Annotated in this window: 107 protein-coding genes, 2 tRNA genes and 1 pseudogene (1 of these 110 running past the window's edge); 47 read left to right on the top strand and 63 right to left on the bottom strand. The window is 62.8% G+C overall.

The window, feature by feature from the left end:
* The 3 genes in view from JQ567_RS11955 to JQ567_RS11945 are tightly spaced (at most 2 nt apart) and all read left to right on the top strand, a layout consistent with a single transcriptional unit that may run on beyond the window.
* Nucleotides 1-183, top strand: partial view of a MarR family winged helix-turn-helix transcriptional regulator gene (locus tag JQ567_RS11955; protein ID WP_212438992.1) — the final stretch only. It extends 297 nt beyond the left edge of the window; only the last 183 of its 480 coding nucleotides appear in the window; its start codon lies off the left edge, out of view; it ends in the stop codon at nt 181-183.
* Complete coding sequence (locus JQ567_RS11950; protein ID WP_212438991.1) at nt 176-1342, top strand: HlyD family secretion protein; 1167 nt, start codon at nt 176-178, stop codon at nt 1340-1342. Before JQ567_RS11955 ends, JQ567_RS11950 begins: the two co-directional genes overlap by 8 nt.
* 2 nt (nt 1343-1344) lie before the next feature.
* Nucleotides 1345-2904, top strand: a complete 1560-nt coding sequence (locus tag JQ567_RS11945) for an MDR family MFS transporter (protein ID WP_212438990.1) — start codon at nt 1345-1347, stop codon at nt 2902-2904.
* Between the two features lie 3 nt (nt 2905-2907).
* Here JQ567_RS11945 and JQ567_RS11940 read toward each other — a convergent pair whose 3' ends face one another.
* The 15 genes from JQ567_RS11940 to JQ567_RS11870 form a co-directional block, all read right to left on the bottom strand.
* The gene (locus JQ567_RS11940) at nt 2908-3831 is read right to left on the bottom strand and encodes a DMT family transporter (protein ID WP_212438989.1); all 924 of its coding nucleotides are present in this window, start codon (nt 3829-3831) and stop codon (nt 2908-2910) included.
* Between the two features lie 79 nt (nt 3832-3910).
* Complete coding sequence (locus JQ567_RS11935) at nt 3911-5740, bottom strand: tannase/feruloyl esterase family alpha/beta hydrolase (protein WP_212438988.1); 1830 nt, start codon at nt 5738-5740, stop codon at nt 3911-3913.
* Between the two features lie 31 nt (nt 5741-5771).
* Nucleotides 5772-6512, bottom strand: coding sequence for an ABC transporter ATP-binding protein (locus JQ567_RS11930; RefSeq protein ID WP_211995535.1), 741 nt, complete (start codon nt 6510-6512; stop codon nt 5772-5774).
* Nucleotides 6513-6534: 22 nt separating this feature from the next.
* Nucleotides 6535-7278 (bottom strand): ABC transporter ATP-binding protein, encoded by a 744-nt coding sequence (locus tag JQ567_RS11925; RefSeq protein WP_192736421.1) that lies wholly within the window; start codon nt 7276-7278, stop codon nt 6535-6537.
* Nucleotides 7275-8273: a branched-chain amino acid ABC transporter permease gene (locus tag JQ567_RS11920; RefSeq protein ID WP_212438987.1), complete on the bottom strand. Its 999-nt coding sequence runs from the start codon at nt 8271-8273 to the stop codon at nt 7275-7277. The genes JQ567_RS11925 and JQ567_RS11920 overlap by 4 nt, the downstream gene beginning before the upstream one ends.
* A complete protein-coding gene (locus tag JQ567_RS11915) occupies nt 8270-9145 on the bottom strand; it encodes a branched-chain amino acid ABC transporter permease (protein WP_192736419.1) in 876 nt (291 codons plus the stop codon). The genes JQ567_RS11920 and JQ567_RS11915 overlap by 4 nt, the downstream gene beginning before the upstream one ends.
* Nucleotides 9146-9332: 187 nt before the next feature.
* A complete protein-coding gene (locus tag JQ567_RS11910; protein ID WP_212438986.1) occupies nt 9333-10472 on the bottom strand; it encodes an ABC transporter substrate-binding protein in 1140 nt (379 codons plus the stop codon).
* A gap of 78 nt (nt 10473-10550) precedes the next feature.
* The gene (locus JQ567_RS11905) at nt 10551-11432 is read right to left on the bottom strand and encodes a shikimate dehydrogenase (protein ID WP_312017387.1); all 882 of its coding nucleotides are present in this window, start codon (nt 11430-11432) and stop codon (nt 10551-10553) included.
* 122 nt (nt 11433-11554) lie between these two features.
* Entirely contained in the window at nt 11555-12493 is a 939-nt protein-coding gene (locus JQ567_RS11900) for a LysR family transcriptional regulator (protein ID WP_212268768.1), read from the bottom strand.
* Nucleotides 12494-12580: 87 nt separating this feature from the next.
* Complete coding sequence (locus JQ567_RS11895; RefSeq protein WP_212438984.1) at nt 12581-13390, bottom strand: sugar phosphate isomerase/epimerase; 810 nt, start codon at nt 13388-13390, stop codon at nt 12581-12583.
* Nucleotides 13390-14043, bottom strand: a complete 654-nt coding sequence (locus JQ567_RS11890) for a hypothetical protein (protein WP_212438983.1) — start codon at nt 14041-14043, stop codon at nt 13390-13392. The genes JQ567_RS11895 and JQ567_RS11890 overlap by 1 nt, the downstream gene beginning before the upstream one ends.
* Before the next feature lie 3 nt (nt 14044-14046).
* Nucleotides 14047-14532, bottom strand: a complete 486-nt coding sequence (gene aroQ, locus JQ567_RS11885) for a type II 3-dehydroquinate dehydratase (RefSeq protein ID WP_212438982.1) — start codon at nt 14530-14532, stop codon at nt 14047-14049.
* 32 nt (nt 14533-14564) lie between these two features.
* Nucleotides 14565-15845, bottom strand: coding sequence for a TRAP transporter large permease subunit (locus tag JQ567_RS11880; RefSeq protein WP_212438981.1), 1281 nt, complete (start codon nt 15843-15845; stop codon nt 14565-14567).
* Nucleotides 15846-15867: 22 nt separating this feature from the next.
* The gene (locus JQ567_RS11875) at nt 15868-16374 is read right to left on the bottom strand and encodes a TRAP transporter small permease (protein WP_212438980.1); all 507 of its coding nucleotides are present in this window, start codon (nt 16372-16374) and stop codon (nt 15868-15870) included.
* Between the two features lie 73 nt (nt 16375-16447).
* Nucleotides 16448-17464 carry a TRAP transporter substrate-binding protein gene (locus JQ567_RS11870; RefSeq protein WP_212438979.1) on the bottom strand — a complete coding sequence of 339 codons (1017 nt, stop codon included), beginning with the start codon at nt 17462-17464 and terminating at the stop codon, nt 16448-16450.
* A gap of 246 nt (nt 17465-17710) precedes the next feature.
* On the opposite strand from JQ567_RS11870, the gene JQ567_RS11865 reads away from it, so the two are divergent.
* Entirely contained in the window at nt 17711-18367 is a 657-nt protein-coding gene (locus JQ567_RS11865) for a GntR family transcriptional regulator (protein ID WP_249165418.1), read from the top strand.
* Nucleotides 18368-18386: 19 nt separating this feature from the next.
* Nucleotides 18387-20114 (top strand): FAD-dependent oxidoreductase, encoded by a 1728-nt coding sequence (locus JQ567_RS11860; protein WP_312017386.1) that lies wholly within the window; start codon nt 18387-18389, stop codon nt 20112-20114.
* On the opposite strand, the gene JQ567_RS11855 is transcribed toward JQ567_RS11860, so the two are convergent.
* The 4 genes from JQ567_RS11855 to pcaF form a co-directional block, all read right to left on the bottom strand.
* On the bottom strand, nt 20107-21000 hold the full coding sequence (locus JQ567_RS11855) for a dioxygenase (protein ID WP_212438978.1): 894 nt from the start codon (nt 20998-21000) through the stop codon (nt 20107-20109). The two genes, JQ567_RS11860 and JQ567_RS11855, sit on opposite strands and share 8 nt — an antisense overlap.
* Before the next feature lie 33 nt (nt 21001-21033).
* Nucleotides 21034-21645: a protocatechuate 3,4-dioxygenase subunit alpha gene (gene pcaG / locus JQ567_RS11850; protein WP_212438977.1), complete on the bottom strand. Its 612-nt coding sequence runs from the start codon at nt 21643-21645 to the stop codon at nt 21034-21036.
* Nucleotides 21646-22347 carry a protocatechuate 3,4-dioxygenase subunit beta gene (gene pcaH, locus JQ567_RS11845; RefSeq protein WP_212438976.1) on the bottom strand — a complete coding sequence of 234 codons (702 nt, stop codon included), beginning with the start codon at nt 22345-22347 and terminating at the stop codon, nt 21646-21648. It lies immediately after the preceding gene.
* Nucleotides 22348-22449: 102 nt separating this feature from the next.
* A complete protein-coding gene (gene pcaF, locus JQ567_RS11840; protein ID WP_212438975.1) occupies nt 22450-23658 on the bottom strand; it encodes a 3-oxoadipyl-CoA thiolase in 1209 nt (402 codons plus the stop codon).
* A 376-nt stretch (nt 23659-24034) separates the two neighbouring features.
* Here pcaF and mutS point away from each other — a divergent pair, with 376 nt between their 5' ends.
* Both mutS and JQ567_RS11830 read left to right on the top strand, forming a co-directional pair.
* Nucleotides 24035-26791 carry a DNA mismatch repair protein MutS gene (gene mutS, locus JQ567_RS11835; protein ID WP_212438974.1) on the top strand — a complete coding sequence of 919 codons (2757 nt, stop codon included), beginning with the start codon at nt 24035-24037 and terminating at the stop codon, nt 26789-26791.
* Nucleotides 26788-27081: a hypothetical protein gene (locus JQ567_RS11830; RefSeq protein ID WP_212438973.1), complete on the top strand. Its 294-nt coding sequence runs from the start codon at nt 26788-26790 to the stop codon at nt 27079-27081. The genes mutS and JQ567_RS11830 overlap by 4 nt, the downstream gene beginning before the upstream one ends.
* On the opposite strand, the gene JQ567_RS11825 is transcribed toward JQ567_RS11830, so the two are convergent.
* From JQ567_RS11825 to JQ567_RS11800, 6 genes and pseudogenes are all read right to left on the bottom strand, one after another.
* The gene (locus JQ567_RS11825) at nt 27078-27794 is read right to left on the bottom strand and encodes a GrlR family regulatory protein (protein ID WP_212438972.1); all 717 of its coding nucleotides are present in this window, start codon (nt 27792-27794) and stop codon (nt 27078-27080) included. The two genes, JQ567_RS11830 and JQ567_RS11825, sit on opposite strands and share 4 nt — an antisense overlap.
* A 171-nt stretch (nt 27795-27965) precedes the next feature.
* Entirely contained in the window at nt 27966-28763 is a 798-nt protein-coding gene (locus JQ567_RS11820) for a hypothetical protein (RefSeq protein WP_212438971.1), read from the bottom strand.
* Between the two features lie 144 nt (nt 28764-28907).
* Complete coding sequence (locus JQ567_RS11815; protein ID WP_192736401.1) at nt 28908-29417, bottom strand: OsmC family protein; 510 nt, start codon at nt 29415-29417, stop codon at nt 28908-28910.
* 68 nt (nt 29418-29485) lie between these two features.
* Nucleotides 29486-30271 carry an ABC transporter ATP-binding protein gene (locus tag JQ567_RS11810; RefSeq protein WP_212438970.1) on the bottom strand — a complete coding sequence of 262 codons (786 nt, stop codon included), beginning with the start codon at nt 30269-30271 and terminating at the stop codon, nt 29486-29488.
* A pseudogene (locus tag JQ567_RS11805) lies at nt 30271-31127 on the bottom strand (ABC transporter permease). Before JQ567_RS11805 ends, JQ567_RS11810 begins: the two are co-directional and overlap by 1 nt.
* A gap of 210 nt (nt 31128-31337) precedes the next feature.
* The gene (locus JQ567_RS11800) at nt 31338-32312 is read right to left on the bottom strand and encodes an aliphatic sulfonate ABC transporter substrate-binding protein (protein WP_212438969.1); all 975 of its coding nucleotides are present in this window, start codon (nt 32310-32312) and stop codon (nt 31338-31340) included.
* Between the two features lie 196 nt (nt 32313-32508).
* On the opposite strand from JQ567_RS11800, the gene JQ567_RS11795 reads away from it, so the two are divergent.
* The gene (locus tag JQ567_RS11795; RefSeq protein ID WP_212438968.1) at nt 32509-35304 is read left to right on the top strand and encodes a [protein-PII] uridylyltransferase; all 2796 of its coding nucleotides are present in this window, start codon (nt 32509-32511) and stop codon (nt 35302-35304) included.
* 15 nt (nt 35305-35319) lie between these two features.
* Here the strand turns inward: JQ567_RS11795 and JQ567_RS11790 are convergent, their stop codons facing one another.
* From JQ567_RS11790 to JQ567_RS11770, 4 genes are all read right to left on the bottom strand, one after another.
* Complete coding sequence (locus tag JQ567_RS11790; protein WP_212438967.1) at nt 35320-35724, bottom strand: nuclear transport factor 2 family protein; 405 nt, start codon at nt 35722-35724, stop codon at nt 35320-35322.
* Between the two features lie 311 nt (nt 35725-36035).
* The gene (locus tag JQ567_RS11785; RefSeq protein ID WP_212438966.1) at nt 36036-36563 is read right to left on the bottom strand and encodes a methylated-DNA--[protein]-cysteine S-methyltransferase; all 528 of its coding nucleotides are present in this window, start codon (nt 36561-36563) and stop codon (nt 36036-36038) included.
* On the bottom strand, nt 36544-38043 hold the full coding sequence (locus JQ567_RS38850; protein WP_312017385.1) for an AlkA N-terminal domain-containing protein: 1500 nt from the start codon (nt 38041-38043) through the stop codon (nt 36544-36546). Before JQ567_RS38850 ends, JQ567_RS11785 begins: the two co-directional genes overlap by 20 nt.
* Before the next feature lie 59 nt (nt 38044-38102).
* Nucleotides 38103-38576 carry a PaaI family thioesterase gene (locus tag JQ567_RS11770; RefSeq protein WP_212438965.1) on the bottom strand — a complete coding sequence of 158 codons (474 nt, stop codon included), beginning with the start codon at nt 38574-38576 and terminating at the stop codon, nt 38103-38105.
* Nucleotides 38577-38751: 175 nt separating this feature from the next.
* Between JQ567_RS11770 and JQ567_RS11765 the strand changes: the two genes are divergently transcribed.
* On the top strand, nt 38752-39114 hold the full coding sequence (locus JQ567_RS11765) for a DUF1304 domain-containing protein (RefSeq protein WP_212438964.1): 363 nt from the start codon (nt 38752-38754) through the stop codon (nt 39112-39114).
* A gap of 349 nt (nt 39115-39463) precedes the next feature.
* A complete protein-coding gene (locus tag JQ567_RS11760) occupies nt 39464-40690 on the top strand; it encodes an ABC transporter substrate-binding protein (RefSeq protein ID WP_212438963.1) in 1227 nt (408 codons plus the stop codon).
* A 144-nt stretch (nt 40691-40834) separates the two neighbouring features.
* Here JQ567_RS11760 and JQ567_RS11755 read toward each other — a convergent pair whose 3' ends face one another.
* Complete coding sequence (locus JQ567_RS11755) at nt 40835-41260, bottom strand: DUF1330 domain-containing protein (protein ID WP_212438962.1); 426 nt, start codon at nt 41258-41260, stop codon at nt 40835-40837.
* A 137-nt stretch (nt 41261-41397) separates the two neighbouring features.
* Between JQ567_RS11755 and JQ567_RS11750 the strand changes: the two genes are divergently transcribed.
* Entirely contained in the window at nt 41398-43659 is a 2262-nt protein-coding gene (locus JQ567_RS11750) for a transglycosylase domain-containing protein (protein ID WP_212438961.1), read from the top strand.
* Nucleotides 43660-43888: 229 nt separating this feature from the next.
* Here the strand turns inward: JQ567_RS11750 and JQ567_RS11745 are convergent, their stop codons facing one another.
* The 4 genes from JQ567_RS11745 to JQ567_RS11730 form a co-directional block, all read right to left on the bottom strand.
* On the bottom strand, nt 43889-44740 hold the full coding sequence (locus tag JQ567_RS11745; protein ID WP_212438960.1) for a M48 family metallopeptidase: 852 nt from the start codon (nt 44738-44740) through the stop codon (nt 43889-43891).
* Nucleotides 44741-44937: 197 nt separating this feature from the next.
* On the bottom strand, nt 44938-46266 hold the full coding sequence (locus tag JQ567_RS11740; protein ID WP_212438959.1) for a polyhydroxyalkanoate depolymerase: 1329 nt from the start codon (nt 46264-46266) through the stop codon (nt 44938-44940).
* A 126-nt stretch (nt 46267-46392) separates the two neighbouring features.
* The gene (locus JQ567_RS11735; protein WP_212438958.1) at nt 46393-47211 is read right to left on the bottom strand and encodes an ABC transporter permease; all 819 of its coding nucleotides are present in this window, start codon (nt 47209-47211) and stop codon (nt 46393-46395) included.
* Nucleotides 47208-47999, bottom strand: coding sequence for an ABC transporter ATP-binding protein (locus JQ567_RS11730; RefSeq protein WP_212438957.1), 792 nt, complete (start codon nt 47997-47999; stop codon nt 47208-47210). The genes JQ567_RS11735 and JQ567_RS11730 overlap by 4 nt, the downstream gene beginning before the upstream one ends.
* 230 nt (nt 48000-48229) lie before the next feature.
* Here JQ567_RS11730 and JQ567_RS11725 point away from each other — a divergent pair, with 230 nt between their 5' ends.
* Both JQ567_RS11725 and JQ567_RS11720 read left to right on the top strand, forming a co-directional pair.
* Nucleotides 48230-49579 (top strand): ActS/PrrB/RegB family redox-sensitive histidine kinase, encoded by a 1350-nt coding sequence (locus JQ567_RS11725; RefSeq protein WP_212438956.1) that lies wholly within the window; start codon nt 48230-48232, stop codon nt 49577-49579.
* An 83-nt stretch (nt 49580-49662) separates the two neighbouring features.
* Nucleotides 49663-50217, top strand: a complete 555-nt coding sequence (locus JQ567_RS11720) for an ActR/PrrA/RegA family redox response regulator transcription factor (protein WP_192736382.1) — start codon at nt 49663-49665, stop codon at nt 50215-50217.
* Between the two features lie 166 nt (nt 50218-50383).
* On the opposite strand, the gene JQ567_RS11715 is transcribed toward JQ567_RS11720, so the two are convergent.
* Entirely contained in the window at nt 50384-51142 is a 759-nt protein-coding gene (locus JQ567_RS11715; RefSeq protein ID WP_212439072.1) for an SDR family NAD(P)-dependent oxidoreductase, read from the bottom strand.
* A 331-nt stretch (nt 51143-51473) separates the two neighbouring features.
* On the opposite strand from JQ567_RS11715, the gene JQ567_RS11710 reads away from it, so the two are divergent.
* The 8 genes from JQ567_RS11710 to JQ567_RS11675 are packed head-to-tail and all read left to right on the top strand — an operon-like array spanning nt 51474 to nt 59525.
* A complete protein-coding gene (locus JQ567_RS11710; RefSeq protein ID WP_212438955.1) occupies nt 51474-52646 on the top strand; it encodes an ROK family transcriptional regulator in 1173 nt (390 codons plus the stop codon).
* Between the two features lie 56 nt (nt 52647-52702).
* A complete protein-coding gene (locus JQ567_RS11705) occupies nt 52703-53986 on the top strand; it encodes an ABC transporter substrate-binding protein (protein WP_212438954.1) in 1284 nt (427 codons plus the stop codon).
* On the top strand, nt 53983-54912 hold the full coding sequence (locus tag JQ567_RS11700; protein ID WP_212438953.1) for a carbohydrate ABC transporter permease: 930 nt from the start codon (nt 53983-53985) through the stop codon (nt 54910-54912). Before JQ567_RS11705 ends, JQ567_RS11700 begins: the two co-directional genes overlap by 4 nt.
* The gene (locus JQ567_RS11695) at nt 54905-55762 is read left to right on the top strand and encodes a carbohydrate ABC transporter permease (protein ID WP_212438952.1); all 858 of its coding nucleotides are present in this window, start codon (nt 54905-54907) and stop codon (nt 55760-55762) included. Before JQ567_RS11700 ends, JQ567_RS11695 begins: the two co-directional genes overlap by 8 nt.
* Nucleotides 55763-55787: 25 nt before the next feature.
* Nucleotides 55788-56903 (top strand): ABC transporter ATP-binding protein, encoded by a 1116-nt coding sequence (locus JQ567_RS11690; RefSeq protein ID WP_212438951.1) that lies wholly within the window; start codon nt 55788-55790, stop codon nt 56901-56903.
* Nucleotides 56900-57667 (top strand): SDR family NAD(P)-dependent oxidoreductase, encoded by a 768-nt coding sequence (locus JQ567_RS11685; protein WP_212438950.1) that lies wholly within the window; start codon nt 56900-56902, stop codon nt 57665-57667. The genes JQ567_RS11690 and JQ567_RS11685 overlap by 4 nt, the downstream gene beginning before the upstream one ends.
* A 53-nt stretch (nt 57668-57720) precedes the next feature.
* Nucleotides 57721-58491, top strand: a complete 771-nt coding sequence (locus JQ567_RS11680) for a glucose 1-dehydrogenase (RefSeq protein ID WP_212415916.1) — start codon at nt 57721-57723, stop codon at nt 58489-58491.
* Between the two features lie 26 nt (nt 58492-58517).
* Nucleotides 58518-59525, top strand: a complete 1008-nt coding sequence (locus tag JQ567_RS11675; protein ID WP_212438949.1) for an NAD(P)-dependent alcohol dehydrogenase — start codon at nt 58518-58520, stop codon at nt 59523-59525.
* A gap of 315 nt (nt 59526-59840) precedes the next feature.
* Here the strand turns inward: JQ567_RS11675 and JQ567_RS11670 are convergent, their stop codons facing one another.
* Nucleotides 59841-60713: a universal stress protein gene (locus JQ567_RS11670; protein ID WP_212438948.1), complete on the bottom strand. Its 873-nt coding sequence runs from the start codon at nt 60711-60713 to the stop codon at nt 59841-59843.
* 389 nt (nt 60714-61102) lie between these two features.
* Nucleotides 61103-61540, bottom strand: a complete 438-nt coding sequence (locus tag JQ567_RS11665; RefSeq protein WP_212438947.1) for an ester cyclase — start codon at nt 61538-61540, stop codon at nt 61103-61105.
* A 260-nt stretch (nt 61541-61800) separates the two neighbouring features.
* Here JQ567_RS11665 and JQ567_RS11660 point away from each other — a divergent pair, with 260 nt between their 5' ends.
* The 3 genes from JQ567_RS11660 to JQ567_RS11650 all read left to right on the top strand — a co-directional run bounded on the left by JQ567_RS11660 (nt 61801) and on the right by JQ567_RS11650 (nt 64454).
* Nucleotides 61801-62160 carry a hypothetical protein gene (locus JQ567_RS11660; RefSeq protein ID WP_212438946.1) on the top strand — a complete coding sequence of 120 codons (360 nt, stop codon included), beginning with the start codon at nt 61801-61803 and terminating at the stop codon, nt 62158-62160.
* Nucleotides 62161-62283: 123 nt separating this feature from the next.
* Entirely contained in the window at nt 62284-62865 is a 582-nt protein-coding gene (locus JQ567_RS11655; RefSeq protein ID WP_212438945.1) for a CAP domain-containing protein, read from the top strand.
* A gap of 143 nt (nt 62866-63008) precedes the next feature.
* Nucleotides 63009-64454, top strand: coding sequence for a DUF5107 domain-containing protein (locus JQ567_RS11650; RefSeq protein WP_212438944.1), 1446 nt, complete (start codon nt 63009-63011; stop codon nt 64452-64454).
* Nucleotides 64455-64519: 65 nt separating this feature from the next.
* On the opposite strand, the gene JQ567_RS11645 is transcribed toward JQ567_RS11650, so the two are convergent.
* Nucleotides 64520-64807: a DUF1330 domain-containing protein gene (locus tag JQ567_RS11645; protein WP_212438943.1), complete on the bottom strand. Its 288-nt coding sequence runs from the start codon at nt 64805-64807 to the stop codon at nt 64520-64522.
* A 178-nt stretch (nt 64808-64985) separates the two neighbouring features.
* Here JQ567_RS11645 and JQ567_RS11640 point away from each other — a divergent pair, with 178 nt between their 5' ends.
* A complete protein-coding gene (locus JQ567_RS11640; protein ID WP_192736366.1) occupies nt 64986-65843 on the top strand; it encodes a 3-hydroxybutyryl-CoA dehydrogenase in 858 nt (285 codons plus the stop codon).
* Nucleotides 65844-66017: 174 nt separating this feature from the next.
* Here JQ567_RS11640 and JQ567_RS11635 read toward each other — a convergent pair whose 3' ends face one another.
* Nucleotides 66018-66503, bottom strand: coding sequence for an MmcB family DNA repair protein (locus tag JQ567_RS11635; protein WP_212438942.1), 486 nt, complete (start codon nt 66501-66503; stop codon nt 66018-66020).
* Between the two features lie 159 nt (nt 66504-66662).
* Here JQ567_RS11635 and JQ567_RS11630 point away from each other — a divergent pair, with 159 nt between their 5' ends.
* The 3 genes from JQ567_RS11630 (at nt 66663) to JQ567_RS11620 (ending at nt 69887) form a co-directional block, all read left to right on the top strand.
* A complete protein-coding gene (locus JQ567_RS11630) occupies nt 66663-67799 on the top strand; it encodes a VWA domain-containing protein (RefSeq protein WP_212438941.1) in 1137 nt (378 codons plus the stop codon).
* A gap of 244 nt (nt 67800-68043) precedes the next feature.
* Nucleotides 68044-69093: a UDP-3-O-(3-hydroxymyristoyl)glucosamine N-acyltransferase gene (gene lpxD, locus JQ567_RS11625; protein WP_212438940.1), complete on the top strand. Its 1050-nt coding sequence runs from the start codon at nt 68044-68046 to the stop codon at nt 69091-69093.
* A gap of 101 nt (nt 69094-69194) precedes the next feature.
* The gene (locus JQ567_RS11620; RefSeq protein ID WP_212438939.1) at nt 69195-69887 is read left to right on the top strand and encodes an MBL fold metallo-hydrolase; all 693 of its coding nucleotides are present in this window, start codon (nt 69195-69197) and stop codon (nt 69885-69887) included.
* Between the two features lie 27 nt (nt 69888-69914).
* Here JQ567_RS11620 and JQ567_RS11615 read toward each other — a convergent pair whose 3' ends face one another.
* Both JQ567_RS11615 and JQ567_RS11610 read right to left on the bottom strand, forming a co-directional pair.
* A complete protein-coding gene (locus JQ567_RS11615) occupies nt 69915-71162 on the bottom strand; it encodes a PHB depolymerase family esterase (RefSeq protein ID WP_212438938.1) in 1248 nt (415 codons plus the stop codon).
* A gap of 126 nt (nt 71163-71288) precedes the next feature.
* Nucleotides 71289-72710, bottom strand: coding sequence for an MFS transporter (locus tag JQ567_RS11610; protein WP_212438937.1), 1422 nt, complete (start codon nt 72708-72710; stop codon nt 71289-71291).
* A 164-nt stretch (nt 72711-72874) separates the two neighbouring features.
* On the opposite strand from JQ567_RS11610, the gene sthA reads away from it, so the two are divergent.
* Nucleotides 72875-74266: a Si-specific NAD(P)(+) transhydrogenase gene (gene sthA, locus JQ567_RS11605; protein ID WP_212438936.1), complete on the top strand. Its 1392-nt coding sequence runs from the start codon at nt 72875-72877 to the stop codon at nt 74264-74266.
* A 39-nt stretch (nt 74267-74305) separates the two neighbouring features.
* On the opposite strand, the gene JQ567_RS11600 is transcribed toward sthA, so the two are convergent.
* A complete protein-coding gene (locus JQ567_RS11600; RefSeq protein ID WP_212438935.1) occupies nt 74306-75922 on the bottom strand; it encodes a hypothetical protein in 1617 nt (538 codons plus the stop codon).
* 103 nt (nt 75923-76025) lie between these two features.
* Here JQ567_RS11600 and JQ567_RS11595 point away from each other — a divergent pair, with 103 nt between their 5' ends.
* Nucleotides 76026-77009: a formylglycine-generating enzyme family protein gene (locus tag JQ567_RS11595; protein ID WP_212438934.1), complete on the top strand. Its 984-nt coding sequence runs from the start codon at nt 76026-76028 to the stop codon at nt 77007-77009.
* Between the two features lie 305 nt (nt 77010-77314).
* On the opposite strand, the gene trpS is transcribed toward JQ567_RS11595, so the two are convergent.
* A complete protein-coding gene (gene trpS / locus JQ567_RS11590) occupies nt 77315-78331 on the bottom strand; it encodes a tryptophan--tRNA ligase (protein ID WP_212438933.1) in 1017 nt (338 codons plus the stop codon).
* Between the two features lie 818 nt (nt 78332-79149).
* On the opposite strand from trpS, the gene JQ567_RS11585 reads away from it, so the two are divergent.
* Nucleotides 79150-80391 carry an LLM class flavin-dependent oxidoreductase gene (locus JQ567_RS11585; protein WP_212438932.1) on the top strand — a complete coding sequence of 414 codons (1242 nt, stop codon included), beginning with the start codon at nt 79150-79152 and terminating at the stop codon, nt 80389-80391.
* A gap of 173 nt (nt 80392-80564) precedes the next feature.
* Here the strand turns inward: JQ567_RS11585 and JQ567_RS11580 are convergent, their stop codons facing one another.
* On the bottom strand, nt 80565-81386 hold the full coding sequence (locus JQ567_RS11580; RefSeq protein WP_212438931.1) for a hypothetical protein: 822 nt from the start codon (nt 81384-81386) through the stop codon (nt 80565-80567).
* 191 nt (nt 81387-81577) lie between these two features.
* On the opposite strand from JQ567_RS11580, the gene JQ567_RS11575 reads away from it, so the two are divergent.
* Nucleotides 81578-82954, top strand: coding sequence for a cytochrome P450 (locus JQ567_RS11575; protein WP_212438930.1), 1377 nt, complete (start codon nt 81578-81580; stop codon nt 82952-82954).
* Nucleotides 82955-83087: 133 nt separating this feature from the next.
* Here JQ567_RS11575 and JQ567_RS11570 read toward each other — a convergent pair whose 3' ends face one another.
* From JQ567_RS11570 to JQ567_RS11560, 3 genes are all read right to left on the bottom strand, one after another.
* Nucleotides 83088-83591: a cupin domain-containing protein gene (locus JQ567_RS11570; protein ID WP_212268716.1), complete on the bottom strand. Its 504-nt coding sequence runs from the start codon at nt 83589-83591 to the stop codon at nt 83088-83090.
* Between the two features lie 175 nt (nt 83592-83766).
* Nucleotides 83767-84603 (bottom strand): SDR family NAD(P)-dependent oxidoreductase, encoded by an 837-nt coding sequence (locus JQ567_RS11565; RefSeq protein ID WP_212438929.1) that lies wholly within the window; start codon nt 84601-84603, stop codon nt 83767-83769.
* A gap of 32 nt (nt 84604-84635) precedes the next feature.
* Nucleotides 84636-85892, bottom strand: coding sequence for a serine hydrolase (locus JQ567_RS11560; protein WP_212438928.1), 1257 nt, complete (start codon nt 85890-85892; stop codon nt 84636-84638).
* A 183-nt stretch (nt 85893-86075) separates the two neighbouring features.
* On the opposite strand from JQ567_RS11560, the gene JQ567_RS11555 reads away from it, so the two are divergent.
* The 3 genes from JQ567_RS11555 (at nt 86076) to JQ567_RS11545 (ending at nt 92362) form a co-directional block, all read left to right on the top strand.
* On the top strand, nt 86076-87053 hold the full coding sequence (locus JQ567_RS11555) for a sensor histidine kinase (protein WP_212438927.1): 978 nt from the start codon (nt 86076-86078) through the stop codon (nt 87051-87053).
* Between the two features lie 181 nt (nt 87054-87234).
* On the top strand, nt 87235-89052 hold the full coding sequence (locus JQ567_RS11550) for a bifunctional diguanylate cyclase/phosphodiesterase (protein ID WP_212438926.1): 1818 nt from the start codon (nt 87235-87237) through the stop codon (nt 89050-89052).
* 202 nt (nt 89053-89254) lie between these two features.
* Entirely contained in the window at nt 89255-92362 is a 3108-nt protein-coding gene (locus JQ567_RS11545) for an EAL domain-containing protein (RefSeq protein ID WP_212438925.1), read from the top strand.
* Between the two features lie 44 nt (nt 92363-92406).
* On the opposite strand, the gene JQ567_RS11540 is transcribed toward JQ567_RS11545, so the two are convergent.
* Nucleotides 92407-93486 (bottom strand): LLM class flavin-dependent oxidoreductase, encoded by a 1080-nt coding sequence (locus JQ567_RS11540; RefSeq protein ID WP_212438924.1) that lies wholly within the window; start codon nt 93484-93486, stop codon nt 92407-92409.
* Between the two features lie 169 nt (nt 93487-93655).
* On the opposite strand from JQ567_RS11540, the gene JQ567_RS11535 reads away from it, so the two are divergent.
* Nucleotides 93656-94060 (top strand): YccF domain-containing protein, encoded by a 405-nt coding sequence (locus JQ567_RS11535; RefSeq protein WP_212268709.1) that lies wholly within the window; start codon nt 93656-93658, stop codon nt 94058-94060.
* A gap of 39 nt (nt 94061-94099) precedes the next feature.
* Here JQ567_RS11535 and JQ567_RS11530 read toward each other — a convergent pair whose 3' ends face one another.
* Complete coding sequence (locus JQ567_RS11530; protein ID WP_192736345.1) at nt 94100-94573, bottom strand: universal stress protein; 474 nt, start codon at nt 94571-94573, stop codon at nt 94100-94102.
* Nucleotides 94574-95127: 554 nt separating this feature from the next.
* Here JQ567_RS11530 and JQ567_RS11525 point away from each other — a divergent pair.
* The 5 genes from JQ567_RS11525 to JQ567_RS11505 all read left to right on the top strand — a co-directional run bounded on the left by JQ567_RS11525 (nt 95128) and on the right by JQ567_RS11505 (nt 99937).
* Entirely contained in the window at nt 95128-96309 is a 1182-nt protein-coding gene (locus JQ567_RS11525) for a substrate-binding domain-containing protein (RefSeq protein ID WP_212438923.1), read from the top strand.
* Nucleotides 96310-96376: 67 nt separating this feature from the next.
* Entirely contained in the window at nt 96377-97144 is a 768-nt protein-coding gene (locus JQ567_RS11520) for an ABC transporter ATP-binding protein (protein WP_212438922.1), read from the top strand.
* Nucleotides 97141-97863 carry an ABC transporter ATP-binding protein gene (locus JQ567_RS11515; RefSeq protein ID WP_212438921.1) on the top strand — a complete coding sequence of 241 codons (723 nt, stop codon included), beginning with the start codon at nt 97141-97143 and terminating at the stop codon, nt 97861-97863. Before JQ567_RS11520 ends, JQ567_RS11515 begins: the two co-directional genes overlap by 4 nt.
* On the top strand, nt 97860-98870 hold the full coding sequence (locus JQ567_RS11510; protein ID WP_212438920.1) for a branched-chain amino acid ABC transporter permease: 1011 nt from the start codon (nt 97860-97862) through the stop codon (nt 98868-98870). Before JQ567_RS11515 ends, JQ567_RS11510 begins: the two co-directional genes overlap by 4 nt.
* Complete coding sequence (locus JQ567_RS11505) at nt 98867-99937, top strand: branched-chain amino acid ABC transporter permease (protein WP_212438919.1); 1071 nt, start codon at nt 98867-98869, stop codon at nt 99935-99937. The genes JQ567_RS11510 and JQ567_RS11505 overlap by 4 nt, the downstream gene beginning before the upstream one ends.
* An 83-nt stretch (nt 99938-100020) precedes the next feature.
* Here JQ567_RS11505 and JQ567_RS11500 read toward each other — a convergent pair.
* Nucleotides 100021-100090 (bottom strand) — tRNA-Glu (locus tag JQ567_RS11500).
* 59 nt (nt 100091-100149) lie between these two features.
* On the opposite strand from JQ567_RS11500, the gene JQ567_RS11495 reads away from it, so the two are divergent.
* A tRNA-Arg gene (locus JQ567_RS11495) sits at nt 100150-100226 on the top strand.
* 62 nt (nt 100227-100288) lie between these two features.
* On the top strand, nt 100289-100657 hold the full coding sequence (locus JQ567_RS11490) for a hypothetical protein (protein WP_212438918.1): 369 nt from the start codon (nt 100289-100291) through the stop codon (nt 100655-100657).
* Nucleotides 100658-100765: 108 nt separating this feature from the next.
* Here the strand turns inward: JQ567_RS11490 and JQ567_RS11485 are convergent, their stop codons facing one another.
* Nucleotides 100766-101398 carry an aspartate/glutamate racemase family protein gene (locus JQ567_RS11485; protein ID WP_212439071.1) on the bottom strand — a complete coding sequence of 211 codons (633 nt, stop codon included), beginning with the start codon at nt 101396-101398 and terminating at the stop codon, nt 100766-100768.
* A 193-nt stretch (nt 101399-101591) separates the two neighbouring features.
* Between JQ567_RS11485 and JQ567_RS11480 the strand changes: the two genes are divergently transcribed.
* Entirely contained in the window at nt 101592-101795 is a 204-nt protein-coding gene (locus tag JQ567_RS11480) for a hypothetical protein (protein WP_212438917.1), read from the top strand.
* Nucleotides 101792-102325, top strand: coding sequence for a hypothetical protein (locus JQ567_RS11475; RefSeq protein WP_212438916.1), 534 nt, complete (start codon nt 101792-101794; stop codon nt 102323-102325). The genes JQ567_RS11480 and JQ567_RS11475 overlap by 4 nt, the downstream gene beginning before the upstream one ends.
* Before the next feature lie 24 nt (nt 102326-102349).
* On the opposite strand, the gene JQ567_RS11470 is transcribed toward JQ567_RS11475, so the two are convergent.
* From JQ567_RS11470 to JQ567_RS11420, 11 genes are all read right to left on the bottom strand, one after another.
* Nucleotides 102350-102784 (bottom strand): aminoacyl-tRNA deacylase, encoded by a 435-nt coding sequence (locus tag JQ567_RS11470; RefSeq protein WP_312017383.1) that lies wholly within the window; start codon nt 102782-102784, stop codon nt 102350-102352.
* A 180-nt stretch (nt 102785-102964) separates the two neighbouring features.
* On the bottom strand, nt 102965-104491 hold the full coding sequence (bchE, locus tag JQ567_RS11465; protein ID WP_212438915.1) for a magnesium-protoporphyrin IX monomethyl ester anaerobic oxidative cyclase: 1527 nt from the start codon (nt 104489-104491) through the stop codon (nt 102965-102967).
* Nucleotides 104492-104639: 148 nt separating this feature from the next.
* Nucleotides 104640-105386 carry a di-trans,poly-cis-decaprenylcistransferase gene (locus JQ567_RS11460; RefSeq protein ID WP_212438914.1) on the bottom strand — a complete coding sequence of 249 codons (747 nt, stop codon included), beginning with the start codon at nt 105384-105386 and terminating at the stop codon, nt 104640-104642.
* 33 nt (nt 105387-105419) lie between these two features.
* Nucleotides 105420-105803, bottom strand: a complete 384-nt coding sequence (locus tag JQ567_RS11455; protein WP_409363595.1) for a transcriptional regulator — start codon at nt 105801-105803, stop codon at nt 105420-105422.
* A complete protein-coding gene (locus JQ567_RS11450; RefSeq protein ID WP_212438913.1) occupies nt 105787-106404 on the bottom strand; it encodes a hypothetical protein in 618 nt (205 codons plus the stop codon). The genes JQ567_RS11455 and JQ567_RS11450 overlap by 17 nt, the downstream gene beginning before the upstream one ends.
* Before the next feature lie 119 nt (nt 106405-106523).
* Nucleotides 106524-106883, bottom strand: coding sequence for a DUF1428 domain-containing protein (locus JQ567_RS11445; RefSeq protein ID WP_212438912.1), 360 nt, complete (start codon nt 106881-106883; stop codon nt 106524-106526).
* Nucleotides 106884-107059: 176 nt separating this feature from the next.
* Nucleotides 107060-107797 carry a thioredoxin family protein gene (locus JQ567_RS11440; RefSeq protein ID WP_212438911.1) on the bottom strand — a complete coding sequence of 246 codons (738 nt, stop codon included), beginning with the start codon at nt 107795-107797 and terminating at the stop codon, nt 107060-107062.
* 22 nt (nt 107798-107819) lie between these two features.
* The gene (locus JQ567_RS11435) at nt 107820-108197 is read right to left on the bottom strand and encodes an SRPBCC domain-containing protein (protein ID WP_212439069.1); all 378 of its coding nucleotides are present in this window, start codon (nt 108195-108197) and stop codon (nt 107820-107822) included.
* Nucleotides 108164-108619 (bottom strand): helix-turn-helix transcriptional regulator, encoded by a 456-nt coding sequence (locus JQ567_RS11430; protein ID WP_212438910.1) that lies wholly within the window; start codon nt 108617-108619, stop codon nt 108164-108166. The genes JQ567_RS11435 and JQ567_RS11430 overlap by 34 nt, the downstream gene beginning before the upstream one ends.
* Nucleotides 108620-108677: 58 nt before the next feature.
* The gene (locus JQ567_RS11425) at nt 108678-108935 is read right to left on the bottom strand and encodes a DUF3551 domain-containing protein (protein WP_212438909.1); all 258 of its coding nucleotides are present in this window, start codon (nt 108933-108935) and stop codon (nt 108678-108680) included.
* Between the two features lie 90 nt (nt 108936-109025).
* Complete coding sequence (locus JQ567_RS11420) at nt 109026-110003, bottom strand: tripartite tricarboxylate transporter substrate binding protein (RefSeq protein ID WP_212438908.1); 978 nt, start codon at nt 110001-110003, stop codon at nt 109026-109028.
* 133 nt (nt 110004-110136) lie between these two features.
* Here JQ567_RS11420 and JQ567_RS11415 point away from each other — a divergent pair, with 133 nt between their 5' ends.
* Nucleotides 110137-110556 carry a VOC family protein gene (locus JQ567_RS11415; protein ID WP_212438907.1) on the top strand — a complete coding sequence of 140 codons (420 nt, stop codon included), beginning with the start codon at nt 110137-110139 and terminating at the stop codon, nt 110554-110556.
* A gap of 208 nt (nt 110557-110764) precedes the next feature.
* Complete coding sequence (locus JQ567_RS11410) at nt 110765-112345, top strand: AMP-binding protein (RefSeq protein WP_212438906.1); 1581 nt, start codon at nt 110765-110767, stop codon at nt 112343-112345.
* 105 nt (nt 112346-112450) lie between these two features.
* Here JQ567_RS11410 and JQ567_RS11405 read toward each other — a convergent pair whose 3' ends face one another.
* Nucleotides 112451-113548: an HD-GYP domain-containing protein gene (locus tag JQ567_RS11405; RefSeq protein WP_192736330.1), complete on the bottom strand. Its 1098-nt coding sequence runs from the start codon at nt 113546-113548 to the stop codon at nt 112451-112453.
* Between the last annotated feature and the right edge of the window lie 481 nt (nt 113549-114029).

Genomic DNA, 114029 nt, shown 5'->3' with positions numbered 1-114029 from the left:
CGGCCGCTGCTCGGCAAGCTCGCCGGGCTGCGCTCCGAACTCACCGCGACCGCGCTCGACGGCATCAACCCCGCCGATGCCCACCGCCTGCTGTCGCAACTCGATCTGATCAAGGAAAACGTTCGCAACGCGGTCCAGAATCCGCCCAGCGAACCACCCAGGAAGGAACAGCGCTATGGCTGATCCCGTGCTCAAATTTCCCCCCGAGCAGAAGGGCGCCGAACAGGCGCCGCGCCCGAAGCTGGCCGCGGAGCCGCGCCGCCGGCTGATGGCCGGCATGCGCCGCTATCGCCGTTTCCTGCTGCTGGTGGTGCTGCCCTTGGTGTCAGCGGTGGCCGGCATCACCTTCTATCTCAATGGCGGCCGCTACGTGACCACCGATGATGCCTATGTCGGCGCGCAGAAGGTTCTGATCACGTCGGACGTGTCGGGCAAGATCATCAATGTGACCGTGAAGGAAGGCCAGCAGGTCTCGACCGGCGACACCCTGTTCCAGATCGACCCGGTGCCGTTCCGGCTGGCGGTGGCGCAGGCGCGCTCCAAACTTGACGACGCCAAGGTCAGCCACGACACCCTTGTCGCCAATGTGAAGCTGTACGGACAGACCATCGAACTGGTCAACGCCGGCATCGCGCTCAAGCAAAAGGACGTCGAGCGCAAGAATTCGCTGGTCAAGAGCCAGGCCGGTTCACAGCTCGATCTCGACAACAGCGCCACAACCCTGGTCACGGCACAGGCGCAGCGCCAGTTGGTCACGCAACAACGATCCAACGCGCTCAACCAGCTGCTCGGCGATCCCGAGCTGCCGCTCGAAGCATTTCCGGCCTACATGCAGGCCAAGGCCGCGCTCGACGACGCCCAGCGCAACCTCGATTTGACCACCGTGCGCGCGCCGATGAACGGCGTCGCGACGCAAGTCGAGCAGATCCAGCTCGGCCGATTCGTGATGGCGGGCAGCCCGGTATTTTCAATCATCGACGTCGCCAACCCCTGGGTCGACGCCAATCCGAAGGAATCCGATTTCACCTATGTGGCGGTCGGCCAGAGCGTCACGCTCGACGTCGACGCCTTCCCTAACCACGTGTTCAAGGGCACGGTCGGCTCGCTCTCGCCCGGCACCGGCGCGCAATTCGCGATCCTGCCGCCGCAGAACGCCACCGGCAATTTCGTCAAGGTGGTGCAGCGCGTCCCGGTGCGGATCTATTTCGACAAGAACGACAAGTTTGTCCGCAAGCTGAAAGCCGGCATGAGCGTCTATGCCAGCATCGACACCAATCACCGCCGCTCGCTCGCGCACCTGCTCGGCCTGACGCCGGCGGCGGCTAACCACGAAACCGACTGACCATGCCGGCGCCGGGCCCGACACCAGCTGCGGTTCCCGGCCTGCGCCGGAACATGGTGACGATCTGCGCCATGACGGCGACCATCATGCAGGCGCTCGACACCACCATCGCCAATGTCGCGCTGCCTTACATGCAGGGTTCGCTGTCGGCCTCGCAGGACCAGATCAACTGGGTGCTGACTTCCTATATCGTCGCCGCCGCGATCATGACCGCGCCGGTGGGATGGATCGCCAACCGCTTCGGCCGCAAGCGCATCTTCATCATCTGCTCGGGCGGCTTCACGATTGCTTCCGTGCTGTGCGGCCTCGCGCAGGACATCAACCAGATGGTGCTGTTTCGTTTGCTGCAGGGAGTGTTCGGCGCGGCACTGGTGCCGCTGTCGCAGGCGGTGATGCTGGATTCCTACGCGCTGCATGAGCGCGCCAAGGCGATGGCGATCTGGGGCATGGGCGTGATGATGGGCCCGATCATGGGCCCTTCACTGGGTGCGTGGCTGACCGAAACCTATTCCTGGCACTGGGTGTTCTTCGTCAATTTGCCGTTCGGCATCTTCACCGTGCTCGGCCTCGTGATCTTCATGGACGAGACCGGAAAGGACCAGGACCTGCGCTTCGACTGGTTCGGCTTCACGGCGCTCGCGGTCGCGATCGGATCGCTGCAGCTGGCGCTCGACCGCGGCGAGCAGCTCGGCTGGCTGGAATCCAACGAGATCATCGCCGAGTTCATCATCGCCGGCATCGGCTTCTATTATTTCCTGGCGCATTCGTTCACGACCTCGAAGCCGTTCATCCAGTTCGCGCTGTTCAAGGACAAGAATTTCGTCGGCGGCTGCGTGTTCATGGCGGTCATGGGCCTGGTGCTGTTCTCGACCATGGCGCTGTCGTCGCCGTTCCTGCAGAACGTGATCGGCTATCCCATCATCACCGCCGGCGTGCTGCTGGCGACCCGCGGCTGCGGCACCTTCGTCGCGATGATGCTGGTCGGCCGAATGATGCGCTTTGTCGAGGCGCGCAACCTGATCATCACCGGCCTCAGCATCACGGCAATTTCGCTGTTCTACATGACCGGCTGGACCGACCAAACCGGCGTCACCGAGATCGTCGCGATCAGCGTGCTGCAGGGTTTCGGATTTGGGCTGGTGTTCGTGCCGCTGTCCACCGTGGCGTTCCTCACGCTGCCCAATCACCTGCGCACCGACGGCACCTCGATGCTGACATTGATGCGCAATGTCGCGAGCTCGGTCGGCATTTCGATCGTGATCTCGCAGCTGACCGAGGGATCGCGGCGGGTCTATGCGGGGCTGTCGGAAAATATCAACCCGTTCAACCACGCCCTGCAGATGCCCAATGTGCGCGGCATGATCGATCTTACCACCGACACCGGCCGCGCCATGGCGGACGCCATGGTCAAGGCGCAGTCGCAGATTATCGCCTTTTCGCAGGACTACCAGCTGGTGATGCTGTTCGTTCTGGTATCGATCCCGCTGGCCATCATGATCGGTTCGACCAAGGCGACGCTGCGCGCCCAGTCGGTGGCGCCGGACCATGCGGTGATTGAATAGAGACTATCTCGCCTCGCCTGGTTTGGCCTGCAAACACAAATACATGCCGCCAAGCGATAGCGCGCCGCCGATCAGATGGATGATTGTCGGCGCCTCGCCGAGAAAGAGGATCGACAGGGCAGCACTGACGATCGGGCCGAGATAGAGGCTGAGCGAAGTCGATACCGCGCCGAAGCGCGCGCCGAGAAAGGCATAGGCCGCATAGGCAAACAGCCCGGGGACGAGGCCCGCGAACAAATAGACCAGCAGGGCGCGGCCGGTGAAGGCGGCTGATGGCGCCTGCCAGATCTCATGGAGCGCAAACGGCAGCGAGAACAGCGCGCCGGCCGCCGCGAACAGGCCGATCCGCGCCAGGAAGCTGACGCCCTGGCCGACGCGATTTTGCATCAAGGTGTATCCGGCCCAGCCCAGCATCGCGAGCAGCGCCAGGAGATCGCCGGTGGAGAGGCCCGTCCCGACCGAAGCCTGTCCCTTGGTGATGATCAAGAGCGCGCCGGCCAGCGCGACCGCCATGCCAATGATTTGCCTGCGGGCAATGGATTCCCGCCCCGTGGCAAAGGATAACAGCAGCACGGCGATCGGCGACAGCGCCATGATCAGCGCGAGGTTGATCGCCGACGTGGTGATCCCGGCGACATAGACCGGACCGCCGCAGATGAACATGCCGAGAAAGCCGGCCAGCGCGATGCCCGGCCACTGCCCGCGCAACGCTGCGGGCTTCTCGCGCAGCGCCATCACGACGACCGGCAGCAGGCCGAGCGCCACGATGCTCCAGCGGAAGAACGCGATCGAGAACGGAGGAACGCTGCCGGCCACGCCGCGCGCCAGGATCATGTTGGAGACCTGGGCGGTGGCGACCAGGAGGAAGCCGAGCAGGCCCAGCACTTCGTGCGTCCGCGCGCCTGTTGCCGCTTGTGGTTCGCTCATGGTCGATCGCTTCTGACATTCCCGGCGGCGCGATCACGCCCCGCCGCTCCTATCAGCTAACACATCGATCCGCGTTACTCTACCTGCAGCTGAAGCTCGTGGCCTGCGTCACTGGCCCGCTACCGTTCCAGGTCGTATGTAGCGGATAAACGCAGACGGGATAGCTGATACTCTTGTCGCGCGACGTCAGCAGGATGTCGCCGGGCGCGTCGCCCTTCTCGACCCAATCGACCAGCGCGGTGAAGAACTGGTCCTGCTCGCGCGTCGGCGTCTGGTTGGCATTGCCGGGCAATTTAGGCATTGGCACGGTGTCGTTCTTGCCGCCGACCGTGTAGGCCCGGCCCTGCGAAGAGTGCGCGGCACCCGGCACCAGATACATCCGCATGAACTTCGCCACCTCGGCGTGCCCGCCCATCGCGGCCAGCACGCGCTCATGATAGTTGATGTTGCCGGCCGGCGGGATCGCATCGTCGACGAGGCCGGTCCAGATCACCACCTTGCGGCCGAGGTCGCGCAGTTTTGCCAGGTCAGCCTTGTCGGTGATGAGGTTGCTGAACAGCGTCGGCTGCAGCGCGACGTTCTTGCCGACGGCGTCGGCCAAACCGGCATAATCGAGTTCGAGCCATTTGTTGCGCACGGCTGTCGAAGCGTTGGTGATCGGCACCGCCGCTGTCGCGCTGGCGTCGGCGGCATAGCTGACGTCCTGCATCGCCTGGGCCACGCTGTCAGCGCTGGCGCTGGTGATCTGATTGCCGATGCCGGTCCCGCGGGTGAACGCCCACCAGACTTGTTTGGGGCCGAGCGACTTGCCGCTGCGGCTGTCTGATGTCTGCGCGGCGTCGAAACTGCCATCCGGTGTGGCGCCGTACCAGATCCGGTTCAGCGCCATCGCCTCCTTTGCGCTCATGCAGGTCGCGGCATCCGGATTGCTGCCGGTCACGCCTTCGCCGTTAGCACCAACACACAGCGCCGCGGCGTCGCGTGCGGGATTGTAGTTGCAGGCAAAGGGATCGAGCAGGAAGCCGAGCCCGGCGGTGTCGCAGGCGGCGACGGCGCGCTGGTTGGCGGCGGCGACCTTGGCGGCAAAGGCCTTGGCTTCGGCCTTGTTCACGGACGTGAAGCCGAGCTCGGTCTTCATCACGATCTGCGGATACAACCCGGACGTTCCGAACTTCGCGATATTCGGCGCGGGCTGGGCGATCAGATAGCCATCGTAGAGTTCAGGGTATTCCTGGAAGACCTTCATGCCCTGCCGGCCGCCCTGGGAATGGCCGTCATAGTAAGTGTATTTGGGCGCCTTGCCGTAATAGAGGCTGGCCAGCGCCTTGGTCTTGTTGGCTTGCTCCACCATCGCGCGCACCGAGAAATCGCGCAGCGACTCGGCATTGAGCTTGCCGTCGGAGAGGAATGTGAACGAGCCGTCCTGGTACCAGGGCTGTCCGGCGTCGGTGGTGCCCGACGCATAGCCGATATTGGCGTTGACGATGGCCGGGACCTTGCTGCCGATCTGATCGGCATAGCGATGTCCGCCGCCGACCCATCCGCCGCCGCCATAATTGCGGATGCGCTCGTTCCAGTTGGAAGGCGCCGGGAGCCAGACCTCGATGCCGATGCCCTCGGAATAGGAGCGCGCGGTCTTGTCCTTTTCCGCGGTGGCGCCGGGACCCACCAGCAGTTTCACCAGGCAGATGTCTGCCGCCGCCGTCACCGGCTGCGGCGCATCGGGCGCCTTTAATTCCTCGCCCTTCTTCACCTGGCGAACCGCCACGACCGTGGTGTCGGCGTCGGGCTTGAATGCCGTCTTGATGCCATCGTCGCAGGGAAGTTGCTGCGCCAAGGCCGGCGTTATCTGGCCGCAGGCAGCGAGCAACAGGGCCGCCCAAATGAGTTTGCCCGGTGTGATCGACATCGTTCCGTTCCCCCGTAATTTTTGCTGGTGATTATGCGGATGGCTGATCGATCGCGCCGCCGAGAAAGAGCTGGCCGACGCGGGGATTGCTGAGCACCTTGTCGGCCCTGTCGACGAGGCGGGTCTGGCCGAGTTCGAGCACGATGCCGTAATCCGAGATCTCGAGCGCCGACCGGGCGTTCTGCTCGATCAGCAGAATGGAGACGCCGCGGTCGCGCAAATCCTGCAGGATGCCGAACGTCTGCCGGATCATGAGCGGGGACAGCCCGATCGACGGCTCGTCGACCAGCATCAATTGCGGATTGAGCAACAGCCCGCGCGCGATTTCGAGCTGCTTCTGTTCGCCGCCCGACAGCGTGGACGCCTGTTGCGTTGCTCTCTTGCGCAGAATCGGGAATCGATCGAGCGCGGCTTCGATGCGCGCCGGCAGATCGGGGATATCGCGTCCCGCGACCACCGCGCCGAGTTCGATATTGTGGCGCACGGACAGTTCCGGGAAGATGTTGCGGCCCTGCGGCACGTAGCAGATGCCGGATGTGAGCAGTTCGCGCTGGCTGAGGCCGGTGACGTCGCGGCCCTTGAAGATGATCTTGCCTTCGCGCAGTTTGAGCAGGCCGAAGATTGCCTTGAACACGGTGGATTTTCCGGCGCCGTTCGGCCCGATCACCGTGGTGATGGTGCCCGCCGGTACCGAAAAACTGGTGCCGTTGAGGATGGTCATCTTGCCGTAGCCGCCGACCAGGCCTTTAACGTCGAGAATGGGTTCGCTCATCCGTGTTCCCTCATCCACCGGTTCAGTGACCGAGATACGCGTCGATGACGGCGCTGTTGGCACGGATTTCAGCGGGCGTACCGATCGCCAGCACCTTGCCTTCCGCCATCACCACCACGCGCGAGCACAGCGACATCACGAATTCCATGTTGTGCTCGATCACGACGAAGGTGGCGCGCTTCTCGCGGTTGATCTCGGCCAGCCGCGCTTTCAAATCGCCGAGCATCGTCAGATTGACGCCGCCGGCCGGCTCGTCGAGGAGCACCAGCCGCGGCCCGCCCATGAAGGCCATGGCCGCATCGAGCAGTTTCTGCTGCCCGTAGGACAATCCGCCGGCCAGTTCACCGGCGAGATGGCCGAGCTTGAAAAACTCGATCATCTGATCGGCCGCCTTGCTGAGGCCCGCATCCGATGGACCCAGCAGCCGCGACAGCATGTTGCCCTGGTGCTCCTGGCCCGCGAGGATGAGATTTTCCCGCACCGACAATTTTGGAAACACCTGAAGCAATTGGAAGGTGCGGCTGACGCCGAGCCGGTTCAAATCCGACGGCCGAAACCCGGTGACGACCTTGCCATCGACCTTCACTTCGCCGGCGCTCGGCTGCAACTGGCCGAGAATGCAATTGAACAAGGTCGACTTGCCGCAGCCGTTCGGGCCGATCAGGCCGAGGATTTCGCCTTCCTGCACGTCGAAGCTGACGCCATCGACCGCTTTGATGCCACCAAAATTCTTTTTGATGTCGCTGATTTCGAGAACCGCGGTCATGGCGCCGGCTCCAGTCCTGATTTCGCAACCGCGCGCAGCGCGGAGGCGGCCTTGGTGCGCCGCTCGGTGAGATAACGATCGATGATTCCGAGAATGCCGGTCGGCGAATAGATCAGCAGCAGGATCACGGCGACCGCGTAGAGCATCAGGTAATAGCCCTGGGTGAAGCGCAGCCATTCGGGGAGCAGCACCGCGATCATCGCGCCCAGGAACGGGCCGAAGAAGAAGCCCGAACCGCCGACGATCACCATCATCAAGAGATCGAGCGAAAGCGAGAGGTTGAACGGCACCGGGTCAATGTACTGCGTCAGCGGCGCATACAGCGTGCCGGCGACGCCGCCGAGCGCCGAGCCGATCGCAAACGCCATCAAGGTGTAGCGCCGTGTATCGATGCCGAGCGAGAGCGCCCGCACCGGGTTTTCGCGCAGGGCCACGAAGGCGCGGCCCCAGGGCGAGCGGATCAGCCACCAGGTCGCGAACGACACCAGGGCGAGCGAGCCGAGGCAGACATAATAGAACGGCAACGGCCGGTTGGTCGGATAACCCAGAATCGTCGGGCGCGGAATGTTGCTGATGCCGTAGATGCCGTTGGTGAGCCAGCTCTCGTTGCGGAACACCAGGAAGGCGAGCGTGGAAAACGCCAGCGTCACGAAGGCAAGATAATGATGCTGCACCCGCAGCGCCGGATAGCCGAGGATCCAGCCGATCGCGAAGCAGAGGACGATGGCAACGCCGAGCCCCGCGATCAGTGGCATCCCGTTCGCCGTCATGATCGCCGCGGAATAGGCGCCGATGCCGACAAAGGCGCCTTGCGCCAGCGAGACCTGGCCGGCATAGCCCAGTGTCAGGTTGAGCCCCATCGCGGCGATGGTCATGACAGCCCATTGGCTCAGGATGAACAGGCCGTAGCGATTGAGGTACATCGGCGCGATGATCAGAGCCGCGATCACGACCACACCGAGCGCGACGCGCCAATATCGATTGAACAGGCTCATACCGTACGCTCCTCGGCGCGGCCCAGCAGTCCCTGCGGACGAAGCAGGATGATGAGGATCAAGAGCACCATCGGCACGGCCGCGCGATATTGCGTCGAGACATAGGCCGCCGCGAGATTGTCGACGACGCCGATCAGCAAGCCGCCGGCGATCGCACCGCGCACCTGGTTGAACCCGCCGACAATCGCGGCAATGAACGCCGCCTGGCCCAGCACTTCGCCGCTGGAAAATTTGGCGAGATAGATCGGTGTGATCAGCAGCGAGGCCAGCGCCACCAGAAAGGCGTTGATCAGGAACGTCAGCAGGATCATCCGCTCGACGGGAATGCCGATGATGCGGGCGACCGTCGGGTTTTGTGCGGTTGCCTGCATCTGATGGCCAATGGACGTGCGGTTCAACAGCATGGTCAATCCGACCACAGCGGCGATGGCGAGCGCGAGCACGCCGACGCTTTGCAACGCGACCTGGCGGCCGAGGATCGAGATATCGCCAGCCGGCACGATGGAGGGAAACGGCGAGGCTTCGGCGCTGAAAAACTGTTTCACGGCCTCCTTGATGCCGATCGCCAGCGCCATGGTCGCGATCGCCAGCGGCAGCACGCCGTGGCGTAGCATCGGATCGACCAGCAGCATCTTGAAGCCGAGGCCGAGCAGCAGCAGCGACAGCAGCATGCCGATGACGATCGCGAGCCAGAACGGAGCACCGACGTGCATCGCCGCCAGCATCAGGAACGCCGGCAGCATGACGAATTCGCCCTGCGCGAAATTGATGGTCTGCGACGTCTGCCACAGCAGCGTGAAGCCGACCGCGACGATGGCATAGATCGCGCCCGTCGCCAGTCCCGCTATCAGAAGATCAAGCAGATTGGACATGCCTTTACCCTGACCTTTACTTCGACCTCATGTCGAGGAGCGCGCTCTTGCGCGCGCCTCTAAGGATGGACGCGATACCACCTTGCTTGCATCCTTCGAGACGCTTGCGGAGTTTATGATCGGGCCGCCATGGCGCGGACCCGCTGGCAAGCTCCTCAGGATGAGGTCCCGACTTCCCTCAAAGACCTCAGTTCAACTTCGGCAGCACCTGCTTGATGACCTGCTTGCCATCGACGATCTCGACCAGGAAACCCTGGCGATCGATGTCGCCGTTCTTGTCGAAGGTCGCATCCATCAGGATGCCGGGCTCGCTGGCCGCCTTGATGGTGAGGCCATGGAGATTGTCGGCGAACGCCTTGGAATCGACCTTGCCCATCTTCTCGGTGGTGGCCTTGATCATGTAGATCGCCAGATAGCCCTTGAGGCCGTTATGGTCAGGGACGTAGTTGTACTTCTTGACGAACTTTTCCCGGAACGCCTTGATCAGATCGACCGGCGCATCGGTGGTGAGGCCGACATGGCCGCGCGCGCCGTTCGCCGCGTCGCCCGCCAGTTCGACCACCTTCTGGCCGACCAGCGTGGTTTCGCCGATCAGCGGCACGGTCACGCCCTGACGCTTCAGCTCTTTCAGGATGCGGGCGCTTTCCTCTTCGTTCAGATAGATGAAGACCGCGTCGGGCGCAGCGGCCTTGATCTTGCTGACGTCGGCGGCGAAGTCGGCCTGACCTGCTTCGGTGGAGAGGTCGGCGGCAACCTTGACGCCGAGCTTGGCGAATTCCTTGGTGATGACGTCGCGGCCGCCGCGGCCGAAATCATTATTCACCCAGACGATCGCAACCGATTTCGCCTTCACTTCGTCGTTGATGTATTTGGCGACCTTCGGCATCGAGGATTGCTGGCCGAACGAGGTGCGGAACAGGAATTTGTTGCCGCCCTGCGTCAGTTCGGCGGCCTCGCCGCCCATGATCTGGGCGATGCCGGCTTCGGCCGCGAGCGGCGCCGTGACCTTGACCGATCCGGAATAGCCGGGGCCGAGCAGGACGTAGGGCTCGCCGTCGAGCGCCTTCTGGACCTGGGCGCGCGCCACGCCGGGGTTGGATTGCGAATCGGCGTGGGTGACTTCCAGCTTGCGGCCGAGTACGCCGCCCTTGGCGTTGACTTCCTCGATCGCAAGATCGATGCCGTTTTTCCAGTTGGTGCCGACCGTGGCGCCGCCGCCGGACAGTTCGGCCACATTGGCGAGCTTGATGGGAGCGCCGGATTGCGCGAACGCCGCGGCAGCCGTCATGGTCGCGAGCAGGATACCTGCCAAAATTCCTGATTTCATTTCCATCCCCTGTTGTGTTGATCTGTGATCTTTTGATCTTGGATCTTTTGATCTTGCCGACGCGAGACTTGTGACCGGCTACGCGTCCGATGTCGCAGAGTAGCGTCTTGCCATCACGCCGTCGAATGCATTTCCCATTTCGACAATCGACGGCGTCATTCCCGTAAATAACTCGAAGGCGTCCGCGGCCTGGTGGATCGCCAGGTCGCGCCCGGTCATGATCTCGGCGCCCTTGGCTTTGGCCGCGGTCAGCAGCGGCGTCCAGAGCGGCGAATAGACCGCGTCGGCCACCCAGATGTCGCGACGCAACAGCGCCTCCGGCACCGGCGTGCCGCGATCCGGCAGCATGCCGATCGGCGTTCCGTTAACCACGCCCACGGCACCGCGCAGCGCGTCTTCCACGGTTTGCGCAATCCGCACCGGTTGGCGACCGCGCAACTGCGCAGCAATCTGTTCGGCCTTGGCGCGGTCGGTATCGAAGATGCTGAGTTCGGCGACACCGAGCGCCGCGAGCGCATGCGCAATCGCCTTGCCGACGCCGCCGGCGCCGATCAGGGCAACGGGGCCATGACCGGATGCCTTCACGAGATTGGCGACCGCACGCTCGAACCCCGTAGCGTCGGTATTGTATCCGACCAGCCGGCTGCCGCTGACGACAACCGTATTGACCGCGCCGATCTCACGCGCGGCCGGCGACAAATCGTCGAGCAGGGGCAGCACCGCTTCCTTGTAGGGAAACGTCACGTTGACCCCGGCAAAACCGATGCGCTTGATGCTGTCGAGCAACGTGCGCAGTTCAGCCGTGCCCTGGCCCGCGACCTCGATCAGTTGATAGTGACACCGGATACCCAGGGCAGCGGCCGCCTCCTCGTGCATCGCCGGCGACGCCGAATGCGCAATCGGGGCTCCGATCAGGCCGGTGAGAAACTTTTGACCGATCGAAGCTGGGCGTTTGGACACGTCGCTAGGGTCTCGCAGTATCAACATGGGATTGCGCGGCTTAGAGCACCAAAACCGCGCAAACGATACCGCCTTCGCCAGATAACACAATTACCCATTTATTCCACAAACATAACTTGATGTTATTTTTTGCGGCCGCGCGATGCCGCCGTCGCCGGACTCTTCCGGCTCGGCTCCAGCGCCCGCATTTCCGACCGCAGGCATTCGATGAAATGCTCGACATGCAGCGAGAGCGAGGCGCCTCTTTTCACCGCGATATACGTGTCGAACCGGGTGGGCTCCACGATCCGAAGCATCTCGACGCCGGGATAGCCGCCATGCGCCACGGTGAACTGATCGATGACGGCAATCCCGAGCCCCGCCTTGACCAGCGCGCAGACCGTGGTGCCGAACCGCGCCCGGATCGTGATGTCGTAGGACAATTTATTGCGCGCGAAGATCTCGGCCATGATGCGCCCGTAGGGGTCGTTGGGGTCGATGCCGATCAGGGGATAGCGGATGATCTCCGCGGCGGTGACCTGCTTTCGTCCCGCGAGCTCGTGTCCCTGCGGCACGATGCAGAACAATTCGCCTGACGCCAGCGGCATGAAATCGAGGCCGGGGTGGTCGAGCCGATAGCTCATGGCGACGCAATCGCCCTTGCCGAGCAACAGGTAGTCGATCGCCTCCTCGATCTTGAGGATGTTGATGTCGATGTGCAGATCGGGGTAGCGCCGACGGATGCGCTCGATCGCGCGCGGCACCATGATCTGGGAAATGCTCGGCACCGAGCCGATGCGCAGTTCCGACAGCGTGCCGCGCCCGATCTTTGAAATGATTTCGGTGAGGTCGTCGACCTTCTTGTAGACGCCGTTGATCTGCTCGAAAATGTTATGCGCTTCGGAGGTCGGGAAATAGCGCCCGTTCTGCCGTTGGAAGAAGCGGATACCGAGCGAGCGCTCGGTATATTTCACCAGCCGGCTGATGCCCGGCGCCGACACGTTGAGCAGTTTTGCCGCCCCGCCGATCGTGCCGGTGATCATCACGGCCCTGATAACCTCGACCTGGCGCAGCGTCATCATGTGCAGCAACTCCGAAGGTGAACCTGAGAGATACTCCCATGTTCGATCGGCGCAAATGACCTTATCAACGCTTTCTTAGGGTCGTTCTCAGAGTTTGGCCGCCGCGATCACGGCCTTGGCAGCATCCAGCGCGCGCTGGGCGCGATCCTTTGCTCCCATGGTCTTGGCAAGCTCGGCGGTCGGGACTTCGAGGCTGATGGTGATATCCGCCGGCATGGCGCGCGCCAGCGACACGAGGTCGATGCCGCCCTCCCCGGGAAACATCCGCTCATGGCGGGCGGCATGGATCAGCTCTTCGTTCGTGGCGGGCCGCTCGGCCGGGCCGTCGCATAACTGCCAGTAATGCAGCCGGTGGACGGGCACGCGCGCAAGTTCGGCGGTTGAACTCCTCGACCGGTCGAAATGCAGCGCATCGACCAGGATGCCGGCATTGGCCTGCCCCATCGGCGCGACGATGCTGTTGGCCGTCGCCAGATCGGGGACATAGGTCCAGGGCATGAATTCGAGATCGGCCGTCAGCCCATATGGGGCGGCGGTCTCGCAAAATCTCGCAAAGCTATCCCTGAACCGGGCGAGATCAGGATCGTAACCCGCGACCAGGATGTGCTTGGCGCCGAGCCGCGCACCGGTCTCGAAGAAGGCGGAGAAGCCGGCAATCTCGGTTTCAGGCCGCAGCGCGACCACTTCGAGGTCGGCTACTTTGATGCCGGTCGCGTCCAGCCGGCCCAGCGTTTCCTTCAGGCTCGCTTTGTCATCCAGCGGATAGGCGATGCCGCCGGGCATCGCGGGCAGCAGGCGAATCCCGACGGCGTCATAGCCGCAGGCTGCGGCGACGTCGATCAGCGCCGGCGGCGCCAGATCGAGGACGGTCAGCGCGGCGAGCGAGAACGACGGCATTATTCAAAATCTGCGATACGGGCGTCGAGTGCGAACATGCCTTGATAGACCTCCGGCTCGCCGCTGCTGAACAAGTCCGGCGCCATTTCAGTTGCTCGACGCAATGCGCCACCAAGCGCCGTCTCGTCAAGCGCCTCGATGATCAGGAGGCCGGCAAAAATCCCTTCATCCTTCCGCATGCCCTTCTCGACCGTCGGCACCGAGGTGCGCGCCAGATCGGTCACCCCGATCTGCACCGCGGCAATGCCGTCGAGCGCGACGAGGGCGTCGGCGAATGCTTGCGGTTTCTCCGGCAGACGTTCGACGCGCAGCGCGGCGATGGTCGATCCCTCGCCGCGACCCGCGCGGGCCGTCATGACGCCGCCGCCGCGAATGAAATTGCCGAGCCGGGGCATGGTGCGCTGCGACCACGGCGTCGGGGCGTTGAGCCGCGCCAGATAAGCCGGCCCGTCGAGCACCTCGGGGGCTTCCAGTTCGTAGAGAATGAAGAACCTGGCGATGTCAGTCCGCGTGGCGCGGAACACCCGGACGCCGAGGAAACCCTTGGTCGTCACACGCTCGGTGGTGTGCTCCCGCGTCAACCAGTGCCGGTAGTCGGTGAGATGGTCGGGCTCGACGTCGCTCCAGATCGCCAGAAAGCCTGCGCCGCGCATGTGCTATCTCCCCTTGAGGCCATGCAACGAGGCGGGAACGGCGTCCGGCAGCTTCCCGAGCTTTTGAACGGCAGCCAGCATCGCCGCGATGTAGCCGTAAGGACCGAGACCACAGATCACGGCGGTGGACGCGCTCGACGTGATCGAATGCCGGTGCAGTTCGTCCCGCGCATGAATATTGGAGATGTGGACCTCGATCTTCGGGCCTTCGAATATTTTCAGCGCGTCGATCAGCGCGATCGAGGTGAACGAATAGGCCGCCGGGTTCATGATGATCGCATCATAATTGCCGTGCGCCGACTGGATCCAGTTGACCAGTTCGCCTTCGAGATTGGACTGGTGAAACGAGACCGTGACCCCGAGGTATTTCGCCACTTCCTCACAGCTCGCCTCGATCTCCTTGAGCGTGGTCGGGCCATAGATATGCGGCTCCCTGATCCCCAAGAAATTCAGATTGGGTCCGTTCAGGATCATGATCTTGGTGGCCATCGAGGCTCCCCCTTCTACGCTTGATGCCGCTTTTAGCCGGCAAGCCATTTGGCCGGGACCGTCACCAATGCCGGGAACAGCACCAACAGAAACAGCACGATAAGCTGGGCGATCATAAACGGCCAGACGCCCTTGATGATATCTTCCATGCTGATCCTGGAGACCCCGCAAACGACGTTCAGCACGATACCGACCGGCGGCGTAATGAGGCCGATGGAATTGTTGATGATGAACATCACGCCGAAATAGACCGGGTCGATGCCGGCCGCCTTGACGATCGGCATCAGGATCGGCGTCAGGATCAGGATCGTCGGCGTCATGTCGAGCGCCGTGCCGACGATGACCACGACGACCATGATCGCGAACATCAAAAGCGTCTTGTTGCCCATGAAGGGCTTCAGGAGGTCGACCACCTGGGCTGAAATCTCCGACACCGTGATCAGCCAGGAAGAGACCAGCGCCGCCGCCACCAGGAACATCACGATACTGGTGGTCAGGGCGGCGGAGACGAAGACGCCGTACAGCTGCGAGAATTTCAGTTCGCGATAAATGCAGGTGGTCACGAACAGCGAATAAACCGCGACAACAACGCCGGCCTCGGTCGGCGTAAAGATGCCGAAACGCAAGCCGACGATGATGATCGCCGGCAGCATCAGCGCCCAGAAGCCGTCGATCACGGCGTGGGCAACTTCCTTGAATGACGCCCGCGGCGGCGGCACCAGGTTTTCCTTGTGGACCACCCACCACCAGGCGACGCACAAGCCGGCACCAATCATCAGCCCCGGAAAGATACCGGCGAGAAACAGCTTGGAGATCGACACGCCGGCGGCGACGCCGAAGATGACGAAGCCGATGCTGGGAGGAATGACGGGACCGATCACGCCGCTCGCAGCCACAAGTCCTGCCGCGTAGATCTTCTTGTGTCCGGCCGCCACCATCATCGGCACCAGCACGGCTGCGAGCGCGGCGGCATCGGCCGCGGCCGATCCCGATAGCGATGAGAGGATACAGGCCGCGAGGATCGTCACATAGCCAAGGCCGCCGCGGAAATGTCCGACCGCAACGAGGGCGACATTGACAATGCGCCTGGCCAGCCCTCCCTTGTTCATGATCTCGCCGGCGAGCATGAAGAAGGGAATGGCCATCAGCGGGAAACTGTCGGCGCCATTGATGATGTTCTGCGCCACGATCTGGGAATCGAACATGTTGATCGTGCTCATCAGCGCGATCCCGCAGATGAGTAGCGCAAAGGCGATCGGCATGCCGAGCGCCATGGCGCCGAGCAACGAGAAGGTGAAGACCGCGATGGTCATGTGCGGCGCCCCCGCGATGCCATCAGATGTCCTCCTCCTTGACGGCGACCAGCTCGGATTCGCCGGCTTGGCCGGAGACGACGCGGAACAAATCATAGAGCAGCATGATTCCGACCGAGACGCCGAAGATCACGCCGACGAAATAGAAAATGCCGAGCGACAGGCCGGTCGCCGGCGCGCGATCGTCGATGTTGATGATGGTTTGGCGCCAGCTACCCGCCAGCAGCAGCCAGTCGGCATACAGCATCAGGCAGTAGCTGATGACGAAGCAGATGCGTTTTCCCAGGGGTCCCAGCATCCGCACCAGCGTATCGACGCCGAGATGCGAATGCTCGCGCACGGCGACGATGGCGCCCAGAAACGTCAGCCACACCAGCATCCAGCGCGACAATTCCTCCGAAATCGTGATGCCGGAATTGAAGCCGTAGCGCAGCACCACATTGCCGAACACCAGCACCACCATGACCGCGAGGCACAGCGCGATCACGCCCTTGAGCAACGCGCAATAGAGGTCGAGTATCCGTCCCATCGGCGCCGTCTGGAGCTGGAGTTCGTGCAGGGCCGCTGGATACCGGCCCTGCTTCGCCGATATCAGCGGCGCGTCACTTGACCTCTTTGCGGACGCGATCAAGCTCCGCGTTGAACAGCTTGACCGTATCAGGCTTGAGGGCCGCAGAAATCTTGTCGACCACCGGCTGGACGGCTTTGCGCATGCGCTCCAGCTCTTCCGGCGCCACCGCGTTGTACGTCATGCCCTTGGCCTGCAATTCGGAGAGCGCCTTTTCGGTCTGCAGCCGCGTCTGTTCCTTCTGGTAGGCGCGGCTTTCGTTGTAGGCTTCCTGCATCATCTTCTGTTCGGCCGGCGACAGCTTGTCCCAGAAAATCTTGCTGACGATGATGATGTTCTCGGTGAAGGTGTGGCCGGTGGCGGAGACGTATTTCTGGACCTCAAAGAACTTGTTGGACAGGATCACGGTGTAGGGATTTTCCTGGCCATCGACCGTGCGCGTTTCCAGCGCCGAATAGAGCTCACCGAACGCCATCGGGATCGGGTTGGCCTTGAAGGCGCTGAAGGACTCCAGATAGACCGGGTTGGGGATCACGCGCAGCTTGAGGCCGGCGAAATCTTCCAGCTTGGCGATCGGATGCTTGCTGTTGGTGACGTTGCGGAAGCCGAGCCCCCAATAACCGAGCCCGACCAGTCCGCGCTGCGGCAGCGCGTCGATCATCGCCTTGCCGAATGCGCCCTGGACCAGCGCATCGGCCTGATCGGTGGTGTTGACGATGAACGGGAAGTCGAGCAGGCCGAATTCCGGAATGACCGTTGCGAGCGAGGTGGTGGAAGCCGACAGCATCTCCTGCGTACCGCCGCGCAGCGCCGACTGCTGCTGCAGCTCGTTGCCGAGCTGGGATGAAGCGAACTCACGGACTTTCAGCTTGCCGCCGCTCTTGGCGAGCAGGATTTCCGCGAATTTTTGCACGCCGAAGCTGACGGGATGATCGGTGTTGTTGAGGTGTCCCCAGCGGATGGTCCGCTCCTGGACCTCCTGCGCGGATGCGGTGCCGACCAAAAGCGCCCCGCCAAGCACGGCCGCGGACAGAACTGTAAACAGCTTCATCTCATCCTCCCCTAGCGATCCGATGCCAGCCGCGGCTTGTTGCCGCTATTTTTGATGTCTGGTCGGTCCTTTTCGGTGGAAACCATATAACGAAATCATTGTCAAATTATAATCTTAGAAATATATGATATAATCTAGTTCATCATGTGATTGGAGCTTGCGGCAAAGACCGCCATTCGCGGCTATGCTCACCGGCGAGTCGCGTCAGCCTTTGCAGGTCCAAAAGCGGGATAGACATTGACGATCATGGAGCAGCCCCAGTCCCCGATGTCGGCCGGCGACAGCGGCTATCACCGCATTCGCTCCGACATCATCTTCGGCGTGCTCAATCCGTCGGGACGGCTCAAGCTCGACTCGATGAAGGAGGATTACGGCCTCAGCGTTTCGACGCTGCGCGAGATCCTCAACCGGCTGGCTTCGGAAGGCTTTGTGGTTGCCGAGGGCCAGCGCGGGTTTGAGGTCGCTCCCGTCTCGATCCAGAATTTGCGCGAGCTCGCGCAGCTGCGAATCCTGCTCGAACATCACGCGATGACCGAATCCTTCCGGGCCGGCGACATGGAATGGGAGGGCCGCGTGGTGTCAGCACATCACAAGCTGGCGGCCACCGAGCGCGCGATCCTCACCGCCGGCGACGATCCCGAACTTCGAAAGCGCTACGACGGCGAATTCCACCAGGCCTTGATATCGAGCTGCGGCTCGCGGGAGTTGATGCAGACTCACTCGGTCGTGTTCGACAAATACTTCCGCTACGCCCTGCAGTATCGCGGCAGCGCCACGATCGCGCAGCATCAGGCCCTGCTGGACTGCGCGCTGAAGCGCGACATCGAGGGCGCAAAGTCGATCCTGACCGAGCATATCAACAGCTGCGTGGCGCATGCGCTCGCGATCGGGACGCTGAAATGAGCCGTTCGGTCGAGTTGTTGTGACCGGCCGCCAGACAGATAACCGCCGGTGGGATGCCGAGACCGATTTGCTGGTGATCGGCGCCGGTGCGGCGGGCATGACGGCAGCATTGGTCGGCGCGCTCGAAGGCCTCACGGTTATCATCTGCGAAAAGTCCGACATGGTCGGCGGCACCACCGCGACCTCGGCCGGAACGGTGTGGATTCCCGGCAGCCGGCAGAGTGAGGCGGCCGGCGTACCCGACAGCGTCGAGGCCGCGAGAACGTACCTTGCGGCGATATTGGGCGATGACGCCAACGATGCGCGGCTCGCCGCCTTTCTCGCGACCGGGCCCGCGATGCTCGACTATCTCCAGAAAAGAACCAGCGTGGCCTTCGTGCCGCCGCCGGTTCATCCGGACTATCACGCGCAGCCCGGCGCCGCGCTTGGCGGCCGGGCGCTCGGCGTCGTGCCGTTCGACGGACGAAAACTCGGCGATGACTTTGCGCGGGTGCGGCCGCCGCGCCGTGAATTCATGGTGCTCGGCGGCATGATGGTCGGCAAATCAGACATTCCGTCGTTGCTGCATCCGTTTCATTCCCTGGCAAATTTTTCGAACGCGGCTCGCCTGCTGGCGCGGCAGGCGCTGGACCGGATCAAGCATCCGCGCGGCACGCGCCTGATCATGGGCAACGCGCTGGTGGCGCGGCTGCTCTACAGTTTGAAGCGACAGGCGGTCCAGATTCGTTACCAGACGCAGCTCAGCGAGCTGATCGAGGGCGACGGAAGAATCATCGGCGCGGTGTTCACCACAAACGATAGCGAGATCAGCATTCGCGCGCGACGGGGCGTCGTGCTAGCAACCGGCGGCATTGGCTGGAGCAGCGAGTTGCGCAACCGGCTGTTTCCGAACGACACCCAGCGCTATTCGATGGCGCCGGATAGCAACACCGGCGACGGCATTCTCGCCGGCGAACGCGCGCACGGCGCTCTCGCGCAGGACATCAGGAGCCCGGCGCTATGGATGCCGAGTTCGGTGATGCAGCAGGACGACGGCCACCTCTCGGTGTTTCCCCACATCATGCTCGATCGCGCCAAGCCCGGGTTGATGGCGGTCAACAGGTCAGGCGTGCGCTTCGTCAACGAGGCCAATTCGTATCATGACTTCGTCGAGGGGATGCTGCGAGCGCATAAAACGGTGCCCAGCATCCCGGCGTTCCTGATCTGCGACCGTGGTTTTATTCGCGACTATGGTCTCGGCCTGATCCATCCCGGGACGCGTGACCTCGCGCGCTTCATCAAGTTGGGCTATCTGTTCCAGGGCGATAGCATCGCAAACCTGGCGCAGGCCATCGGCGTCGATGGCAGCACCCTGGCCGGCACCATCGAACGGCACAATCGATTCGCCGAAACCGGCGTCGACGAGGATTTCGGCCGAGGCACCAGCGAACTCAACCGCTTCAACGGCGATCCCACAAACAAGCCCAACCCGTGCTTACGCAAAATCGGACCGGGCCCCTATTTTGCGGTCGCGGTCTGGCCTTCCGACCTCGCGAGCAGCGCCGGATTGCGCACCGACGCCAACGGCCGCGTGCTGACGTCCACAGGGCAGCCGATCCCGGGCCTCCATGCCGCCGGCGCCGACGCCGCCTCGATTTTCCGCGGCACCTATCCCGGTCCGGGAACCATGATCGGCCCGGCCATGGTGTTTGCATGGCGCGCGGCGATGGACATCGCGGGCAAGTCGAACGAACTGGGCGTTACTTGATCGGCGGGCGCGGCAGCACGGCTTCGCCGGCTTCCATCCGGTAGACATAATCGAGCGAATACCAGGGCGAGCCGACATCAGTTTCCGTCGGATGCGCCTCGTCATGCCGCACGAATTCGCCGATCAGCGCCTTGGTCACGCCGAACTGCACGTCGCTGTCGATATGCGGATCGGCGGGATCGTAGACCTGGGAAATCAAAACCTTGAATCCCGGCTTGAAGATCAGCGCATGCAGATGCGCCGGCCGGTAGGGATGCCGGTCCTGCGCTTTCAAGAGCCGCCCGACCACGCCGTTGGTCGGAATGGGATAGCCGACCATCATCACCGAGCGAAACGCGAAGCGCCCGTCGGCGTCTGACGTGAACTTGCCGCGCAGATTCATCTCGGCCTGATCAGGGTCCTGATTCTCGTACAGCCCAACCGGCGAAGCGTGCCAGATATCCACCTCGGCCCCCGCGATCGGATGACCGGCAGGATCGACGACGCGGGCGGTGACGAACAGCGCCGCGCCCGGCGTGTCGGACCGGACGATCGAGCCGCCGTTTTCAACGCGCGGAGAATTCAGCCGCCAGAACGGCCCGAGCAGGGATTGCGCCGTCTCGGTGTTGCCCTGGTCGCCGTTGTTCAGCAGGCATACCAGCGAGGAAACGCCGAGCGAGCCCGCTATCAGGATGACTTCGTTATGGGTGGCGGTCGTTTGCTTGCCCAGTTCCACAAGGATCGCGGCGGCTTCGCGGAATTCGGCTTCGGTCAGCCGGACATCACGCACAAAACCGTGCAGATGCTTGACCAGCGATAGCATGATCTCACGCAGCCGCGGATCGGAGGTCCGCTCCATCACGGCAGACGCTGAAACCGTGACATCCTGCTCGCGCCCGATGATCATTCCGCGCTCCTTGCGGCCGCGACGGCGCCGCGCTTAGACGTCGAAGAACACGGTCTCGTTGTCGCCCTGCAAATGGATGTCGAACCGATAGACTGCGCTGGGATTGCAATGCGCGCGCTGGGCGATCAGTGTGGCGCGGCGGTCGATCGGCACCAGCGCCAACACGGGATCGGCGGCGTTGGCGGCCTCGCCGTCGAAATAGATCCGCGTGTAGAGATGCAGCAGCATGCCGCGCGCGAACAGCGCGAGCACGAGATGCGGCGCCTGCGGCTTGCCATCGGGATCGGGCACCGTGCCCGGCTTGATGGTGTCGAAGGCATAGCCGCCGTCGGCATCGGTGCCGCAGCGGCCGAATCCCTTGAAGGATGAATTGGGCAACGCCCGCTTGTCCTGCGGATCGGAGAAGCGGCCTTGCGCGTCGGCCTGCCAGATCTCCAGCATGCAATCCACCATCGGCTTGCCGTCGCCGTCGAACACGCGGCCCTCGACGCGGACGCGCTCTCCCGACGTATCCGCCGTCACGAGATTGTTCGAGAAGGCGTCGTTCCAGTCATACTTGCCGTTCGATGTCAGGCCATAGGCGAAATACGGGCCGACGGTCTGTGACGGGGTAACGCCTTCCGGCTTGCTCTGGGCCTTGGACACTTACTTGGTCTCCATCGGCGTGGCGTTGCGCCCGCGCAGCACAATGTTGAAGCGATAGCACAGCGCCCAATCCGGCTTGGTATTTTCGAGGTCGAAGTCGGACACCATCCGGTTACGCGCCTTCTCGTCGGTCACCGAATTGAAGATCGGATCGAACGGGAATAGCGGATCGCCGGGGAAATACATCTGCGTTACCAGCCGCGAGACGAAGGAATGCCCGAATACCGAGAAATGGATATGGGCCGGGCGCCAGGCGTTGTGATGGTTGCCCCAGGGATAGGCGCCGGGCTTGATGGTGACGAAGCGGTAATAGCCCTCGCTGTCCGATTGGGTGCGGCCGGCTCCGGTGAAATTCGGATCGAGCGGCGCCGGATGCTGATCGACGACATGGATATAGCGGCCGCAGGCATTGGCCTGCCACAACTCGACCAGCGTATTGGGCACGCCGCGGCCGTCTTCATCCAGCACATGGCCGTGCACGATGATGCGTTCGCCGAGCGGCTCGCCCTTGCCCTGGAGCGTGAGGTCGTTGTCGTTTTCGCGCACCGTCTCGTGGCCGTAGACCGGCCCGGTCAGCTCCGACAGCGTATGTCGCATCGGGATCAACGGCTTGGTGGGCGAACGCTTCACCGTGCTCTTGTAGCCGGGCGACAGCCGCGGCGGATGCGCCGTCAAGCTTTGCAGCGGATAGGATAATGTCATGACGAATTCCTCCCTGGCCTGACCGGTAGCCGCGCCGCAGATCCATTATATGACATAACTAAATCGGGGAAGGGCGTTTTTACGCCCTCCCAAACCGTTGCATCAATTGATCTTTTCGATCGCCATCGCGACGCCCTGGCCGACGCCGACGCACATAGTTGCCAAGGCAAGCTTGCCGCCGCGCTTCTCCATGCCGTGCACCGCCGTCATGGCCAGTCGCGCGCCGCTCATGCCGAGGGGGTGACCGAGCGCGATCGCGCCGCCGTGCGGGTTGACGAAATCGGCATCGTCCTTGACGCCGAGTTGCCTGAGCACGGCGATGCCCTGCGAGGCGAAGGCTTCATTGAGTTCGATCAGATCGAAATCGCTGATCTTCAGGCCGAGCCGCTCCATCAGCTTGCGGGTCGCCGGCACCGGGCCGATGCCCATGATGCGCGGCGGCACTGCAGCCGAAGCAAGCCCGAGGATGCGCGCCCGCGGCGTCAGCCCGTGCTTCTTCACGGCAGCTTCGGAGGCGAGGATCATCGCGGCCGCGCCATCATTGACGCCGGACGCATTGCCCGCCGTCACCGTGCCGGGATTGCGCACGATCGGCTTCAGTTTGGACAGACCTTCCAGCGTGGTTTCGGGGCGCGGATGCTCGTCCTTGTCGACCGTGATCGGGCCGGCCTTACCGCCGGGCACCGAAACGGGGGTGATTTCTTCCGCGAAATAGCCGGCGGCGATCGCGGCGCCCGCGCGCTGCTGCGAGCGAATCGCGAACGCGTCCTGGTCGGCGCGCGACACCTGGAATTCCTCGGCGACGTTCTCGCCGGTCTCCGGCATCGCATCGACGCCGTATTGCGCCTTCATCAAGGGATTGATGAAGCGCCAGCCGATGGTGGTGTCGAAAATATCAGCCGAGCGCGAAAACGCTTCCGGCGCCTTGCCCATCACGAACGGTGCCCGGGTCATCGATTCGACGCCGCCGGCAATCGCGAAATCGATCTCGCCTGCGCGGATCGCGCGGCCGCCGGCACCGACCGCATCGAGGCCCGAGGCGCAGAGACGGTTGAGCGTCTGGCCAGGAACCGAGTCGGGCATGCCCGCGAGCAGCAGCGCCATGCGCGCCACGTTGCGGTTGTCCTCGCCGGCCTGGTTGGCGCAGCCGAAGAACACCTCGTCGACCGCTTTCCAGTCGAGACCGGGATGCTTCGCCATCAGGGCCTTGATCGGGGCAGCGGCCAGATCGTCGGCGCGCACCTTGGCGAGCGAACCGCCAAAACGGCCGATCGGGGTCCGTACGGCATCGCAAATGAACACATCAAGCATTGAATCTCTCCCTGAACGCCGCGTTTGGGCCGTTGACCCCACTGAATTGATGGCGAGTTTTAGGAGCGACGCTGCGAGAGGTCAATTGACGGCTTTCGCAACACAGACGGTCTGTTCCCTCCTCCTTACGGGAGAGTAGGCTGGATTCGGCCGCGTTCTTTCAACTCGTCGTCCCGGCCTTGAGCCGGGACCCATACTCCGCGGCGACAATTGTTAGAAAAAGGTATCTGCCACCATATTCCCACCGAGAAGCCGCGGCGTATGGGTCCCGGATCGCATTCGCTGCGCTCACTTGTCCGGGACGACGGGGGAAAACGTGGATTCTGGCGGCAAAGCAATAGGATCGGACGACGGAATTTTGTAGTTTCCGCACCCGATGACGATCCAGCAAAACATCTCCGCACCCGCGCCCCCCGAGGCAACTTCGGCCACCGAGACACCGGCGACCGACGCGCCCGCGCGCGTCACGCCGATGATGGAACAATATCTGGAGATCAAGGCCGGCCATCCCGGGCTGCTGCTGTTCTACCGGATGGGCGATTTCTACGAGCTGTTCTTCGAAGACGCAGAGATCGCCTCAAAAACGCTCGGCATCGTGCTGACAAAACGCGGCAAGCATCAGGGCATGGATATCCCGATGTGCGGCGTGCCGGTTGAGCGCTCCGAGGATTATCTGCATCGTCTGATCAATGCCGGCCATCGCGTCGCGGTATGCGAGCAGACGGAGAACCCGGCAGCCGCACGCGCGCGCGGCAACAAGAGCGTGGTGAGCCGCGGCGTGGTGCGGCTCGTCACACCGGGCACGCTGACCGAAGACACCCTGCTCGACGCAAAGACCAATAATTACCTGCTGGCGATCGCGCGGGCGCGGGGATCAGCCGGCGGCGACCGCATTGGCCTTGCCTGGATCGACATCTCGACCTCCGAATTCATGGTCACGGAATGCTCGACCGCCGAGCTTGCGGCGACGTTGGCGCGGATCAATCCGAATGAAGTGATCGTCACCGACGCGCTCTACGGCGATGCGGATCTCGGCGCCCTGCTGCGCGAACTGCCGGCGGTGACGCCGCTGACCCGCGACGTCTTCGACGGCGCCACCGCGGAACGGCGGCTGTGCGATTATTTCGCGGTCGCGACCATGGACGGCCTCAGCGCGATGTCGCGGCTGGAAGCGACCGCGGCGGCCGCCGCCGTCACCTATATCGACCGCACGCAAGTCGGAAAGCGCCCGCCGCTGTCGCCGCCGTCGCGCGAGGCCGCCGGCACCACGATGGCGATCGACCCCGCGACCCGGGCCAATCTCGAATTGACCCGCACGCTGGCCGGAGAGCGGCGCGGCTCGCTGCTCGATGCGATCGACTGCACGGTCACCGCCGCGGGATCGCGGCTATTGGCGCAGCGCCTCGCCGCTCCGCTCACCGACAGCGCTGCGATTGCGCGGCGGCTGGATGCCATTGCCGCTTTCGTCGCCGACAGTTTTGCGCGTGACGATATCCGCACCACCTTGCGTGCCGCACCCGACATGTCGCGCGCGTTGGCGCGGCTGTCAGTCGGTCGCGGCGGCCCGCGCGATCTTGCAGGCCTCCGTGACGGCATCCTCGCCACCGATTCTGCGCTGGCGCGGCTGGCGCAACTGGATGCGCCGCCGCCGGAGATCGCTTCCGTAATGGAGGCGCTGCGCCGTCCCTCGCGCGATCTTGCGCGCGAATTCGAACGGGCGCTGGCCGAACAACTGCCGCTGATCAAACGTGACGGCGGCTTCGTCCGCGAAGGCTATGAGCCCGCGCTCGACGAGAGCCGCAATCTGCGCGATGCCTCGCGCCTCGTGGTCGCCGCGATGCAGGCGCGCTATGCCGACGACACCGGCATCAAGGGCCTCAAGATCCGGCACAACAATGTGCTGGGCTATTTCGTCGAGGTGACGGCGCAGCACGGCGACAAGCTGATGACCGCGCCCTTGAATGCGACGTTCATTCATCGCCAGACGCTGGCCGGCCAGGTGCGCTTCACCACCGCCGAACTCGGCGAGATCGAAGCCAAGATCGCCAATGCCGGCGACCGCGCGCTCAATCTGGAACTGGAAATCTTCGAACGGCTGTCGGTCATCGCGCTTGCGGCCAGCGACGATCTGCGCGCCGCGGCGCACGCCTTTGCGCTGCTCGATGTCGCGACCGCGCTGGCAAAACTTGCGGTCGACGACAATTACGTGCGGCCCGAGGTCGATGGCTCTCTCTGTTTTGCCGTCGAGGGCGGCCGCCATCCCGTGGTCGAAGCCGCGCTGAAGCGCGACGGCCAGCCGTTCATCGCCAACGCCTGCGACCTCTCGCCGGGACCAGCGCAGGTCTCGGGCCAGATCTGGCTGATCACCGGCCCGAACATGGCGGGTAAATCGACGTTCCTGCGCCAGAACGCGCTGATCGCGCTATTGGCGCAGATCGGAAGCTACGTTCCGGCCTCGCGGGCGCGGATCGGCGTCGTCGACCGGCTGTTCAGCCGCGTCGGCGCTGCCGACGACCTCGCGCGCGGGCGTTCGACCTTCATGGTGGAAATGGTCGAGACCGCCGTGATCCTTAATCAGGCCAGCGAACGTTCGCTTGTTATCCTCGACGAAATCGGCCGCGGCACTGCGACCTTCGACGGCCTGTCGATCGCCTGGGCCGCGATCGAACATCTGCATGAGAGCAACCGCTGCCGCGCGCTGTTCGCGACGCATTATCACGAGCTGACCGCGCTCTCCGCCAAGCTGCCGCGGATGTTCAACGCCACGGTGCGCGTCAAGGAATGGCAGGGCGACGTCGTGTTCCTGCACGAGGTGCTGCCCGGATCGGCCGATCGCTCCTACGGCATCCAGGTCGCAAAGCTCGCCGGCCTGCCGCCGGCCGTGATCGCGCGCGCCAAATCGGTGCTGGCAAAACTCGAGGCGCAGGACCGCGGCCAGACCGCGCGCGCCTTGGCCGATGATCTCCCGCTGTTCGCGGTGCCCTCGCGCGCGGCCGCCGAACCCGCACCGCCGAGCGAGGCCGAGCAGCTGCTCGAAGCGGTGAAAGCGCTGCATCCGGATGAGATGTCGCCGCGCGAGGCGCTGGATGCGCTCTATCGGCTCACGACGCTGGCGAAAGAACGCAAGACTTGAGGCGCGCCGCGAAAGCGTTCGCATGGATTGCGCTGGTGTACGGCGCGCCGCCCATGCTGCTGTTGATCTCCGGGCTGTTTGAAGGCGGCTGGCGGATGATCGTGTTTCTCGGATTGGTCGCGCTGCCGCTGTTGCCGCTGATCCTGATGCAGGATTCACGCGACTGGCGGACGCCGCCGCCCAGCGTGCCGCTGGCGGTGGCCGTGGTCTCGCTGGTGGCGACGACGCTGCTGTATTTGCGCCTGTTTGGCGTCATTCAATGGAGACTGCCTTGGGGCGCAGCGGGCTAGCGGCCCACGTCGGCGAACGGCTGGATCAACTTCAGCGTGGCGGCGAGGCGGATGCTGCGCTTGCCGGCCAATGCGGTTGCCTCCATTTCAGCACCATTGGCATCGCAACGGCCTGAGAAACCGATGCCGACTTGATAGCCGCCGAACAGCGGATGCTCGGCCTTCGCCGGGGTGTGTTCCTGATTGACGAACTCGCCCTTCCAGCGGCCGTTCGTCGAGGAGTAGGCGCCGAGATAATAGAAAAACGCGTCGCCGCCGAGAATGCGACCGTCGTGCAGCAGCATCACGCCGGTATGCCCGCCGGCCAGGCCGTCCAGCATCCGGATGTCGATCGAGTAGAGTCCGCTGATGATGCCGCCGTCGCCGACCATACCGGGCGGCGGAACGTCGTCGTTGCCGAGCGGCGTCATGAGCGCGCGAAACACCGAGCCGGCGTCCTCCACCACTTCACCCGCGAAGCGATAGGCCTGGCCCTCTGCCCTGCCGCGTATACTGAGCGTGACCTGGTCGGAACTGACCAGCGATCTGGGGCGGGGCGACGGGCTGTGGCGCCGGGTCCTGAGTCTGGCGACGATTTCGCCGTCCACGATCTGGTAGCTGCCGAAATGGGCGAATGCCGTATTGCCGCCAAGCATCTTTCCGGCGTTGGCGTACAGCACGCTGCGGCCGGAGCCCTCATTGATGTCGTATTCGACCTTGTACAATCCCTCCACCGCACGCCCCAGTTCTGCTCTGCCGCCAACTTAGCGGGTCTGCCGGCAGCGGTAACTAGCAATCTTCTGTCAAAATTGGAGCCGTCATTCCGGGGCGATGCAAAGCATCGAACCCGGAAGCTCGAGATTCCGGGTCTGGTGCTAACGCACCATCCCGGAATGACGGATCACTCATCTCCGCGCCTTCCTCCTTCGCCCGTTCCACCACAGCGCCAGATTCCACGAGACGCAGGTCGCGAGCCCGAGGCTCAGCCCGATCACCGAGCCAAACTGCAAAGCGGCGATGTGCAGTACCGCGATGGCGAGGCCCAATCCGATCAGGCCCCAGGCGCTGTTGGCGAGGACGGCTGCGGTCGGCGGCCCGCCGATGCGCGGGTGCAGGATCAGCATCATGGAGGTGAACACGATCGGAAACAGCGCGATGATGCCGCTGATTTTCGGACCGACCCAGCCTGACGTCGTGACCACGGTCGCGACCAGGGTCGCAACCAGCGAGGCGCGCAGGGGAATGTCGTACCAGCGCCGCGCGACCGGCGGCATCTTGACGTGACGGTAACGCGCCAGCAGCGGCACGCAGATCGCAAAGGCGATGGCGTTGACGACCAGGCCACCGGCCAGCGTCCAGGGTACCGAGCGGATGATCGAGGCAAGCGCGATCCACACCGCGACCGCGGAGAGGCAGCTGACGACCGCGCTCCGGCGCTGCGCCAGCACGACATAGGTCAGCGCCATAAAGATCGTCGCGGCGTTGATCGGCAGGCTCGCCAGCGCACCCTCGGCGATGAAGGCCGCGTCATGGTCGAGCGCGAGGAAAACGTAAGACGGCCCCGCCGAAATCGGCAATGTTGCGATCAGCGCGCCGATCACCGGGCCCGACTTCTCGGTGATGATGGACGCCGTCACCACGAACGCCGCGGTGATCGCCATGCGCAGGACGAGCGTCAGCAGGAAGATGGATTCGGGAGACATTTTATGCCGTCGTCCCGGCGAAGGCCGGGACCCATAGCCACAATTATTCGTGTGGCGCGAAAGGCATCGAACATCGGTTCTTGAAACGAGGGACCGCGGCGTATGGGTCCCGGCTCAAGGCCGGGACGACACCATATTGCGGGCTCACACCCGCTTCATCGACACCGCGACCTTGGGGCCGTTCCGGATGGTCTGATAGACCACACAATAGCGCTCGGTGAGCTTTAGCAAGAGATCGAGCTTGTCCTGCGGGGCGTCGGTCTCGACGTCGAAGCGCAGGCGGATTTCGGCGAAACCGACCGGCGCCTCCTTGTCGACGCCGAGCGTGCCGCGGAAATCCAGATCGCCCTCGGCGATGACGTGGCCGGACTTCAGCGGAATTTCGACGGCGGTCGCGACCGACTTCAGCGTCACGCCGGCGCAGGCGACGAGCGCTTCCAGCAGCATGTCGCCGGAACACAGCTCAAGCCCGGAACCGCCGGTGGCGGGATGCAGGCCTGCAACGGCCAGCGCGCGGCCGGTTTCGACCTTGCAGGTAAGGCCTTCATTGTCGATCGAGCCCTTGGCCTTGAGCGTGATGACGGCGGCTGAGGGATCGGACTTGTAGCGCTCCTTGATCGGGGCCTGCATCGCACGGAGTTCGGCGGCGTCCATTTTTTTCTCCCGGCTGTTTTTGTAGGTCCGGATTTAAAGCCTTATCGGGCCCATGTCACCACCCGATGTCACCACCACATCGCCTCGCCGGCGGTCGATTTGGCGTCGGCGTCGGGCACATTGCGGTCGAGCGAGCGATCCAGCGCGGTCAGCACGCGGCGCTTGAAATTGTCGAAGTGCGGCGAATTACGGTCGCGCGGCCGCGCCAGATTGATCTTGATCTCCTCGAACAGCCGCCCCGGCCGCGGCCGCATCACAAGCACGCGATCCGCCAGCACCACGGCCTCATCGACGTCATGCGTCACCAGCATGAGCGTTGGCCTTGTATCGTTCCAGAGATCGAGCAGATGGTCCTGCAGGTCGCGCCGCGTGAAGGCATCGAGCGCCGAAAACGGCTCGTCCAGCAGCAGCACTTCCGGCTGCGGTACCAGTGCGCGCGCGATCGCGACCCGCTGCGCCTGCCCGCCGGACAATTCGCGCGGCCAGGCGCTGGCCTTGTCCGCGAGGCCAACCCGATCCAGTGCACGCGCGACCTTTTCGCGTCGCGCGGCGGCGGACAACTCAGAAAGGCCGAAGCCGATATTGTCGGCGACGCTGAGCCACGGCAGCAGCCGCGGCTCCTGGAAGATGATGCCGATCTTGGCGTGCGGGGCAGTAATTGCAATGTCGTCCAGCGTCACCGTGCCCGTGGTGGCGCGGTCGAGCCCGGCGACGGCGCGCAGCAAGGTCGACTTGCCACAGCCGGAGCCGCCGATGATGGCTACGATCTCGCCGAGCTTGATGTCGGCGGAAAACCGCTCCAGCGCGTGGACGCCGTTCGGATAGGTTTTGCCAACGCGATCGAGTGCGAGCATCAGGCCGCTCCGCTTTTGCCGCCGAACGCGTCCTGCCAGCGCAGCAGCGGCGCGGTGGCGATCTCGATCAGCCAGTCGGTGGTTTTGCCGAGGATGGCAAAGATCACGATCGCGGCGACGATCTGCGCCGGCTTGCCGAGTTGCTGGCCGTCGATCAGGAGATAGCCGAGCCCTTCGGACGCGCCCATGAATTCGGCGGCGACGACGAACATCCAGCCGAGGCCAAGGCCGACGCGCAGCGCCACGACATAGGCCGGCAGCACCGCGGGCAACAGGATGCGGCGGATCATCGCCGGGCCACTGAGGCGGAAGGTGCGGCCGACCTCGACGATCTTGCGATCGACCGAGAGAATTGCGCCCATCACGCCGAGATAGACCGGGAAGAACACCCGACCGCGATCAGCGCGATCTTCGAGGTTTCGAAAATGCCGAGCCACAGGATGAACAGCGGCACCCAGGCGATCGACGGAATCGCGCGCAGCGCCTGCACGGTCGGATCGAGCAGCCGCCGCGCCAGTCCCCAATAGCCGGAGATCGCGCCGAACAACGTGCCGGCGACGACACCAAGCACGAAGCCCGAGGCGACGCGGCTCAGCGTCGCGATGATATGGCGCGAGAGCTCGCCGCTCCTGGCGAGTTCCACCATGGTGGCGAAGATTTTGGTTGGCGGCGGCACCAGCCGGCCGTTCGACAGGCCCGCCCAGACCGAGATTTCCCAGGCCACGGCGAGTCCCACCGGCAGCAGCAGCCCCAGCGCCGGCCCCGCATAACGCCGCAGCCGCGCCGACGACGCCTTCGTCTCGGGCGTCGTCGCATCGGTCCGTTCCAGCGCTGGCAGTTCAACGGTCGTGGCCATAGCAAGAACGCGTCTTTCGAGGGATTGCAAGGTGGCGGATGGAGGGGGCGTGTCACCATCCTTACGTCGTCCCGGCGAAGGCCGGGACCCATAGCCACCGGCCCACGAAAGGGGCAAAGGCGTCGACCACCCGGGTGCAACAATGATCGCCGCGGCGTATGGGTCCCGGCCCGCCGTGCGCAATTGCGCACTAGGCCGGGACGACAGTTATCAATTCGTCGGCAGCGGGACCTGATCGTCGATCAGCGCATCCAGCGTCGCCTTGACGTCGACCGTGGCGGCAACGACTCCGGCCTGCTGCAGGGCAAGGCCGGCGGCGAGGATGGATTCGCGCTGCGGTGCGCCGATCCGGCTGTGGGTCAGTTCGGTGCGCTCCTTGAGCTGCTTGTCGACCACCGCATCCGGCAGCTTGGTGATGCCGATGAAAGTCTTCTTCAGGTCGTCGTAATTGGCCAGCGAATATTTGCGCGCCTCCTCATAGACGGCGAGCACGCGGCGAACCGCGTCCGGATGGTCTTTCAGGAACTGCTCGCGCACATTGAGGATGCCCCAGGTGTTGGCGTCGGGCTTGCGGAAGAACAGTTTGGCGCCCTCCTCCACTTCGGCCTGCGCCATCATCGGATCGAGCCCCGCCCAGGCGTCGACGTCGCCGCGGATCAACGCGGTCTTGCCGTCGGCGTGCTGCAGCAGCACCGGGGTGATGTCTTTTTCGGACAGGCCGGCGCCGAGCAGCGCGCGCACCAGGAAGATGTGCGGATCGGTGCCGCGCGTCACCGCGACGCGCTTGCCCTTGAGGTCGGCAATGCTGGCGATCTTGGAATCCTTTGCCGTCACCAGCGCGGTCCATTCGGGGCGCGAATAGACATAGATCGACTTGATCGGATTACCGTTGATCTTGGCGACCAAAGCGGCCGAGCCCGCGCTCGATCCGAAGTCGATCGATCCGGCGTTGAGGAATTCGAGCGCCTTGTTGGAACCGGCCGACTGCACCCAGACGACGTTGATGCCGTCCTTGGCGAACTCCTTTTCCAGCAGGCCCTTCTGCTTGAGGATCATCGACACCGGGTTGTAGGTCGCCCAGTCGATGCGAATTTCCTTGAGCGGGTCGGCGGCGAAGGCCGCACCGGGCAGCAAGATCGAGGCTGCGATGATCGCAGCAAACGCGCGCCGTGAAATCCTGGACATTCCTGGTCTCCTCATATCCCCAAAAACTGTCTTTTATTTCAATGAGTTAAACCGCAAGGTCAACCAGAAAATAGCTGCCGCGAAAGCTGCGCCCTGAAACCAGGTTTGCCCAAAGCAGCGTGAATCCAGCATAGAACTACTGTTGCCTCACAATCATCCGTGACAGCGTCTGCGCCGTCCGATATCGGGATAGATCATGGACAGCGTTGTGACCGAGGACCGCCCTGTGGCGGACGATCGTTTTGATACCGCGCGGATCACCGCCGCGATCGATGCGCTCGCCGAGAAAAATGCCGGGCGCGAGGACGTGTTCCGCTCGGCGATGGCGCAATTGCTCAAAGCCGAGTTGATCGCCGCGCGCACCACCGCGCAGGCCGTGCTGCTGAAGGACCGTCACGGCCGCCGCTGCGCCGAGCGATTGTGTTTCGTGCAGGACGAAATCATCCGCATTCTCTATTCCGCCGCCACGCGGCATCTCTATCGCTCGCATGTCCGATCGGGCGAAGAGCGCATGTCTGTCGTCGCCACCGGCGGTTATGGCCGCGGCCTGATGGCGCCGGAATCCGACATCGATCTGTTGTTCATCCTGCCCTACAAGCAGACCGCCTGGGGCGAGCAGGTTGCCGAAGCCATTCTCTATTGCCTGTGGGACATGGGGCTGAAGGTCGGCCACGCCACGCGTTCGGTCGATGAATCGGTCCGGCAGGCGCGCGGCGACATGACGATCCGCACCGCCATCCTCGAGACCCGGTTCCTGACCGGCGACCAGCCGCTCTACGACGAACTGGTCGCGCGCTTCGACAAGAACGTGGTGCAGGGCACCGCCGCGGAGTTCGTCACCGCCAAGCTCGCCGAGCGCGAAGAACGCCATCGCCGCGGCGGGCAGTCGCGCTATCTGGTCGAACCCAACGTCAAGGACGGCAAGGGTGGCCTCCGCGACCTGCATACGCTGTTCTGGATCGCGAAATACGTTTATCGCGTGCGCGAGACCGATGAACTGGTCGAGCGCGGCGTGTTCGACGCGCAGGAATACCGCACCTTCCGCCGCTGCGCCGACTTCCTGTGGTCGGTGCGCTGCAATCTGCACTTCGTCTCCGGCCGCGCCGAAGAACGGCTGTCGTTCGACATGCAGCGCGAGATCGCGGTCCGCCTCGGCTATACCTCGCATCCCGGCATGCAGGATGTCGAACGCTTCATGAAGCACTACTTCCTGGTCGCCAAGGACGTCGGCGACCTCACCGCGATCCTGTGCGCCAAGCTGGAAGACGAGCAGGCCAAGCCGGCGCCGGTCTTGAGCCGCGTGGTGGCGCGGTTCCGGCCCGGCATCAAGCGGCGGCGGGTGCCCGACAGCGACGATTTCATCATCGACAACAACCGCATCAATCTCGCCGCGCCCGACGTCTTCAAGCACGATCCGGTCAATCTGATCCGGATCTTCCGCCTCGCACAGAAGAACAACCTCGCCTTCCATCCCGATGCGATGCGCACGGTGACGCGCTCGCTGAAGCTGATCAACACCCAGCTTCGGGAAAATCCGGAAGCCAATCTTCTGTTCATGGAGATTCTGACGTCTGACAACGCCGAGACCGTGCTGCGGCGCATGAACGAGACCGGCGTGCTCGGTCACTTCATCCGCGCCTTCGGCAAGATCGTATCGATGATGCAGTTCAACATGTACCACCATTACACGGTGGACGAGCATCTGATCCGTTGCGTCGGCTTCCTGCAGGACATCGAGCGCGGCGGCAACGACGAGTTCACCGTCGCCAGCGACCTGATGCGAAAAATTCGTCCCGAGCACCGCGCGGTGATCTACATCACCACGCTGCTGCACGACATCGCCAAGGGGCGGCCCGAGGACCATTCGGTCGCCGGTGCCAAGGTGGCGCGGCGGCTGTGCCCGCGGCTCGGCTTCAACGCCGCCGATACCGAGACGGTGGCATGGCTGATTGAAGAGCATCTGACCATGTCGACGGTGGCGCAGTCGCGTGATTTGTCGGACCGCAAGACGATCGAGAATTTCGCCGCCGTGGTGCAGTCGGTCGAGCAGATGAAGCTGCTGACAATTCTCACCACCGCCGACATCCGCGGCGTCGGTCCCGGCGTGTGGAATGGCTGGAAGGCGCAATTGCTGCGCACGCTGTATTACGAAACCGAGCCGGTGCTGACCGGCGGCTTCTCGGAAGTGAACCGCGCCCAGCGCATCGCGGTGGCGCAGTCCGAATTCCGCGCCGCCTTTACCGAATGGCCGGAGCAGGAACTCAACGCCTATGTCGCGCGGCATTACCCGGCGTACTGGCTCAAGGTCGAACTGCCGCGCAAGATCCGCCACGCGCGTTTCCTGCGGGCCAGCGAACAGGCCGGCCACAAGCTTGCGATCAATGTCGGCTTCGACGAAGCGCGCGGCGTCACCGAACTGACGATTCTCGCGACCGACCATCCCTGGCTGCTGTCGATCATCGCCGGCGCCTGCGCGTCGGCGGGCGCCAACATCGTCGACGCGCAGATCTACACCACCACCGACGGGCGCGCGCTCGACACCATCGCGATCTCCCGGGAATACGACCGCGACGAAGACGAGGGACGCCGCGCCACGCGAATCGGCGAGATGATCGAGCAGGTGCTGGAGGGCAAATTGCGCCTGCCCGAAGTGGTGGCGCGCAAGGCGGCGGCGCGCGGCAAGGTGCGGCCGTTCGTGGTCGAGCCTGAAGTCACCATCAACAACCAATGGTCGGACCGCTACACCGTGATCGAGGTCTCCGGCCTCGACCGCCCGGGTCTGCTGTACCAGCTGACGACGGCGATCTCGAAGCTCAACCTCAACATCGCCTCCGCCCATGTCGCGACCTTCGGCGAGCGCGCCCGCGACGTGTTCTACGTCACCGATCTGCTCGGTGCGCAGATCACCGCGCCGACGCGGCAGGCCGCGATCAAGAGCGCGCTGCTGCACCTGCTCGCGAGCGAGGACAACGCCGCCCAGCCGGCGGCGTGATCCGTTACTCTTCTCTCAAAACTGGGTAATCGGCTCCAGCTTCTCGCCCTTGCGGAACGCGCGCAGCGGCGCCGTGTCGGTATAGACCCGCTCCTCGATGATCTTGCCATTCTTGATGCGGAACTTGTCGACGCCGCGCCATTCGAATCTGATGCCGTTGACGTTGCGCGTGGTCTGCCATTCGATGATCACGACGTCGCCGCGCGAGGTCCAGTCCAGCAATTGCCAGACGAAATCCGGGGCCGCCGCGGTCTGCACCTCCATCAGCCGGTCGAGTTCGTTGCCCGCCACGCGCCGACCCACCAGCGGCGTATGCAGCGAGCCTTCGGGGTGCCAGAGATCGAGAAAGGCTTTTCCGTCCCGCGCCGCCCAGGCGGCAGCAAATCGCGTCACAAATTCCTGAATTTCTGCGTCCGTCATCGATCGTCTCCGTGGTTTGAATGTGAGGAGACGCTAGAGGCGTCGCGGCAGACTGTCTGGCGGTTTACGGACGTGACATGTGCCTCGTCATTGCGAGCGCAGCGAAGCAATCCATCAGGCGACAAAGCAAGTATGGATTGCTTCGTCGCGGAGCCTGTCATCGGGCGCGCATTCGCGCGACCCGTTGGCTCCTCGCAATGACGGAAGACAGATCGTAGGGTGGGCAAAGCGCAAGCGTGCCCACCATTCAAGCCAGGAAACAAGATGGTGGGCACGGCGCAAGAGCGCCTTTGCCCACCCTACGTTCTCAATCACTGCTTGAGCCTCACCCCCTCATGCTCCAGCAACCACCGCTTCCGCTCGAGCCCACCGCCATACTTGACCAGCGCGCCGTTGGCGCCGATCAGGCGATGACAGGGCACGACGACGCTGATCGGGTTGGAGCCGTTGGCGTGACCGACCGCACGCATGGCTTTTGGCGCGTTCAGCTTGGCTGCCAGCGCGCCGTAGCTCATCGTTGTGCCGGCAGGTATCTTCGGCAATGCAGTCCAGACCTTTTGCTGGAACGGCGTGCCCGCAACGCGCCACTTGATCGCGTTGAGGCGATCGAGATCGCCTTTGAAATACGCCGTCAGCGCCGCCCTCAACTCTTTCGGTGATCGCGCCTCTTCGAGATCGACCGGGCCATATTGCAGCCGCAGCAAATCCTTCATGCGCGGCCCGTGCTCTTCCCAATCCAGCGCACGCAGCACGCCGCCGGAATCGGTCACCAGCAACGCGGTTCCGATCGGCGTTTGCAGCCGGTCGAGATTGAAAATTTCAGGCGGCTTCGCGCTCATCGATTTTTCCGGACAAGGCGGGATGCGGTACGCCCGCAGCCCACAGATGCAACGCCGCATAGGCGCGCCACGGCCGCCAGCGCTCGCTGCGCATCAGCAATTCCGCAGGCGACGGACGACGCCCTTCACCGTCGGTCATCGCGCGGAGTAAACCGATGTCGGCGGCGGGGAACGCATCGGGTTCGCGCAGCTCGCGCATGGCGATGTATTGCGCGGTCCATTCGCCGATTCCCGGCAGCGCCCTCAATTTCACGATCGCATCCTCAAGGCTGGCGCCGCGGCTGAAGATCGCGGGATCGGCCGAGATCGCCCGCGCCAGCGAGGTCACCGCCATCGCCCGGGCACCGGGCATCCCGAGCGTGGTCAGGTCGGAGTTCGCAATCCGCGCCGCAAACGGAAACAGATGGCTGAGACCCTCGCTCTCCGTCATCGCAGGCGGCAACGGCTCGCCAAAGGCCTGCACCAGTTTGCCGAGCAGTTTGGTCGCGGCAGGAACCGTGATCTGCTGACCGAAGATCGCGCGCACCGCGAGTTCGAAACCGTCCCATGCCCCGGGGACGCGCAGGCCCGGCCGCGCCGCGACCAGCGGCGCCAGCACGGGGTCGAGCGCGAGATGCGATCCGATCGTATCGGGATCGGCAGCGAGATCGAACACCCGGCGGACCCGCGCGATGATCTGCGGCAAGGCAGCCATCTCGGGAAAGCGAACGCGAACGTCGATCCGGTTCTTCGGCGCGGGCACGACGCTGATCACGCCGCACTTGCCGCCGATCGCAATCGTGCGGCGATAGCTATCGCCGGCGACGGTCTCGACGCCGGGAATGGCGCGGGCGGCGAGGAACGACAGCATCGCGTCCCAATCATAGGGCGGCCGATACGGAAGACGAACCGACAGCGCGCCGGCTTCACGCCTGGTCTTGCCGCGGGAACGCCGCAACGCGGCCGGCGGCCGCCCGAACAGCTCCAGAAAGGTTTCGTTGAAGCGGCGCACGCTGTTGAAGCCGGACGCCAGGGCGACCTCGGCCATCGGCAGCGACGTTTCGTGGATCAACTGCTTGGCAAGCAGCACCCGTCGGGTCTGGGCCACCGCAATCGGCGAAGCGCCGACATGCTGACGGAACAGCCGCCGCAATTGCCGCCCGCCGACGCCGAGCCGGCTGGCCAGACCTTCTACATCGTCACCATCGAGCCCGCCGGATTCGATCAATGCCAGCGCGCGCGAAACCGTGTTGGAGCTGCCGCGCCAGAACGCGAGGTCAGGCGACACTTCCGGCCGGCAGCGCAGGCAGGGACGGAAGCCGGCCTCCTGAGCCGCGGGCGCCGAAGCATAGAACGACACGTTCTCGAATTTCGGGGTGCGCGCCGGACAGATCGGCCGGCAATAGATGCCGGTGGTTTTGACACCGACAAAAAGCCGCCCGTCGAACCTGATATCCCGGGTCGAAATCGCGCGATAGCAAGCGGTACGGTCCATATCCATCAGGAAATCATCCACCATCGTGCAAGGCTTGTCCCGCGCTTTGCGCGCCGGATGCCCGCTCAGTTCTCGAAAATCAGGCAAGTCGTGGTGCCGTGCGCGAGCAAACGTCCCTTGCTATCCGTGATGCGCCCTTCCGCGGTGCCGACCCGCCGGCCGCTGCTGAGCACAATGCCCTCGGCCCTGATCGTGCCGGTCTCGGGCGTAATCGGTCGCACCAGCGAAATCTTGAACTCCAGCGTCGTCGATCCCAGACCTTTCTCCAGGGTCGACTGAATGGCCAGCCCCATGCAGCTGTCGAGCAGCGTGGCCGAGAAGCCGCCATGCACGGTGCCGGCTGGGTTGAGGTGGTCGTCACTCGGTTCGGCGGTGATGACCACGCGTCCGCTCGCGGCTTCGGTGACATCGTAACCCAGTGTGCGCGCGATCGTGTTGAGGGGCAGCGTGCCATCGGCGAGCCCCTGGACAAATTCCAGGCCGCTCATTTCCTTGCGCCTGATGACGCTGACGGTGCCGTAGGTTCTGTCGGTACGCATTCCCGTTGATTCCTCGCGCTGTCGCTCGATCGAAGCATCTGATATCGCGCCCCGCCTGTCTCGCGGTTTTCGGACCTCATCATTTTCTGCAAAATATCGGCACGCCGCCGCACTTTTCACGCTGCGCGTGCTAGCGTCCACCCGAATTCCGCTGTCGGTTTTGGGGGACCGCCACATGATGCTTATCGCCAATTGTCTGGTCGCGGTGGTCGCCGCGCTCCATGTGTATTTTCTGGCGCTGGAGATGTTTCTTTGGGAAAAGCCGCTCGGCCTGAAGACTTTCCGCAACACGCCTGAGAAGGCGAGAGAGACGGCGGTGCTGGCCGCCAATCAGGGCCTCTATAACGGCTTCCTCGCCGCCGGCCTCGTCTGGGGCCTGATCCATCCAAACCCGGGCTTCGCGTTCCAGATCAAAGCATTCTTTCTGCTCTGTGTGATCGTGGCAGGCGCTTACGGCGCCGCGACCGTCAGCCGCCGGATCTTGTATGTGCAGGCGGCGCCCGCGGCGCTGGCATTGATCCTGCTCTGGTTGGCGTAAACGGCTGGCCGTTCTGGCTGGGCCGCTTCGTTCAGAGAGGAACTGGCGATGTCATGTTCCGCACGGCATCGTTGTCCGTTTTCGGTATCCCGTGCGGGCTCCAATGCCCAATGTGGTGTCATTCGGAACGTGAACATGTCGATTGGATTCTTTTTGGGCAGACAGCAATTGCTGCCCTCGAATTAACCTTGCCCTCGCCAGCCGGAAATCCCGGACCGTTTCAGCTTGCATCGCCTTGCATTGCAGCATCCGTTCCGCCACTATTCCAACCAGCGATGGCGTCCACCGGGTCATATTAAGTCCCAAGACAAGATCATCGGCTCAATCAACACATGAGGAAACGAACAATATGAGGAATGGTATTTTCCATTTGATCACCGGCACGGCGCTCGCGATCGCCCTGTCGGCTTCGTCGGCCTACGCGCAGAAGAAATACGACACCGGCGCGACCGATACCGAAATCAAGATCGGCCAGACCGTGCCGTTCTCGGGCGCCTATTCCGTCTATGCCAATATCGGCAAGACGCAGGCCGCCTACATGAAGATGATCAACGACCAGGGCGGCATCAACGGCCGCAAGATCAATTTGATCCAGTATGACGACGCTTACAGCCCGCCGAAGACGGTCGAGCAGATCCGCAAGCTCGTGGAGAGCGATGAAGTCCTTCTCACTTTCCAGGTCATCGGAACCGCGGCGAACGCCGCCGTGCAGAAATATCTCAACGGCAAGAAGGTGCCGCAGCTGTTCGCCGCCACCGGCGCCTCGAAGTTCACCGATCCCAAGAACTTCCCCTGGACCATGGGCTACAACCCGAACTACTTCGTCGAGGGTCGCATCTACGGCAAGTACATTCTGAAAGAACATCCGGATGCCAAGATCGGCATCCTCTACCAGAACGACGATCTGGGTAAGGACTATGTCAACGGGCTGAAGGCCGGCCTTGGCGACAAAGCGGCGAAGATGATCGTGGCCGAGTCTTCCTATGAAGTCTCCGACCCGACCATCGATTCGCAGGTGCTGAAGATCAAGGACGCCGGCGCGACCCTGTTCTACAGCGCCTCGACGCCGAAGCAGGCGGCGCAGGCAATCCGGAAGATCCACGAACTCGCCTGGAAGCCGATCCACATCCTCGACATCAACGCCAGCCCGGTGAGCGCTACGCTGCAGCCGGCAGGCCTCGAAGCGTCGAAGGGCGTGATCAGCGTCAACTACGGCAAGGATCCGGCCGATCCGACCTGGAAGAACGATCCGGGCTTGAAGAAGTATCTCGACTTCATGACGAAGTACTTCCCGGAAGGCGATAAGATGAACACGGTCAATACCTACGGCTATTCGACCGCTCAGCTGCTCGTGCAGGTGCTCAAGCAGTGCGGCGATAACCTGACCCGTGAAAACGTGATGAAGCAGGCTGCCTCGCTGAAGGACGTCGAACTCGACCTCGGCCTGCCTGGCATGAAGATCAACACCGGCCCGGACGACTACCGCGTTAACAAGCAGCTGCAGATGATGAAGTTCAACGGCGAGCGTTGGGAACTGTTCGGCCCGATCCTCGAGGACGCCGGCCCGGCGGGCTAGCCTCAACTTCCGTCGATACGAACGATCGGCGGTCCCTCGGGGCCGCCGATTTGTTTTGAGGCTCACAATCACTTCGTAGGGTGGGCCGCGATCGAGATAGATGGTGGGCACGGCGCAAGAGCGCCTTTGCCCACCCTACGCACGCTACGCCGGGATTTCCCCAAACGTCTTGCCAACGGGCAGCACCGCGTGCCGGACCAGCCGCGAATCCTCCACCGCCGCCTGGCGGTGCTTCACCGCCTCGCGATACACAGGGTCGCGGATCATCTCGGCGAAGGCGGCGACACTTGGATATTCGGCGATGAAGCAATGATCCCAGCGCTCGTCCGCCGGCCCGATCAGCATCAATTCGAACCGCCCCTGCCAGACGATACGGCCACCCAGCCGTTCGAACACCGGCCCGCTTTCCCGTCCATACGCCGCATAGGCTTCGGCGCCTGATGCCTTGCGGCCGTCGGGATAGGCAGCTTGTTCCCGCAACCGGACCAGATTGAGCATGTGGATCGGGCCCGGCCGGTCATTGGCCCGAAATTGTGCGAACACTTCCTTGGTCGGATCGATGTGGCCCATGGCGGTTTCCTTGTGTGACACGCCATTCCCATAGCACGCGCCGCCGCACCTCCTAATCCCGCGTTAACCTCTCCGTAACCGACCCTTAAACTGCGGACGTTAGCTTGCGGCGGGCGTGGTGTGAGCAGCGTTGGCGTATGGCGTGGGGACGGAAAAAGAGCGGCGGCCGCAAGGAACCGCAATTCGGGCTCGCCGCCGCGCTGAGCGAATTGCGGCTGTCGCCGCAGGACCGCGTCGCTGTAAGCGAAGACAAGCCGAAGAAATCTTCCGCGAAGCGCAAATCCGAGAACGAAGACGACGAGCCGCCGCGCGAGCGCAAGCCGCGCGCTGGCCGCAGCGGCGCCAAGCGCCGGTCGAAATCGCGGGGTGGATTCCGGATCGGCCGGCTGTTCTATTGGGGCGCGGTACTCGGCCTGTGGGCCGCGATCGCGGTCGTCGGCGTCGTGATCTGGGTCGGCGCGCATCTGCCGGCGATCCAGTCGCTGGCTATCCCGAAACGTCCGCCGACGATCCAGATCGTCGGCCTCGACGGCAGCGTGCTGGCCTCGCGCGGCGAAATGGCCGGCGCGAATGTTTCGCTGAAGGATCTGCCGCCCTACCTGCCGAAGGCCTTCATCGCCATCGAGGACCGCCGCTTTTATTCACATTACGGCGTCGATCCGATCGGCATCGCGCGGGCGGCGGTCGCCAACGTCATGCATCGCGGCGTCTCGCAGGGCGGCTCGACACTGACCCAGCAGCTCGCGAAGAACCTGTTCCTGACCCAGGAACGCACCATCGCGCGCAAGCTGCAGGAAGTGGAACTGGCGATCTGGCTGGAACGCAAGCATTCCAAATCGGAAATCCTCGAGCTCTATCTCAACCGCGTTTATTTCGGCTCCGGCGCCTATGGCGTCGAGGCCGCGGCGCAGCGCTATTTCGGCAAGTCCGCCAAGAACGTCACGATCGCGGAAGCCGCGATGCTGGCGGGCCTCGTCAAATCGCCGTCGCGGCTGGCGCCGAACCGCAATCCGGAAGGTGCGGAAGCGCGCGCCCAGATCGTGCTCGCGGCGATGGCCGATGCCAAATTCATCACCGATGCGCAGGCGCAGGCCTCGATCGGCCACCCGTCGTACAATGTGAAACCGGTCGGCGCCGGCACCGTCAATTACGTCGCCGACTGGATCGGCGAAGTGCTCGACGACCTGATCGGCCAGATCGAACAGAGCATCGTGGTCGAGACCACGATCGATCCCAAACTTCAGAGCGTGGCGGAAGCCTCCATCATCGACGAACTCGCCGCCAAGAGCGTCAAGTTCAACGTCACCCAGGGCGCGCTGGTGGCGATGACGCCTGATGGTGCGGTGCGCGCCATGGTCGGGGGGAGGAACTACGCCGAGAGCCAGTACAACCGCGCAGTTACCGCCAAGCGCCAACCCGGCTCGGCCTTCAAGCCGTTCGTCTATCTCACCGCGATCGAGGCGGGATTGACGCCTGAAACGATCCGGCAGGATTCGCCTGTTGATATCAAAGGCTGGCGGCCTGAAAACTACACCCATGAATATTTCGGCTCGGTGACGCTGACCCAGGCGCTTTCGATGTCGCTCAACACGGTGGCGGTGCGGCTCGGCATCGAAGTCGGCGCCAAGAGCGTGGTGCGGACCGCGCATCGGCTCGGCATTTCCTCCAAGCTGGACGCCAACGCCTCGATTGCGCTCGGCACCTCGGAAGTCTCGGTCATCGAGCTGGTCGGCGCCTATGCGCCATTTTCCAACGGCGGGCTCGGGGTTTCCCCGCATGTTGTGACCAAAATCCGCACCAATGAAGGCAAGGTGCTGTATGCGCGGCAGCCGGATCGGCTGAGCCAGGTGATCGAGCCGCGGCACGTCGCTGCCATGAACACCATGATGCAGGAGACGCTGCTCTCGGGCACCGCGCGCAAGGCGGAGCTTCCGGGCTGGATGGCCGCCGGCAAGACCGGCACCAGTCAGGATTTCCGCGACGCCTGGTTCATCGGCTACACCGCAAACCTCGTCACCGGCGTCTGGCTCGGCAATGACGACAACTCGCCGACCAAGAAGGCCACCGGCGGCGGCTTGCCGGTCGAGGTCTGGACCCGCTTCATGCGATCAGCCCACCAGGGCGTGCCGGTTGCGAACCTGCCGAAATCACAGGCCGGCGGCGGTAGCCTGCTCTCGAATCTGTTCCCGTCCGCCTCGCAGGTCAGCGCGTCGCCCCAGCCATCGTATCAGCCATCCGCGCAAGCGCCGGTGCCGCTTGCACCGATCCCCTCAGGCGGCGGCTATCGCCAGCCACCGACGCGCACGTCGGCGCCGCCGCCGAATCCATCGGCCCGCCCCGAGGCGGCAGCGGGTCTGGATGGATGGCTGATGGACCGGGTGTTCGGCGGAAACCGCTAGAGCGTGATGATTTCTCTTCGATTCATCATCCCGCTCTAGTCTTTTGTTTGAGCATGATCTTTTCGGAAAACCGGTTCCCACTTTTCCGGATCATGCTCTAGACGCGGCGCAACGCTATCGCCAGCGTTCACGCGCGCCTGCGACGCGCTATTGGCGGTAGACCGCAGGTCAAAGACACAAAATCGCGAAAACAACCCCATGCAAAGTAGAATGGGGCCGGTTCTTTGACTTAGTCCTCGACCCCGTAACGGTGCAGATCGTTGCCGTGGGTGTCGAGCCAGGACTTGGCGCGCTCGACGTGGCCGCAGACTTTCGCGACGACCCGCCAGAATCGCGGCGAATGGTTCATCTCGACCAGGTGCGCGACCTCATGCGCGGCGAGATAGTCCAGCACAAAGGGCGGCGCGAGGATCAGCCGCCAGGAAAACGACAATGATCCGGCCGAAGTGCAGGAGCCCCAGCGGCTCGATTGATCGCGGATCGACACCCGTTTGACCCTGACGCCGAGTTCTTCCGCATAGGCCAATGATGCCTTGTGCAGATCCTTGCGCGCTTCACGCTTGAGATAATCATGGACGCGGCGGTCCATGTGGTCGGCGCCGCCGGCGACGCAGAGAACTTTCTCCCCGCTGTCGCGGGTTTCGCTCCACACCGTGCCGCGCTCGCCGGCACGATGCACGATGCGGTGCGGAACACCGCGGAGCGGTACCACTGTGCCAGCTTGAAACGGTGCCGCCTTCGGCAGGCGACCGAGACGTGCGGCGATCCAGCCGCCATGCAGCTGCGCAAAGTCCTTTGCTTCCACCAGCGTGCCGCGCGGCGGCATGGTCAGGATCGCCTCGCGATCGGTTGGATGAATGCGTAACGTGTAACGGCGCGCGCGGCGGTGCCGGCGCAGCCGAATCGCAAAGAATTGCGAGCCGTGTTTGACCAAAAGAGTCGCGGGTTCGGCGGGCCGCCGATAGAGGAGGGCGCGAGTAGCCATGTCTGACAGTCCGGGGGGCAAGAGTTCGCCCGGATTCTGCCATAACCGCTGCCACTCAAGCCGCCACTGAAACCGTTCGGCGCAAAAACAAATCATTTGCCCAATATACAGGGGCTGGACTCTATTCCGCCCCTACCGGCAGGGGCTGGAACCAAAAATTTTTGGCTGAATCTAGGCTCACTCTTCGTTGAAAAAATGAAATATAACTCACTTCTTCAGCGTCGCGCGAATCTCGATTCTTTTAATCGATTCAGCGACTTAGTTGAGCCGCCAAATCGATGCTGAAATCGACACTATTCAGCAGCTGCGACCAATTTCGGCTTGGTATTGGCCGAAGACAGCATGAAATCGGAAATGCGCGGCACGATCTCAGAGCGGAACCGCGAACCGTTGAACACACCGTAGTGCCCGACGCCCTTTTGCACGTAATGCACGCGGCGATGATCGGGAATCGACGTGCACAGCGAGTGCGTCGCTTCGGTTTGTCCAAGACCGGAGATGTCGTCGTTCTCGCCTTCGACCGTCATCAACGCGACGCGGCGGATCTTGGACGGATCAACCAGCTTGCCGCGATGAATCATCTCGCCCTTGGGCAGCGCATGCTTGACGAAGACGACGTCGACGGTCTGCAGGTAATATTCTGCGGTCAAATCCATCACCGCGAGATATTCGTCATAGAATTCGCGGTGCTTGTCGACCAGATCGCCGTCGCCCTTCACCAGATTGCTGAACAGCGCCTTGTGGGCGTCGGTGTGGCGATCGAGATTCATCGTGATGAAGCCCGAAAGCTGCAGGAAGCCAGGATAGACGTCGCGCATCACGCCGGGGTGCGGGAACGGCACCTTGGTGATGACGTGGTTGCGGAACCATTCGATACCGCGCTCGGCGGCGAGATTGTTCACGGAGGTCGGATTACGACGGGTGTCGATCGGGCCGCCCATCAGCGTCATCGACAGCGGCACGAAGGGATCGCTGGCGGCTTCCATCACGGAAACTGCGGCTAGCACCGGCACCGAAGGCTGGCACACCGCGATGACATGCATGTTGCCGCCGAGCACGTGCAGCATCTCGATCACGTAGTCGACATAGTCGTCGAGATCGAAGCGGCCTTCCGCCAGCGGCACCATCCGCGCGTCGGACCAGTCGGTGATGTAGACCTCATGCGTCGGCAGGAAGGCTTCGACGGTGCCGCGCAGCAGCGTCGCGTAGTGACCGGACATCGGCGCCACGATCAGCACCCGCGGCTGCGGGCTGCGCAGCGGCCGCGTCAGCTTGCGATCGAAATACAGCAAGCGGCAGAACGGCTTTTCCCAGATCGAGCGAACCTCGACCGGCGTGCGGACGCCGTTCACTTCGGTCGTGTCGAGGCCCCAATCGGGCTTGCCGTAACGGCGCGTGGTGCGCTCGAACAATTCGCAGGCCGCGGCGATCGATTTGCCGAATTCGGTGTGCGACCACGGGTTAAGCGGGTTCTGAAACAGGATCTTCGTGGCATCGGTCACGGCGCGTGCTGGATTGAGCGACGCGTGGCCCATTTCGTACATCCAGTACATCGGCGTCGTAAGTGCCGGACTGCCTTCGGCCACCAGTGGCGGTGCTCCGCCAAACTCACCAATCGGCATTGAATTCTGACCCCTCTTTTGCGCCGCAGCACAGTGCCGAATGCGCAATAATGCGTCAATGCACACCTCAGTATATATACGTAGAGAAATGGCCAAAAACCTCAGAAATACACGGGAATTTGTGACTTATTCGCCACCCCCGAGCAAAGAACCGTGGTGTTTGGCGCTGCGCAAAAGGGCAAGAAAGATCGCAAATGACGCGATAAACAGCACCGCGTTGATCGCGAGCGACCACACCATCAGGTCGGTCCGGAACACGTGGTCGATCAATAGCGCGCGCATGCCCTCGAACACGTAGGTCGGCGGCAGCGTCCAGGCGAGATATTGCAGCCAGACCGGCAGCACCGACACCGGGTAATAGATGCAGGCGAGCGGCATCAGGCCGAACATCAGGGTCCAGACGATGCTCTCGGCGCCCAGCCCGTTGCGCAGCACCAGACCCGACACGAAGATCCCGATCGACCAGCTGGTGAAGATCAAATTGCAGAAGAACGCGATCAGCGGCAGGCCGATGGCGAAAAAATTGAAATCGAAGCAGAACAGCGCCAGCAGCGTCATCGGGATCACGCCGATCGCAAGCCGGATCAGGCTCATCACCATCAGCGAGATCAGGAACTCGATCGGCTTCAGCGGGCTCATCATCAGATTGCCGAGGTTGCGCGCCCACATCTCCTCGAGGAACGAGATCGAAAAGCCGAGCTGGCCGCGAAACAGGATGTCCCACAGGATGACCGCGCCGATCAGCGAGCCGCCGGCCTGGGCGAAAAAACTCGACGTCTGCGAAATGTAGTTCTGCAGGAAGCCCCAGGTGATGATCTGCAGCACCGGCCAGTAGATCAGCTCCAGAAGCCGCGGCCAGGACGACATCAGCAAATACCAATAACGCAGCACCATCGCGTTGATACGGTGCACCGAAATTCCGCGATGAATCGCGATCCCGCTCATGGCGTGCCTTCCCTCACCCGCCCGCGCGCGACGTCGAGGAACACTTCTTCCAATGTCGCGCGGTTGTAGCGCGCCATGATCTGATCGGGACTGTCGTCATCCTCGATCCGGCCGCGCTTCATGATGATGACGCGGTCGCACAGCCGCTCCACTTCCAGCATGTTGTGCGATGCCAGCAATATCGTCGCGTCATGTGTCTTGCGGTAATCCCGCAGATGCTGCCGCACCCAATCGGCCGTATCCGGGTCGAGCGAGGCCGTCGGCTCGTCCAGCAGCAACAGTTCAGGCTGATTGATCAGCGCTTTCGCCAGCGCAACGCGGGTCTTCTGGCCGGCGGAGAGTTTGCCGCTGGCGCGGTCGAGGAATTCCTCGAGATCAAGATCGGCGGCAAGCTGCGCGATGCGCTCGCGCAGGTTCTCCACCGCATAGAGCCGGCCGAAGATGGTGAGATTCTGCCGCACCGTGAGCCGCATCGGCATGTCGACATAGGGACTTTCGAAATTCATCCGGCCCAGCACCTCGGCGCTTTGCTCGGGCATCGGATGTCCCAGCACCTGGATGCGGCCCGACGTCGGCAGCACCAGACCCATGATCATCGCAATCGTCGTGGTCTTGCCGGCGCCGTTGCCGCCGAGCAGGCCGGTGATGCTGCCGCGCGCGATGCGAAACGAGACATTGTCCACCGCGCGGGTGGTCTTGTAGAGTTTGATCAGATGCGCGACCTCGATCGCGGATCCTGCCGGATCGGCTGCGGGCAACGGCATTGGCGCGGCGTCGTTATTGACCATTTGGGCCTGTTCATTGGGCTATTGCAGCGGCTAGTGCAAGAAGCTCGTCATGCCCGGGCTTGTCCCGGGCATCCACTTTCTTGCAGCCAAGACTTCTTGCAGCCAAGGCGTGGATAGGCGAGCGAAAGCGACGCCGTCCTTCAGACCGCTACGCCCGGCCATGGCGGAGAAATACCGACGGAATCGGGCGCGAATTTGTGATCGCGGCGCCACGCGGCTAAAGTTGCGGAATGACTGAAATTTCTGACTCCGATTTTCGCCATCCACTCCGCCATGTCCGTCTCGATACGATATTGCGGCTGCGCTGGCTGGCGGCGCTCGGCCAGCTCACCGCGATCTTCATCGTGGCGCACGGGCTGGAATTCGACGTTGCCATTATACCTTGCGTCGCCATTGTCGGCCTCTCGGCGCTGGTCAATCTCGCACTGCAGATCGCGTTCAATCCGATGCAGCGGCTGGAACCGGTCTATGCGGCCGCATTGCTTGCGCTCAACATCGTCGAACTTGCGGCGCTGCTGTTCCTCACCGGCGGGCTGCAAAATCCGTTCTCGTTCCTGTTCCTGGCCCCCGTCCTGATCTCGGCGACGGCGCTGCCGATCCGGCTGACCATTGCACTTGGTGTGCTCGCGGTCGCCTGCGCCTCCGCATTGGTGTTTTTCCATCTGCCGCTGCCCTGGGACAGCGACGACCCGCTGGTGCTGCCGCCGATCTACCTGTTCGGCGTCTGGCTCTCGATCCTGGTCGCGATCGGCGTCACCTCGCTCTATGCGTTCCAGGTCACCGAGGAGTCCCGGAAACTGTCTGACGCACTGGCGGCCACCGAACTGGTGCTGACCCGCGAGCAGCACCTCACCCAGATCGACGGCCTTGCCGCCGCTGCCGCGCACGAACTCGGCACGCCGCTTTCGACGATCTTCCTGATTTCGCGTGAACTCGAAAAGACGGTTGATGGCAACGAGCAGCTCGCCGGCGACCTCAAAACCCTGCGCGAGCAGGCGCAGCGCTGCCGCGAAATTCTGGCCAAGATCACCCAGCTCTCCTCCTCCGGCGCACCGTTCGATCGCATGCCGCTGTCGACGCTGATCGAGGAAACGGTTGCACCGCACCGTGATTTCGGCGTCGCCATCAAGGTGCGGCTAGCGGTCGCAGCGACGCGTGAGCCGGTCGGCGCCCGTAACCCCGCCGTCCTCTATGGCGTTGGCAACATTCTGGAAAATGCGGTCGATTTCGCCCGAACCACGGTCGAGGTCAACGCCTGGTGGAACGCCGATACGGTCGAGATGATCATTTCCGACGATGGCCCGGGCATCGCCCCCGACATGCTGAAACGCATCGGCGAGCCCTATTTATCGCGGCGGCGCAGCACCGATGAGGACCAAAGCGCGCGGGCCGGCCTTGGGCTCGGCATCTTCATCGCCCGGACCCTGCTGGAGCGCACCGGCGCCAAGGTCTCGTTTACCAACCGGACCTTTCCCGATCACGGCGCTGTGGTACAAATCGTCTGGCCGCGCGAACGCTTCGAAGCGGACGACACGGCGGCCGATAATGCCTCCTGGAACGGTTCCAGGGATACGGAATGACGGCCTGATCGACTTTAGAGGCCTTGGCAGCGCCTTCGCGTCACGCCATATCATGTTGAACCATCAACCGGGGATACCCGATCTTGAACGCCATCACCGAACTGAACGATCTCACTGACCGCTCGCTCCTGATCGTCGAGGACGACAAGCCGTTTCTGGAGCGCCTGTCGCGCGCGATGGAAAGCCGCGGCTTCGCCGTGACGTCGTGCGATACCGTGTCCGACGGTCTCGCCCAGATCGGCCGTTCCGCGCCGGCTTTCGCGGTGGTGGATCTGCGGCTCGGCGACGGTAACGGGCTCGACGTGGTATCGGCGCTGAAGCGCAAGCGCCCCGAGGCGCGCGCGATCGTGCTGACCGGTTACGGCAACATCGCCACCGCCGTCACGGCGGTGAAGATGGGCGCGGTCGACTATCTCTCGAAGCCCGCCGACGCCGATGACGTGGTCGCAGCGTTGCTCGCCAGCGGCACCGAGAAATCCGAACTGCCGGCGAACCCGATGTCGGCGGACCGCGTGCGCTGGGAACACATCCAGCGGATCTATGAAATGTGCAACCGCAACGTCTCGGAAACCGCGCGGCGCCTGAACATGCACCGCCGCACCCTGCAGCGCATTCTGGCCAAGCGCGCGCCGCGGTAACAGCAGGTAGCCAACATACAGTTGGTCGTCGTCCCCCGCGAAAGCGGGGGACCCAGTACGCCGTGACCTATCGGTCTAATCAAAGCTGTCTCTGGAATACTGGATCACCCGCTTTCGCGGATGATGACAGTTTTGGTTGGAACACGCCTCCGCGATCTCGCGGCATTCACACTCTCCCGCCGTCGACGACATAGTGCTGACTGGTGCACGCGCTCGCTTCTTCCGAGGCCAAAAACACCACGACCCGGGAGATGTCATCCGGATAGAGTTTGCGCTTGAGGCACTGCGCCTTCATCAGGTCGGCCTCACCTTGCGGCGTCAGCCATTTTTCGATCTGACGCTCCGTCATGATCCAGCCGGGAACGACGGCGTTGACGCGGATATTCCAGGCTCCGTAATCGCGCGCCAGCCCGCGCGTCAATCCAAGCACGGCCGACTTCGAAGCGGTGTACACCGGCATCCCGCCCTGCGCGGTCATCCAGGAGATCGACCCGAAGTTGACGATAGCGCCGTCTTTCTCGGCTTGCATGTCCGGCAGGACGGCTTGAGCGGCAAAGAACTGGTGCTTCAGGTTGACGGCAATTCTGTCATCCCAATATTCCGGCGTGACGCTCTCGACCGTATGCCGGTCATCATGCGCCGCGTTGTTGATCAACACGCGAATCGGCCCAATGCTGGCCCTGATCTGACCGATCGCGGCGCGCAAATGATCGATGTTGGTCACATCACAATATTCATATCGGACTGCAAATCCCTGTGAAGCGAGTTCATCGACCAATCGGGTCGAAGGATCTCTGGCGTTGTCCAGAAAGCCGACTTTGGCCTTCTGCCGCGCGAAGGCACGCACGATCGACGCGCCTATCCCCGACCCACCGCCCGTGACCAGCACAGGTTTGCCCTCGAGATCTGGATAGATTGCAGCCATCAAATGATCCACCGTTGCTGGACGCCGGCGTCGATGCCGGATTTCATTTCGAGCTAATGCCCGCTGTGCGGCGACAGATAGACCACAACTGCCGGCGTTCGTCATCTCGGCGCAGCTCGCAGCGGCGGCAGATCGGTTGTGCGGCAACACAGGCTTGCGAAGGCGCGCGCACGACGCAGATCAATGAGCCAACAGTTTCGAACCAAACGTCCGCGCCCTCGATTTTGCTGCCGCGCACACAACACATGCCTCGAGCCGGCAAGCGCCTTGACAGTTGAAATGTTTCGCGCGCACATTCTTACACTAAGTAAGAATGACGACAGGGACGGAAATGCCGGAGCAGCCGAGAAGTCGGCGGCAGACGCGTGCGGCCATTCTGGGGCATCTGCTCCAGTCGGGCGGCATGTTTCGACCGCCTTTGGCGAAAGCCGTGCGCCTGTCCGAGGCGAGCCTGTCGCGCATCCTGTTTGACCTGAAGGCGGAGGGCCTGATCGAGGAAGTGAGGCGGCCTGCGCCTTACTTCGGTGGCCCGACAGGTCTGGTATCTCTCGACAGCTCGGTAAGGCTGGCGGCCATCGAGCTGACCGGCCAGCGGCTGACCGTTGGGGTCGGTGGGCTTTCCGGCGAACTGCATTATACCGAACGTCTGCCGCTGCCGAAATCGCCAACCGTCAAATCCGTCGGCCGGCTGTTTAACCAGGCGCTGCAATCGCTGCAGGACTGGACGCGGCAGCATCGTGTTCAGCTCGCGCAGATCGGCATTTCGATCCCGGGGCTTGGCGGATTGAGCGAACTTGCCAATCCGATCATTCCCTGTGACGTCAAGCTCGTTCGCGGCATGCTTGGCGAGATGTTTGCGGACGTGCCGGTCGAGATCACCAATTCGGTCGTGGCACATGCCACGTTTCATCGCTGCCGCACCGAAGATTATCCGTTTGTGGGGCCGCATCTGTTCGTCTTTGTCGGCCAGGGCGTCGCAGGCGCCTGGATGGACGACCCGATCGAAGCCGATGCTTTGCAGCCGGTCGAACTCGGCCACATGGTGTTCGGCGACGGCGGTCCGCCTTGCCGCTGCGGCCATCATGGCTGCGTCGAGGCCTATACGTCGCTTCCGGCATTGGCCGGGCTTCTCGGTGTTGGCGAGGCGGAATTGCTGCAGCTCGGCGATGAGTGGGTGAATGCAATCTCGATCTCCGCGCGCGTGCGCCAGGAGCTGCGGCGCCGGCTGTTCCGGCTTGGCCTTGCGATCGGCAATACGCTGAACGTCAAGCCTTGTCCCGGCGTGGCCATCAGCGGCTGGCCGTCTGTTCTCGCGGAAGCAGATCGAAAGGCGTTGGTCGACGGGATCGATGCCTGCGTGATGGGCGGGCGTGAATTCGCCCAGGTATCGCTCGCTTTCGTGCCGCCTTCGAGCGGCAATGATCCGAATGCCGCGCTGGCCTTTGCAGCCTGCTGTCTGGCGTGTCGCGGCGGCATGCCGGCCTCATCGGCGGAGGCCGCCTGACGAGCAATGAACGACGCGGCCAACGCGTCAAGGTTTGAAACCGGGAGGAACGTACCATGCCAATGATCACAAGGCGTCGTCTGCTCGCTGGATCCGCTGCCGCGCTCGCGCTGCCGGCGTTCGCCCGCGCGCAAAGCGCGATCAAGCCGCGCCTGACCGCCATCTCGCAATGGTCTGCCGGCAGCGATGGGGCGGCTATCACGGCGCTCGGCAAGAAATTTGAGGAGAAGGGCGGGATTTGGCAGCACTCGCCCGTCCCCGGCTTCACCACCGAGATGATGAACAAGCTGCGTGCTCAGATCATAGCGGGTGATCCGCCGGCCTGTTCGCAACTCAAGGGACCCGAGATTGCGGCTTGGTCAAGGATTGCCCCGACCGTCAATCTCGACGCCATTGTCGCTGCCGCCGGCTACGAAAAGGTAGTCGCTCCAGACCTTGCACGATTGCATAAGCCGGGGGGCAAGTGGATTTCGCTGCCGTTGCAGATCTACAGCACAAACATGCTGTTTCTCTCCAAACGCGCGATGGACAAGGCCAAGGCCGACAAGATCCCCGTCACCTGGGCCGACTTCAACGATCTTGCCGAAAGGATGAAATCCGGCGGCATTACATATCCCATCGCCAATGGCGGCACCCGCCCCGATGATGGGCAGAAATTCGAGGCCTCTCTCGCCGGCATCAGTCCCGCTGCATACCGCGCAGCCATCATGAATCTCGATAAGAAGGCCTTGGAGGGCCCCGAAATAAAAGCGGCCTTCACACAGGTGCGCAAGATCGCCGACTGGATGGACCCCAACGTTGGCGCCCAACCCTATGCCACCAACCTGAAGCGCTTCATCGACGGCGAGATGGGCATGATGATCCAGGGCGGGTGGGCGCAGGGCGTGTTGCGCAACGCCGGTTTCAAGTTCGACGACTTCATCATCGCCCCGGGCCCCAGCGACAATGGCAAGCCGGTCTTCCTGCTGAACGCCGATGCCTTCATCTTCTGGCAGCGCAAGGAGCCCGATCTGCAGGCCGGTCAAACGCTGATGGCCCAGCTCGTCATGGATCCGGCCATCCAGACAATGTATTCGCAGATCACGGGATCGATACCCGTGCGCTCCGATGTCGACCTGTCCGGTGACGGCTGGTCGGACGGTCAACGGCGAACCTCAGCCGCGCTCAAGGACGCTGTCGCCAACAATCAGGCCGTCCTGAGCCTCGCGCACAACATGGCGCAGGAGAACGGCCTGACCGCAGCGATGATCGACGTGTTCACCGAGTACGTGAAGAACAAGACGATCAAGCCGGAGCAGGCGGTCACCCGCCTCGCCGAGGCCGTCGAGGGGGCGCGTTGACCGACACCGTCGCCACGGCACCGCGAACAGGGCGACCGACAACATCTGCCTTAGTGGGCCGGCTGCCCGAGTATCTAACGATCTGGGTGCCGCTGCTATTGTCGGCCGCGCATCTCGTTTCGTTTTCGCTGTGGACGATCTGGATCTCGTTGACGCCGTCCACCCTTGTCCCGGTCTCGGGCTGGGTGGGCCTGCGCAACTACACAGCGGTCATCGCGTCGCGGAACTGGAACATCGCCTTCGACAATCTACTGCTGTTTGGCAGCACTTTCGTGCTGCTGAGTTTGGTGACCGGGCTCGTGCTTGCGATCCTGCTCGATCAGCGCATTCGCGGCGAGAACGTGCTGCGATCCATCTTCCTCTACCCTCTGGCGGTGTCGTTCGTCGTCACCGGCACGGTCTGGAGTTGGCTGCTCAATCCTGGCCTCGGAATCCAGAAGCTCGTCCACGACCTCGGCTGGACCTCCTTCCGGTTCGATTGGCTGGTCGACCGCGACATGGCAATCTGGACGATTGTTGTCGCTGCGATCTGGCAATCCTCGGGCTTCGCCATGGCGCTCTTCCTCGCCGGCCTTCGGTCCGTCGATGCCGACCTTATCAAGGCCGCGCAGATCGACGGCGCCGGACCGGTCCGAATGTACCGGCGCGTCATTTTGCCGACGCTTTGGCCGATCACCATAACTGTCATCGTGATCCAGCTGCAGTTCGCCATTTCGACCTTCGACCTTGTCCGTGCGCTCACCAACGGCGGGCCTGGACTGGCGACCCAGCTGCCAGCCCTCGTCGTCTACGACCTAATGTTTCAGCGGGGCTTGCTAGGCCGTGGTGCGGCGGCGGCCGTGCTCATGTTGCTGATTCTTCTCGCGGTGCTGCTGCCGTACGCGGCGTGGCAATATCTCCAGCGACGGCGGGCCCCCCATGCGTGATCGAACCTTCGCGCCGAGCCGCATGCTGATTTATCTCGTCGTTTCGCTGATCGCGGCGGCGTGGCTCGTACCACTCATCGTCGTCGTGCTGAACTCGCTCCGCAGCAACGAGGAAATCGCGCAGACCTCGATGATCGGCTGGCCGCAGCACTGGGCCTTTGGCAACTACCTCACAGCCTGGTCCGACTTTTGCGTCGCGCAGACCTGCGCCGGCATCCGTCCCTATATGCTGAACTCCGCGCTCGTCACCATCCCCGCGACGATCTTCTCCACCCTGCTTGGTGCGGTCGCCGGTTACGCGGTTTCGCTCTGGCGCTTTCGTGGCGATCAGTGGATCTATGGCATCGTCACGCTCGGCATCTTCCTTCCGCAGCAGATGCGTTTGCTGCCCTGGACCTTCGTGCTGCGCGATTCGGGCCTAATGAACACGCTAACGGGCCTGGTGCTGATCCACACGATTCAGGGCCTCTCCTTTACCGTCTTGTTCTGCCGAAACTACTACGTTGCCATCCCGCAGGAGTTGATAAGGGCCGCGCGCATCGATGGCGCGGGGTTCTTTCGTATTTTCTGGCGCATCATTCTCCCTCTCTCGCCGCCCATCCTGGTTGTCACCGTGATCTGGCAGTTCACGCATATCTGGAACGAGTTCCTTTATGGCGTGACATTCACGACCGGCCAACAGCAGCCGGTCACCGCTGCGCTGATCGCGCTCTCGGCCGCGGTCGCCGATATCCCGCATCATGGCGTGCAAAGCGCCGCGGTGATGATCGCGGCCCTGCCTACCCTGTTGATCTATCTGATCGGTGGCAAATACTTCGTACGCGGCCTTACCGCCGGCGCCGTGAAATGAAGGGGAAGTCATTGAAGGGGAAGTCATGGCAGCGTTGAGCATTCGTGCCCTGTCGAAGCGGTACGCCAATCTGGAGGTGCTGAAGGGGATCGACCTCGACATCGAGAGCGGTGAATTCACCGTTCTGGTCGGACCATCCGGCTGCGGAAAATCCACCTTGCTCAACATCGTTGCCGGGCTGGATCGCCCGAGCGCGGGGACCGTGGAAATCGGCGGACGGGTCGTCAACGACATCGCGCCAAAGGACCGCGACATCGCGATGGTGTTCCAGTCCTATGCGCTCTACCCGTCGATGACGGTGCGCCAGAACATCACCTTCGGCATGGAATGCCGCCATGTTCCGAAGGCGGAGCAGGAGAAGGCGCTGGCGAATGTCGCCCGGCTGCTGCAGATCGAGCCATTGCTCGGCCGCAAGCCGTCGCAATTGTCCGGCGGCCAGCGCCAGCGCGTGGCGATGGGGCGGGCCCTGGTGCGCGATCCCCTGCTGTTCCTGTTCGACGAACCGCTCTCCAACCTCGACGCCAAACTGCGCGTCGAGATGCGGATGGAGATCAAGCGGCTGCACCAGCGCATCGGCGCCACCATTGTCTATGTCACCCACGACCAGATCGAGGCGATGACGATGGCGACGCGGATCGCCGTCATGCATCACGGCGAGGTGCAGCAATTCGCCGATCCGGATACGGTGTACCGCTATCCGGCCAATTTGTTCGTGGCACGCTTCATGGGCTCGCCGCCCATGAACACGATGCCGGCGCGGCTGGTGGCGGAAGATGGCGGGCCGGTGGTGGTGATCGGCGCCGGGCGGCCGGACGAGGTCCGCCTTCGCCTGCAGGGATACGACGCCGCGGCGGCCTTTGTCGGCCGCGACGTGGTGCTTGGGATCCGGCCGGAATGCATTGCCGAGGGCAGCCGCAGCTTTTCGGGCGCATCGGGCGCGCCGATCGTCGTCCAGGCGCCGGTCGAGATGGTCGAGCCCACCGGTGCGGAGACCATCGTGTTGCTGCGGCTCGGCGGTGAGCAGGTGCTGGCGCGCATCACGCCGGACATCAGGCCTGAGCCGGGGGCGCTGGCCCCCTTCGCGCTCGACACGCGTCGCATCTGCCTGTTCGACCCCGTGACGGAGCGCCTGATCGCATGACCCAAACCCTCTATGCCAGCCTCGCGGGCCGTGTCGTGTTGATCACCGGCGGCGCCAGCGGCATTGGCGCCGCGTTCGTGCGTGCGTTCGCGGCACAGCAGGCCCGTGTCGCGTTTCTCGACATCGACGCCGCCGCCGGCGAGGCATTGGTGCGCGAGGTGACGGACGCGTCCGGTTCCGCGTCGCTGTTCGTGCCATGCGACTTGCTGGATATCGACGCCTTGCGCGCCGCGATGGCCAAGGTCCATGCCGCGTTCGGCGATGCCGCGGTGCTGGTCAACAACGCCGCCAACGACCAGCGCCAGGTGCTTTCAGAAGTGACGCCGGCGGAATTCGACTGGTCGATCGCCGTCAACCTCAAGCACGTTTTCTTCGCCGCACAGGCCGTGGTGCCGCAGATGCAGGCGCGCGGCGGCGGTTCGATCATCAACATGTCATCCGTGGCATGGACGCGCGGCGCACCGGCGCTGCCGGTCTACGCGGCGGCGAAGGCGGCGATTGTCGGCTTCACCAATTCCCTGGCCCGGTCGGTCGGCCCCGACCGCATTCGCGTCAACGCCATCGCACCCGGCATGGTGATCACCGAGCGCCAGCGCCGGCTGTGGTATCCGGACGAGCAGAAGATCGCCGAGCTTCGCACGCGTCAGGATATTCCCGACGCTGTGACGCCCGACGACATCGCGCGCATGGCGCTGTTCTTGGCGTCCGACGAGAGCAGGCGCATCACGCGCCAGTGCTTCACGGTCGATGGCGGCCTAGGTTAGCAGGGATCCACATCGTCGATCGACGCTCGTTTTGCATGGCAGGAGAAACAAACATGGCAGGCATTCTGGATCGCAAGGTGGCGCTGGTAACGGGCGGCGCTTCGGGCATCGGGCGCGCGACGTCGCTGGCAATGGCGCGCGAGGGTGCGCGGGTGGCGGTGGCCGACCGCACCGAGGAGAGTGCAGCCGGGACCGTCGCCCTGATCAACGCGGCCGGCGGTCAGGCCATTGCGATCGGCGGCGACGTCACCGCGGAAGCCGACGTTGCCGCGATGGTCGCGCGCACCGTGGCGGCCTATGGACGGATCGACTGCGCGTTCAACAATGCCGGCGTTGCCGGCGGATCGGTGGGCCCTGGACGCCAGCGCCTGCACGAACTCAGCCAGATCTCGTTCGACACCATGCTGGCGATCAACCTCACCGGCGTATGGCTCTGCATGAAGCACGAGATCGTGCAGATGCTGGCGCAAGGCGGTGGCGGCGCCATCGTCAACACCGCCTCGATCGCCGGGCTGATCGGTCTGGCGACATCGGGGCACTATGTGGCGGCAAAGCACGGCGTGGTTGGGCTGACGAAGACCGCGGCGATCGAATATGCGCAAGACGGCATCCGCGTGAACTGCGTCAATCCCGGCTATATCACCACACCCATGACCAAGGAGGTGGTGGAAACGCGGCTCGATGCCACGTTGGCGAAGGTGCCGATGAACCGCATGGGCGTGCCCGAGGAGATCGCGGAAGCCGTGGTCTGGATGTGTTCCGACAAGGCCTCGTTCATGACCGGCGCGTCGCAGGTCGTCGACGGCGGGTATTTCGCGGCGTAGCATCGGAGAATTACCGGGAGGCTTTGTTGAAAGTCTGGCAGGTCGCACGCGAATGGTCGATCGACGCCATGGAGCTGGTCGATCGGCCGGAGCCGGAACCCGGCCCCGGCCAGGTCGTGGTCCGGATGCGCGCGGCATCGCTGAATTATCGCGACCTGATAACCGTGCAGGGCCAGGGAGGCGCGTATAGGCTTCCGCTGATCCCGTTCTCCGACGGAGCCGGCGAAATTGTCGCCGTGGGACCAGGCGTGAGTCGGGTCTCGGTCGGGAATCGCGTGTGCCCGATGTTCTTTCAATCATGGTTCGACGGCGGGCCTTCGGCCAGCGGCCGCCGCCTCGCGCTCGGCGGCACGCGCCCGGGTGTGCTGCAGGAATTGCTGCTGCTTGACGCCGAAGGCGTCACCCGCATTCCCGATCATTTGACCTTTGTGGAGGCCGCCACCTTGCCATGCGCGGCGCTCACAGCCTGGCGGGCGCTGTTCGACGAAGCCCAGCTCCGGCCGGGCCAGACCGTCCTGGTGCAGGGCACCGGCGGGGTTTCGATTTTCGCGCTGCAGTTCGCCAAGCTGGCGGGCGCCACGGTCATCGTGACGTCGTCGAGCGACGAAAAACTCGAACGCGCGAAAGCGCTCGGCGCGGACCATACGATCAACTATCGCGCGGTCGCCGAATGGGGCAAGGCTGCCGCGGACTGGGCCGGTGGCGGCGTCGATCACATCGTCGAAGTCGGCGGCAAGGACACTTTCCGGCAATCGCTCGAGGCCGCGCGCGTCGGCGGCACCATCCTTGTGATCGGGGTTCTGTCGGGCATTTCCCAGCAGATCTCGATCCCTACCCTGTTCAGCAAGAACCTGCACGTGATCGGGCTCTCCGTCGGCAGCCGCAGAATGTTCGAAAACATGGCGTCAGCGATCGGGCAGAACCGCATGAACCCCGTGATCGACCGAACGCTCGGTTTCACCGAAGTGCCGGACGCGCTGCGGCTGATGCAGCAGGCCGGCCATTTCGGCAAGATCACGATCGCGTTTCCGTAAGCTGACGATTTTTACTTCCACACTGCATCGCGAAGGCGGCGGCCAGCGGAGGACGGATGTTGGCGCAAAAGCTGACATTGGCCGGTAGGGCTAATTTCAGCCAAGTGCCTGCCATAAACCGACATCCGATCAAATCGACCCGACTACGATCTGCCATAAGTGCCGAACTCGGGAGACCCAATTCGCGGGGAGGAGGGTGATGCGTTTGGCGGCCTCGGTGCGTTAATCGCACGGCCCCCCGCCCCGCCTTCGGCGAGTGAGGCCATAGCGTTGGCGTCGGCGGCAACCTGAGCTGGGATTGCGCTCTGACGAAGGCTAATGCGCCAAGAGAACGGGACGTGCCGAAGCGTTCTTAAGGATGTGGCGCGTGGCCCCGCCCAGAAGCATCTCGCGCAGGCGGCTATGGGAATAGGCGCCCATGATCAGCAGGCTGGCTTCATGCTCTGCCCCCACCGCGAGCAGCGTATCGCCCACCGAGCGCAATTCCGGTGCAACCACCTGCGCGGTCGCAGCGATGCCATGACAGTACAAATAGGCAAGCACCTCCGCCTGCGAGGCTTGGCGATTGCTGGCGTCCCGGTCAACCCTTATGACCCGCACTGTTTTGGCAAGTTGCATGAACGGTATGGCAGCCGAGACCGCGTGCCAGCATTCCGGGCTCTCGTCCCAGGCGATCATCACGCTGTCGGTCAGATTGCTCTGCGGCTGAGCCGGCGCCAACAGCACGGGGCGACGGGTCCGCAGCAGCGATTGCTCGGCAATGGCCATGAGCGATTCCATCACGGTGGCGCTTGCGGCGACCATTAGGTCGAAGGCAGGGGCCCGTTGCACCGCGATTTCCACATACGATCCCTCGGCTTCGCGCCAGGATGCTGCGAGCGGGCTGCCGGGCTCGTCGTGCGCCGATAGCATCGGGATGCCGACTACCGCGCAGGCCTGCGCGAAAACCTCACGCGCGTCCCGCGCTGTTCGCTCCCGTTCCTCAGCGTACCGGTTTTCCAATGCGACGGTCGCCGTTCGTCCCATTTCGGTGGCCGTTAGGCCGCCACGCGTGACCGGCGGCGGCTCACTGATGAACAGTGCCTGGACGTGAGCCCCCAACGCCTTCGCGGCAGACAGGGCCGTTTCAATTTGACCGGTGTGACTGGCTGAGCCGGGAAGTGGAACTAGGATTCGCTTGATACTCATGAGAGCCTCCTGCGATGCCGCCATTTGCGACGACAGACGGCATATGTGTGTTGAGCCGAAAGCTAAATCGCGCAAATATCGCCAATTCATAACTCCCGGAATCACCCCAAAGTTCCGGAGACCAGCAGGTGTGCCGGTTCCCGACTTTGGTCGTCGATGTCCGGTGTGGGGTAAAAAACGGACCCGGAGGGAACGACCGCTATTGGCGGCGCGAAGCGGACGGACGGCATTAAGCCTTAGCGCCCGACCCCCGGCAGTGCCGACGCGTTCGCCGATCGCGGTGCCGCCCGAGAGTCTGCGGACGCGCTTGGCTTCGATCGTCGTCCTTTGCGTGCACCCGCCGGCTCACGCCGGCGGGCTTCTCCAATTAGATGGAACGGCTTTGCCTTTCACGCGGCCGTCTTTACCGCACCAGTGGCACCGATTTGTGTGAGCATTGTCAGGAGGTCGAAGTAGTGCACGGCGCTCTTGGCCTTACCACCCTCGACCTGGACGATCTGGCAGGCCGGCACCTCGATCGGCTTGTTCGAAGGCGGAATGGTACCTGCTGGTGTCTGTAGCGGGCCCGTGTGAGTGCCTTTCCACACAAGCTCGAGGACCGCGGTGTCACCGCTGGCGAACTCGCGCACGAATGTGGCTTTCGAATCGGGGAAGGCCTTGGCCCAGCCCTGCCAGGCCTCGATGATCTCGCTGGCGCCCTTGATGCGACGGCTCGTTCCCTTCTCGTCGTACACGGCGTTGGCAGCCAAGATGTCCTTGGCCTTGCTCCAGTCCTTTTCGTTGTATGCGATGACTGCGGCCTTTGCGATATCGATTACATTCGCCATGATCATGCTCCCTTATGAGCCGGCGCCAATCGGCGCTGAGCATTGCAAACCCCCAGCACACCAAATTCTAGCACTTCGAGGCGAAGAGGCGAGCGAGAACCGGCCCGATTGAGCTGAAATACGGTAGCGCAATGTCCGCTGAGGGGAATAGCCGCCGTTGGCGCAAAGCAGCGGCTCGCAAGCGAATCGGAAAAAGTGGCGCTGGACCGTGCACTTAGATTTGAATCGCCTCCCAACAGCCCGCCGTCTATGGTGCGCTCATGTCGCGCTTCGTGTTTGCATTGCTTGCTGTCGTCCTGTCACTCCTGCCGGTCGTCGCGCCGGCTGCGCCGGCTCATAAGCGGCCGGCGCCACGCTGGCAGGGCTACGGCTTCCTGCCGGGCTATCATCAGCCTCCGAACAACAGCCGCCCGGCTTACACGCAGAGGGCTGCGGTTTTGCGCGCCGCGCGCCGCAACCAGCGTCCCTGGTATATCGATCCGGTCCCAAGTTATTACGGGTACGATGGCGCCTGGCGCTATTTCGGCCGGCCGGGCTTTTACGGTGGCCGCTACAATGGCGGCAGTTTTGGTCCTTGCTGGACGCGGACGCCGATCGGAGCGGTTTGGAACTGCGGCTGATCAAGCTGTTGCCTGCAACCCCCGCCCGCTGTCGGTCAAGTGCCAGGGAATACACGCACCGTGCCTTGAGTCGTCCACATTAACGATGGATAAGCAGCCAGATATAGCGCTGGCTGGAGAGCAATGGGCATTTGGGGGACGATGACACGTCGCGCCGTTGGCGGACTGATGGCAGGCTTTTTATTGCTCGCCGCGCCTGCGATGGCCGCCGAGTCGCCGGCCGAACTGATCTCCGGCTTCCGCCTCAAGCATGGCCAAGTCCGCGTCGTGCGCGATGGAACGCTCGACCGCATCGCGATGGACCAGGCGCGCGCCATGGCGGCGAAGAATGAGCTCAGTCATGAGGTACTGGGCCCGTTCACCAAGCGGGTCGCGCCGGCGGGTGCCGGTCGCGCCGCCGAGAACATCGCCTATGGATACGAGAGTTTCGAAAAGACGCTCGGCCAGTGGATCGATTCCTCCGGACACCGCAAGAACCTGCTGTTGCAAAATGCGTCACGCGTCGGGATCGCGAGCGCCAGGGATGCAAGCGGCAAGCGCACCTACTGGGCCATGGTGATTGCCGGCGATTACGAGCCGAAGCGGCCCAAGGGCAAGAACAAGAAAGAGACGGAGCCGCTTGTTGCTGTGAAACGCGAGGCCACTCCCACATCCCGACCAAAATCAAGCGACTGCCGCATCAAGATACTCAGCCTTTGCATTTGAGGCGGAGCCCGACGGCGACAGCGTCGCCCTCGCCTGGCCCGAAGTGGAATACTTCGAGCCGGCAGGGGAGAAATCGCACCAAATCGCCTCAACAAACCGGCCGCTGCGCGATAGGATCGCCCGGTCGGTCGAAGGCCACGTCCATGGCAATTGGTGCTCCCTCGCGTATCGGTCTCCGCTTCACGGCCGGAGTGATTTCGGCAATCTGGACATTTCATGCCGCGCTTTCGGCGTCGCCGGTGCCTGACCAGGTGTCGCTCAGCGAGCAGACGGTGCATTGGAGCACGGTCAAATATGCGACCTCCGAAGAGAACGGTTTCATCAACGGGTCGCTCGATAAGAACACCATCGTCGATCGCACGTTCAAGGGCCGGGTGCTCGAGAACCGCTATCTGAAGGTTGTGCTGCTGCCCGAATTCGGCGGACGCATTCTTTCCATCATCTACAAGCCGACCGGCCATGAACAGCTGTACCGCACCGAAGTCGGCGTACCCTACGGAATGGGCGAAGGCAATTTCTATTACGACTGGCTGATGGTGTATGGCGGCATCTTTCCCACCTTTCCGGATGCCGAGCACGGCAGGACGTGGCCAAAACCGTGGGATTTCAAGGTTGTGAAAGAGAGTGCCGACGAAGTGACGGTGTCGATGTCGCTGACGGATAATTTCGAATATGCGGCGGCACCGGAGAAGTTCAGGAAGGGAGCGAGCGGCATCGAAGCGACTTACTTTGTGACGCTGAAGGCCGATCGTGCCGCGGTCGATGCGCGCCTGGCGCTGAAGAACCCAAACGACAAGACGATCCCGTACGAGTACTGGACCTGCACGACGCTGGCGCCGGGGTCGGATCCGAACAATCCCAAAACCACCGGCGGCGCCGAGATCATCGCGCCGGTCGCGGCCTACCGCACGCCCGCCTGGTCGAAGAATTTGTCCGAGGGCGACGCGGGTGCCGGCGCGGGCACCAGCCGTTTCGAAAAGCTGCGCTACTTCAGGAACTGGCCGACGATGGGTATTGCCTATGCGGCGCCGGATATGCAGGGCGGCAATTTCTGGGGCGTGATCAACCACGACAATGAAGAAGGGATCATCCGTATCGCCGACAACACGATCACGCGGGGCCTGAAAATGTGGACGTGGGGATTTGCCTCGTTCACGAACGAAGCCGACCAGCGCAAGGATCCGAACCCGGCGCGGCCTTACGTCGAGTTATGGGCGGGGGTGTCGGACGAATTTTTCCACAGCGCCGAGTTTCCGGCGCGGAGCGAGGTGTCGATTCCGGAAACCTACAGCCCGACCGTCGGCATGAGCAACGTGACGCATGCGAACGCGAACATCCTGATCAATCTTGTCGCCGAGGCGTCCGGTGCCACCCTTCAGTTCTTCAGCATCGAACCTGTGACGCCGCTGCGCATCATCATGAAACGCGGCGACGCAGTCTTGCTCGACGATGCCGTGACGGCCGACCCGAGAAACGGAAATCGCATTTTTGCGCCGATTCCAGCAGGCAACAGCACCGAGCCGGTCCAGCTGACGATCAGGACCGCGGCGGGCAAGGAGCTGATCGCGGCCGCGGCAAGGGTGAAGTGACGCAGAAGGAGCTGCTCCCTCTCGCTTGCGGGATGGCATCGAGATAGCGATACCGGCGATGTGAATCAGAGTCCTTCGACGCCAACCAGGCGGGCCGAACTGCAGGCGTCCCGGATGCTTTTCAATCCCTGATAGGTCGGACCGTTATAGAACGCCTCCCAGGCGGCGACGGAGGGAAATTCCAGCAGCACAATCCGGCGCGGCTCCCAGTCCCCTTCGTAGACCTTGTGGGGGCCGCCGCGCGCCAGATATCTGGCGCCGGCCGCTTCCAGCGCCGGCTTCACGCCCGACATGAACGCCTGGTATTGCGTGGCGTCCCTGATTTCGACATCGAAGATCACGTAAGCAGGCATTCCATTTTTCTCCCTGTTTTGCGGGCAGCTTAGCGGCGAGCGCGGCGGTTCGAAAGCCGTCCGGACCATGTCCGCATTTGCCTGGTTTCACTGGTTTTGCTACCGCCTGCCGTCTGCTAACGAGTACGGCAGAGCCGGCATCGTCAAGTGCCGGCGTTCAGCAATGGAGGCGCGAGCAATGATTGAAACAATTGGCATCATCGGGGCGGGAACGATGGGTAACGGCATCGCGCAGGTCTGCGCGGCGGCCGGGCTGAAGGTGACGATGATCGACATCTCGGATGCCGCCGTGGCGCGGGGGATGGCGACGCTGACCGGCAGCCTCGAGCGCCTCGTCAACAAGCAGAAGATGACCGATGCCGACCGGCAGGCCGCGTTGGCGCGCATCACCGCGACGACGGACAATTCAAAGCTTGCCAATTGCGACCTCGTGATCGAGGCCGCGACCGAGCGGGAGGATTTGAAAATCAAGATCCTCAAGGACCTCTGCGCGACGCTGAACCCGCGCGCAATCGTCGCGACCAACACTTCCTCAATTTCGATCACCAAACTCGCTGCCGCAACCGACCGTCCGGACCGCTTCATCGGCATGCACTTCTTCAATCCGGTGCCGCTGATGGCGCTGCTGGAGTTGATCCGCGGTTTGCAGACGTCCGACGACACCCACGCCCTGGCTGAAGAATTTGCAAAGCGCGTCGGCAAGGTGCCTATCACGGCGAAAAACAGCCCGGGCTTTGCGGTCAACCGCATCCTGTGCCCGATGATCAACGAGGCGATCTTTGCGCTGCAGGAAGGCATCGCCACCGCCGAGGACCTCGACGCCGGCATGAAGCTTGGCTGCAACCACCCGATCGGTCCGCTGGCGCTGGCCGACATGGTCGGCCTCGACACCATGCTGTCGGTCATGGAGGTGTTCTATGAAGGCTTCAACGACCCGAAATACCGGCCCGCGCCGCTGCTGAAGGAAATGGTCGCCGCCGGCCATCTCGGCCGCAAGACCGGCAAGGGATTCTATAATTACGGCAAGTCGGCTTAGAGCGGGACGAGATATGATCGAATCGCTTCGACGATGGCGGTGCGCCCCCTCTCCCGCTTGCGGGGGAGGGTTGGGGGTGGGGGTCTATCCACGACGAGTCATCGTGTGGAGAGAGCCCCCACCCGCAAGCGGGAGAGGTGACACTGGGCCCGCGGCCCAATCAACCCAAACACTCTAAAACTCCGAATGTCCCTGCGGATCGACCAGCCGGTTGATCCGTTGCGCCGCGGCCATCGCGAACCGCACCGTCATCAGTTTACGGGTCGGCGCGGCCAGGCGATGCTCGGGCGCCTCGCAGTGCAGATGGGCGCCATAGGCATCGGCAACGATCAGACCGGTACCCTCGGGGAAAATCTCGCACGGCAGATCCTGCGTGAAGGCAAAGAACAGCCGGTCGCAATGCATCCGGTAGTCCTGCCATTTCTGGTCAGCGCGCAAATCCTCCACCGACGACTTGATCTCGACGATCCAGATCTCGCTTTTCTCGTTCAGCGCCACCAGATCGGCGCGCCGGCCGGACGGCAAAGGCAACTCACTGATGCAGGCAAAACCCAGTGTTCGTAGCATTCTGGCGGTGCCGCGCGCGATCGCGAGCGCGGTCTCCGACTGGCGACGGTCCGGCGGCGGTACGAGGCTGACCTGGCGGGCGGGCGATTCCATGCCCCTTAATCTATCCGATTCCGCGGCGGTCGCCATCCGGGCGGCGGCGCGGAATGCGCCCCAAATTCGTACCCAAGGCGCCTTGATTTGGACCACACGCCACCGCGAAGCCGAGGGAACCTGGGTTCCGAGGGACGGAACACATGGAGGAGAGAAACCATGAAGCAACGCTTCAGGGATCACGGCATCACGCTTCGCTCGCTCGCATTCGCTCTCGCTACGCTGCCCCTTTCCGCCGGCCTGTCGCAGGCCATCGCCAAGCCCACGGTCGAAGTCGCGTTCGTTTTGGACACCACGGGCTCAATGGGCGGCCTGATCGAAGGCGCCAAGCGCAAGATCTGGTCGATCGCGACCGCAATCGTCGATTCCAATCCCGACGCCGAGATCCGTATGGGCCTCGTCGCCTACCGCGACATCGGCGATGACTACGTCACCAGGAAGGTCGAACTCACCCGCGACATCCAGGATCTCTACGCCAATCTCCTGGAGCTGAAGGCCCGTGGCGGCGGCGACTGGCCGGAAAGCGTCAACGAGGCGCTCGATGTCGCCGTCAACAAGATGCAATGGACCGACGGCGGTGACGTCAGGCGGATCGTGTTCCTGGTCGGCGACGCGCCGCCGCACATGGACTACGCGCAGGACACCAAATATCCGGTGACGCTGAAGGTGGCGAAGCAGAAGGACATCATCGTCAACGCGGTGCTCGCCGGCAACGCCGCCGACACCGAGCGGGTGTGGCGCGACATCGCCCAGAACGGCAATGGCCGCTTCATTCCGATCCCGCAGGATGGCGGACAGGTGGTCGTGATCGAAACGCCGTATGACGAGGACATCATCATCCTGCAGCGGGAGATCAACGGCACCGTGATCCCCTATGGACCGCGCGTGTTGCAGAAGCGCACCGAGGACAAGACAAAGCAGCTGTCGCAGGTGGCGGCGGCGGCGCCGGCACAGGCCTCCGAGATGGCGAGCTTCATCAACAAGCGTTCCAAGGCGACGTCGGAAGCCGTCACCGGCGACGGCGATCTGGTCGCCGACGTTTCGGCCGGCCGCAGCAGCTTTTCCTCGATCAAGGAGGAAGACCTGCCGGACAATCTGCGCGCGATGAAGCCCGAGCAGCGCGTCGACGAAGTCAACAAGCAGATGAACCAGCGCAAGGCGCTCAACGAGAAACTCGGCGCATTGGTTGCGAAGCGCGACAAATATGTCGCCGATGCGCGCGCCAAGGCACCGCCGAAGGCGTCATCGTTCGACCGCGTGGTCGAGGATACGCTGAAGGCGCAGATCAAGCGGTAAGGCCGGCGCCTTAAACCTTCGCGCGTCGTCGCGGTCTGGTGCGCAATCGCACCGGGCCGGGATGGCCGGGTTGGCTCCCGATATGTCGGCCGCAAAGGCCGCTGCCGCGGCGCCGCGACGATTTGACCGGTGGCCGGTTCCGGCCCGGAAGCACGATTCGCTCGACCCTGCCCCCGATAGACTTGCGAATAGACTTGGGATCGTTGGCTCGCCCGGCTATCGTGACTCGCAGGGGGTAGAGCTCGTGGTCGAGTTCAGTTTTTTCTCGAACTCTTCGGGCTTGAGCGTGGCAGAGATTGCCACGCTCACTGGAGCAAACCCGTGTGCGGGCGCCGACCTGTCGCGCGTCATCACCGGCATCGCGCCGATCGACCTCGCCGGCGCTGGTGATCTGACCTTTGTCAAAGACGCACAATATGCCGAAGCGCTCGCCACCAGCCGAGCCGGCGCCGTCCTGACCACCGAACGGTTCGCCCACCAGGCCCCTGCCGGGGTCGTCACATTGAACGTTCGCAAGCCCTATGAGGCCTTCGTCACTGTCGCACGCCAAATGTATGGCAACGCGCTGCGTCCGGTCTCGGCGTTCGGCACGGAGGGTATCGCGCCGAGCGCGGTGGTGCATCCCACGGCGCAGATCGGACCTGACGTTACGATCGATCCGTTCGCGGTGATCGGGCCCTCCGTCAAGATCGGCGCCGGCTCGCTGATCGCCGCGCACGCCATGATCGGCGAACGGGTTCAGATCGGGACCGACTGCGCCATCGGCGCCGGCAGCACCATCACCCACGCCCAAGTGGGAGACCGGGTGGTGATCCACCCCGGGTGCCATATCGGCCAGGATGGCTTCGGCTACGTGTCGGACGGCAAGGGACATATCAAGATTCCGCAGATCGGGCGCGTCGTCATTCACAACGACGTCGAGGTCGGATCGGGCACCAAGATCGACCGCGGCGGATTGCGCGACACCGTCATCGGCGAAGGAACCAAGATCGATAATCTGTGCCAGATCGGGCACAACTGCATGATCGGCCGCCATTGCATCATCGTTGCCCAATCGGGCTTGAGCGGCAGCGTCACCATCGAGGATTTCGTCGTACTGGGACCGCGCACCGGCATCATCCCGCACATCACCGTCGGCAAGGGCGCGATGCTGCTTTCGAGGTCCACGGTTTATGACAACGTCCCCGCCGGCGCGGTTTGGGGCGGCTTTCCCGCCCAGCCCAGACGGCAGTGGCTGCGCGAAATATTGGCGCTGCGGAACCTGACGGCACGCCGTGGTCGAGCCAAGACCTAATCGGTCGCCGGCAGTCCTTGCTCGCCGTATGCGCAAATCTTCTACAAATCTTTTCCGAATCTTTTCCTTGGCGAGACGCCAAAAATCGGCAATCTGCCGCCATGACCCAGGAAAACCAGCACCAAAATCAAGACCAGAATGAAACTCCGCCGAAGGCCGGCGCGATCATCGTTCCGGTGACGCTGTTCGAGCAGAACTGCACCATCATCTGGCACGAACCTTCGAAGAAGGCCGTGGTGATCGACCCCGGCGGGGACGTGCCAAAAATCCAGGCCGCGATCCAGCAGACCGGCGTCACGGTCGAGAAGATCTGGCTGACGCACGGCCATATCGACCATGTCGGCGGTGCGGCCGAATTGCGCGACGCGCTGGGTGTGAAGATCGAAGGGCCGCACATCGCCGACAAATATCTGCTCGACAATGTCGTCTCGAGCGGCGAGCGCTTCGGCATGACCGGCGTGCGCAATTTCGGGCCCGACCGTTGGCTCGACGAAGGCGATCAGGTCTCGATCGGCGATCTGACCTTCGACATCCTGCACTGCCCCGGCCATTCGCCGGGCAGCGTGGTGTTCTACAACAAGGAATTGCGCTTCGCCCATGTCGGCGACGTCTTGTTCGCAGGCTCCGTCGGGCGCACCGATCTGCCCGGCGGCAGCCATGCGACGCTGATCAGCTCGATCAAGGAAAAGCTGCTGCCGCTCGGCGACGATGTCGGCTTCGTCTGCGGCCATGGCGCCGGCTCCAGCATCGGCCAGGAGCGGATGACCAATCCGTTCCTCACCGGCGAGATGTGAACACGCAACTAATTGCGTGAGGCTGCGCTATTTCATCAGGCCCGCGGCGGTCAGCGCGCGGGTGATGACTTCACTGACATCAATGCCGCGGCGGCGCGGAGACTGCGCCCGCTTGGCGTGGTGAACCCGCGTCGGGCGCGGCGACAACACCGTGGCCAGATCCGGTTCGGGTGCAGGCACCGGAACCGTCATCGCGATGACGCCGGCGCGTTCGCGCGAGATTCCCGTCGGGTCGGCCGGAGTGGTCTTGGAAACGGCCTTTGAAGCCGCATGAGGCACTGTCCTGGGTTGACGAATTTGGTCGGTCAGGCCGAAGAAATTCGCAATGTGATAGGACGACGAGATGCCTGCCTCGATCAGGAAGGCACCTTGTTCGCCATAGCGCTCGTCATTGTCGGTCGCGCCAAGCGGCGTGCCATGGGCCATATCGGTGATGGTGTAGGATTCGACAACGGTCTCACCGTCGGCGTTCCACCAGACCTGACGCGGATAGCCGTCGACATCGCCCGTCGACATCGGCGCAAGCGGTAATTGATGCACATCGAGCCACTGCTTGACGATCTCATCCGCATTGCCCGGGCTCACCGTGCGATCGGCGCTGCCGTGCCACACCGACAATTTCGGCCACGGGCCTTTGTGCCTTGACGCGTTACGCACGAGGTCGCCCAATTCGGCCGCGGGGCGCTGCGGCGACTGCATCATGCCGCTCAACGCTTCACGCACATTGCCGGCAATGCCGTATGGCAGGCCGGCTATGACGGCGCCGCCCGCGAACACGTCCGGATAGGTCGCGAGCATCACCGAGGTCATGGCGCCACCGGCGGAGAGCCCGGTCACATAGATGCGGCGTGAATCGATTTTGTGATCGCCGACCATGCGCGCGATCATTTGCCGGATCGACCCGGCTTCACCACCATCGCGCGAAATGTCTTCCGGATTAAACCAGTTGAAACAGGTGTTGCCGTTGTTCGATGCCTGTTGTTCGGGCATCAACAATACAAAGCCGTAACGCTCCGCAAGCGTCGACCAGCCGGCGCCGCGATCGTAGCCGGCCGCGGTCTGGCCGCAGCCGTGCAGCACGACGACCAGCGCAGGCGCGCGCGGGAGGTGTTCAGGTACGAATGAAAACATCCGGAGCGCGCCCGGATTCGAGCCGAAATCGTTAATTTCGACCAGGGGGCTGTGCACAATGCTCCGGCCATACCCCGGCAAGCCATTGAAGGCACTCAGCTTAGGAAGATGGCGGAGAAAGTCGACGTTTTTGGTGAGTGACAACTGGCAGCTCCTGGAGGTGATCGTCCATACAACGTCACCTCAACCAGATAGTTGCTGCAGTGCAAAATAAAAAGACCGTGCACTGTCGGTCCCCAGAATTGAATTTTCGTTATCGACGTTAATTTGTCATCCCATGGTCGCGCGCCGCATCCATGTCAGGAATGCGGCACATGCCATGATCGACAATGCGAACAGTGCGCACGCGACAAGAAGCGCCGGTCGCGCCGCGCCCGCGGCTTCGATCGCAAAGAACAGCGCGCCGATCGCGGCAACACCGGCAGCGTTGGCGATCTGCGCCATGGTGCCGTACATGCCAGAGCCCGCCCCGGCGCTCGAAGGCTTCACGGTCGAGAGCACCGCGCTCGACAACGGCGCCATGACCAATCCCTGGCCGTAGCCGAAGATCGTCAGCACCAACGCCAGCACAATGGCTGATGGCGCGTTGACCCATTCGATAACAGCTGCCAGCGCGGCAAGACCTGCGAGCTGCACCGCGCAGCCTTCGATCAGCACCAGCGTGCTGCGATGCTTTGCGCGCACGCCGCTGTGGCGCGAAGCGATCACAAAGGTCAGCGCCAGCGGGATGAAGACGAGCCCGGCCTGCAGCGGCGGAATCTGCAACGCCTTTTGCATGAACATGGTCATGACCAGATAGAACGACAGATTGGCGAAGAAGAAAAAGAACACGGCTGATAGCCCGCGCATGAACGCGGGGTCCGACAACAGCGACAGATCGATCAGCGGCATGCCGCCCTTTTGCGCGACGAAGCGTTCGAGTTGCAGGAACGCGGCGATGATGGCGACGCCGGCGGCCATCACCAGCCAGACCCAAGGCGACCATTGCAAATCATGGCCGAACAGCAGGGGACCGATCAGGCACAGCAGGCCGACAAACAGCACGGCCGCGCCAGGAATATCCAGCCGTGTGCCGGCGCGGCGCGGCACGGTCGGCATCAGCCGCAAAGCGGCGGCGATGATGACCGCGCCAAACGGCACGTTGACGAAAAACACCGCGCGCCAGCCGAGGCCGGCGAGATCTGACGTCACCAGAATGCCGCCGAGGAGAAAACCGGCAGCTCCCGCCAGCCCCAGCACGATGCCGTAGATGGCAAAGGCGCGGTCGCGCGAGCTATCGGCAAACAGCAGATGAATGGTCGCAAGCACCTGCGGCACCATCAGCGCCGCGGTGGCACCCTGCGCCAGCCGCGCCAGGATGAGTTCGGGACCGGACTGCGCGAGCCCGCACCACAGCGAGGTGACGGTGAAGCCGAACACACCCGATATGAACACGTTGCGCGTGCCGTAGATGTCGCCAAGCCGGCCGCCGGTGACCACCAGCGTGGCGTAGGCGATCAGATAGACCGCGATCACGGCCTCGATCTGCGCTGCGCTCGCCTGCAGTTCGGCCGCAATGGTCGGGATCGCGACGTTGACGATGAAGGCGTCGACCCCGAACATGAATTGCGCGGATACCACGATCGCGAGCACCCACCAGCGGCGCCAGGAATCGACGGAGTTTTCGACGGGGTTTGTGACGATCTGGTGCATTGGCAGCGGCCTGTCCGAAATCTGTTGCACGCATCCGTTACAGCTTTCGGTCATGCGAGCGATTACCCCGGAGGTAAAGCTCCGGGGGATTTGGCCCGATTGCTGCATGGCGATTGAGGCTTCCTGCAGCTTTTTCAGGCGCTTGTGCGTTCGGGACGGCCTAGATGTACGACTATGACATGCTGGTGATCGGGTCCGGCCCTTCCGGGCGCCGCGCCGCCGTGCAATTCGCCAAGCTCGGCAAATCGGTGCTGGTGGTGGAAAAGGGCCGCCGGGTCGGCGGCGTTTCCGTCCATACCGGCACCATCCCCTCCAAAACCCTGCGCGAGACCGTGCTCAACCTGTCCGGCTGGCGCGAGCGGGGCTTTTACGGCCGCTCCTACCGGGTCAAACAGGACATCGCCGCCCGGGACCTGATCGTGCGGCTGCAGAAGACGCTCGATCACGAGGTCGAGGTGCTCGAACATCAGTTCAGCCGCAATCTGGTGCGCACCGCCGCCGGCGAAGGCCGTTTTGTCGGCCCGCATCAGATCGAAGTGACGGCGGCGAACGGCGAAACCCGCACTGTGACGGCCGCCCACATCCTGATTGCCTGCGGCACGCGGCCGTTCCGTCCCGATTACGTACCGTTCGACGGCAAGACCGTGTTCGACTCTGACGAGATCATCGACCTGCCGAAACTGCCGCGCAGCCTCGCCGTGATCGGCGCCGGCGTGATCGGGGTCGAATACGCCACCATCTTCTCCGCGCTCGACGTTGCAGTGACCCTGATCGAGCCGCGCCCGACGTTTCTGGATTTCATCGACAAGGAACTGATCGAGGAATTCATGCACGAGCTGCGCGACCGCAATGTCGCATTGCGCCTCGGCTCCGCGGTGAACTCGATCGAACACAGCGCGGGCGGCGGCATCCAGACCAAACTCGCCGATGGCCGCGTCGTGATGTCGGAGATGCTGCTGTTCGCGGCGGGACGCGTCGGCGCCACCGACCGGCTCAATCTCGGCTCGGCCGGGATCGAAGTCGATCATCGCGGCCGCATCACGGTCGATCCATTGACGCTGCAAACCTGCGTGCCGCATATCTACGCTGCCGGCGACGTGATCGGATTTCCGAGCCTGGCCTCGACCTCGATGGAGCAAGGCCGCGTCGCGGCCTGCCATGCGCTCGGCATGGAGCCGCTGGCGCCGCCGGAATTCTTCCCCTACGGCATCTATTCGGTGCCGGAGATTTCGACCACCGGGCTGACGGAAGAAGAAGTTCGGACGCGCGGCATTCCCTATGAGGTCGGCGTCGCGCGGTTTCGCGAGACCTCGCGCGGCCACATCATGGGGCTGAACAGCGGCATGATGAAGATGATCTTCTCGACCAAGACCCGCCGCCTGCTCGGCGTGCATATCCTCGGCGAAGGCGCCACCGAACTGATCCATATCGGCCAGGCCGTGCTCAACCTCAAAGGCACGATCGACTATTTCATCCAGAACACTTTTAATTACCCGACGCTGGCGGAAGCCTACAAGATCGCCGGGCTTGATGCGTGGAACAGGATGACGCGGTAGGGCTGTTTCGCGGCGCTCCGACTGGCGCCCAGAACACGCTCACTTCGCCATGGCGTCCTGGATTTTCCTGCACGTCATCCCGACCGTGTAAACGTGGATGCTCTCGACGACACAATGATCGGGCCGCAACTCCAGAAGACCACCCGACGTTCTGGCGTTGAGCTCCTGCGAGGTCCGCACGACGATGCACGGATACTCACGGGCGAGCTGATCGTAGCTGTGCGCTATGAAATTCCGGAGCAGGATATTGCGGTAGAAATTGTGATCCAGCAACGGCTCCTTGAAAGCCCGCGCATAGGCTTCCGAGAAGCTGGCTATCATTTTCGGGGTGCCGAGTGTCATGTCCGCGCCGTGGTTCAACCCGTTCTCGGGCGCGCGCACGAACATGCTGGAGACATTGGCGCAGGTCGGCGCGGCGGAGACGACGGCTTGCGACAGCCTGGCGCCGGTCCGGTTGAGGCCGCTCCATGTCACCGCTTCGTCCTTGAGCCTAATCAGGCTCGTGGAAAGAAGGGCGATGCAAATCAATCCTGCCGCGCCGGCAAGCAGGCGTGGCGACAGCGCGGGCCACAGTCTTCGCATCTCGATGACGCTCAGCACGAGAACGCCGCCCGTCAGCGTCCATGACGCAACCATGTAATGCAGGTTGAAATGCTTGGACGTCGCGAGCAGCTGCGCCGCAAAGGCGACGAAACACGCCAGCAGCGTCAGGCTGACCGGATTCAGGTAATCGCGGCTGGTCAACATTCGCGCCAGTGCAACGCACCCGCCAAGGACGAACACCGCTGAGATCAGAGGGCTCGCCGCGATGATCCGGGCCATGTTCGACCAGAACAGGTTGAAGTCGATGAAGCCCGGCTCGCCGGCGCCGTAGATGCCCTTGTGCGTTGCGATACTCACAAGCCAATGGAATCCGCTCGTGAAGACGTACGGATTCAATATCCTGTTGAAGACAAAAAATCCGAACGCACCGACCAACGTCGCCAGCACATACGCCCGCCAGCTCCGCAGCAGCGCCACGGAAAGAATAGCCAGCGGCGCATACAGATATTTGGACGACAGTCCGAGTGCGAACACGAGGCCTTGCGCAACGCCGAGACCTGCGGTCGGCGGCTCCCGGCCGAGCGCCGACTTGAGCACCAGCCCGGTTCCCAGAACGACACATGAAATCATCAGGCTTTCGGGGGTCAGCATCAGTTCGAAGTGCATCAACTCGAAATGGACGAATGGCCCGACCTGAAACAGAACAGCGGCAATCGCGCTTCGCGTCACGCGCTGCACCATGAGGCCGGAGGCCAGCAAGGCCAGCGACATCAGCAGGGCCTCGACGGCCCGCGACGCGTGGATGAATGCGTCGTAGTTCTTCAGCCCGAATTCGATGATGTCGGAACGGCCGCTGATGAATGCATAGAGTTTCATGACGATCCCGCCGAGCAGGATCGTCGTCGTGCCGGGATGATCGTTCTTCATCATGGGATAGCCCGCCGCCCAGGCAAGGCCGTTCATCGCATAAGCAGACTCGGGATCGACCTGACGCCCCCACGGCGCCATGTATGCCGAATAGGTCAGGGCGACGATCAGGTAGAGCAGCGGCAATGCCAATACGGCGTATCGTGCCCATGCGCGCTCGGTGGATTCGTCGGGAAAGTAGCCCATGGCTTGGTCTAGCTTAGGCGCCCGACGACTTCAAATTTGCCGTGAACGCGAATCCCCTGGCCCGCGACCAAGCACCATTACCGGTCCGCGCAAGGGATGATCTATGGAATTCGTGTCGAAGCTTCTCCTTGCGCCGATGGCCGCAGTGCTCGTCGTTTCATTCACTGGCAGCGCGTCGGCAACAAAACCGTGGCCGCCGGGCATGCAGACGCCGGTACCGGTCGCGGAAGAAGGCCAGACCCCGCCCGCACGCGCGCCCCGGCAGATATTTCCGGAAAACCGCGTCCAGCCGCTGACGCCGGAGATCGAGCAGTCGCTCATTCCAAAGGACAGTTTCAAGGAATGCGATGTCTGTCCTGAAATGGTGGTGGTGCCGAAGGGCTCGTTCATGATGGGCACGCCCGCGGATGAGCCGGACCGTTTCAAGGGCGAGGACCCCATTCATCGCGTCAGTCTTGCAAAACCGTTCGCGGTCGGCCGCTTCACCATTTCGTTCGACGAATGGGACGCCTGTCTCGCCGACGGCGGCTGCGGCCGCGACAAGGGCGACGACAAGGGTTTTGGCCGCGGCCGCATGCCGGCGCAGGGCATCAATTTCGTGGCCGCGAAATCCTATCTGGCGTGGTTGTCGAAGAAGGTCGGCCGCACCTACCGGCTGCCGAGCGAACCCGAGCGCGAATATTTCACCCGCGCCGGCACCTCGACGCCGTTCTGGTTCGGCAACACCATCACCGCGCAGAACGCCAATTACAAAGCATCGATCCCCTATGGCGCCGGGCCGCGCGGTGCTGACAGCAAGGGACCCGCGGTGGTGGACTCCTATCCGCCCAACCCGTTCGGTCTGTATCAGGTGCACGGCAACGTGTTCGAATGGACCGAGGACTGCTTCAACAAACGCTACAACGAAGATACGCCGGTCGACGGCTCGCCCTGGCTCGAGGGCAATTGCGAGCGGCGCATGCTGCGCGGCGGCACCTGGGACTGGATGGCCAACATGGTTCGCGCGGGCTATCGCGAAAACGGCATCGTCGACGGCGGCGGCTACAGTTTTCGCGTGGTGCGCTCGCTGAACGTGCCGGTGCAGTGAGGAAAGGGTGATCAGCCCCACCCATCGAGATGGATCGGTCATGAAATAACAGGCGACGCCGCTGAGTACGGCGCCGCCTGCGGGTAGCTGATTCATTGGAAGCTGGAGAGAAGAGCCCGGCTCGACCGCCACAGAAGGACCGGGACCTTCGCGTTCTGTTCTGGAATGCTGATGCTAGACCTAGTCAAAGTTCCTTAAGCCTTTATGCATCGCCCTCCGTAGAACTACGATGGGTCGCTTCCACCGCCTGTGTCCATCGGTTTCGGGCGGATCGTGGCGGCAAGCACGTGGGCGCCTCATATTGCTCAGTCCAACGAAAACAGGCCCAAACCATCGCGCAATTCATCGAAGGTGGATTGGGTTATCGCACGCGCCCTGGATGTGCCGGAGCGCAGTACATCGAGCACGTAGCCGAGGTCATTGGAGACGGCCTCGCGACGTTCGCGGATCGGTTTCAGCAGCTCCTGCAACACGTCTTCAAGGCGGCGCTTGACCGTTACATCGCCAAGTCCCCCGCGCCGATAGCGCTCTTTCAGTTCATCGACGGCGGCGCGGTCAGTGTCGAACGCATCAAGGTATGTAAAAACAGCATTGCCTTCGACCACTCCTGGATCGGATGCGCGCAAGTGGTTTGGATCCGTGTACATGCGATGTACAAAAGCGCTGATCTCGTTGGGCGAGGCTGAAAGCGAAATCGCATTAACCTGGGACTTGCTCATTTTCGTTTTTCCATCGGCGCCGGGAAGTCGTCCCGTTGCCGGAATGAGCGCCTTTGCCTCCACCAACAGCTCACGACCGACTTGCCGATTGATCCGACGAACGATTTCATTCGTCTGTTCGATCATCGGAGCTTGATCCAATCCCACCGGCACGACCGTCGCCTTGAATGCCGTAATATCGGCGGCCTGCGCCACCGGATAGCACAGGAAGCCCGCGGGAATGTCCCGCTCAAAGCCCCGCATCTGAATCTCATCCTTGATCGTCGGATTGCGCTCCAATCGGGCCACGGAAACAAAGTTAAGATAAAGCTGAGCAAGTTCGGCAAGCGCGGGCAATGCGGACTGCACGCAAATTGTCGTTTCGTTCGGATCTATGCCGACGGCCAGGTAATCGAGGGCGACTTCCATCACGTTGCTGCGCACTTTTTCGGGGTCGTCAATATTGTCCGTCAAGGCTTGGGCATCGGCCAGCAAAACGAACTGCCGATGCGTGCGCTGAAGCGCAACTCGGTTTCTCAGCGAGCCTGCATAGTGGCCAAGGTGAAGGGGTCCGGTGGTGCGATCACCGGTGAGAATGATTGGTCGCACCGTCTCGACAAGCATATGGCTTCTCCTGATTGGAGCCGCCGCGATTGGAGACTTGTCGGAAAACGACCTTGGCTCACCCGATCACGGCGGCGAAGGTCGTTGAAAATAGTAACGCCATGCCACTCCTTAAGAGGAGCGCCACCAAAGCGACTTGAGCGGAATGCATTTGGACGTCATATGCCGAGCATGCCATTGATGCCCGCGCCCGGCAAGCCGATACTTTGGTGACGCGCATCCCCAAAACTACTGATGCGCCCTTCGGATCGTCCTCACCAAAACCTATCCATGCGCAGGCTCGAGCGACCCGGCGAGCGAGGCCCGTGCGACACCTCGATGCCGTACATGCCCTTCGGCACCAGCACGACGCGGTTACCTTCGGGATCAGCCATTGGCTTCGGCGCGGTGAGGCCATCGCGCGCGATCAGCAATTCGCGATAGCCCGACGGCGGATTGTCCGGTAGCGGTTCGTAGACCTGATTGATCTTCAGGATCGAGCCGCAGAGATCGTGGCGATGCTGCTTGTAGCCGCGGCGGATCGGATGCGCATAATCGAACGGCAGCCCGATCTCGTTTTGCCAGAAGGAGAGCGCGGCCGCGCGTGGTTGGTGGCAAAGCCGATATCGATGCGGGGTTTTGCGAGATTCATCGGGCGAGGAAGCGATTCATGATGGTCCCTGAGGTGAGTGGCCATAATTCCGGCCGACGGTATGTCAGCCAAACTTGCGCGACAACCATGCGCCAGCGGCGGGCTTGGAGGATTGCCTTGCCCTGCCCCACCCCGTAGTTTGGCGCCGAGCAATTCCAAAGAACAATACATCCGGAGAGAAAACCCCATGGCGCGCCTCAAATTCGGAGCCTTTCTCGCCCCGCATCATCCGATCGGCGAGAATCCGCTGCTGCAATTCCGCCGCGACCTAGACTTCGTCGAGCAGATCGACACGCTCGGCTTCGACGAGTTCTGGTGCGGCGAACACCATTCCTCGGGCTGGGAGATGATCGCCTCGCCGGAAATGTTCCTGGCCGCCGCGGGCGAGCGCACCAAGCGCATCAAGCTCGGCACCGGCGTGGTGTCGCTGCCCTATCATCATCCCTACAATGTCGCGCAGCGCATGGTGCAGCTCGACTGGATGACCGGCGGCCGCGCCATCTTCGGCTCCGGTCCGGGCGCGCTGGCCTCCGACGCGCACACGCTCGGCATCGATCCGATGACGCAGCGCGACCGTCAGGACGAAGCGATCGCGGTCATCCGCCGGCTGTTCAAGGGCGAGCGCGTCACCGCCAAGAGCGACTGGTTTCAGATGAACGACGCCGCGCTGCAATTGCTGCCGCTGCAGGAAGACATGCCGTTCGTGGTGGCGTCGCAGATTTCGCCCTCGGGCATGACGCTGGCGGGCAAATACGGTATCGGCATCATCTCGCTGGGTTCGATGTCGACGCAGGGCCTGATGGCGCTGCCGACGCAATGGGGCTTTGCCGAGGACGCCGCCAAGAAGGCCGGCACCACCGTGAGCCGCGCCGACTGGCGCGTGCTGCTTAGCTGGCACATCGCCGAGACGCGCGAACAAGCCTATCGCGAGGCCGGCCCGGGGCTGATGAAGTGGCACAATGAATATAATGTCGGCACGCTGCAGCGGCCGGGCCTCGAGCCGTTCAAGTCACCCGAGGACGCGCTCGAGAAGACTGCGGGCGGCGAGGCCGCCGCTTCCACCATCGGCACGCCTGACGACCTGATCAAGACCATCAAGAATCTGACGGCGGTTTCCGGCGGCGTCGGCACCATCGTCGGCTTCGTGCATGACTGGGCCAATCCGGAAAACACCCGGCGCAGCTGGGACATGGTGGCGCGCTACGTGATCCCGGAGATCAACGGCTATGTCAAAGGACTGCGCGAGTCGCAGAAATTCCTGGTCGAGAACCGCGCGGTGTTCGAGCGCGCGGGGCAAGCCGTGATGGCCAAGATCATGGAAAACGACAAGGCTGCCGCTGCCCTCGCGGTCACCGGGCCTGGACGGGTGGCGATCCCCACCATCAATGCGCCGGACCTGCAGAAGGAAGCCGCCAAGCGCAAGGCGTAAGGGAGCACACGATGTCGTCCCGGCGAACTCAGATGCGCAATTGCGCATCGGGGGACCCATACTCCGCGGCGGACATTGTTGTGGAAGATATCTTACGCTAAATTAGCGCGCTCGCCGATAGACCGCGGCGTATGGGTCCCGACTCAAGGCCGGGACGACATCGTCAGCTTTGACTACTTCGCATAATAGCTCTGCACGGTTTCCCACGCCACGGTTTGCAGGAATTTCGCGGTCGGCGCATCGATGCCGGCGAGATAGGGGTTGCCGACCGGCGAGCGTCCGGTCAGCGACGCAAACACCACGCAGGTTGCGAGATACGTGCCCGCCAGCGATGGATGGCGCTTGTCCGGCGCATAGAGGTTGAGCTCGGGCTGCTTGCTGATGGCGTGGGCGAAGGCAAGGCCTGCGGGAATCACCAGCGCGTTGTTCTCGTTGCCGGCAATCGTGTAGGCCTCGGCCAATTGCGCCGTCATCTCCGGCTTGTCGGCATAGGCCCAGGACATGAAGAACGCGGGCTTGGCGCCCTTGGCGCGCACGATGGCGCTGTTCTTCTTCGCATAGTCGGTGAATACGGTTTTGAGCGTGGGATGGATCGGGCACTGGCTGCAATCCATCATGACGGCGACGTCGAACAGCCGGTCGAGCTTGTTGAAGACGACGTTGTTGTTCGGGTCGAAGGAATAGCTGCCGATCGCGTTGGGCCGGAAATAGCTTTCGATATCATGCCAGTCGAAGCCGGAACCGCCGATCGTAACCATGGTGTTGCGGTAGGCCTGCACGTTCTCGGGGTCGGCGGCCTTCTCCATCAACGACAGATGACCCGGCAGGCCGTTGTTGTAATAGAAGAAGCTGTTGCCGATGAAGATTCCGGTCTTGGGAAAATCCGGACCAAAGCTGGTGATGCGAGGGAGGGTCTGCGCCTGTGCGGCGATTGGTCCGGCGACGGCGGCCATCGCGGCAAACGTGACGGCAATCACACCCCAAATTCTCGACATCACAGCTCCCCGATCCGCTTGATTTAGCAGCAGCCTAGCATGGCCCCACGACGTTGTGGCGCGGTTTGGATGCACCGGCGTCCTGCGCGGGCTTCCGGCTTTGCGCCTGCTAAACAAAGCGTTACCTAATGCCCTTGGTTACGCCGATAACCCGACGCATAATGGGCCAGCGCCGAACCGGAGCAATTGCCATGTCGATGCAGAATGTGGCTTCCCCCGCGATCACCCTTACACCGCCGAAGCGTAGTTCACTCAGGCACATACCGGGCGACGAAGGCTGGCCGGTGATCGGCAAGACGCTGGAGGTGCTCGCCGATCCCAAAGGGCAGGTCGAGCGGATGCACGCCAAATATGGCCCGGTCTATCGCAGCCATGTGTTCGGCGAGACCAGCATCAACCTGCTCGGCCCCGAGGCCAACGAACTGTTGCTGTTCGACCAGGCCAAGCAATTTTCCTCGACCCATGGCTGGGGCATGATCCTCGGCCGGCTGTTCCCGCGCGGGCTGATGCTGCTCGATTTCGAGGAGCACCGCCTGCACCGCCGCGCGCTGTCGGTCGCCTTCAAATCCGGCCCGATGAAATCCTATCTCACTGATCTCGACCGCGGCATTGCCGTACGCGTCCAGCAGTGGAAGGCGCAACCCGGCGAGATGCTGGTCTATCCGGCGATGAAGCAGCTCACGCTCGATCTGGCGGCTACATCGTTTCTCGGTGCCGAGATCGGTCCCGAGGTGGACGAGATCACGCGCGCCTTTGTCGACATGGTGGCGGCGGCCGTGGCACCGATCCGATACCCGCTGCCGTTCACGCAGATGGGCCGCGGCGTTGCGGGGCGCAAGCGGATCGTCGCCTATTTCTCCGAGCAAATTCCGATCCGCCGCGCGCGGGGCGGCGGCGACGATTTGTTCTCGCAACTTTGCCAGGCCACCCATGAGGACGGCGCGCTGCTGTCGACCCAGGACATCATCGATCATATGAGCTTCCTGATGATGGCGGCGCATGACACGCTAACGTCGTCGTTGACTTCCTTTGTCGGCGAGCTTGCCGCGCATCCAGAATGGCAGGCGCGGCTGCGCGAGGAAGTCAAGGGGCTCGGCATCGAGGCCAACGATCCCTCCAGCATCGACAATCTTGAGAAAATGCCGCTGAGCGAGATGGCGTTCAAGGAGGCGTTGCGGCTGAAGCCGCCGGTGCCCTCGATGCCGCGCCGCGCGGTCCGCGATTTCACCTTCAAGGGCTATACGATCCCCTCCGGCACGCTGGTCGGCGTCAATCCGTTGTTCACCCATCACATGGCCGATATCTGGCCCGATCCGGACATATTCGATCCGATGCGTTTCACCGACGAGGCGCAGCGCAACCGTCATCGCTTCGCCTGGGTGCCGTTCGGCGGCGGCGCGCATATGTGCCTCGGGCTGCATTTTGCCTATATGCAGGCGAAATGCTTTGCACGGCATTTCCTGCAGAATCTCAGCGTCTCGCTGGAGCCCGGCTACAAGCCGGACTGGCAGATGTGGCCGATCCCAAAACCGCGGGACGGACTGAAGGTCGTGCTGAAGCCGGTGTGACACGCCTTCGCGTGCAGTGCGTAGGGTGGGCAAAGCGACAGCGTGCCCACCAATTTCAGGCCGCGGTCTTGGATAGATGGTGGGCACGGCGCGAAGTGCGCCTTTGCCCCACCCTACGATCTACGCTCTGCCGCTACTCCACAAACGTCGTGAGCTGCGCGCCTTCATCGGCGACGAAAACCGCGATCAATTCCGCGGGCTCTGTCATGCTGGCATTGGCCGAGACCAGGTGCACGGCACCGGGCGGTTCGAAGAACGACTGGCCCACCTTGAACGTCTCGACCACGCCGCCGGCAAGCTGCGAGCGGATTTCGCCCTTGGTGACATAGGCGGTGACGGAGCCGGCATGCCGGTGCGCGCGGGTGAACCCGCCGGGCCCGTAGAACACGCGCACGATCGTTACCCGTTTGCCCGGCACGTTCGGCAGCGCGTACGAGCCGATCGGCTCGACGGTATCGAGCGGCGAGCCTGCGGCCGCAGCGTTCGAACATAGCGGCTCGATGATCGCCGAGATCGCATCCATCGTGGATGGCAGCGTCTTTCCGATCACGAAGGCGCAGGCGAGGCCGGCGATCACGGCGAGATAAAACGGCCGCCCTTGGGGGCTGGCGGGTGACAAACCAAGTGTTGCAGACATTTCTTCTTCTCCTTCCAACTTGCTTACGCAGCCCTCGCCTCGAAACCGAGCGACTCAATTTGGGCTCGTCATTCCGGGATGGTCCACAGGACCAGACCCGGAATGACGAGATTCTCAGGTGCGCGATTGCGCACCGTAGTTCGATGCTGCGCATCGCCCCGGAATGACGAAATACCTATCCCTGATCGAATGCCTTGCGCAGCGCGACATAGCCCTGCTGCTGCTGGGTCCAGTTGCGGCCGCCGGTGATGGCGCCGTCGACGACGAGATCGTGGCCGTTGATGAAAGAGGATTCGTCGCTGGCGAGGAACACCGCGGCATGCGCGATATCCTCAGGCAATCCGGCGCGCGGGATCGGCTGCGCGGTCTTGTAGACCTCACGCATCACGCTCGGGGTCTTTTCGGCGTCTTCCACCGAAAGGCCAAGCGCCTTGCCGAAGATGCCGGTCGCGATTGCACCCGGCGAGATCGAATTGACGCGGATGTTGGATTCGCCGAGCTCCATCGCCGTGCATTTGGTGAGATGGATGACGGCGGCCTTGGCCGCCCCGTAGACCATCGATGACGAAAAGCCGGCCAGCCGCCCTGCGATACTGCCATTGTTGATGATGCTGCCGGAGCCTTGCTTGCGCATCTGGGGTGCTGCGTGCTTCATGCCGAGCATCACGCTGCGCACCAGCGTCGCCATCGCCGCATCGAAACGATCGACCTCAAGGCCTTCGATGCCGCCGGTCTGGGCCGGACCGCCGGCATTGTTGAACAGACAATCGATCCTGCCGAACTTTTCCACGCAAAGCCCGATCAGCGCCTTCATCTGCTCCTCGACCGTAACATCGGTCTGACGAAAGATGCAGGTAGCGCCGAGTTTCTTGGCCAGCGCCTCGCCCTCCGGCGCGCGGCGTCCGGCGATGACGATCTTCGCGCCTTCGGCGACGAAAATCTCCGCCGTATGCAGCCCGATGCCGCTGGTCGCGCCCGTGATCACCGCGACCTTGCCGTCCAGCCGTCCCATTTCACTATCCCCTTTGCGAAACCTGAGAAATCCTAGTTGATGATCGCGGACTGGACCATGGTCCGGAATTGATTGCGCAGCATGATCCGCACGCCGTCATCGACCTGCACCATGTAAATCGCGATCAACTGTTCCTTGGGATCGATCCAGAACAGCGTGCCGGCGTTACCGGCCCAGCCATATTCCCCGAGCGAGCCCGGCAAGGCGGCGTCGCCTACGCTGGTGCGAACCTCGAAGCCAAGACCAAAACCCAGCCCCGGCGGCCGGCCCGGCCGCGCCAGGGTATGATCCGCCGTCATGAAATCGATGGTCTTGTTGCCGAGCAGGCGCTTGCCGGCGAATTCGCCGCTATCGGCGAGCATGATCGCAAAGCGCAGATAATCGTCCATCGTGCTGGTGAGCCCGGCGCCGCCGGATTCGAAACGGGGCTTTTGCGCCACGTCGAAGCGCGGCGTCATCGGTGACGATTCGGGCATTTGCCAGGGTTGGGCGGCGCGATTGAGCTTGTCTGATGGCACCGAGAAGCCGGTGTCGGTCATGCCGAGCGGCGTCAGAATGCGCTCGTTCAGGAATTCGCCCAGCGTCTTGCCCGAGACGACCTCGACCACGCGCCCCAGCACGTCGGTCGACACCCCGTATTCCCAGCGCTCGCCGGGGGAGAACCGCAGCGGCAGCTTCGATAATTTCGCGACAAGCTCCTCATTGCTGGTATCACGGCCGCCGATCTTGGCTTCGATATAGGCCGCATTGATCAGCGACTTGCCGCGCGCGCCGTAGATCAGCCCGGAGGTGTGCCGCAACAGGTCCTGCACCGTCATCTCGCGGGCGGGATCGGTCAATTGCAGCACCGCCTTGCCGTTTTCGGTGGTCTCATTGCCCACCTTCATGCGGCCGATTTCCGGAATATATTTCGAGGCGGGATCGCTGACCTGCATCTTTCCCTCCTCGACCAGCATCATGGCCGCGACCGAGACGATCGGCTTGGTCATGGAATAGATGCGGAAGATCGAGTCCGGTCGCATCGGGTCTTTCGCAGCGCGGTCGCGGAAACCCAGGGTCTTGTGCCAGGCGATCTTGCCGCGCCGCGCCACCAGCATCACGGCGCCCGGCACCAGGCCGGTTTCGACGTATTTCTGGGTCACCGCCTCGATGCGCGCCAGCTGGCTGGAGGACAGGCCGACGTCTTCGGGCGTCACGGCCATGGGGAGCACCGGGTCCGCCCAACTGTTCCCGGTGGCCGCAAGGACAAAGAGAGCCGATGCGCCGAACGCGCGAATGAGACGGTTCATCCATTCCTCCCGTTTTTGTTGATGCCAATATTCCCGCCCGCCGGGAACAACGCAAGCGAGCTTATTCGCGCTGACATCGCCATGGCAGAACCGCCTTATCGTTGCCGGCGGGCTCGAAATCCCCGGTTTCCGTTAGGGTCGGCCTTATTTTGGATTCGCTGATCACGTGAAGTGACAACACCGATGACGAAATTGATCGACGAGTTCAGGCACGGCTGGCAGGGAATTTCCCAGCCCTCACCGCTATTCAGCACCGGCTTTGCGGTCTGTTGCCTGGTTTTGGCGACCCTTGCGCGGTGGGGACTGGCCCAGATCCGCCCCGACGTGTTCTTCACGCCGTATTTTCCGGCCGTGTTCTTTGCCACCGCCTTTGGCGGCTTCCGGATCGGGATCGCGACGGCGCTTGCCGGCGGCACGCTGGGCGTCGCCGTCAATTTCAGCGACGCCGTGGCCGATTCCGCCCGCCTGGCGCTGCTGCTGATTTTCTGGGCGGTCTGCGGCATCACGATATGGGGTGTCGAGCACTACCGGACCATCGTCGCGCAACAGCGGCAGATCGCCCAGCGCCTGATCGAGGAAGAAGAATACCGCAAACTGATCGTCGAAGAGCTGCAGCACCGGCTGAAGAACAAGACATCGACGATCCACGCCGTCCTGCACCAGGTCTTGCACGAAGAACCGCAGGCCTGGAACAGCATCGATCACCGGATCCGCGCGCTGTCGGCAACCGACGATCTGATCACACGGGTCGATGGCAGCGGCTGTGATATCAAAGACTTGCTGCGCTCCGAACTCGGGCCTTACGGCCATGTCCGGTTCAACCTGAACGGCGATCCGCTATTCCTTCCGGCCAAGCTGGCGGTCAGCCTGGCGCTGATCTTCCACGAATTGGCTACCAATGCCGGGAAGTACGGCGCGTTTTCCGCTGCGAATGGCATGTTGCAAGTGTCGTGGACGGTGTCAGACGACAAACTCAATGTGGCTTGGCTCAAGATCACCTGGGACGAAACCGAGGGGCCCGCGGTCGAAAAAATCGGAGCGCCAGGCTTCGGCACCAGGCTGTTGCAATCGGCACTCCGCTCGTTCGACGGCAAGACCGAAGTCAGTTTCCTGAAGACCGGCGTTCATTGCACGATGCAGTGTCGCATCCCCGCGAGCTGAACGCGGTTGCGCAACCCAAGCGCACAATTCGCAATTACCGCACGCAGCCGAAGTCCGAATTGAGAATCTGTTAATGACGATTGCGGCCGTATGGTCCGAAAGCGCCAACTTGTAGGAGTGTCGCGGTTTTTCACAGTTCCACTTAACCAAAATTAGAAGGGACTTTGCCAAGCTCCGCTGCATGCACAGTCCCTATAAACATGACCTTCAGGCGGCCGCGACCGAGGCCGGTAATGAAGGCGCTTTTGATAGCGAATTGAGCATTCTGCGGGATGTCCTCAGATTGCTTCCGACCGGCGTGACGGTTCAGGACGAGCAAGGCGAGTTCCTGCTGGTGAACGACGCCGCCGCGGCGTTACTGCAGATGGCCGCCGCAGCGCCTGCGCCCTCGCAATTGAGCGATCGCCAGGAGACCTGTCTCGAATTGCTCCGCAGCGGCCACGCGGCCACACTGGAAGAGGCCGTGACATCCGGTCCGGCCAAGCACGTATTTCTCACCTCACACCGGCCGATCCAGATCGCCGGACGCAATTTTCTGCTCTCGAATTCCGCCGATATCACCGAACAAAAGGCGTTCGAGGATGCGCTGTTCCGCTCGGCCTATTATGACGAACTAACCGGCTTGCCGACCCGGCGGGTGATCGAACACCGCGTCAACACGCTGCTCGCGCGCGACAGCGACCAAGGCAATTTGCAACAAGGCCATTTGCAACAGGGCAATGTCCACGGCCACTTCGCACTCGCGTTTCTCGACGTCGATAATTTCAAGCACATCAACGACTATTACGGCCACGCGATCGGCGACGCCTTGCTCGTCGAAATGGCCAAGCGGCTGGGCATGGATTTGCGCGAATCCGACATCCTGTCGCGGATCAGCGGCGACGAGTTCATGCTGCTGCTCAATCCGGTCCAGAGCGAGAGCGAAGTCGCCGAATACATCCATTTCATCCTGCAACGGCTGAAGGCGCCGTTCTTCATCGACGAATCGGAGATATTCGCCTCGACGTCGATCGGCGTCAGCCTTTATCCCGAGCACGGCAAGACCTACGACGCGCTGCGCCAGAATGCCGATATCGCGATGTACCGCGTCAAGAACGGCAGCAAAGGCGGGGCAGCGTTCTTCGACTCCAGCATGGAGCGCGAGGCGCTGGCGCGGATGAAGGTCGAACAATCGCTGCGGCTGGCGATCCTGGAAAAGCGCTTTTGCTGCGCGTTTCAGACCAAGGTCGATATCCGCACCAAGGCGGTCAAGGGAATCGAAGCGCTGGTGCGGCTCAGGGATGATGAGGGCGTGATTCAGGCTCCCGGCACCTTCATCAACCTCGCCGTCGAACTCGGGTTGATCGACGAGCTGACCCACCTGGTGCTGGCGGAGATCGTCAAGTCGATCGACCTGATCAACGAGACCTTCGGTCCCGATACCACGATCAGCATCAACGTCGCGGCCAAGCAGGCCGGCAATCCCGAATTCATGCGGCCGTTCGCGCAGGCGCTGGAGGCGACCGGATTTCCGAAGCGCTTTTTGATCGAGGTGACCGAAGACGCTTTCGTCACCAAGACGCATTTCCAGGATGAAATCCTGCCGATCTTCCGCAAACTCGGCGTCGGCATCTCGATCGACGATTTCGGCATCGGCTATTCGTCGCTGTCGGCGCTGGCCGACATCACCGCCGACGAAATCAAGATCGATCGTTCCTTCATCACGGACATCCATCTGCGGCCGCGCAGCCAGGGCATTTTGCGGGCGATCGAATCGCTGAGCGAAGCGCTCGGCATGACCGTGATCGCCGAAGGCCTCGAAACCTTCGAGGAACTGGCCTATCTGCAGGCCGCGACCAAGATCCGCTATGCGCAGGGCTACTACTTCTCCAAGCCGATCTTCCTGGAAGACCTCAGGCCGGCGGCACCGCTCGCCAGCGAAACGCGCGCCAGCCTGTCGAGCCGCCCGGCGCAGGAAACCCGCCCGGCCTTTTCCCGCGCCAGCGGCTATCGCCGCTGAGGCAGCTTAGCGTCCGCGCATCGCCCGCGCCCGGCTCCAATCCCGGAAGTTGCAGAATCAGCCTGATACCAACCCGCGCGCCGCGCGGCCGGCCATACGCGCAAACGGTGCTCAGAGGGCCGGATTAAGCCTTAGGTAACCGGATTTCCTAACGGCTTATGACATGAGCGCATCGTATGTAGTTCCCCGGGGAGAAGGGGGAATGCGCGTTCTGTTTCGCGACCTGAATAGCATGGTGTCCCGAGCCGCGGCGGCCAGCCGGCGTCTCGGCACGACGATCCGCGGTCCGGTGCTGTGGCTGACCGTTTGCGGAGCCCTGCTGGTTGCGGCGATTTTCGCCGGCACGATCATGATGGTCGCGGAATTTCGCGAGCGCGCGCTGGCCAACAGCGAACGCGAGCTGCAAAACACCGTCCTGCTGCTCACCCGTCACTTCGACCAGCAATTCGAGGACTCCGACACCATCGCAGCCGACGTGATCGTCCGGCTGCGCATTCCCGGCATCGCTTCACCGCAGGCCTTCAGGGAATTGATTTCGAGTTCGGAATCCCACGAAATTCTCAGATCCAAAGCCGGTGTCCTGTCCTATCTCGGCGACATTTCGGTTTACGACGCCGACGGCAACATCATCAATTGGTCGCGGCCGTTGCCGACGCCGGCCCTCAACATCTCCGAACGCGCCTACTTCAAGTCCTTCAAATTCAATCCGCGATCACCGTCGATCCAGACCGAGGCGATTCGCAGCCTTATCAGCGGCAGTCTGAACACGGTCGTTGCCCATCGACTGACCGGCGAAGATGGTGTCTTTCTCGGCGTGATGACGCGGCGCATCGATCCTTCCAATTACGTGAAGTTCTTTGCTTCCGTCGCGATCGGAGCGGACGCCGCCGTTTCGATGTTTCACGCCGACGGCACCCTGCTGGCGCGACATCCGCGCGCCGAGCACCTGGTCGGACAGAAATTCAAATCGGCGCCGCTGCTGCAGCGTGTCCTGACGCAGGGCGGTCAGCAAACGCTGCGTGTCAAAAGCCCGATCGACAGCAGGGACCGGCTCGGGTCCGCGGCCCAGTTGAGCCGCTTCCCGATCATCGTCGTCGCAACCAATTCGATGACCGCCGCGCTGGCCGATTGGGAGGCCCAGACCAGGTTCCTGGTCAGCGCCGCCATATTGTCGGCATCGACGATCGCGTTGATCCTGTTCCTCATCATCCGGCAGATGACCCGGCAAAGCCGAGAGGCGCAGCAACGGCTGGAATCGCAACGGCACCGGCTCGACACCGCGCTCAACAACATGATCCAGGGCCTGGTGATGTACGACGCGTCCGCGTGCATCGTCACCGTCAACCAGCGCTACATCGACATGTTCAACCTGTCGCCGGACATCGTAAAGCCCGGCTGTCATTTCTCCGACCTGATCCAGCACCGCAAGGACAAGGAAGCCTTTAGCGGCGACGTCAAGGAATTCTGTTCCGGCGTTTTGCGGAATATCGCACGGGGTGAGGTCGACCACAGCATGATGCAGTGCCCGGACGGGCGAAGCTTCCTGGCCATCAGCCGGCCGCTGGCGCATGGCTGCTGGATCGCCACCATCGAAGACGTCACGGAGCGTCGCAAACTCGAGCAGGAACGCGACCGCAACCATGCTTTCCTGAGCCAGATCATCGATCACATCCCCTCGCAGATCACCGTGAAGGGCGCCCAGGACCGCCGCTACCTTCTGGCCAACCGCGTGGCCGAGACTCAATTCGGCGTTTCCCGCGACAGCATCATCGGCAAAACCGCCTTCGACATATTTCCGCAAGCGTCCGCCGAGATCGTCACGGCCGACGACGACAAGGCGCTGCGATCCGCCGACGGCCTGTTCAAGGACGAGCATCTCTGGGAAACCCAGGCGATGGGCCGTCGCTACATCACCTCCAGACGGCTCGGAATTCGCAATCAGGCCGGCGAGCCCAGCTACATCGTCCATGTTGTCGAGGATGTTACCGAGCGCCGTCGCGCCGATGAAAAGATCGCCCATCTTGCGCATTACGACGCGCTGACCGACCTGCCGAACCGGGTGTTGTTCCGCGAACAGATCGAGCGCGAGTTGCAGAAGGCCGTCGACGGCGAACAATTCGCACTGCTCTATATCGATATCGACGAATTCAAGGGCATCAACGACTCGCTCGGGCATCATGTCGGCGACGAACTGTTGAAGGCCGTCGCGTCCCGCATCAAGGACTGCCTCAAGCCGACCGATCTGATTGCGCGGCTCGGCGGCGACGAATTCGCCGTGATCCAGACCGCGGCCGGCGACCGCGACGACGTCGTCGAATTCGTGACGCGTATTCAGGAGGCGATCCGGCAGCCGCATCGCTGCCTCGGCCATCACCTCTCGACCGACGCCAGCATCGGCATCGCGCTGGCGCCGCAGGACGGCACCGATCTCGACCAGCTGATCAAGAACGCCGATCTGGCGATGTACGGCGCCAAGGCCGAAGGCCGCCGCACCCATCGTTTCTTCGAGCCGGTCATGGATGCCCGCGCCAAGGCGCGGCTGACCATGGAGCAGGACCTGCGGCAGGCGATGGTCGATGGCGGTTTCGAAATTCACTATCAACCGCTGCTCGACCTCGGCAGCAACGAGGTGGTGGGCTGCGAGGCGCTGCTGCGCTGGCGCCACCCCGAACGCGGCATGGTCTCACCGGCGGAGTTCATTCCGCTGGCGGAAGATATCGGCCTGATCAACGAACTCGGCGATTGGGTGCTGCAGACGGCGTGCATCGAGGCCGCCAGCTGGCCGGCTCACGTCCGGCTGGCCGTCAACGTCTCGCCGGTCCAGTTGAAATCCCAGACACTCGCACTTCGGATCATGGGCGCGCTCGCGACCTCCCGTCTGCCGCCGGAGCGGCTGGAGATCGAGATTACCGAGGCGGTCTTGATCCATGACGACGAGACCGCGCTGGCGATCCTGCATCAGCTCCGCGCCATCGGCGTGCGCATCGCGCTCGACGATTTCGGCACCGGCTTCTCCTCGCTGAGCTATCTGAAGCGCTTCCCGTTCGACAAGATCAAGATCGACCGCTGCTTCGTCAGCGACATTGAGGTCGACGGCTCGGAGACGATTGTGCAGGCGGTGGTGAACATCGCGACCTCGCGCAACATGATCACGACCGCCGAGGGCGTCGAAACCGAACAGCAGAAGGCCTTGCTGAAGAGGCTCGGCTGCACCCAGATGCAGGGCTATCTGTTCAGCGCCCCCAGGCCGGCTGCCGAGGTGCGGCGGTTGATCGGCGCGCAGCCAGAGAAGGCGTTGGCCTCGCTTTGATGCGTCACGTCCGTGCGCGCAGCGTCACGTCCGTGCGTGCAATATCACGCCGCCCAGCGGCCCCGATTATTCTCGGCGAGGATGGGACGGATCAGCCGCCCGAACCGTTCGGCCTCCTCGTCGTGCAGATAGCCGGACAGGCAGAACGAGTGGCAGCCGGCATCGATGAATTGCTGCAGCGTATCGGCGCATTGCGCGGGATTGCCGACGACCGCAATGCCGGCGCCGGGGCGAACCTTGGTGATGCCGGTCCATAGATGCGGCAGCAGCAGGTCGCCATGTTCGCGGGCAAGCTGCTGCACGCGCAGGTTCGCCTCGGATTTGTTGTAGAGCGTCTTCATCTCCTGCTTCTGCCGTTCGGTGGCGTGACGCACCAGCTGATCCGCGGCCTCCCAGGCGTCCGCTTCGTTTTCACGGCAGATCACCTGCAGCCGCATGCCGAAGCCGATGTCGTTCTCGCGGTCATGGGCGCGGGCCATCTGCCTGATCTCGGCGATATTGCCAGCGATCCGCTCCGGCAGGTCGCCCCAGAACAGATGTACGTCGGAATGTTTCGCCGACAATTCCCAGGCCTGGCGCGAGCCGCCGCCGAGGTAGAATTTTGGAAACGGCTGCTGCAGGGGACGCGGCCTGATATGCGCGCCCGACAGTTTGTGGAACTTGCCTTCGAACGTCACCGGGCCGCGCGTTGTCCACAGCGCCTTGAGGATCGAGACCTCCTCCTCCATCAGCGCGTAGCGCTCCTCCTTGGCGTAACGCACGCCCTCGCCTTCGACCTCGCTCTCGTTCTGGCCCGCAATCAGATTGATGCTGATGCGCCCGCCCGACATCTGGTCGAAGGTCGAGATCATCTTGGCCAGCAGCACCGGATTGATGTAGCCCGGCCTTGCCGCAATCAGCGGCTTGATGGTCGACGAGCGCGCCGCCATGAACGCGCCCGTGATCCACGCCTCCCAGCACACCGAGCCCACCGGGATCAGCAGATATTCGAAGCCGGCCGCTTCCGCCGCCTGCACCACGCGATCACAAAGTTCAGGGGAACCTGCGACCTGCGCCTCCATCAGCCCATAGGCCGTGGTGTCGCCATGCGTGGGCAGATACCAGCCGAATTCGAGCGGACGCATCGACGCTTCTCCCTAAAGGACGCCTGTTGTTCGGATCGTATTGGAAAGCAGTTTAGCGCCTGAACGGCCTGCGGCAATCGAGTTCCGGACGCCGACGCGCACAAGCCAATTCCTGCCGCGGCGGGCTTTTTGAGTTTCAATGGCGTCCCCGGCACGGTAGAGATGGGCCATGTCACCGGTCTCACTACTTCTGAACATTGTCTGGATCGTGCTTGGCGGCGCGTGGATGGCATTCGGCTGGCTGGTGGCCGCCGTGATCATGGCCATCACCATCATCGGCCTGCCCTGGGCGCGCGCGGCGTTCAATATCGCGGCCTACACGCTGTTTCCGTTCGGGTTCAGGGCGGTGTCGCGCGACCTCTATACCGGTGAGGAGGATATCGGCACCGGACCGCTCGGCGTCGTCGGCAACATCATCTGGCTGGTGCTGGCGGGATGGTGGCTGGCGCTCGCGCATGTCGTCACGGCGATCGTGCTGGCCGTGACCATCATCGGCATTCCCTTCGCCTGGGCACACCTCAAACTCGCCGGCATCGCGCTCTGGCCGATCGGCAAGATCATCGTTCCGGCGTAACGATCTCTCCGATCGATCCGGCGCGGTGCAAACCTGAGCCTAGGCTGCCGTCTCGGCCGGCGGCTTCAGCCGCTCGAATTCATCGTCGCTGATCTCGGTCTGGGCGACCAGCACGCTGCAGCGCAGCCGCTTGACCAGATAGCTGCCGACGGAACCGAACCACCGCGCCAGCGGCCCTTGCGGACGATGCCCGACGACCACGAGATGCGCGCCGATTTCCTCGGCCACTTCCGCGATCTTTTGCCCGGCATCTCCCACCTCCAGCCGCGAGGTCGGCGTAAAGCCTACCGCTTTCAGCCGCTCCGTGCCTTCGGCCAGGATCGCCTTGTAGTCTTCGGTTTGCAGCTCGATCGGAATCGTAAGCCCGGCCTCCGGCGTCATGATCGAGGAAACCTCGACAACCGCCAGCAGGAAGACCTCGGCACGGCACATTTGCGCGAGCTTGGCGCCCTCCCGCAGGGCGCGCCGGCCCTCAACAGACCCGTCATAGGCCAGAAGAACCTTCTTATACATCGGACGTCCCCATCGATGGTCGAGAAGATCAACAAACCAAGACTAGCACCAATCCGGCAGAACGGATCAGATTTTTGACGGGGGATGAGGGTCCGCGCCCTCCCACCTTAGTATTGCCGGGTGCCGCAAGGTGCCCCAAAGGCCGTTGCCGATGCCGGACCAATCGGCTAAATGAAGCCCCACTGCACCCGTAGCTCAGCTGGATAGAGCGTTGCCCTCCGAAGCTGGACCGGCGCCACGCCCAATCCCTTTAAAACTGCGATTTTCAAGCGACCGGCGCGTCATTTCCACATCACAGGCACATCCGGGCCACTTGGCAGCGCTCGCGGTATCGCCCGATAGACGAAAGACTGATCGACAGACCCGACTCGACCTGAAGGCAGCAGTTCGAATCTTGCTTGGGCCGCGCTGTAGACAGGCTATGCTCGTTTCCAATCAGTTTGAATTGACGCAGAGCAAAGTGTGCTACGGCAAGAATGCTACCTTGACCGGGGACGAGCCCTCACACTATCAGTTGCTGGCGCGCCTAATCCGAAAACATCAGGAGAGTAGCTGTGCGAAAGTTCTTAATCGTTCAGGCAATTACTATCGCCTTGCTGGGAACAGCCGCTCAGGCGGATGATCTGAAGATCGCACTAATCTACGGCAAAACGGGACCGCTGGAGGCTTATGCGAAGCAAACCGAAACTGGTCTGCGTATGGGCTTGGAGTATGCCACAAAAGGCACCATGACTTTGGATGGGCGTAAGATCGTTATCATTACCAAGGATGATCAGAGCAAACCGGATTTATCCAAAGCAGCGCTTGCAGAAGCATACCAGGACGACAAGGTCGATATCGCAATCGGCACGTCATCGTCAGCGGCCGCGCTGGCGGACCTCCCGGTGGCCGAGGAAAACAAGAAGATCCTGATCGTCGAGCCGGCGGTCGCGGACCAGATTACCGGCGAGAAGTGGAACCGATATATCTTCCGCACCGGACGCAATTCTTCCCAGGATGCGATCTCGAACGCCGTTGCCATCGGCAAGCCCGGCGTCACGATAGCAACGCTGGGGCAGGACTATGCCTTTGGCCGTGATGGCGTTGCCGCCTTCAAAGAGGCCCTGGCAAAAACAGGCGCGACGCTCGTTGCGGAAGAATACGTTCCAACGACCACAACGGATTTCACGGCAGCTGGTCAACGTCTGTTCGACGCGCTGAAAGACAAGCCGGGACGCAAGATCATCTGGGTAATCTGGGCGGGCGCCGGTGATCCGCTGACGAAGCTGCAGGATATGGACCCAAAGCGCTATGGCATCGAACTTTCGACCGGCGGCAACATCCTGCCGGCGTTGGCCGCCTACAAGCGACTGCCCGGGATGGAAGGCGCAACCTATTACTACTACGACATTCCTAAGAATCCGGTGAACGATTGGCTTGTCGCCGAACACCAGAAGCGCTTCAACGCGCCGCCGGATTTCTTCACGGCAGGCGGGTTTTCTGCAGCCATGGCTGTGGTCACCGCGATTACCAAGGCGAAATCCACTGATACGGAAAAATTGATCAGTGCGATGGAAGGTATGGAGTTCGATACGCCCAAGGGAAAGATGATCTTCCGCAAGGAAGACCATCAGGCGCTGCAGAGCATGTATCACTTCAAGGTCAAGGTCGATCCGAACTTGGCCTGGGCAGTGAACGAACCTGTCCGCGAGATCAAGATCGAAGATATGAACATTCCAATCCGCAACAAGCGGTAAGTAGCGTCGCGTGTTCCCTCGTGATGCCCGGCTTCATGCCGGGCATTTACATCCCCGTGAGTGATTCATGACCTTCACTCTCGAAACCCGTGATCTGACCATTCGCTTCGGCGGTCATGTCGCAGTCAATCGAGTCAGTTGCACATTTCGTCCCGGTGAGCTGACGGCCATTGTTGGACCCAACGGGGCCGGCAAGACCACCTACTTCAATTTGATTTCCGGACAGCTGTATCCAACCGACGGTCGCATCCTGTTCGATGGCGCCGACATCACGAAGCTATCCGCTCCGCTTCGCACCCGCGCGGGGCTCGGCCGAGCCTTCCAGCTTACCAACCTGTTCCCGAACCTAAGCGTAGAAGAGAATGTTCGCCTCGCCGTGCAATCCGCGAGTGGGGTGCATTACGACATGCTCCGGCCGTGGATGATGCACAGAGACCTGATCGCCCGTGCCGACGCCATCCTCGACAAAGTCGCACTTGGCAACAGACGAAATGTGCCGGCAACCGTCCTGGCCCACGGCGACCAGCGCAAGCTCGAAGTCGCCTTGATGATGGCGCTCGGGCCAAAGGTCTTCATGTTTGACGAACCTACCGCGGGCATGAGCATCGACGAAGTTCCAGTTGTCCTCAATCTGATCGAGCAGCTCAAGAAGGATGCTAGCAAGATCATCCTTTTGGTCGAGCACAAGATGGATGTAGTGCGTTCGCTGGCCGACCGCATTATCGTTTTGCACAATGGCCAGCTTGTTGCCGACGGCAAGCCGGCCGAAGTGATAGCTTCCCCGATTGTGCAGGAAGCTTATCTCGGCATCGCGCCTGGAAAGAGCGCCGCATGACCGACCTCCTCACTGTTGCCGGCGTGCATACCCATATCGGGCGCTATCACATTCTGCACGGGGTCGATTTCAGCGTGGTCGAGGGCCAGACCACCATGCTGCTTGGCCGGAACGGCGCCGGGAAGACCTCAACGCTGCGAACCATTATGGGCCTTTGGCAGGCCTCCGCTGGACGGATATCGTTCGACGGACAACGCATCGAGCAGAGCTCTACCCCCGACATTGCACGACTGGGCGTCGGCTATGTCCCGGAGAGTATGGCGGTGTTCTCGGATCTGACGGTGAAAGAAAACCTAATCCTTGCGGCGCGTGACGGGCCGCTCGACGATACGCGTCTTGACTGGATTTTCGGATTCTTCCCCGCGCTTCGGCGCTTCTGGCTATCGCGCGCTGGTGCCTTGTCTGGCGGACAGAAGCAAATGCTTTCCATTGCCCGCGCTATCGTGGAACCGCGCAAGTTATTACTGATCGACGAGCCGACCAAAGGTCTTGCGCCTGCAATCGTGGTAGCGCTGATCGAATGCTTTGCGGAAATCAAGCGCCGAGGCGCCACCATTCTCATGGTCGAACAGAATTTTCACGCGGCGCAGCAGATCGGAGATTCCGTGCTGGTGATGGACAATGGCAAAATTGTCCATCGAGGTGAGATGGCCGAACTAGCAAACGATATTGCACTGCAGGAGCGGTTGCTTGGGCTCAGTCTGGAGGCACATCCGTGACCGACCTTGCAGCAACAGACGCTTTGCCCAAGCCGAAGCGGGACATTCTGCCCGTGATGCTGCCAGCTATCCTCGCGCTGACGATGCTGCCGTTGATTGGATCGGGGAGTTCCTGGGTGACGCTGACGGTCGCGAGCCTCGCCATGGGCATGATGATCTTCATCATGGCGTCCGGCCTCACGCTGGTATTCGGCCTGATGGACGTGCTCAATTTCGGCCACGGCGCGTTCATTGCCGTTGGCGCTTATATCGCGACTCTGGTCTTGCTCCCCCTAGCGGGCTGGGTGCAGGCTGACTCTTTGCTATTAAACCTTGCGGTGTTAGCGCCTGCCATTGTCTTGTCCATGGCGGTCTCAGGTGCGCTTGGACTTGTCGTAGAGCGGGTGCTCATCCTCCCCGTCTACGGTCAGCACCTAAAACAAATCCTGATGACGACAGGCGGTTTGATCGTCGCCGAACAGGCATTATATGCGCTGTGGGGACCGCAGATCATTCCGCTACCCCTCCCGACGTCGTTACGCGGATCGTTCATCATCGGCGATGTAGCAATTGCGAAATATCGCCTGCTGGCGATGCTTGTCGGCCTTGCCGTATTCTCGAGCATTCAACTGGTGCTGAACCGGACCAAAATCGGTCTGTTGATCCGCGCCGGCGTGGAAAACCGTGAGATGGTAGAAGCGCTCGGTTACCGTATCCGAAGGCTGTTCCTCGGGGTGTTCATGGTCGGCTCCGGGCTCGCTGGTCTGGGTGGAGTCATGTGGGCACTGTATCGCGAGCAGGTTCACGCCTCGATGGGCAATGATCTTACGGTGCTGGTCTTCATCGTTGTGATCATCGGTGGCCTTGGTTCGATCGGCGGCTGCTTCATCGGCGCGCTGCTAGTCGCCATGGTTGCAAATTACGGGGGCTTTCTGGTGCCGAAGCTGGCGTTGGTCTCCAACATTCTTCTGATGGTCGTGATCCTGATGTGGCGCCCGCGCGGACTTTATGCAGTGACAAGCCGATGATGATCCTTTCGGGTGACCCGCCGCGTAGCCGAATTCTCAGCATTTTGCTTGTCGTCATCATTGCGGCACTGGCAGTTACGCCATTTGTCTTTCCCGGCGCAAAGGCGATGAACGTCGCCACCAAGATCTGCATCTTCGCTGCGCTCGTAGCGTCGTATGACCTCTTGCTCGGCTACACCGGCTCAGTATCGTTCGCACACACCATGTTTTATGGCATCGGAAGTTACTCGATCGCGATTGCGCTTTATTCGATGGGACCGAGCTGGGCCGCCGTAGCATCAGGCGTTGTTATCGGCTTGCCCTTGGCTATGCTGCTGGCACTAGGAATTGGACTATTCTCATTGCGGGTAGAAGCGATCTTCTTTGCAATGATTACACTTGCGGTAGCCTCGGCATTTCTAGTGCTGGCGTCGCAGCTATCATGGCTCACAGGCGGCGAGGACGGTCGCAGCTTTCAGTTGCCGGAATTGTTGCGACCCGGCACTATGGTGATTTCGAAAAATCTACTCGGCTTCGATATCAACGGGCGCGTGCTCACCTACTATCTCATCTTGGTGGCGTCGATAGTGATGATTCTGGGGTTACTTCGTGTAGTCAATTCGCCATTCGGTCGCGTGCTGCAAGCGATCCGGGAGAACCGATTCCGCGCTGAGGCGCTTGGCTTCCGAACCGTATTTCATCTTTCTTACGCGAACTGTCTTGCGGCCCTCGTAGCTGCCAGCGCCGGCATGCTGAACGCGTTGTGGCTGCGTTATGCAGGACCTGACACGTCGCTGAGTTTTGCCATCATGTTGGACATTTTGCTGATGGTTGTGATCGGCGGCATGGGCACTATTTACGGCGCGATCATCGGAGCAGCGATCTTTATCCTTGCACAGAACTATCTGCAGGCGTTGATGGGCGCGGCTTCCAACGCCGCAGCCGAAGCAGGACTGCCACTGCTCCCGGGATTGCTGCACCCGGATCGCTGGCTTCTATGGCTCGGACTGCTGTTTATCGCCAGCGTCTATTTCTTTCCCACTGGCGTCGTGGGACGACTGCGAAACCCGCCACGAGCGTCGTCTTGACGGGCTCAGTGCTTCCTAATGGACCGTCGCCCCGGCAAAGCAGCGATTCTGGCCCCCCGCCACAGCCCCGGCACAGGGTTTCCTGGCGCACCCGACACGATTCGAACGCGTGACCGACGCCTGAGAGAGGGCGACGCACCCTCCAACCGAGCCCTCCCAGCCCCCCAAGGCCGTTGCCGATGCCAGACCAATCGGCTAAATGAAGCCCCACTGCACCCGTAGCTCAGCTGGATAGAGCGTTGCCCTCCGAAGGCAAAGGTCACACGTTCGAATCGTGTCGGGTGCGCCAATAAAGTGCACCCCAATATCCTGTTCCCCGGGGTCACGCAGCGGAGTGATGAGTGACCCGGAATGGCTGAAGCTGATCTAGACGCCGTAATCCGGCAACTCGCCAAAGCACAGAACAAGAGCCTGATGGCCGCCGCCAAAAAGCGGCAGGGCCTGTTCATGGCCAAGGCCGCCTCGGCCAAGGACAAGGAAGCCAAGGCGCGGTTCAAGCTGCTCGCCCAGAGCGCGATGCTCCATGGCACGGCGGCAGCGAAGCGGCTGCAGAACTCCGCCGACAATGCCGCCGACAGCTACGCGCGGGCGGTCAAATACGCGGCGGAAGAAATCGCGGCGATGAACATGAAGCCCGCCAAAAAGGCTGAGAAGAAGGTCGAGAAGCAGCCTGCGAAAGCCGCGAAGAAGACCAAGAAGGCCGCCAGGAAAAAGGCCTGAACGCGGCTAGAGCCTTTTCCGTTCCGATGGAATCGGAACGGGGCTCTAGATTCTTGTTTTGACGCGTTTTCTTGACGCGAACCGGTCTCCACTTCGCTGGAAAACGCTCTAGCCGCGCAGCATTTCCTTCAGCTTCAGCACCGCGCTGTCAGGCGTGGTGACGACCGGGCGGCCTGAGGCTTTCGCGACCATCTCGGCGGCGGGCGCCATGCTGTATTGGGCCAGCGCGATCAGGTCGCAATCACGCAGGTCCTTGGACGCCTCCACCACCAGACGATCATGCGTGGCGCGATCGCCGCGGTCGAGGGCGGCCATGGCACCATCAGCCAGTTTCGGCACCAGCTCGATCGAAGCCGGAAATTCCCGCGGCATCGACACCAGCGTCGGCGGGAACGAGGACAGCAGACCGATTTTGCGGCCCCTGGTGACGGCCTGCTCGATCATCGCCTCGTTCGGCTTGAGCACCGGCATCGGTGCATGCGCGCGTGCCACCGCTTCGATGCACGGACCGAAGGCGGAACAGGTGAACAGGATCGCATCCGAACCAGTGCCCGCCGCGTAGCGCCCAAGTTGCAGGAAGCGCTCGGTCATGGCCTCGGTGAGTCCGCCATCGCGCGCCAGATCGGCCGACAGGCTGTCGTCCAGCAAGTTCATCAGCCGCGCGTCAGGCCAAAGTTTTGCAAACGAGGCCTCGATCGGCACAATCGAGTGTTTCAGGGCGTGGATGAGGGTAATGCGCATGCCGATCAGTGTGGCGGCGGCGCGATCGGTGTCAACCCGGTGCGCCGGCATTGTCCCCGCACCCGCCAGCACCGAGGCGAGAAGCGATTCACGCCGATTCGGCCTTGCCGGGCCCCCCGCCGAGCGGACCCGCAAGCTCATTGAACCTGTCGCGGACGGTCTCCGACCAAGAGGCTCGTTCAGAGATAATACGATGGCACTTGCCCAATCAATCGACGCCTGCATGACCTTCGCCGCTGGTATCCTTGCGGCCTATTATGGCTGGCGCCCGGTCCCGGCCGGCCCGAAGCATCTCGAATGGATCGCCTGGCAGGAGCGCTGGGGCATGCCCTGCCGCATCACCGGCATCTTCCTGATCGTCACATCGCTGATACAGATCCTGGCAAAAGCATCGTGATCGGCGCGGCGGTTCGGGGATTATTCATCGCAGCCACACTGGCGCTGACATGCGGCGCTTCAAACGCGGCACCGCTATCGCTGGATTTCGCCGGCAGCGCGTTGCAGCGGCTTCGCTCGGGCAACGCCGGCAGCGACCGGTTCGTCGAATATGGCCGGAACAACGATGGGGTTGCCGAAAGGCTGACGGTTCGCGCGATCTCGGACCCCGCGCCGTTCGAGGCGCAGGTCGGCAAACTCGTCAAATCGATCAAGGCCGACAATCCCAAAGCCAAGCTTCACATCCTGCAGAGACCGAACGCCAAGGACGTCATCATCTCCTATCTCGCCGACCGGGCGAATTCCAATGTCAGCCTCATGCTGTGGCGCGTGAGCGCCACCGACGCGAAGATCGTCGCGGCCATCTACCGGATGGATTTCGACATCGAGGACGAGGACGCCAAGGAGCGCGTGGTCAAGCATACCGCCGAGCGGGCGCTGGCAGCCTATGATTCTGCGAAGTTTCTCGATCTGGTTTCGAACACGGACTGACGGCGCCGGCACTTGCCGCCGCGGTCACACGTTTGAATCGTGTCGCGGACGCCGGCGCTGATCGCGTTGTGGCTGGGCGGCATCGCGATCCCTGCGGATACGATTTTTGAAGCGATGACCGACGACGATGAGAGCGCCTTGACGACGCCTGGCGCCATCGGCCGCCTGCGATACAGGCAAAGCCGTTTCGGCCGGCTGGTTATCCTGACTCACGGCTTCGAGCGCAGCGAGAAAGTCGCGGCCCGCGGGCGTGATTTGCCATCCGTCGTCGTCACGCAGCACATAGCCGGCGCCAAAGATATCGATCGCCGGAACGCGTCGGGCCAGGCGTTTGATGCGCGCGTCCCAGTCCGGGCCGCTGGCGGAGAGAATGATGATGTCTCGCTTGAGCGAAGCAAGCGTGGCCCGGCCGCTGCCGTGACTGGCCAGGACCTTCAGAATAGCAACCTGTATGCTCACGCCAACGCCTCGGACCGCGACGGTTCTTTTTGTTCTGTGCGATCGGGCGCGAAAGTATTTGGTTCCCGGGCCAGCCGTCCAGCCGGCGCGGCCAGTTATCCGCAGCCTTGAGAAGGGGCCTACGCATTGCTTTCGCAAGCAGCCGCCTCTGCAATTCCGCAGAGCGGCATGCGCGGGCTTTCACGCAGCCTCGCGCACGCCGACGCGGCGCTCGGGCCGCGCTGCTGACATCGATTCCTCCTCGCTGTCCTGCGGCGCGCCCCAGAATTGCGCCACCGTCGGTCCATTCTTCAACCTGACGTCGCGCAGAAATCCCCAAATCTCATGCGGCCAGACCCGGCGCCCCATCTGCGTGTACCAGCGCATCGCGTGCCGCAGGCCGGCGTCGCGATGAAACAGGACGCGCAGGATCGCCTTCGGGCGGCATTGCAGCACCATTTCGGTGAACTTGAACCAGAGCAGCACGCGCCACGGCGCCATATGGCGCGTCGCCAGCACCTGATGCTTGTAATCCCAGCGGCGGCGGTCGGTCTGGATCACGCGGCGATCGGCCGCGAGCCCGAAATACGGCGTCCAGCGGTGCGGCGTGACGTAGAGCATCTGGATCTGGTCGGGATCGTACGACAACAGCTGCCGCAACCCGCGCCAATGATCGCGATCGGTCTCCTCCTCGAAGCCGACCACCCATGTCGCCATCGACAGGATGCCGTGCTGGCGCATCAAGCGGATCGCTTCCCGGTCGGTGGTGGTGGTGGCACCCTTGCGGATCAGTTGGAGCGTCTTCTCGTCGGTGTTCTCCATGCCGAGAAGGAAGCGCTGCCAGCCTGCCTTCTTGTAGAGGTGCAGAATATCGGCGTCGCGAACGATGTCGTCGGCGCGGGTCGAGCCGACCAGGATCAGATCGACATTCTCCGCGATCAGCGCCTCGAGAAAGGCGCGCCAGGCCTTCTTCGATACCGTCGGATTCTCGTCGGCGAAGTTGATCACCTTGACGCCGTGCTCGCGATGCAAGCGGGCCAGCTCAGCTGCGAACCGGACAGGATCGCGGTGGCGCCAGCGGGTCCAGAAGCCGCGCTGGCCGCAATAATTGCACAGATGCGGACAGCCGCGCGAAAACTGCACCACCACGGCGCGCAGGCCGCCCCAGTAGCTGTAACGCGCGTGATCGATCAGTTCCCAGCCGACCCGGTAGGCATCGAGATCGCGGATCACGGGCGCGGGCTGAGTGGCCCTGACATCGTTGCCGTCGCGGAAGGCGATGCCCGCGACATTGCCGAGCTCGTGGCCATATTCGAGCGCGCGCATCAGTCGCCGTGCGGTTTCCTCGCCCTCGCCGCGCACGATCGCCGTGACATAGGGCTCCTCGCGCAGGACCTCGCGCCAATGATAGGTCGGGAACACGCCGCCATAGACGATCAGAACGTTGGGCATGGCGCGCACGATTGCCTGCGCGATCTCTGCAATGACGGGATGGCCCGAGGTCGAGCCGGAATGGCCGAACAGCACGGCGTCCGGCGCAAATGCCAGCGCCTCGGCTTTGATTGATCGTACCGGCATGGGCCCGAACTCGCCATCAAGCAGGCGAACCTCATGGCCGTCGTCGATCAGAGCGCCGCCGATCGACAGCAGGCCGAGCGGCGGCAAATGATCATCGGGGATCCGGCTGCCGATCGAAGGGTGTGGCACGTTGATGAGGAGAATGCGCATGGACGTCGCTCCGCTCTGTTGGCGTCATCGTTCGTCCCCGCATGTTGTGAAAGAGCCCGGCCCCCGGCCGGCGCCTGGTGAGGGATTAGAGCGTTTTCGAGCGAAGTGGATACCGGTTCGCGTGAAGAAAACGCGTCAAAACAAGAATCTAGAGGCTCGGTACCTCTTCCGGTGCGATCGCCTGCAGACCGCCGAAGCGGCGCTCGCGGCGATGGAACGCGCCGAGGGCTTCGGCAAGATCCTGCGCCTCGAATTCCGGCCACATCCGTTCGGTGAAGTGCAGCTCGGCGTAGGCGCCTTCCCAGAGCAGGAAGTCCGACAACCGCTTTTCTCCGCTGGTGCGGATGATGAGGTCGACGTCGCGAAGGTTTTTTTCGCCGGTGATGAGTTCGGCAAGCCTTTCGCGGGTGAGATCGACAATGCCGGCCGCACGCGTTGCGGCGTAGAGGATGGCGTCGCGGGCCGAGTAATCGATCGCGATGCGCAGATGCAGCGCATCGCCGGCGGCGGTGGCCGCTTCCGCGCGGGCGATGGCATGGGCGATGGCTTCGGGAATGCGATCGCGGCGTCCGATCACGGTGAGACGAACGCCGTTGCGGACCAGCGCCTCGACCTCATTGGCGAGATAGAATCGCAAGAGCGCCATCAGCGCAGAGACCTCGGTCTTCGGCCGACGCCAGTTATCGCTGGAGAAAGCATACAGCGTCAGCGCACCGACGCCCTGCCCTGGCGCCGCCTCGACCACGCGCCGGATCGCTTCGACGCCGGCCTCGTGGCCGCGCAACCGCGACATCCCGCGCCGCGTCGCCCATCGGCCATTGCCATCCATGATGATGCCGACATGCAGCCGCGCGTCGGGTGTGTCCTCAGGTTTGGGCGAGAGATTACTTTGCATCACAAAGTCTCCGATTAAAAAAGGGGATGGCGGTCAGACCGGCAGGATGCCGAGCCGGGCGATGGCGGTGTCTTCCTTGCCGGCGGCCTTGGCGGCGTCGCGCACCAGACGCTCCAGCACGGCGAGATAATCGAGGAAACGGCGGCGGCCGCTCTTGGTCAGGCGGCAGGTGGTGTGGGGACGGTTGCCTTCGTAACCCTTGGTGACCTCGACCAGGCCCGCCTCCTGCAGAACCTGCAGATGCCGGCTGAGATTGCCGTCGGTGAGGCCGCAGAGTTGCTTGAGGTCGGCGAAGGCCAATCCCTTGGGATGAGCCATCAGCGAGGTCAGGAGCCCGAGCCGCGCCTTCTCGTGGATCACGCGATCGAGCCCGTCATAGGAGAACGGCGCGTTGTTGGGTTCAGTCTTCGGCATCATTCTCTCCGGACGCAAAATGCAGCAGTGCGGCCATCAGGAGTTGCCCGACCGCGAATGGCACGCCCATCATCCAGGGCGACAGCAGATGGTTTTGGCTGGCGAGCAGGAGGACCGTAAAGCCCGACACGAAATACCAGGCACCACCGAAGGCGATGCTGCGCGGCAGTGTGCGCACCGAGGCGAACACGCCAAGGCTGACCAGCACCTGACACAGCCCCGGCAGGATCCACAGCGTTTCGGGCGCGAACTTCCACAGCATGATCCCCAGCAAAAGCGCGGCGACGCCGGGCGGGAGGAACTGCTCGAACGCCTGCTGGATCATGGCGTCGGCAAGACCGGAATGATGCCGGCGCGAGCGCGCCAGCATCTCGATCCAGATCAGCGTGCCGGAGAACAGCGCGGCAGCCGCCCAGCCGGCAAAAAACGTGACCGGTTGCCCGGTCGGATCGTTGAGCCAGAGGAATTGCAGGATCGCGGTGAGCAGAGCGATGCCGCCGGTGGCGGCAACCGTTGCCGGACCATAGCCGCGAAACGCGGTGCCGGCCGCGATCTGGCTGCGGATCGCCAGGATATCGGCCAGCGCCTTGTCAAGGTCGCGCATCGTTCACCCCACTTTGTATCGCAAAGTATATCGGATTACAAAGTAGATGCAAGGGGGATGCGCGAAGCCGCGATTGCGCGGTTACCTCAACAGCTTATCCACGCGTAAGCCGGCTTCGCTCAGACCTTCACCAGGCTCTTGAAGCCGCCATAGATCATCCGCTTGGGGTCAAACGGCATCGATTTAATATCGCCCAACGAGTTGAGCCTGGGATCCGCCATCACCTTGGCGTTGATCTTGTCACGCTGCGCACGTGACTTGTAGGTGATCCAGGCGAACACCACGGTCTCGCCCGGCTTCTGCTTGACGCTGCGTGGAAACGAGGTGAGCTTGCCGACCTTGACGTCGTCCGCAACCCATTCGCGGTAATCCAGCGCGCCGTATTCGCGCCAGATCTTGCCGGCCTTGGTGGACATCTTGCGATAGGCCGCGATGTTCTTCTTTGGAACTGCGACGATGAATCCGTCGACATAGGCCATGGGTCATTCCCTTTGCTTTTTCCGTCATTGTGAAGTGCGCGATGGACCATTCTTGGTTTCGTCATTCCGGGATGGTCCGAAGGACCAGACCCGGAATGACGAGATTCTGGGCTCGATGCTCCGCATCGCCCCGGAATGACAACTGAGATCGCTTAGGTTCGCAGTGACGTTTGCTGTTACGAGTGGCAGCAGGATGCCTGAACCGGCGCCGGTGTGTATTGGTCACGTAGCCGCACCCAGTCCATCGGGTATGGCAGATCCTCCTCGTGACGACCGAGCGGCGTCAGGTCGAGATAATGATAGGCGGCGTTCATCATGTCGAGGCCGCGCGCGAAGCAGGAATAGGTGTGGAAGACGTTCCCGGCTTCGTCGCGATAGAACACGCTGATGCCGGGGGCTTCTTCGGTGCCGAAGCGCGTGGTGCCGAAATTGTACCTGTTGTCGCCCGACTTGAGCGCCTCCGGTGTAAACGACACCTCATAATCGTAATTGAAATCGTTGTTCCCCGACGACAGCCAGTCGAAGGTCCAGCCCATCCGCGCCTTGAACGCGGCAAGCTTCTCGACCGGCGCACGCGAGATCGCGACCAGCGTGGTGTCGCGCGCGGCGAGATGCGGAATGATGCGCTCAAATCCATCAGCCCAGAACGAGCAGTGCTTGCAACCTTCGTTCCAGTCCGGCGCGAACATGAAATGCTGCACCACGAGCTGGCGGCGCCCCTTGAACAGGTCGGCCAGCGTCATCCGGCCGCCGGGTCCGTCGAACACATAATCCTTGTCGATCTTGACCCAGGGCAACGCGCGACGCTCCTCGCTCAGGCGCTCGCGGGCCTGGGTCAGCTTCTTCTCATGCGCAAGATGGGCTTTGCGCGCGGCGATCCACGCTTCGCGCGAGACGACGATATGCGGCTGCATGGGCGGCTCCTGTGTTGATGGTTCAGCTGACAAATTGTTCGAGCTTGCCGAGCAATTCGGTCCAGCCCTTCTCATGGCCGTCGCGCGCGGCCTCGTTGAAGAACTGCTCGTGGTGCAGCGTCAGCAGCGTGCCGGCGCCGTCCGGCTTCAACGTGATGGTGAGCTGCGATTCGCGCTCCGGTGTCGAATGCCAGGCCCAGCTCATCACCAGCAGCTCGTTCGGCACGATTTCGCGATAAACCCCGCCGGCCTGGAAATACTCGCCGTCGGTGGCATAGAAGCTGATTCGGTAGCGGCCGCCAACGCGCAGGTCGGTCTCCGCCTGCACCGAACCTTCCCTGACCTTCGAGGGCCCGAACCACGCCGCTAGTTTTTCCGGGTCGGTCCACGCGGCGTAGATTTTCGCCGGCGCCGCACCGATACGACGTTTGAGGGTGAGGCTTGGGCTGGTTGCGAGACCGGCGTCGCGGGCAGTATTTGACTGGGTGGCCATGGGTCTTCCTCCACAAAAGCTGCAAGTCGGTCGAGATTGTCGGACCAGAAGCGCTGGTAGCGGTTCAACCAGTCCATCGCCTGCTCCATAGGCTTGGCGGTCAATCGGCACGCCACGGTGCGGCCGGTCTTCTCGCGCGCGATCAGGCCGGCATCCGACAACACGTCGAGATGCTTCATGATCGCGGGCAGCGACATCGCATAGGGCTGCGCCAGTTCGCTTACGGAAAGGCTTTCGCGGTTGCCGAGCCGCGCCACCAGTGCGCGCCTCGTCGGATCGGCGAGCGCGGCGAAGGTACGATCCAGGACGCTTTCTTGATACTTAACCATATGGTTTAGTATATGCGCAAAAGATCGGGCGTCAAGCGCCTGCTGCTAATTTTCCCGATCAGTAATCCCGATAGACCCGGCCGCGCCGCGGCTGCTGGTTCAACGCCGCGCGCGGATTGACGTTGCAATAAACGCCGCGCCCGGAGGCCGAGGCCATGCACTGCTGATAGGTCTGGTAAGAACAGTCGCCGGGAATGCCGACGCCCCGGCCCTGAACGCAATAGGGATAATCGTAAGCGGCCGCCGGCGTCGGGCCAGCCATCGTGGCCGATCCAGCCGCCAGCAAAACCAACATTGCCAGTTTCGCATTGCGCATCTTCGAATCCTCCTGCGGTAATTATACCGCGTCGCCGGGTCGCCTCAGGTTCAAAACCTCGCGACCCGGAGAAGGTTCCGGAGAGAGGCTTTACTGCACTTTCTCGATATTGGCGCTGTCGATCACTTTCTTCCACTTCTCGGTTTCGGCTACGATCATCTTGCCGAAATCTTCGGGCGTGCCGATCAGCGGTTCGCCGCCGAGGTCGACCAGCTTCGCCTTGATCGCGGGCTCCGCCAGCACCGCATTCATTTCCTTGTTCAGCTTCTCGATAATTTCCTTTGGCGTGTTCTTCGGAGCACCCGCGCCGAACAGCGCGCTCGCCTCGTAACCCGGGATGGTGTCGGCGAGAACCGGCACGTCGGGCAGAAGTGAGGATCGTACCGTCGAGGTCACCGCCAGTGCCCGCAGCGAGCCGGCACGGATGTGCTGCAGGATCGAGGGCATGTTGTCGAAGATCACCTGAACCTGGCCGCCAAGCAGGTCGGTGATCGCGGGCGCCGCGCCCCGGTAGGGGACGTGCTGCATCTTGGCGGCCGACATCATCATGAACATTTCGCCGGACAGATGCACCGACGTGCCGTTGCCCGACGACGCCAGGTTCACCTTGCCCGGATTGGCCTTCACATAGGCGATGAACTCGGCAGCGGTCTTCGCCGGCACATTGTTGTTGACCGTCATCACGTTCGGCACGCGATTGAACGCCGCGACCGGCGCGATGTCGCGAACGACGTTGAATTTCAGGTTGGCGTACAGCGATGCGTTGATGTAGTTGGCGGGATTGACGAAGAGAAGCGTGTAGCCGTCCGGTTCGGCATTGATCACCGATTCGGTGGCGATGTTGTTTCCGGCGCCGGGCTTGTTTTCGATCACGAATTGCTGGCCAAGCCGCTCCGACAGCCGCTGGCCGAGCAGGCGCGCAATGATGTCGGTAGCGCCGCCGGGCGGATATCCGACCACCCATTTGACCGGCCGCGTCGGATAATCCGCCGCCGAGGCAGTGCCGATCGAAGCGGTCATCGAAAGGCCGATTGCCGTCAGGCAGATCGCGGTACGGCGTGAAATCATGAGTTATTCTCCCTGGGGGCCCGGGTTCACCCGGGCCGTTTCTATTGAACTGAGTAAGGGCCGCGTTGTAACAAACAAACATCCATGCGACCAGTGCGACGCAACGCCCACAGGCGCGACCAAAGGATTAGGCATGTCCGTCAAGGTGAATGCGCTCGATCATCTCGTGATCAATGTCTCCGACGTGGCGCGTTCCGCCGAGTGGTACCGGAACATCCTCGGCATGGAGATCAAGGTGTTCGATCCGGGCCCGGGCAAAACGCCGCGGACGTCGCTGGTGTTCGGGAACCAGAAGATCAACGTGCGGCCGCGCGATGCCGACAAGGTCGAGTGGTTCACCGCCGATCATGAAACCGCCGGCAGCGACGATCTGTGCTTCCTGACCGCGAGCACGCCGGACCAGGTGGTCGCGCACCTTGAGGCCAACGGCGTCGCAATCGAGGAAGGCCCGGTCGCCAAGCAGGGCGCGCGCGGCACGCTGCGTTCGGTCTATTGCCGCGATCCGGACGGGAGCTTGATCGAGATTTCGTCGTATGAGGATGGTGCGGCCTGAGGGCGCCCGGCCTCTCCCGTCATTGCGAGGAGCGCAGCGACGAAGCAATCCATACCTCCGCGAGGACAGCATGGATTGCTTCGCTTCGCTCGCAATGACGCGGAGATAGATTGCCCATCATTACGATTTGCCCGCCGCGCGATCCGGTGGCAGAACTACTCCCAAGCAATAACCAAGGCAGCGGTCGAAGCTGCACCGGGGAGGACATATGTCTATTTCACAGGCAGCGCCGGGAATTGTCGGACCATTCGCCGGCCTCGACGTGCCATGGCTGCTGCGGATGCGGGCCGAGAGCCGCCGCAACCATCCCTTCCTGATCTGGGCGCCGTTCGAGGCCCCGGCACGGAGCTGGTCCTACGGCGAATTTCATGAGCGCGTCGGCGCGCTCGCGGCAGGCCTCGTCAGGCGCGGCATCAAGCCCGGCGACTATGTGCTTGTTCATCTCGACAATTGCATCGAGGCCATGCTGGCCTGGTTTGCCTGTGTCGAGCTCGGCGCCATCGCCGTCACCACCAACACCCGTTCGGCCGCGGCCGAAATGGAGTATTTCGCCGGCCATTGCGGCGCGGTCGCCGCGATCACCCAACCTGCCTATGCCGAATTGATCTCGGCCCATTGCCGCGATCTGCGCTGGATCGCGGTGATCTCGCATGACGCCGGCGCCGCGCCTGCGCAGGGTGCCGCACGCGGCGACAGCTTCGAATCGTTGTTCGCCGACAGCACGGACCGGCCGCGCCGCGCCACCGACCCGTTCGCGCCCTGCAGCGTGCAATATACCTCCGGCACCACGTCGCGGCCGAAGGCGGTGCTGTGGACGCATGCCAACGCGCTGTGGGGCGGCAAGATCAACGCCGCCCATGAGGATTTGCATCAGGGCGACGTGCACCAGACCTATCTGCCGCTGTTTCATACCAACGCGCTGGCCTATTCGATGCTCGCAACGCTGTGGGTCGGCGCGTCCTGCGTGATCCAGCCGAGGTTTTCCGCGAGCCGGTTCTGGAACGTCGCGCTGGAACATGGCTGCACCTGGACCTCGACAATCCCGTTCTGCTTGAAGGCGCTGCTGGAGCACGAGATTCCGAAGCACCACAAATTCCGGCTCTGGGGCACGGCGGTGAACGATCCGCCGCCCTTCGCCGCCTTCGGCGTCAAGACCATCGGCTGGTGGGGCATGACCGAGACCATCACCCACGGCATCGTCGGCGAGGTCGATCAGCCCAACACGCCGATGTCGATCGGCCGCGCCGCGCCGGAATACGAGATCCGCATTACCGATGACGACGGCCGGCCGACCGAAGTCGGCGACACCGGCAATCTCCTGATCAAGGGCATTCCCGGCCTGTCGCTGTTTTCAGAGTATCTGCACAACGAAAAGGCCACGCGCGAGAGTTTTGACGAGCACGGCTATTTCATCACCGGCGATCGCGTCACGCTGCTGGACAACGGCTTCATCAAGTTCGGCGACCGCGCCAAGGACATGCTGAAGGTCGGCGGTGAGAACGTCGCGGCGTCCGAGATCGAACAGGTGGTCGCGCTGGTGCCCGGGGTGCGCGAGGCGGCGGTGGTGGCGAAAAAGCATCCGATGCTGGACGAGGTGCCGGTCGTGTTCATCATTCCGCTGGCGGGCGTCGCAGCAGCTCCAGCCGATCTGCAGGGCAACGTGATGGCGGCGTGTCGGAATTCACTTGCCGACTTCAAGGTGCCGCGCGAGATCATCTTCGTCGACGAGATGCCGCGCTCGACGCTGGAGAAGGTGGCGAAGGCGGAATTGCGGAAGTTGCTGGAGTGAGGTCCTCCGTCATTGCGAGGAGCGAAGCGACGAAGCAATCCATACTTCCTTCGCGGGACGATGGATTGCTTCGCTTCGCTCGCAATGACGAGGAGAGACTAGGGCCTAGCCATACCCGAACGCGATCGGGCGGAAGGCCTGCAGCAGGTGCTGATCGAGCTTGTCACCCATCTCTTCCATCACCCCGAACGCCTTGACGTGGGTGAACTGCAGCCGGTAGGCGCGCTTCTCGACCAGCGCGGCGTAGATGTCCACGATCGTGGTCAGGCGCACGATGTCGCTGATCTCCTTGCCGGAGAGGCCGTCGGGATAGCCGGTGCCGTCGAGGAATTCATGGTGGTGCAGCACCACATCGAGCATTTCCGGCGGAAAACCGCCTTGCGCCGCCAGCGCCTCATAGCCGCGCCGCGGATGCTGGCGCATCTCGTGCATTTCCTCCGGCGTCAGCGGATCCGGCTTGTCGAGGATCGCGACCGGGATGAACGCCTTGCCGACGTCGTGCAACAGCGCGGCGCGGGCGAGGCGGCGCTGGTCGTCCTCGCGCATGCCAAGGTGCTGCGCGAACGCGACCGCAAAGCCGGTCACGAACAGGCAGTGCCGATAGCTGTCGGTGTGGTGGCAGCCGACGGTCGTCAGCCATTCACGCAGCGAGGTGTGCTTGATGGCTTTCAGAATCTTGTTTTCGGCCTGCACGATGTCGCTGTATTTCAGCGGCTCGCCGGCCCGCATGCCGTTGAAAATCCTGACCATGACGCCATGCGCGGCTTCGACACCGCGGTTCAGCGCCTTGCCGCGGTCGGTCTCGTTGTATGAACTGTCGTCCGGAAAGGCGGCCCGGATGCGCTGCAGAATGCCCTGCGCGTCGAACGGGCGCGCGATGGTGTCGGTGGCGCCGAGCGCCCAGGCCTGCATCGACCCATGATGCAGCGCGTCCGCCAGCACGAACAGCCGCGGCATTTCGCGATAGGCTTCGGTGCGCAGCTTGTTGCGCACCATCTGCACGCTCTCGGCCGAGCGCAAATTGATGTCGACCACAATCCCGGAGAGATCGCGCGCCGGCGCGTCGGGAATATCCGTCGTGGCGATCATGTCCACTTGGCCGACCGACTGCAGAATGCCGGCCAGTTCGCTGCTTTGATCGCTCCGATCCGACGCCAGCAGCAGCCGGCGCTTGGACGGAGTCTTGTTGGTTAATGCTGTCATAGGACCCCAGGGCCTTGCGGTGATGACCGTCCGCCAAGCTACCGGATAAGGAGTTCCCTGTGGCTTAAGACGTATCGTGAATGTTGATTGATCGGGATCGATAGAATTTTAGGGATTCCGTTGTCGTCCCGGCGAAGGCCGGGACCCATAACCCGCGGCGATAATTATTCTTGCGCGCAGGTCGTTGTCTTCCTTCTTCAACCACGGGGGCCGCGGCGTATGGGTCCCGGCCTTCGCCGGGACGACCAACATTATTCTCGCGACGCATTGCGCCCGAGCTGTTGAAAATTCTTCGCCCTCGAAAACAGAGGGCGCAGGGAATGCCGGATGCGCGCTGCACCCGCGGTCTCGTGTGCGAATAGTGCAAACAAAGCTGCACACGAGCATACAGGGCAGCGGAGAGCATCCGACATTCCCTGCGCAATGGCTTTACGGCTTGCTTCGTGCTCTCCTCGGTCGGGCCGAGCTCGTTGTCACCGTC

Origin of the sequence: Bradyrhizobium sp. AUGA SZCCT0431, from assembly GCF_018131065.1 — a bacterium.
Lineage (GTDB): Bacteria > Pseudomonadota > Alphaproteobacteria > Rhizobiales > Xanthobacteraceae > Bradyrhizobium.
Note: the sequence above shows the minus strand (reverse complement) of the source record. Positions and strands in the feature narration are given on the sequence as shown.

What these genes read in the sequence shown, in the direction of transcription:
- JQ567_RS11585 (WP_212438932.1), top strand. Translation starts at nt 79,150, where the DNA reads ATGGCGCGCCTCAAATTCGGAGCCTTTCTCGCCCCGCATCATCCGATC.
- pcaH (WP_212438976.1), bottom strand. Translation starts at nt 22,347, where the DNA reads ATGACATTATCCTATCCGCTGCAAAGCTTGACGGCGCATCCGCCGCGG.
- JQ567_RS11895 (WP_212438984.1), bottom strand. Translation starts at nt 13,390, where the DNA reads ATGCCGTCGTTCTCGCTCGCCGCGCTGACCGTCCTCGATCTGGCGCCG.
- JQ567_RS11405 (WP_192736330.1), bottom strand. Translation starts at nt 113,548, where the DNA reads ATGACAGCATTAACCAACAAGACTCCGTCCAAGCGCCGGCTGCTGCTG.
- JQ567_RS11570 (WP_212268716.1), bottom strand. Translation starts at nt 83,591, where the DNA reads ATGTCTGCAACACTTGGTTTGTCACCCGCCAGCCCCCAAGGGCGGCCG.
- JQ567_RS11765 (WP_212438964.1), top strand. Translation starts at nt 38,752, where the DNA reads ATGATGCTTATCGCCAATTGTCTGGTCGCGGTGGTCGCCGCGCTCCAT.
- JQ567_RS11460 (WP_212438914.1), bottom strand. Translation starts at nt 105,386, where the DNA reads ATGCAAAGTAATCTCTCGCCCAAACCTGAGGACACACCCGACGCGCGG.
- JQ567_RS11890 (WP_212438983.1), bottom strand. Translation starts at nt 14,043, where the DNA reads ATGCGCGGCGCAGGCTTTCTGGCGATCTGGAGCGACGTCGAGCCCGAC.
- JQ567_RS11540 (WP_212438924.1), bottom strand. Translation starts at nt 93,486, where the DNA reads ATGCGTCCGCTCGAATTCGGCTGGTATCTGCCCACGCATGGCGACACC.
- JQ567_RS11785 (WP_212438966.1), bottom strand. Translation starts at nt 36,563, where the DNA reads ATGAGCGCGAAGCCGCCTGAAATTTTCAATCTCGACCGGCTGCAAACG.
- JQ567_RS11610 (WP_212438937.1), bottom strand. Translation starts at nt 72,710, where the DNA reads ATGCACCAGATCGTCACAAACCCCGTCGAAAACTCCGTCGATTCCTGG.
- JQ567_RS11620 (WP_212438939.1), top strand. Translation starts at nt 69,195, where the DNA reads ATGACCCAGGAAAACCAGCACCAAAATCAAGACCAGAATGAAACTCCG.
- JQ567_RS11595 (WP_212438934.1), top strand. Translation starts at nt 76,026, where the DNA reads ATGGAATTCGTGTCGAAGCTTCTCCTTGCGCCGATGGCCGCAGTGCTC.
- JQ567_RS11820 (WP_212438971.1), bottom strand. Translation starts at nt 28,763, where the DNA reads ATGTCTCCCGAATCCATCTTCCTGCTGACGCTCGTCCTGCGCATGGCG.
- JQ567_RS11755 (WP_212438962.1), bottom strand. Translation starts at nt 41,260, where the DNA reads ATGGGCCACATCGATCCGACCAAGGAAGTGTTCGCACAATTTCGGGCC.
- JQ567_RS11950 (WP_212438991.1), top strand. Translation starts at nt 176, where the DNA reads ATGGCTGATCCCGTGCTCAAATTTCCCCCCGAGCAGAAGGGCGCCGAA.
- JQ567_RS11650 (WP_212438944.1), top strand. Translation starts at nt 63,009, where the DNA reads ATGGCAATTGGTGCTCCCTCGCGTATCGGTCTCCGCTTCACGGCCGGA.
- JQ567_RS11575 (WP_212438930.1), top strand. Translation starts at nt 81,578, where the DNA reads ATGTCGATGCAGAATGTGGCTTCCCCCGCGATCACCCTTACACCGCCG.
- JQ567_RS11870 (WP_212438979.1), bottom strand. Translation starts at nt 17,464, where the DNA reads ATGAAGCTGTTTACAGTTCTGTCCGCGGCCGTGCTTGGCGGGGCGCTT.
- JQ567_RS11940 (WP_212438989.1), bottom strand. Translation starts at nt 3,831, where the DNA reads ATGAGCGAACCACAAGCGGCAACAGGCGCGCGGACGCACGAAGTGCTG.
- JQ567_RS11505 (WP_212438919.1), top strand. Translation starts at nt 98,867, where the DNA reads ATGATGATCCTTTCGGGTGACCCGCCGCGTAGCCGAATTCTCAGCATT.
- JQ567_RS11725 (WP_212438956.1), top strand. Translation starts at nt 48,230, where the DNA reads ATGACTGAAATTTCTGACTCCGATTTTCGCCATCCACTCCGCCATGTC.
- JQ567_RS11555 (WP_212438927.1), top strand. Translation starts at nt 86,076, where the DNA reads ATGACGAAATTGATCGACGAGTTCAGGCACGGCTGGCAGGGAATTTCC.
- JQ567_RS11685 (WP_212438950.1), top strand. Translation starts at nt 56,900, where the DNA reads ATGACCCAAACCCTCTATGCCAGCCTCGCGGGCCGTGTCGTGTTGATC.
- JQ567_RS11425 (WP_212438909.1), bottom strand. Translation starts at nt 108,935, where the DNA reads ATGCGCAATGCGAAACTGGCAATGTTGGTTTTGCTGGCGGCTGGATCG.
- JQ567_RS11415 (WP_212438907.1), top strand. Translation starts at nt 110,137, where the DNA reads ATGTCCGTCAAGGTGAATGCGCTCGATCATCTCGTGATCAATGTCTCC.
- JQ567_RS11760 (WP_212438963.1), top strand. Translation starts at nt 39,464, where the DNA reads ATGAGGAATGGTATTTTCCATTTGATCACCGGCACGGCGCTCGCGATC.
- JQ567_RS11550 (WP_212438926.1), top strand. Translation starts at nt 87,235, where the DNA reads ATGCACAGTCCCTATAAACATGACCTTCAGGCGGCCGCGACCGAGGCC.
- JQ567_RS11480 (WP_212438917.1), top strand. Translation starts at nt 101,592, where the DNA reads ATGGCACTTGCCCAATCAATCGACGCCTGCATGACCTTCGCCGCTGGT.
- aroQ (WP_212438982.1), bottom strand. Translation starts at nt 14,532, where the DNA reads ATGGCCACCAAGATCATGATCCTGAACGGACCCAATCTGAATTTCTTG.
- JQ567_RS11520 (WP_212438922.1), top strand. Translation starts at nt 96,377, where the DNA reads ATGACCTTCACTCTCGAAACCCGTGATCTGACCATTCGCTTCGGCGGT.
- JQ567_RS11800 (WP_212438969.1), bottom strand. Translation starts at nt 32,312, where the DNA reads ATGTCCAGGATTTCACGGCGCGCGTTTGCTGCGATCATCGCAGCCTCG.
- JQ567_RS11535 (WP_212268709.1), top strand. Translation starts at nt 93,656, where the DNA reads ATGTCACCGGTCTCACTACTTCTGAACATTGTCTGGATCGTGCTTGGC.
- JQ567_RS11810 (WP_212438970.1), bottom strand. Translation starts at nt 30,271, where the DNA reads ATGCTCGCACTCGATCGCGTTGGCAAAACCTATCCGAACGGCGTCCAC.
- JQ567_RS11455 (WP_409363595.1), bottom strand. Translation starts at nt 105,803, where the DNA reads ATGATGCCGAAGACTGAACCCAACAACGCGCCGTTCTCCTATGACGGG.
- JQ567_RS11660 (WP_212438946.1), top strand. Translation starts at nt 61,801, where the DNA reads ATGTCGCGCTTCGTGTTTGCATTGCTTGCTGTCGTCCTGTCACTCCTG.
- JQ567_RS11420 (WP_212438908.1), bottom strand. Translation starts at nt 110,003, where the DNA reads ATGATTTCACGCCGTACCGCGATCTGCCTGACGGCAATCGGCCTTTCG.
- JQ567_RS11690 (WP_212438951.1), top strand. Translation starts at nt 55,788, where the DNA reads ATGGCAGCGTTGAGCATTCGTGCCCTGTCGAAGCGGTACGCCAATCTG.
- trpS (WP_212438933.1), bottom strand. Translation starts at nt 78,331, where the DNA reads ATGCTTGTCGAGACGGTGCGACCAATCATTCTCACCGGTGATCGCACC.
- JQ567_RS11565 (WP_212438929.1), bottom strand. Translation starts at nt 84,603, where the DNA reads ATGGGACGGCTGGACGGCAAGGTCGCGGTGATCACGGGCGCGACCAGC.
- JQ567_RS11935 (WP_212438988.1), bottom strand. Translation starts at nt 5,740, where the DNA reads ATGTCGATCACACCGGGCAAACTCATTTGGGCGGCCCTGTTGCTCGCT.
- JQ567_RS11770 (WP_212438965.1), bottom strand. Translation starts at nt 38,576, where the DNA reads ATGCGTACCGACAGAACCTACGGCACCGTCAGCGTCATCAGGCGCAAG.
- JQ567_RS11440 (WP_212438911.1), bottom strand. Translation starts at nt 107,797, where the DNA reads ATGCAGCCGCATATCGTCGTCTCGCGCGAAGCGTGGATCGCCGCGCGC.
- JQ567_RS11735 (WP_212438958.1), bottom strand. Translation starts at nt 47,211, where the DNA reads ATGAGCGGGATCGCGATTCATCGCGGAATTTCGGTGCACCGTATCAAC.
- pcaF (WP_212438975.1), bottom strand. Translation starts at nt 23,658, where the DNA reads ATGCTTGATGTGTTCATTTGCGATGCCGTACGGACCCCGATCGGCCGT.
- JQ567_RS11410 (WP_212438906.1), top strand. Translation starts at nt 110,765, where the DNA reads ATGTCTATTTCACAGGCAGCGCCGGGAATTGTCGGACCATTCGCCGGC.
- JQ567_RS11430 (WP_212438910.1), bottom strand. Translation starts at nt 108,619, where the DNA reads ATGGTTAAGTATCAAGAAAGCGTCCTGGATCGTACCTTCGCCGCGCTC.
- JQ567_RS11900 (WP_212268768.1), bottom strand. Translation starts at nt 12,493, where the DNA reads ATGATGACGCTGCGCCAGGTCGAGGTTATCAGGGCCGTGATGATCACC.
- JQ567_RS11680 (WP_212415916.1), top strand. Translation starts at nt 57,721, where the DNA reads ATGGCAGGCATTCTGGATCGCAAGGTGGCGCTGGTAACGGGCGGCGCT.
- JQ567_RS11515 (WP_212438921.1), top strand. Translation starts at nt 97,141, where the DNA reads ATGACCGACCTCCTCACTGTTGCCGGCGTGCATACCCATATCGGGCGC.
- JQ567_RS11630 (WP_212438941.1), top strand. Translation starts at nt 66,663, where the DNA reads ATGAAGCAACGCTTCAGGGATCACGGCATCACGCTTCGCTCGCTCGCA.
- JQ567_RS11875 (WP_212438980.1), bottom strand. Translation starts at nt 16,374, where the DNA reads ATGGGACGGATACTCGACCTCTATTGCGCGTTGCTCAAGGGCGTGATC.
- JQ567_RS11855 (WP_212438978.1), bottom strand. Translation starts at nt 21,000, where the DNA reads ATGATCATCGGGCGCGAGCAGGATGTCACGGTTTCAGCGTCTGCCGTG.
- JQ567_RS11945 (WP_212438990.1), top strand. Translation starts at nt 1,345, where the DNA reads ATGCCGGCGCCGGGCCCGACACCAGCTGCGGTTCCCGGCCTGCGCCGG.
- JQ567_RS11865 (WP_249165418.1), top strand. Translation starts at nt 17,711, where the DNA reads ATGGAGCAGCCCCAGTCCCCGATGTCGGCCGGCGACAGCGGCTATCAC.
- JQ567_RS11925 (WP_192736421.1), bottom strand. Translation starts at nt 7,278, where the DNA reads ATGACCGCGGTTCTCGAAATCAGCGACATCAAAAAGAATTTTGGTGGC.
- JQ567_RS11790 (WP_212438967.1), bottom strand. Translation starts at nt 35,724, where the DNA reads ATGACGGACGCAGAAATTCAGGAATTTGTGACGCGATTTGCTGCCGCC.
- JQ567_RS11635 (WP_212438942.1), bottom strand. Translation starts at nt 66,503, where the DNA reads ATGGAATCGCCCGCCCGCCAGGTCAGCCTCGTACCGCCGCCGGACCGT.
- mutS (WP_212438974.1), top strand. Translation starts at nt 24,035, where the DNA reads ATGACGATCCAGCAAAACATCTCCGCACCCGCGCCCCCCGAGGCAACT.
- JQ567_RS11490 (WP_212438918.1), top strand. Translation starts at nt 100,289, where the DNA reads ATGGCTGAAGCTGATCTAGACGCCGTAATCCGGCAACTCGCCAAAGCA.
- JQ567_RS11545 (WP_212438925.1), top strand. Translation starts at nt 89,255, where the DNA reads ATGCGCGTTCTGTTTCGCGACCTGAATAGCATGGTGTCCCGAGCCGCG.
- JQ567_RS11750 (WP_212438961.1), top strand. Translation starts at nt 41,398, where the DNA reads ATGGCGTGGGGACGGAAAAAGAGCGGCGGCCGCAAGGAACCGCAATTC.
- JQ567_RS11930 (WP_211995535.1), bottom strand. Translation starts at nt 6,512, where the DNA reads ATGAGCGAACCCATTCTCGACGTTAAAGGCCTGGTCGGCGGCTACGGC.
- JQ567_RS11485 (WP_212439071.1), bottom strand. Translation starts at nt 101,398, where the DNA reads ATGCGCATTACCCTCATCCACGCCCTGAAACACTCGATTGTGCCGATC.
- JQ567_RS11665 (WP_212438947.1), bottom strand. Translation starts at nt 61,540, where the DNA reads ATGGCGAATGTAATCGATATCGCAAAGGCCGCAGTCATCGCATACAAC.
- sthA (WP_212438936.1), top strand. Translation starts at nt 72,875, where the DNA reads ATGTACGACTATGACATGCTGGTGATCGGGTCCGGCCCTTCCGGGCGC.
- JQ567_RS11450 (WP_212438913.1), bottom strand. Translation starts at nt 106,404, where the DNA reads ATGCGCGACCTTGACAAGGCGCTGGCCGATATCCTGGCGATCCGCAGC.
- JQ567_RS11705 (WP_212438954.1), top strand. Translation starts at nt 52,703, where the DNA reads ATGCCAATGATCACAAGGCGTCGTCTGCTCGCTGGATCCGCTGCCGCG.
- JQ567_RS11600 (WP_212438935.1), bottom strand. Translation starts at nt 75,922, where the DNA reads ATGGGCTACTTTCCCGACGAATCCACCGAGCGCGCATGGGCACGATAC.
- JQ567_RS11655 (WP_212438945.1), top strand. Translation starts at nt 62,284, where the DNA reads ATGGGCATTTGGGGGACGATGACACGTCGCGCCGTTGGCGGACTGATG.
- JQ567_RS11745 (WP_212438960.1), bottom strand. Translation starts at nt 44,740, where the DNA reads ATGATTTGTTTTTGCGCCGAACGGTTTCAGTGGCGGCTTGAGTGGCAG.
- JQ567_RS11530 (WP_192736345.1), bottom strand. Translation starts at nt 94,573, where the DNA reads ATGTATAAGAAGGTTCTTCTGGCCTATGACGGGTCTGTTGAGGGCCGG.
- JQ567_RS11795 (WP_212438968.1), top strand. Translation starts at nt 32,509, where the DNA reads ATGGACAGCGTTGTGACCGAGGACCGCCCTGTGGCGGACGATCGTTTT.
- JQ567_RS11645 (WP_212438943.1), bottom strand. Translation starts at nt 64,807, where the DNA reads ATGCCTGCTTACGTGATCTTCGATGTCGAAATCAGGGACGCCACGCAA.
- JQ567_RS11730 (WP_212438957.1), bottom strand. Translation starts at nt 47,999, where the DNA reads ATGGTCAATAACGACGCCGCGCCAATGCCGTTGCCCGCAGCCGATCCG.
- bchE (WP_212438915.1), bottom strand. Translation starts at nt 104,491, where the DNA reads ATGCGCATTCTCCTCATCAACGTGCCACACCCTTCGATCGGCAGCCGG.
- JQ567_RS11715 (WP_212439072.1), bottom strand. Translation starts at nt 51,142, where the DNA reads ATGGCTGCAATCTATCCAGATCTCGAGGGCAAACCTGTGCTGGTCACG.
- JQ567_RS11880 (WP_212438981.1), bottom strand. Translation starts at nt 15,845, where the DNA reads ATGACCATCGCGGTCTTCACCTTCTCGTTGCTCGGCGCCATGGCGCTC.
- JQ567_RS11740 (WP_212438959.1), bottom strand. Translation starts at nt 46,266, where the DNA reads ATGCCGATTGGTGAGTTTGGCGGAGCACCGCCACTGGTGGCCGAAGGC.
- JQ567_RS11445 (WP_212438912.1), bottom strand. Translation starts at nt 106,883, where the DNA reads ATGGCCTATGTCGACGGATTCATCGTCGCAGTTCCAAAGAAGAACATC.
- JQ567_RS11560 (WP_212438928.1), bottom strand. Translation starts at nt 85,892, where the DNA reads ATGAACCGTCTCATTCGCGCGTTCGGCGCATCGGCTCTCTTTGTCCTT.
- JQ567_RS11920 (WP_212438987.1), bottom strand. Translation starts at nt 8,273, where the DNA reads ATGAGCCTGTTCAATCGATATTGGCGCGTCGCGCTCGGTGTGGTCGTG.
- JQ567_RS38850 (WP_312017385.1), bottom strand. Translation starts at nt 38,043, where the DNA reads ATGGATATGGACCGTACCGCTTGCTATCGCGCGATTTCGACCCGGGAT.
- JQ567_RS11915 (WP_192736419.1), bottom strand. Translation starts at nt 9,145, where the DNA reads ATGTCCAATCTGCTTGATCTTCTGATAGCGGGACTGGCGACGGGCGCG.
- JQ567_RS11580 (WP_212438931.1), bottom strand. Translation starts at nt 81,386, where the DNA reads ATGTCGAGAATTTGGGGTGTGATTGCCGTCACGTTTGCCGCGATGGCC.
- JQ567_RS11815 (WP_192736401.1), bottom strand. Translation starts at nt 29,417, where the DNA reads ATGGACGCCGCCGAACTCCGTGCGATGCAGGCCCCGATCAAGGAGCGC.
- JQ567_RS11710 (WP_212438955.1), top strand. Translation starts at nt 51,474, where the DNA reads ATGCCGGAGCAGCCGAGAAGTCGGCGGCAGACGCGTGCGGCCATTCTG.
- JQ567_RS11910 (WP_212438986.1), bottom strand. Translation starts at nt 10,472, where the DNA reads ATGAAATCAGGAATTTTGGCAGGTATCCTGCTCGCGACCATGACGGCT.
- JQ567_RS11670 (WP_212438948.1), bottom strand. Translation starts at nt 60,713, where the DNA reads ATGAGTATCAAGCGAATCCTAGTTCCACTTCCCGGCTCAGCCAGTCAC.
- JQ567_RS11695 (WP_212438952.1), top strand. Translation starts at nt 54,905, where the DNA reads ATGCGTGATCGAACCTTCGCGCCGAGCCGCATGCTGATTTATCTCGTC.
- JQ567_RS11640 (WP_192736366.1), top strand. Translation starts at nt 64,986, where the DNA reads ATGATTGAAACAATTGGCATCATCGGGGCGGGAACGATGGGTAACGGC.